Below are 90,606 nucleotides of genomic sequence, written 5' to 3' on the forward strand. Positions count from 1 at the left end.
TGGTTTCTGTCGTTATGATTCGCCCACAAAAAAACCGCCTGGCTGGCGGTTTTTTTGTGGGCGAAGAACAGCCTCGTCAGAAACCGAGCTTGTCCCGCAGGCTGTAGTACCAGGCTCCCAGGGCGCTGAATGGGACGCGTAGTGCATGCCCGCCAGGGAAGGGGTAGTGAGGCAGGTTGGCGAACGCGTCGAAGCGCTCTGCCTGGCCTCTCAGGGCCTCTGCCAGGACCTTGCCGGCCAGGTGGGTATAGGTCACGCCATGGCCGCTGCAGCCCTGGGAGTAATAGATGTTGTCCCCCAGGCGGCCAACTTGCGGCAGGCGCGACAAGGTCAGCAGGAAGTTGCCGGTCCAGGCATAGTCGATCTTCACATCCTTGAGCTGTGGGAAGGCCTTGAGCATCTTCGGGCGGATGATCGCCTCGATGTTCGCTGGATCCCGGGCGCCATATACCACGCCGCCGCCGAAGATCAGGCGCTTGTCGCCGGAGAGGCGATAGTAATCGAGCAGGTAATTGCAATCCTCGATGCAATAGTCCTGGGGTAGCAGGCTGGCTGCCAGTTCGTCGCCCAGGGGCTCGGTGGTGACCACCTGGGTGCCGCAAGGCATGGACTTGGCTGCGAGCTCCGGAATCAGGTTGCCCAGGTAGGCGTTGCCGGCAACGATGACGAACTTGGCGCGGATCCTGCCCTGGGGGGTGTGCACCACGGGAGAGGCTCCACGCTCGATGCGCACTGCCGGGGATTGTTCGTGGATGATGCCGCCCAGAGACTCGACGGCGGCCGCTTCGCCCAATGCCAGGTTCAGCGGATGGATGTGGCCGCCGCTCATGTCGAGCATGCCGCCCTGGTACTGGTCGCTGGCCACGACTTCGCGAATCCGGCGCTCATCCAGTAGTTCCAGTTGAGTGTGGCCGTAGCGTTCCCATAGGCGCTTCTGCGACTCCAGGTGAGCCATCTGCTTGCCCGTCAGGGCTGCGAACACGCCACCGTCCTTCAAGTCGCACTGGATCTTGTGCTTGGCGATGCGCTCGCGAATGATCTTGCCGCCCTCGAATGCCATCTGTCCCAGCAGTTGCGCTTGCTTGGGGCCGACGCTGCGCTCGATCACATCGATGTCGCGGCTGTAACTGTTGACGATCTGGCCGCCGTTGCGTCCGGATGCGCCGAAGCCGACCCTGGCCGCCTCCAGCACGGTGACGCGAAAGCCGCTCTCCAGGAGGAAGAGGGCGCTGGACAGGCCGGTGTAACCCGCACCGATCACGCATACGTCGGTTTCCATCTCGCCTTGCAGTTGGGGGCGTTCCGGGGCGGCGTTGGCTGAAGCGGCGTAATAGGACTGTGGGTATGGAATGTGCGCCATCCTGCGACCTCTTGTGTTTAATATATTTTACGAGTGCGGCGATGCTACCTGAGTTGCAAATGGGCTGCCAGAGCAGAAGAAAAACTTCTTCGCCCTCGGGAAATTAAAAAATTCGCATATTCATAGGCTTAGCTGAAAAAAGGTGTTGACACCCCTCCGGAATTCCGTAGAATGCCGCCTCACAGCAGGCACGTAGCTCAGTTGGTTAGAGCACCACCTTGACATGGTGGGGGTCGTTGGTTCGAGTCCAATCGCGCCTACCAAACAAAATCCGCTCTGCTGGGCGGTCTGAAAAAGGGTTCACCGAAAGGTGAGCCCTTTTTTCGTTATGGGGCTTTTTCACAGCCTTTGCCAAATTCCTCCGATCTTCCCGGTGCCCGCTGCATGCGGTGTCCTGCCCGCGCAGAGCTGATGCCTGGTGTTGCTCTGATGACGCCTCAGGTTTCTTTTATTCCTCGTTGCCTGGCCGCTTGTGCACGTGGCGCGATGGAGCGTGTAGCCACTTGGTCGATGCTGGTGCGGCTGGCACATGCATTTGCTGCGCGAATATGAAAGGTGGCGAACAAGCCGCGAAAATAGAACAGCGGAGGCTGTATCGCTGGTGGTCATTTCTGTCCGTGTTTTTTCCCGAGCACAGCAAAAAAAATCATAACCCTGTGTTTTTTCTGATGAAAACTTGGTGGCTCGGTTCTTCTGATAGATGAAAGATGGCTTTCGATGGACGCATTCCTGGGATCTTCGCCGTTGGCTAGGCAGCGATCGCAGGTAGCTCCAGGGTGGCAGCAGACGAGACGCTTGCGTTAATTATCATCATCAGATGCCAGGGGAGGGTACGGAGCAGCGTTGGTCGTCGCCCAAGCCCTGAGGATGCGTCTGCTGCAGTTGATTGAAAGCGTCGAAAGATTGCCTGCCGGTGCTGCCAGGCTAGGGGGAAGGGCGGCCATTACCCCGTGACCTTGCTGGTGATCAATGATTGATGGGTTAGAGGTTGGCCTCTGATTTGCCCAGGCGTTTGATCAGGGGTTCGAGCTCTGGGCGTGTGCTCGCCCATTCATCTTTTGTGATGCCAAGCAATGCCACGTCAATCCGCACACCTTCCTTGAGAATGTGCTTGCGGCGGGTGCCTTCAAGCTTGAAACCAAACTTCAAATGCATGTTTATCACAGAGGTATTTGTTTCCAGTACCTCGCAATTGAGCTTCTCCATGCCAGCTTCATTGAATGAGTAATCAAGCATCCAGAATTCCACCCTGCTACCGAGGCCTTTTCCCTGTCGCTCGGAGTCCAGGTAGAAGGCCCAGTCCGCGGTTCGGTGCAGGCTATTGATGGCATTGAGTGAAACGACACCGACCGCCTGTTCATCCTGGAGAACGACAAATACCTTTTGCCGCAGGTTGCCCTGGAGGGAAGCCAGCCAATCCTGGTGTTCGCTTTCGGTGATTTCGTGGGAGGTGTACATGTGCCTTCGAACGGGCTCCTGGTTACGCAAGTTGCGTATATGTGCTTGAAGTTCGGAGCTGGCGTCGAGCAGCGGCAGGAATCGCATGCAAGTATCCTTATATGAACCGAGGGAGCCGGGAGGGAATCTTGCCATGATCGAGGCAGGATTTATCTGACTGGGCGCACCTCCGGGGCTGTCGTCGGATAAACTTTTCGAGTCGAGGGCAAAGGGCAGGCATGGTGCCTGCCTTTGTCTTGTTGTGGCGGGAGGGAACTGGCCGATGACCGGCTCCCCGTGCCGGCAGGGTTTCAGCTGCCTGGCGTGAAAGCGCTGCCGTTGAAGGTGCGCACCGGATTGCCGCGTTCCACCTGGTGGTGGGCGTAGCGGCGATCCTGGCGCAGCTGCTCCTGGTCTTGCTGTTGCCGGGCTTCCAGGCGCTGCTGGATCAACAGGCGCGCCAGGCGCTTGTTGTCATGCTGGCTGCGCTCGGATTGCACCTTCACGCTGATGCCGGTAGCCAGGTGCGTGGCACGCACGGCGGAGTCCGTGGTGTTCACATGCTGGCCGCCGGGACCTGAGGCACGCATGGCTTCGAAGCGGATCTCGCTGTCCTGGGCGCCCTGGGGCGGACTGAACAGCTGGCCGGCGAAATACCAGTTCTTGCGCTTGTGACCGGGCCGCGAAGGGCTCTTGCAGCTCCACAGCAGGGTGCCGGTCCAGCGCCGGGCAAGCTCCTCGGCCTGCTCGCCGTCGAGGCTGGCCAGGACCGACTTGCAGTGGTTGCCGCCATACCCGGCAGCCTGCTCCACGATATCGATACGCACGCCCAGGATCTGGGCCTCGCGATACAGTTGGCGCAAGGCCTTGCTCACGGCGATTTCACACTCCACCGGGCCCTGGGCGGAGGAGAGTTGCAGCAACAACATCAGCAGCACCCCCGGCGCTTGTAGGTCAGTACCGGCTTGAGCCGGGCGATGATCTTCACCAGTCCGGCATCTCGCAGGCTACCTACTACGCTATCGATGCTCTTGTAGGCCTCGGGGGCCTCCTCGTACATCAGGCCGCGGTCTTCGCAGATCACCCGGCTGCCCAGTTGGGTGCGCTTGAGCTGCTCGAAGCTGAAGCGTGCATCCAGGCGGCCCTTGCAGTCGCTGCGCAGCCATTTGCGCCCGGCCCCATGGGCCAGGGAATAGAGGCTGGCGGTTGCCGGGATGGGTTGTACCAGGTAGCTGTAGTCGCCCCGGGAGCCCGGGATGACCACCGGTCCCACGTCAGAAGGCGTGGCCCCTTTGCGATGCAGCCAGCCACTGACTCCGTCGACGTTGGCCGGCGATACCAGGTTGTGGTTGATGTCCAGTACGGAATGTCCCTTGGCCCGCAGGTTGCAAAGCAGCCGCTCGGCGATCAGCCGGCGATTGGCCTCGGCGAAGCGCAAGGCCTCATTGTGCTGCTGCAGATACTGGGCGCCGGCGACGCTGTCGACTTCCAGGGGCTGATGCCCATGCTGGTCCACATGGCGGCGCAGAATGGCTTCTCCCAGGCCCCGGGAGCCGCTGTGCACCAGCAGGAGCAGGGCCTTGGGGTTCAGCTCCAGTACTTGCAGGGCCTCGGTGTCGTACACCTGGTCGAGCTGCTGCAGCTCGGCGAAGTGGTTGCCACCCCCAATGGTGCCCAGGGAGTGCTCGTGGCCAGTCACCGGTAGACCCAATTGCTCACGTTCTTCATCCCACTGCTCATCCAGCGGAAGGTCGATGTTGCCGATCTTCTTTTCCAGCTTGTCGAGGTTCGGGCGAATGCTGGAAATATCGGTTTGCCACAGCGCCATGCCGCAGCCGATGTCGTTGCCCACCAGGGCTGGGTAGATCACCTCGGTGGAGAAAAATGCCGCGCCTACCGGGTAGCCTCGGCCGGGATGCAAGTCGGGCATGCCGACGACCTGGCGCATGCCGGGCAGTTGGGCGGTGGTGTGCAGTTGCTGGAGCGCTTTGTCTTCGATCCAGGTGGTGTCGGAGGCGATCAGAGAGACGCCGTTCGACAAATGACGGATGCAAGTGTCCATGTCCAATTCCTGATTGGAAAAAAATATTCAGGTAATGGCAGGACGAAGCGGGATTAAGCGAAGGCGCTAACGAATAGCGGATGCAGCGTTTAAACCAGGCACGTCCTGCAAGGGGTGATCAGCTGTTCCATGATGAGTCTCCTTGTCAAAAGTGTGGGAAAGGGCGCGAAGGTTAATCGTTTGTCCCGTGGCTGGCAATGGGCCATTTTACACAATGGGCACCTTCGCCAATGGCCGTGGTCGTAACAACCATCACCTTGTCGAATGAGGATGGTTATGCAGACCTTCGGTGAGCGCTTGAAAGAACAGCGCAAGGCGCTGGGGCTCTCCCAGCAGGAATTCGGGGCTATCGGTGGAGTCGAGGCCAATGCCCAGGGGCGCTATGAGAGCGGTGAACGGGTACCCAAGTCGGATTACCTGATGGCGATCGGACGCCATGGGGTAGATCTGCTCTACGTATTGACCGGCGAACCTTCACGCCTGCCCGAGGGCAGCCTGAGCGCCGATGAAAGCAGCATCATCCAGAACTACCGCCATCTTGGCGACGACGACCAGGAGGCTATTGCCCAGCTGGCGTCGTCCCTGGCCGAATGCTGAAGCCTGGTGCGGGTTTTTTCTCGGCCGTGGACGGCTTTTTTCCTGCGCCTGGGCGATACTCTCGCGTTTTCACGGACCAGGAGGCAGCATGCGGGTTTTGATGGCGGTAACGGTGGCGGCCCTGTTGGCCGGCTGTGCGAGCTCTAACATGGATGATGCGCGGGCCAAAGCCCCCGCCAAGACCTTGAGCTCGGCCAAGGCCGATCAGTTGGTGGCGCAGTGCGTGCAGTTCGCCTGGCAGGATGAGGCGGTATTCGGTGTCGATGCCGCAGCCTATCTGGAGTCGGGCAAGGGCGGTGGCTATACGGTATATAGCCGGTCCGCCGAATCCTTCGTGGATATCAAGGCGGAGGCGGCGACGACCACCGTCCGCTTCTACGCCGTCGAAGACAATTTCGTCTCCAAGCGCCGCCTGGCGGCTTTGGCCACCTGCTTGTAGTTTTCCCTGGCGCAGCCTTCAACGCGTTTCCTGCAAACCCGGCCCTGGCCGGGTTTTGTCGTTTCTGGAACTTGGATTTTTCGGGATTAGTTTCAAGTTCTTCTCTGGAATAAATCGGGGAGAAGTCATTTTTACTCCAGAAAAGCGTGTAATACATTGACTCTTCAAATTGTCAGCGCAAATAAGGAAGTCCAGGGTTTAGTGGGGTTTTCGCTGTTTTTGCAAATTGTCCGAAGTGGTTACTTGTCGAGCGCATGAAAAAAGTAGGAAAAAGTGCGCTAAGTTAAAGGTGCTCGCCAAGAGCGAGTTTTATTTAATCAATGGAGTGAAAGAAATGAATAAGCCACAAACTCAACTTAAACATGGTCGTGTCGTATCTCCTTCCAGCCGCGGTGCGGTTGCGGTGGATCTGGGTCTCCTGGGCACCTGGCAGGTCAACGAAATGGAAGGCGGAAAGAACTTGCCTGCCCTGGGCGCCGGCCCGTTCCCGGCCCCTTACGGCAGCGACGAACCCAGTGTCGCACCGCCTGCAGATGGCCATATCCTCAGCGGTGGCAAGACCGATGCGCGTGATTGCGTCAACTTCACCGACGAAGAAATGTCGAAGAAACTCAATCGTCCATTCAGCTGGCCGCTGGTGAACGTGGAGCCTGGGCAAGTATTCCGGGTGCAGTGGGTTTACAGCGCTCCACATGTTACCCGTGGGTATAGCTGGTTCATCACCAAAGATGGCTGGGATCCGAAACAACGGATCAGCCGTGCGCAACTTGAGCCCAAGGCTTTTTACCAGGATTTCTATACTCAAGTTCCGTATCACGCTCATGGCCCGGAATTGAAAGCCAAGACCGAACATGAAGTCGTGCTGCCCAAGAACAAGAAGGGGCACCATGTTGTAGTTCTGGCCTGGATTGTGGCCAATACCGGTAACGCTTTCTATCAGGCCTTCGATCTGGACTTCAAGTAAGTTGCAGTGGAAGAAACTCTTTTAATAGTTCTGAAGGAATAGAACATGGATAAAATCGACTTTTCCTTGATCAAGAGCCAGGCCGCCGATGCCGCATCGCTGATGCCCAGCCTCGCCGGCAAGAAGATCCTCATGGGCTTCTGGCACAACTGGGCCGCTGGCGCCGCCGATGGTTACCAGCGCGGGCAGTTCGCCAACCTGAGCCTGCTGGATGTACCCAAGGAGTACAACGTGGTGGCGGTGGCCTTCATGAAAGGCAACGGCATTCCCACCTTCAAGCCCTACAACCTGTCTGACGCCGAGTTCCGGCGTCAGGTGGGCGTACTCAACAGCCAGGGGCGGGCGGTGTTGATTTCCCTGGGTGGCGCCGATGCGCATATCGAGTTGCACAAGGGCAACGAGCAGCCTTTGGCCAACGAGATCATCCGCCTGGTCGAAACCTATGGCTTCGATGGCCTGGATATCGACCTGGAGCAGAGCGCCATCGACTTCGCCGATAACAAGAGCGTGCTGCCAGCGGCATTGAAACTGGTAAAGGATCATTACGCCGGCCAGGGCAAGCACTTCATCATCAGCATGGCGCCGGAGTTCCCGTACCTGACCAGCAGTGGCAAGTACCTGCCGTACTTGCAGGCGCTGGAGGGCTACTACGACTTCATCGCCCCGCAGTACTACAACCAGGGCGGTGATGGCCTGTGGGTAGCGGAGGCCAACGGTGGTCGTGGGGCCTGGCTTGCCCAGAGCAACGACCAGGTGAAGGAGGACTTCCTGTTCTACCTCACCGACAGCCTGGCTTCCGGCACTCGTGGCTTCACTCGCATCCCGGCGGACAAGCTGGCGATCGGCCTGCCGAGCAACGTCGATGCCGCGGCTACCGGCTACGTCATCGATCCGGCGGCGTTGACCAATGCCTTCAAGCGCTTGCAGAAGGCTGGCCATGCCATCAAGGGGCTGATGACCTGGTCGGTGAACTGGGATGCCGGCACCAGCCGGCAGGGAACGCACTACAACTGGGAGTTCTGCAATCGCTACGCGCCGCTGATCCATGGCGATGGCGGTGAACCGGAGCGCCCACCGGCACCCGGCAACCTGGCGGTATCGGGCCGTAGCCGCAACAGCATCAGCCTGGGCTGGAGCGTGGTCGGCGGCGAACGTCCGGTGGAGTTCTATTCCCTGTATCGCGACGGTCGGCCAGTGGCCAAGACGCCTGCTCCAGGCGTCGAGGACCAGGGCCTGCAACCTGATACCGAGTACAGCTACTTCGTCACTGCCACCGATATCCAGGGGCAGGAGTCGTTACCCAGTCGCAGCGTGACAGCCAGGACTGCCGGCGGCGAGGTAGACCCGGGCTTCCCGCAGTGGCGCGTCAGCCAGCACTACCGCAAGGAAGACGGTGTGAGCTATGAGGGCAATCGCTACCTGTGCCTTCAGGAGCACACCTCCAACCCGGCGTGGACGCCTTCGGTGGCTTTCACCTTGTGGCGCAAGGTATTGCTGGAGCGCCATGCTTGAGCATGGCGGGCCATTGCTGGATTGGATGGCCAGGCGACCCAGGGGCGGATTTTGCGATCCGTGCCTGGGTCGTTTTTTTTTGCCTTGCACATTTCCCGGAGGCGGCGGATGCCGTGCCCATGGACTATTAATTGAGCTGCCCTGGATTTCTCGATCAACCGGATGGAGGTGAGCGCGATGCTGATGCAGTGGATGTTGGCGGCTGTGCACTTGCTGGCGTTTGCCGGCGCTTTCGCGGCGGTTCTGGCCCGTGCCGCAGCCTTGGGGCGCCTGGTCCGTGGCGAGTCCAGCTACCGGTCGGTGTTGCTGGTCGACAATGCCTGGGGGCTGGCCGCGCTGGTGCTGCTGGTGACCGGCTTGTTGCGGGCTTTCGGCGGTTACGGCAAGGGCACCGACTACTATCTGCAGCAGCCGTTGTTCCATCTGAAAATGGCCCTGTTCATCGGCATCCTACTACTCGAGGTCTTGCCCATGTTGACCCTGGTCCGCTGGCGTATCGCCCTGGCACGCGGGGCGCAGCCCGATAACGCCCGGGCTTCTTCGTTCGTCCGAAGCAGCCAGTTGCAGGCGCTGTTGCTGGTGCTGCTGGTGGTCGCGGCCAGCGGTATGGCGCGGGGAGTAGGGCTGGCGCAGCTGTAGGCTGGAACTTTGTAATCAATGGTAAGCGCTACTGCATCGGCCTGGACTTGGGAGTAGTCTCGCGGCTCGATCAATGAGCGATGGATGCCGTGATGCCCCCAGGGTTTCAGATGAACAAGCTGGTCCCGGAACTGCTGGTCACGAACCTGGACCGCAGCCTGGAATTTTATTGCACCATCCTGGGCTTCAGGATCGAGTACCAGCGACCGGAGTCCGGCTTTGCCTTTCTTGATTTCAACGGTGCCCAACTGATGTTGGAAGAGGATGACCAGGAGCCGTCTCCCTGGCGTGTGGAGCCCTTGGAGGCGCCTTTCGGGCGCGGGATGAACCTGTCGATCGAGTGTCCGGACATTCGCGCCTTGGCGCAGGCCCTGGCCCACGCCGGCATCATGCTGCGCCGGGATATCCAGGAGTGCTGGTATCGGCAAGATGATCGCCTGTGCGGACAGTCGAACCTGCTGGTGCTCGACCCGGATGGCTACCTGCTGCGTTTCACCCAGGCGCTGGGTTTCAGGTCGGCCTAGTCCTGGTCTGGGGCGACGCCTGCAGAGCGGGGCGTCGCGTATCGGGAGTCAGGGATGGAGTGTGAGTCGGGGAGGAGAGTCGTCAGTGATGAGGGGTGGTCTGGTGCCTGGGAGTCTGTGGTGCTTGCCGCCCTATCGGGGCATGCAGCGGGATTGCGGGAAAAAGCTCAAGGCGAACAAGGTATACGCCGCGCCAATCGTAGCGCGCGGGCCGAAGACTGATGCTCATGGGGCTCAAGGGGTTTCGCGTTTGTCCGGTGCGGTGAGGCCCGCCTGGATACGTTGGTAGATTTCTTCACGGTGGACCGCGACGTCTTTTGGCGCATTGATGCCGATGCGGACTTGCTGGCCGCTGACGCCGAGGATGGTGATCGTAATGTCGTCACCGATGTTGATGCTTTCACCGACTTTGCGGGTGAGTATCAGCATGATCTTCTCCTTGATAGCTTGGTAGGGCACCAGATTGAAACAGTGCAGAGGTCGGTCTTAGGTATAGATTAGTGCGAAGTTCCACTAAGTGGGTGCCTCTTTCTGACGCGCAGAAGATCTATAAATTCCCAAGGCGCAACTATACAGATGCAATAAAATTCATTCTTCCTGTTTCGGCTCGATTTTGTGACGAGGTCTCTCGAGCCCTGGGTGGTAAAATCGCCGAGTCAGATTTCCTAGGGGTAGGTTGTGCGCACGATAGCGATGATGTTAGCCGCATTGGCGGTAGTGGGTTTGGCCGGTTGTGGCGAAGGCAAGCGAGCCGAGGTGAGCAAGAATGTCGCGGCTGCGGAGCAGGGTCCGCCGGCGGTGGCCGCCACTTCTACGCAATGGGATGTGCTGGTGGGTAGCGAGCTGCCCCAGGCGGTGAGCGACCTCACCGGCTGGTTGATCGAGCACGGGATCATCTCCAGCGTGGTGACGGTGGACGGCAAGCAGCGAGTGCTGGTCGGGCCTTTTGCATCCCAGGCCGAAGCCGAGGCGAAGAAGACCGAAGTGGTCGAGAAGCTGGTCAAGGCGAAGAAGCGCGATATCGATGTCACGGTGATCGAGCACCAGAGCGCGCAGTAGGCCGGGTCTCCTTCCTGGAGTATCGCCCGCGTCCTGCGGGCGATTGCAGGTCAGCCGCAGGCCTTGAGGTTGACCGTTCCGACGAATTCGTTGCCGCGTCCCATCACGCACGCCACGCTCTGGTTGCGTTGGCGCTCCCAGTCCTGCACCGGATAGGTTTTGTTCCAGGCTTCGAAAAGTTGCCGGTCCTGCTTTGACAGGCGCAAGCCGTATTGCTTGCTCATATAGAAGTAGGTGCGGGCGATCATGCCGCGTATCGATGGCCTGGGCATGACCTTCTTGGCCTTGAAGTCCACCTGGGTCAGGCAGGACCCATATTGGCCTGACTGCTCCGGTAGCCAGCCGAAGCTGAAGTTGCTGCGATCGCCATTCACCTCGCCGATGCTCGGTACCAGATTGTGCAGGTCGGCTTCGGCTCGCTGGTAGAGGGTGTCGTTGCGCGAACAATTCTTGCGGCCGCCTTGCTGCCAGCACTGGCGCTGATGGCCGATCTGCCAGGCCGGCACTATGTGTTCCCACTCGATGCGCTCGGCGCGCTTGGCATTCTTGCGGGGTACGTAGCCGCAGGCGGCCAGGTTCACTCGATTGCCCTTGTACTTGCAGCCGCAATAGAACTCGGTGGACTGGGGCGCGTAGAGTTTCCAGGCAACCTTCTTGGCCTCGCTGAAAGTACGGGGGGCGTCGGCCTGGACGGTGGAGCTAAGGAGCAACAGCAGTACAGCGAAACAACGAACGATCATCGGCTCAATCTTCCTTCGGCACGACCCAGAAAATCTGTACGCCGCCATCGTCGCGATAGGCGAGGGTGACGTTGTCGTTTTCGGCGATCTCTTCCAGCAGGCGCTCCCATTCGTCCTGGGGTTCATCGGCGAGGCGGAAGATCAAGGCGGCTTTGGCTTTTTGAGCGGTGGGAGAGTTGATGATCTTTTGGATGCGTACACCCAGGCGTTCGTAGGAACTGAGGGGTGTTTGGGATGAGGCCACGGAACAATCCTTATTAAGCTGTACGTGCATACAGTATTTAACTGTAGGTCATTTCGCAACTGCTTAAAATTCAAGAAGTTCCTCTGACAACGCTTTGCGCGTTTGTCTCATACATGCTGGAAATTTTTTAAGGCGGGACAAGAAGCAGCGTGATCTGGGATCAAGGACCACTCGCCCGGACGGGCGAGTGGAGGCAAGCCTGCTCGACCGGGGCCGGTCGAGCAGCGGGAATCAGTATTCCCAGAACATGCGTTGCAGTTCCTTGCTGTCCTGGGTCTTGGTCAGGGCGACCATGGCCAGGATGCGGGCTTTCTGCGGGTTCAGGTCGTGAGCCACGACCCAGTCGTTCTTGTCGTCAGGCTGTTCGGCGTTACGCAGTACGAAACCACCAGCATTGACGTGGGAAGAACGGATGATCTGCACGCCGTTCTTGCGCAGTTCCTGCAGGGCCGGTACCACGCGGGAAGATACCGAGCCGTTGCCGGTGCCAGCGTGGATGATGGCCTTGGCGCCGCTCTGGGCCAGGGCCTTGTAGGCGGTGTCGCTGACGTTGCCGTAGCCGTAGGCGATTTCTACGTCAGGCAGGCTCTTGATGTTCTTGATGTCGAATTCCGAGTCCATGGTGTGGCGCTTGGCTGGCAGGCGGAACCAGTAGGACTTGCCTTCCACCACCATGCCCAGCGGGCCCCATGGGCTCTTGAAGGCTTCGGTCTTGATGTTGATCATCTTGCTGACGTCGCGACCGGACTGGATCTCGTCGTTCATGGTCACCAGGACGCCTTTGCCCCGGGAGCTTTTGTTGCCGGCCACGGATACGGCGTTGTACAGGTTGAGCATGCCGTCCGCGGACATGGCGGTGCCTGGGCGCATGGAGCCGACCACGACGATTGGCTTGTCGGTTTTTTCCACCAGGTTGAGGAAGTAGGCAGTCTCTTCCAGGGTGTCGGTACCGTGGGTGATGACGATGCCGTCCACGTCCTTGCTGTCGGCCAGCTCGGCTACGCGGCGACCCAGTTGCAGCAGGTTTTCATTGGTGATGCTTTCGGAGGCGATCTGCATCACTTGCTCACCACGTACGTTGGCCACTTGGCTCAACTCGGGGATGCCGGCGATCAGTTGTTCGATGCCGACCTTGGCTGCCTGGTAGGTGGCGCTGTTGGCCGCGCTGGCGCCGGCGCCGGCAATGGTGCCGCCGGTGGCGAGGATCACCACGTTGGAGAGCTTCTGTTGGGTTTCGGCTTCCTTGGCCTGCAGGGCTGCGGGCAGGAGCATGAGCAGGGCCAAAGCGCCCGGAACGAAGGTTTTGAAGGCAGATTTCATTGTTTTCTCTCTAGTAGTGAGACGGTGCTGGTGCAGGTTCATCTAGAAACACCTCGGCTGCAGATCTGTATGCGGCGGGGCATCGCGGGTTGAGCAGGATCTGTACCAGCGCTACCTTGGCCGGATAATTATTTTAAGTTACTGATTTATATCAATTTTATTTCTGTTTTTGGCGGGCCTCGGCAGGCTTGTGTCCGGGTTTCCGAACGTTTCGGAGTGTGGCGTTCGGCAATCCGAAAGCGACAGTCGTCAGCCGCAGGCGAGCTTTTCGCTCATGAATTAAAGATTGTTCTGACGCGGTCGATGAGTCTTTTAGGATTTTTTTAACCAGGAGTTCATATGTCGCTGTCAGTCGGATTTCCAGGGCCGGGGGCCATTCTGATCAATGGCAAGTCGCCCGCGACCATCAATGCGTTGAGCGATGCCAGTGCCGAGGGCGCTCCGGCAGCGCTGGGTACTGAAGACTCGGGTACTTTGCGCGTCGGCTCGGCCAAGCAGGCGGAAAAGGCCGAGGGCGGCGATGCGGGCAGCGCGGGCGACAACCACAGCATCGTCGTCAAGATGCTGCTCAAGCGCATGCAGGAGCTGCAGGAGCAGCTCAAGCAGCAGCAACAGCAACTGGCCGCTGCCCAGGCCGCCAGCTATCCGACCCCCGAGGCCAAGCAGACTGCGGTCATGGCCATCCAGGGGCAGGTAGCGCAAACCAACGCCGCACTGGCTGAAGTTTCGGGCAACCTAGTGCGCGAGCTGGCCAAGGAATCAGGCTCCTCCGGCAAGTTGGTGAATACCTCCGCTTGATCAGCATCCGCCCAGTGCCAAGCGCTGGGCGGCTGCTTCCTCTTGGCCATCGGCGCAGCTGTGCGCCGATGGCACCTTCGCGTAGTAATCAGCGTTGACAAACCCCGGTCGGGTTCGCATAGTTCGCCTTACGCAAACGTTTGCGCGGACTTCCGGCAAGGATAATCGACTATCTTTTCCGAACTTCCAGGCCGTTGGGCGATACCCGGCACCTGGTTGTGCATGTCATCCAAGCGTTGCCCACAATAATCATAAGATCGGAGTGTACCCATGAAGCTGCCCTTTGCTGGACGTCTGCTTGCCGCCGCTGTCCTGGCCGCCACCTGCTCAGCGCTTCCCCTCTCTTCGGCCTATGCCGATACCCCGCAGAAACCCAAGGTCGCCCTGGTCATGAAATCCCTGGCCAACGAGTTTTTCCTGACCATGGAAGACGGTGCCAAGGCCTACCAGAAAGAACACCCGTCCGACTTCGACCTGGTGTCAAACGGCATCAAGGATGAAACCGATACCGCCAACCAGATCCGCATCGTCGAGCAGATGATCGTCTCCAAGGTCAATGCCCTGGTGATTGCGCCCGCCGACTCCAAGGCGATGGTGCCGGTGATCAAGAAGGCAGTGGATGCCGGGATCACGGTGATCAACATCGACAACCAGCTCGACCCTGGCGTGCTCAAGAGCAAGAACATCAACGTACCGTTCGTAGGTCCCGACAACCGCAAGGGCGCCCGCCTGGTGGGCGAGTACCTGGCCAAGCAGCTCAAGGCCGGGGACGAAGTGGCGATCATCGAAGGGGTCTCCACCACTACCAATGCCCAGCAGCGTACCGCTGGCTTCAAGGACGCCATGGAGGCCGCGCAGATCAAGGTGGTATCCCTGCAGTCCGGTGACTGGGAGATCGACGCGGGCAACCGTGTCGCCGCGGCCATGCTCAGCGAATACCCGAATCTCAAGGCGCTGCTGGCCGGTAACGACAGCATGGCCGTCGGCGCGGTATCCGCGGTGCGCGCAGCAGGCAAGGCCGGCAAGGTGCAGGTGGTCGGCTACGACAACATCAATGCCATCAAGCCGATGCTCAAGGATGGCCGGGTCCTGGCCACCGCCGACCAGTTCGCCGCCAAGCAGGCGGTGTTCGGCATCGAGGCCGCGCTGAAGATCCTCAAGGGCGATAAGGTCGACAGCGGCGCCAACGGCGTGATCGAAACTCCGGTCGAACTGGTCACCAAGTAGTCCTCCCGGCGGTACAACGGCGCCCATCCGGCGGATGGGCGCATGGAGAGTCTTTATGTCTGTTTCCGCTGCGAACGCTGTCCTTTCGGTCAGCGCTATCGGCAAGACCTATGCGCAACCGGTACTGACCGGCATCGACCTGACGCTGCTGCGTGGTGAAGTGCTGGCGCTGACCGGCGAGAACGGCGCCGGCAAGAGCACCCTGTCGAAGATCATCGGTGGCCTGGTCAGCCCCACCACCGGCCATATGCGTTTCAATGGCCAGGATTATCGTCCGGGCAGTCGTACCCAGGCCGAGGAACTGGGCATCCGCATGGTCATGCAGGAGCTCAACCTGCTGCCGACCCTGTCGGTAGCCGAGAACCTGTTCCTCCACAACTTGCCCAGCCAGGGTGGCTGGATCAGCCGCAAGCAACTGCGCAAGGCGGCGATCGAGGCCATGGCCCAGGTCGGCCTCGACGCCATCGATCCCGACACCCTGGTGGGTGAACTGGGGATCGGCCACCAGCAGATGGTGGAGATCGCTCGCAACCTGATCGGCGACTGCCATGTGCTGATCCTCGATGAGCCGACCGCGATGCTCACCGCCCGGGAGGTGGAAATGCTCTTCGAGCAGATCACCCGGCTGCAGGCCCGTGGCGTATCGATCATCTATATCTCCCATCGCCTGGAAGAGCTGGCCCGGGTGGCCCAGCGCATCGCCGTGCTGCGCGACGGTTGCCTGGTCTGTGTCGAGCCGATGGCCGATTACAACAGCGAGCAGCTGGTGAACCTGATGGTGGGGCGCGAGCTGGGCGAACATATCGACCTGGGCGAGCGCAACATCGGCGCGCCGGCACTCACCGTCAGCCACCTCAGTCGTGCGGACAAGGTCCGCGATGTGTCCTTCCAGGTGCGTAGCGGCGAGATCTTCGGTATCTCCGGATTGATCGGGGCAGGGCGCACCGAGTTGCTGCGCCTGATCTTCGGCGCCGACGTCGCCGACAGCGGCAGCATTGCCCTGGGCGCTCCGGCGCGGACGGTGAGCATCCGCTCCCCGGTGGACGCGGTGGCCAACGGCATTGCCCTGATCACCGAGGATCGCAAGGGCGAGGGCCTGCTACTGACCCAGTCCATCAGCGCGAACATCGCCCTGGGCAACATGCCGGCGATTTCCAGCGGCGGCCTGGTCAAGGCCGAGGATGAAGAACAGCTGGCGCGCCGGCAGATCGATGCGATGCGGATCCGCAGTTCCAGTCCGGCGCAGTTGGTGTCCGAACTCTCCGGCGGCAACCAGCAGAAAGTGGTGATCGGCCGTTGGCTTGAACGCGACTGTTCGGTGCTGCTGTTCGATGAGCCGACCCGGGGGATCGACGTCGGTGCCAAGTTCGATATCTATGGCTTGCTGGGTGAGCTGACGCGCCAGGGCAAGGCCCTGGTGGTGGTTTCCAGTGACCTACGGGAGCTGATGCTGATTTGCGATCGCATCGGCGTGCTGTCGGCCGGGCGTCTGATCGACACCTTCGAGCGTGACAGCTGGACCCAGGATGAATTGCTTGCCGCCGCGTTCGCCGGCTATCAAAAACGAGATGCGTTGCTCAATGAAGCGGCGCCTAGGAATGCATCATGAAAACTGCACCTGCAAGCGGCAAGCGCGGCGGCCAATATTATGGCCTCGGTACCTACCTGGGGCTGGCGGGGGCCCTGCTGGGGATGATCGTCCTGTTCTCCGTGCTCAGCAGCCATTTCCTGTCCTACGACACCTTCAGCACCCTGGCCAACCAGATTCCGGACCTGATGGTGCTGGCGGTGGGCATGACCTTCGTCCTGATCATCGGCGGCATCGACCTGTCCGTCGGCTCGGTGCTGGCCCTGGCGGCCTCAGCTGTCAGCGTGGCGATCCTCGGCTGGGGCTGGAGCGTGGTGCCGGCGGCCTTGCTGGGCATGGCCGCTGCCGCGCTGGCTGGCACCATCACCGGCTCGATCACCGTGGCCTGGCGCATCCCGTCGTTCATCGTGTCCCTGGGCGTGCTGGAAATGGCCCGGGGCGTGGCGTACCAGATGACCGGTTCGCGCACGGCCTATATCGGCGACGCCTTCGCCTGGCTGTCGAATCCGATTGCCTTTGGCATTTCGCCGTCGTTTATCATTGCCCTGCTGATCATCTTCCTGGCCCAGGCGGTGCTGACCCGTACCGTGTTCGGCCGCTACCTGATCGGCATCGGCACCAACGAAGAGGCAGTGCGCCTGGCGGGAATCAATCCCAAGCCCTACAAGATCCTGGTGTTCAGCCTGATGGGGCTGTTGGCGGGCGTCGCCGCGCTGTTCCAGATTTCCCGCCTTGAGGCGGCTGACCCGAACGCAGGCTCCGGCCTGGAGCTGCAGGTCATCGCTGCGGTGGTGATCGGCGGCACCAGCCTGATGGGTGGACGCGGCTCGGTGATCAGCACCTTCTTCGGCGTCTTGATCATTTCCGTGCTGGCTGCAGGTCTTGCGCAAATCGGCGCAACCGAACCGACCAAGCGCATCATCACCGGCGCGGTCATCGTGATTGCCGTGGTGCTCGATACCTATCGCAGCCAGCGCGCCAACCGGCGGGTTTGATTCATGGCAACAATCAAGGATGTGGCGGCGCTGGCGGGAATTTCCTATACCACGGTGTCCCATGTACTGAACAAGACACGGCCGGTCAGCGAAGAAGTGCGACTCAAGGTCGAAGCGGCGATCCAGCGCCTGGACTACGTGCCCAGCGCGGTGGCTCGTTCGCTCAAGGCCAAGACCACCGCCACCATCGGTTTGCTGGTGCCCAACAGTCTCAATCCGTACTTCGCCGAATTGGCGCGGGGTATCGAGGATTACTGCGAGCGCAATGGCTATTGCGTGATCCTCTGCAACTCCGACGACGATCCGGACAAGCAGCGCAACTACCTGCGGGTGCTGCTGGAGAAACGCATCGACGGGCTGATCGTGACCTCCGTCGGTGGCGACAGCGGCTTGGCCCAAGGGCTGCTCGGGGTGCGTACGCCCATGGTGATCGTCGACCGTGGCCTGGAGGGCGTGGATGCCGACCTGGTGCGCATTGATCACCAATACGGTGCCTACCTGGCGACCCGGCATTTGCTGGAGCTGGGGCATCGCGACATCGCCTGTGTGGGCGGCCCGGCCAATACCAGCGTGACCCAGATGCGCCTGGCGGGCTTTCACCAGGCGTTGCGCGAGGCGGGAGTCGAGGTGCCGGCACAACGCATCCTGGAGAGCGATTTCAGCAGCACCGGGGGTTACTTGGCGGCGGCGCAACTGCTGGACGGGAATCCGCCGAGCGCGATCTTCGCTACCAACGACATGATGGGCATCGGCGTGTTGCGTGCTGCGGCGGAGCGCAATATCCGCGTGCCCGGCGAGCTGTCGGTGATCGGTTTCGACGACATCTTGTTGAGCCGTTATGTCTATCCGGCGCTGACCACTGTGGGCCAGTCGATCCTGCAGTTGGGCGAGACCGCGGCGGAGCTGTTGCTGCGCCGTATCGCCACGCGGGACCTGCCGCTGGACCAGCGCATCGTCACGCCGAGCATCGTCTTGCGGGAATCGACCGCGCCCGTTGCTGGCGCGTTCGTGCAATACCGCTGAACCTTATTGATTGAGTATCGATGTATGCCAGCAAAAGTAGTGGTAGTGGGTAGCCTCAACATGGACCTGGTGACCCGGGCCGAGCGCCTGCCTCGGGGTGGCGAGACGCTGGCGGGCAAGTCCTTTGCCACGGTGTCCGGTGGCAAGGGTGCCAACCAGGCGGTGGCGGCAGCCAGGCTCGGTGCGGAAGTAGCCATGGTCGGCTGCGTTGGCGACGATGCCTATGGCGTGCAGTTGCGTGATGCGTTGCTCGCCGAGGGCATCGATTGCCAGGCCGTGAGCGTGGTCGAGGGTTCCAGTGGCGTGGCCCTGATCGTGGTGGATGACAGCAGCCAGAACGCCATCGTCATCGTTGCCGGTGGCAACGGCCAACTTATGCCCGAGAAAGTAGCGGCCGTGGACGCGGTATTGCAGCAGGCCGAGGTGATCATTTGCCAGCTCGAGGTGCCGCTGGCCACGGTGGGCTACAGCCTCCAGCGTGGTCGTGAGCTGGGCAAGACGGTGATTCTCAATCCGGCGCCAGCCAGTGGACCTTTGCCGGAACAGTGGTACGCCTCGATCGACTACCTGATTCCCAACGAAAGCGAGGCCGGCGCACTCAGCGGTGTGGTCGTCGATTCGCTGGAAAGCGCCGAGCAGGCGGCCAACCGCTTGCTCGCCGCTGGTGCCGGCAAGGTCATCATCACCTTGGGTGCCCAGGGTTCATTGTTCGCCGATGGCAGCCGCTTCGAGCATTTCCCGGCGCCCAAGGTGCAGGCCCTCGATACCACGGCGGCGGGGGACACCTTCGTCGGTGGCTTCGCTGCCGCGTTGGCGGCCGGCAAGAGCGAGGCCGAGGCCATCCGTTTTGGCCAGGTGGCGGCGGCCCTGTCGGTGACTCGTGCCGGCGCCCAGCCTTCCATTCCCACTCAGTCCGACGTCCAGGCGTTCATTCCCTCATGAAAAAGACCCCTTTGCTCAACATCGCCCTGTCGCGCCTCATCGCTTCCCTGGGGCATGGCGATATCGTGGTGATCGGCGATGCCGGTTTGCCGGTGCCGTCCGGAGTCGAGTTGATCGACCTGGCGCTGACCCATGGCGTTCCCGACTTTCTCGCTACCCTCAAGGTGCTGCTCAGCGAGATGCAGGTGGAGCGCCACGTGCTGGCCGAGGAGATCCTGCTCAAGCGGCCGACGCCGCTACCAGCCCTCGACGCCTTGGCCGCGGCCGGCGAGCTGGGGCAGCGCCAGCTCCTGAGTCATGAAGAGTTCAAGGTGCTCAGTCGCCAGGCCCGTGCCGTGGTCCGCACCGGTGAATGCCAGCCGTACTGCAACATCGCCCTGATCGCCGGAGTGACTTTCTAGTTCGCCAACCGGTTTTTCCCACTTTGCACAAGGAGTGCGCTATGCGCCGCTATGCTCAGCTGTTCCACCACTGGTTCCGGAGTCTACTGCTCTTGTCTCTACTCACTGCTACCGGCGCCCAGGCGGCGGAAAAGATCGATCTGATCATCGATACCGACCCGGGGGCCGACGATGTGGTGGCCTTGTTGTTCGCCCTGGCGTCGCCCGAGGAACTGCATATTCGCGCCTTGACCACCGTGGCCGGCAACGTGCGCCTGGACAAGACCTCGCGCAATGCGCGCCTGGCGCGTGAATGGGCCGGGCGCGAGGAGGTTCCGGTGTACGCTGGTGCCCCTGCGCCTTTGCTGCGCACGCCCATCTATGCCGAAAACATCCATGGCAAGGAAGGTATCTCCGGGGTCACGGTGCATGAGCCCAAGGCTCCCCTGGCCAAGGGCAGTGCGATCAACTACCTGATCGACACGCTGCGGGCGGCCAAGCCCCACAGCATCACCATCGCCATGCTCGGCCCTCAGACCAACCTGGCGCTGGCGCTGATCCAGGCTCCCGACATCACCCAGGGCATCAAGGAAGTGGTGGTCATGGGTGGTGCACACTTCAACGGTGGCAATATCACTCCGGTGGCGGAGTTCAACCTGTACGCCGATCCCCAGGCTGCCGAAGTGGTGCTCAAGAGTGGCGTCAAGCTGACCTACCTGCCGCTGGATGTCACCCACAAGATCCTCACCAGCGATGCGCGCCTGCAGAAGATCGCGGCGTTGAACAACAATGCCAGCAAGGTGGTGGGCGATATCCTCAACGAGTACGTCAAGGGCGATATGGAGCACTACGGCATTCCAGGTGGTCCGGTGCACGATGCGACCGTGATCGCCTACCTGCTCAAGCCTGAGCTGTTCACCGGGCGCCAGGCCAACATGGTCGTCGACAGTCGCGAAGGGCCTACCTTCGGCCAGACCATCGTGGACTGGTATGACGGCCTGAAGCAGCCGAAGAATGTGTTCTGGGTCGAGAACGGCAACGCCCAGGGCTTTTTCGATCTGCTCACCGAGCGCCTGGCTCGCCTGAAATAAGCATCGCCCCCGCGGGCTCCTGCCTGCGGGGGTCTACTCCCGGCGGCTTGTCGGATATTTCTCGAATACCTGGTTCATGAACGCCTGGGCCGATTCCGCCCCCAGCTCCCTTACCAACAGGTCGACGCCGATGATCGCCAGTTCTTCCGGGCTTGCGGGGCTGTAGGAGCATTGGCCTTGGGGCCATCTGGCCTTGATATCGGCGTCGATGTTGACGATGGGCATGACGGTCTCGCTGGTTCTGTGGAAGTGGGCTGGCAAGGTCGCAGAGTTAAGCATGTCGCCCTGGTTTACGCACTGCGACTTAGGCATCAGGCGAGGGCTGTGCGACACTGCGGCTTTTCCGCGTTCAAGGAAGCCTGTGTGCAAATCGATCTGAATCAGCCTGATGCCCTGACTGCGCAAGCGGTGCGCCAATTGCTGGCTTCGGCCAGCGACAAGGTCCACACCCAATTGCGCGTGAGCAAGAGCGGTATTGCCTATATTTCCTCGGGAGTGGTGGGCGGGGCTCAGATCGATAACGTGCTGTTTCGCCTGGAGACCTGGGCTGCTGGCTCCGGTTACGTAGGGGAGGTGGCCGCCAGTGATGAGGCCTGGGTGATGCAGGTCCTCAGTGCGCTCAAGCAGAACTGGCCGAAGCCGGCATTCGACTACATCGATATCTACTGAGCGTCATTCATATCCAGTGACGATTGTCTGCTGAAACCGGAAGGTTGGCTGAGGCAGACTTGCCCGCCCTGTTCCGTGGGGCAAAATGCCACTTCGTTTTGCAACCAAACGCAAAATCGGCTGTCGCACGATCTCTGTATATTTTAAAAAGGAGGCTTCATGCCTTGGAAGTTCGCTTCATTCGCAACCTTGTTGGCCGTCGCAGTCCTGGGTGGCTGCAGTACCGGCGGGTCGACCAAGGAACCCGTGGCCGCAGCCGAGGCTGGGCATACTCGTTGTGAAGCAACCGCCGCCGAATTCGCCATCGGCAAGAAGGCCTCTGCGGAGCTGCTCGAGCAAGCCCGAACCCGTGCTGGTGCGCAGTACGCGCGCTTCCTCAAGCCCAACGACATGATTACGCTGGAGTACCGCTCCGATCGCCTGAACCTCAATACCGACGCCGATCTGGTGGTCACTCGGGTCAATTGCGGCTAAGGCTGCAGCTTTACCCGCCCACAAAAAACCCCGTCACATGGACGGGGTTTTTTTAGCTCGCTGAGAAATTACTCAGGACGAACTTGTGCAGCTTGCATACCCTTTTGGCCTTTCTCAGCCACGAAGGAAACGGTCTGGCCTTCTTTCAGGCTTTTGAAACCGTCGGATTCGATAGCTTTGAAGTGTACGAACAGGTCGTCACCGCCACCTTGAGGAGTGATGAAACCGAAGCCTTTTTCATCGTTGAACCATTTTACGGTGCCGGTTTGGCGATTAGACATGGTGTATCTCCAAGAAACATATATTTTCAGTAGTGCTGTGTTGCTCAGGCCAACTGGGCACACCGGGCTATCATAGTCGAAATGTTCGGCTTGGGAGCCCCCTGCAGAGGCTGTTTACCTGGTGCTTTGGTGAGCTTTTCTGCTTGGGTTGGCTGCAGGCCCCGGTTTAAGGGGCTCCCGTTGGAAAACAAGCGGTGATAAAAAAACCGTAAAAGCTGCATTTCGGTGGAGGAAGGCCGCGTTTCAGCCTGCTTGGCTAGCGTCGATGCGGCCGTTCCCGCTCCTGGCGGTGTCGGGTTACTTGGTCACCCGGCACGCGGCAATGGCATCGAGTGCCCGGGTGCGCAGGTCGGCGCTGGGTTGCTTGGTCTTGCTCATCAGCTCCTTGATTTCCTCGGTAGTGAACTTTTCATTCAGCTTTTCGGCACCACAGGCGCAATGCTGCTCGGCGCTTTTGGCATCGATGCTCTGGCTGGCCGCTGCGGTGCAGTCCTTCATGTAGTCCGCACGGGCACCGGCTGGCCAGGCGGCCTGGGCGCTCAGGGGCAGCAGCAGGGCGAACGGAGCGGCTAGGGCAAGCAGGTTGGTGAGGCGCATGGGTCGATTTCTCCTGAAGTCGGTAGCAAAGACGACGATTCTCGGGGCATTTGAGGGCTGGCGTACATGCCAAGTTCACTTTCTTCAATAAAAGACCGGAAACTGCAAATTGCGAAGTTTGCTGCGCGATGATTGTGATTTTTCTGTGCTAGCATGCCCGGCTTGGGTGTTTTCAGGCTTTGGATGTTTCACTTTCCCTCGCGGTCGATACCTTTTTTTTGATTTGAATTCCAGTCACTCTGGTTCGTCCCTGGCAGGCCGAAAGGTCTCTGCCACTGTGAGGCAGGCTTTCCCGTGGGAAAGGCAGGGCGGATCTTGTACTGGCTCATCCCAACCCACGTGACCTTTGGTAGGGGTCACCACTAGGAGAGGAGGCGCCATGCCCACTATTACTCTTCCCGATGGCAGTCAACGTTCGTTCGACAAGGCCGTATCCGTAGCCGAAGTCGCCGCCTCGATCGGCGCCGGCCTGGCCAAGGCCACCCTGGCAGGCAAGGTCGATGGCAAGCTGGTCGATGCTTGCGACCTGATCGAACACGATGCCACTTTGCAGATCATCACCCCCAAAGATGAAGAGGGACTGGAGATCATCCGTCACTCGTGCGCCCACTTGATCGGCCACGCGGTGAAGCAGTTGTATCCGACCGCCAAGATGGTGATCGGCCCGGTGATCGACGAAGGCTTCTATTACGATATCGCCTACGAGCGTCCTTTCACTCCGGACGACCTGGCCGCCATCGAGCAGCGCATGCATCAGCTGATCGACAAGGACTACGATGTCATCAAGAAGATGACTCCGCGCGCGCAAGTCATCGACGTGTTCCAGAACCGTGGCGAAGACTACAAGTTGCGCCTGGTGGAGGACATGCCCAACGAAACTGCCATGGGCCTGTATTATCACGAAGAATATGTCGACATGTGCCGCGGTCCGCACGTGCCGAACACGCGTTTCCTCAAGGCTTTCAAGCTGACCAAGCTGTCGGGTGCCTACTGGCGCGGTGATGCCAAGAATGAGCAGTTGCAGCGCGTCTATGGCACCGCCTGGGCCGACAAGAAGCAATTGGCTGCCTACATCCAGCGTATCGAAGAGGCCGAAAAACGCGACCATCGCAAGATCGGCAAGCAACTGGACCTGTTCCACCTGCAGGAAGAAGCGCCAGGCATGGTGTTCTGGCACGCCAACGGCTGGACCATCTACCAGGTACTCGAGCAGTACATGCGCAATGTGCAGCGCGAAAACGGTTATCTTGAGATCAAGACCCCGCAAGTCGTCGACCGTATCCTTTGGGAACGTTCCGGTCACTGGTCAAACTACGCCGAGAACATGTTCACCACGTCCTCGGAAAGTCGTGACTACGCGGTCAAGCCGATGAACTGCCCATGCCACGTACAGGTGTTCAACCAGGGCCTGAAGTCCTACCGTGACCTGCCACTGCGTCTGGCCGAGTTCGGTGCCTGCCACCGTAACGAGCCGTCTGGCGCCCTGCACGGCATCATGCGCGTGCGTGGTTTCGTCCAGGACGATGCGCACATTTTCTGCACCGAAGAACAGGTGAAGAAAGAAGCCGCTGACTTCATCAAGCTGACTTTGGACGTCTACAAGGACTTCGGCTTCAGCGACATCGCGATGAAACTGTCGACTCGTCCGGTCAAGCGCGTGGGTTCCGAAGAGCTGTGGGATCGCGCCGAGGGTGCCTTGGCCGATGCCTTGAACGAGTCCGGCCTGGAGTGGGAATACCAACCGGGAGAGGGTGCGTTCTACGGTCCGAAGATCGAGTTCACCCTGCGTGACTGTCTCGGCCGTAACTGGCAGTGTGGTACTCTGCAGTACGATCCAAACCTTCCAGAGCGTCTGGATGCCAGCTATATCGCCGAAGATAACAGCCGTGTTCGCCCAGTGATGTTGCATCGAGCGATCCTGGGTTCGTTCGAGCGTTTCATCGGCATGCTGATCGAGCATTACGCAGGTGTGTTCCCGGCTTGGCTGGCGCCAACCCAGGCGGTGATCATGAATATCACCGACAAACAGGCCGATTTCGCCCTCGAGGTGGAAAAAACACTCAACCAAAGCGGATTTCGTGCCAAGTCCGACTTGAGAAATGAAAAGATCGGCTTTAAAATCCGCGAGCATACTTTGCTCAAGGTTCCCTATCTCTTGGTTATTGGAGATCGGGAGGTCGAGATGCAGACTGTCGCTGTGCGTACCCGTGAAGGTGAAGACCTGGGCTCGATGCCTGTCGCCCAATTCTCGGCGTTGCTCGCACAAGCGGTTTCCCGGCGTGGTCGCCAAGATTCGGAGTAATTACTATTAAGCGTGATATGAGACAAGATAAACGAGCTGCACCGAAGGCCCCGATCAACGAGAATATCTCGGCACGCGAGGTTCGGTTAATTGGCGCTGACGGCGAGCAGATTGGCATCGTCTCGATTGATGAAGCGCTCCGTATAGCTGAAGAAGCCAAACTGGATCTGGTGGAAATTTCCGCCGACGCAGTCCCGCCTGTTTGCCGGGTGATGGACTACGGCAAGTCGATCTTCGAAAAGAAGAAACAGCTTGCTGCCGCGAAGAAGAACCAGAAGCAGATTCAGGTTAAAGAAATCAAGTTTCGTCCAGGGACGGAGGAAGGGGATTACCAGGTAAAACTACGCAACCTGGTACGTTTCCTGAGTGACGGGGACAGGGCCAAGGTTTCCTTGCGATTCCGCGGCCGTGAGATGGCCCACCAGGAGCTGGGGATGGAACTCCTCAAGCGGGTTGAAACTGACCTGCAAGAGTACGGTTCGGTCGAACAGCATCCTAAGATGGAAGGACGCCAGCTGATCATGGTCATCGCCCCGAAAAAGAAGAAGTAATCAACAGGGCACGGCAGGCCTTCTGATTATGTTTATCAATTGAATGCGGAGTATCCGAACATGCCAAAGATGAAAACCAAAAGCGGTGCTGCTAAGCGGTTTCTGAAAACTGCTAACGGTATCAAGCACAAGCACGCTTTCAAGAGCCACATCCTGACCAAAATGTCGACCAAGCGTAAGCGTCAACTGCGCGGTAGCAGCTTGCTGCATCCGTCTGACGTGGCAAAAGTCGAGCGCATGCTGCGCCTTCGTTAATTTTTGGATCAAGAATAGAGGAAGTAACTCATGGCTCGTGTAAAGCGTGGCGTCATTGCCCGTAAGCGTCACAAGAAAATTCTGAAACTTGCTAAAGGCTACTACGGTGCTCGTTCGCGCGTATTCCGTGTTGCCAAGCAAGCGGTAATCAAGGCAGGCCAATACGCCTACCGTGACCGTCGTCAGAAAAAACGTCAGTTCCGCGCTCTGTGGATCGCTCGTATCAACGCTGGTGCTCGTACCAACGGTCTGTCCTACAGCCGTTTGATCGCCGGTCTGAAAAAGGCGTCCATCGAGATCGACCGTAAGGTTCTGGCTGATCTGGCAGTGAACGAAAAAGCGGCGTTTGCTGCGATTGTCGAGAAAGCTAAAGCCACCTTGGCTTAAGTACCCCCGACAGTCACCCGGGCTCACCATCGTGGGCTCTGGTGTTAAACGTCATAAATAGGGGAAGAGCCTTCAAGCTCTTCCCCTATTTTGTATCTGGAGTCTGTACATGGAAAACCTGGATGCGCTGGTTTCTCAAGCACTTGAGGCCGTGCAACACGCTGAAGACATCAATGCCCTGGAACAGATCCGGGTTCACTTCCTTGGCAAGAAGGGCGAGCTGACTCAGGTGATGAAGACCCTGGGCAACCTGCCGGCCGAAGAGCGCCCGCAGGTCGGTGCGCTGATCAACGTTGCCAAGGAGCGTGTGACAGAGGTTCTCAATGCTCGCAAAGCGGCTTTCGAGGAGGCGGAACTCAGCGCCAAGCTCGCCGCCGAGTGCATTGATGTGACCCTGCCGGGCCGTGGCCAGACCTCTGGTGGCCTGCACCCGATCACGCGGACCCTGGAGCGTATCGAGCAGTTCTTCACCCATATCGGCTTCGGCATCGCCGAAGGCCCCGAGGTCGAAGACGATTATCACAACTTTGAAGCGCTCAACATCCCAGGCCACCATCCGGCCCGGTCGATGCATGACACCTTCTATTTCAATGCGAACATGCTGCTGCGCACCCATACCTCGCCGGTACAGGTCCGCACCATGGAATCGCAGCAGCCGCCGATTCGCATCGTCTGCCCAGGCCGTGTGTATCGCAGCGACTCCGATATCACCCACTCGCCGATGTTCCACCAGGTCGAAGGCCTGCTGGTGGATCGTGGGATCAATTTCGCCGACCTGAAGGGCACCATCGAGGAGTTCTTGCGGGTGTTCTTCGAGAAAGAACTGGCTGTGCGTTTCCGTCCTTCCTACTTCCCATTCACCGAACCATCCGCTGAAGTCGATATGGAATGCGTGATGTGCAGTGGCAAGGGTTGCCGCGTCTGCAAGCAGACCGGATGGCTGGAAGTGATGGGTTGCGGCATGGTTCACCCCAACGTGCTGCGTATGTCCGGGATCGATCCGGAAGAATTCCAGGGCTTTGCCTTCGGCATGGGCGCCGAGCGTCTGGCCATGCTGCGTTACGGTGTCAATGACTTGCGCCTGTTCTTCGACAACGACTTGCGGTTCCTTGCGCAATTTCGCTAGTCGCGCGTCCGTAACGAATCTATTAGGAGAGCAGGATGAAATTCAGTGAACAATGGCTGCGCGGTTGGGTTAGCCCGCAGGTAAGTCGTGACGAGCTGGTCGCTCGTCTGTCCATGGCTGGCCTTGAGGTGGACAGTGTTACGCCAGCCGCCGGTGACTTCAGTGGTGTGGTCGTGGGTGAGGTGCTAAGTACCGAGCAGCACCCTGACGCCGACAAACTGCGGGTCTGCCAAGTCAGCAACGGAGCCGAGACTTTCCAGGTTGTCTGCGGTGCGCCGAACGTGCGCCCCGGCCTGAAGGTCCCTTTCGCGATGATCGGTGCCCAGCTGCCCGGCGACTTCAAGATCAAGAAGGCCAAGCTGCGTGGCGTCGAGTCCAACGGCATGCTGTGTTCCCAGGCGGAGCTGCAGATCGGTGAAGGCAACGATGGCTTGATGGAGTTGCCGGCTGACGCGCCAGTGGGTGAGGACATTCGTGCCTACCTGAGCCTGGACGATGCCAGTATCGAAGTCGACCTGACCCCAAACCGCGGTGACTGCCTGTCGTTGGCCGGTATTGCACGCGAAGTTGGTGCCCTTTATGCGGCCAAGGTGCAGCGTCCGGAAGTCAAGGCAGTTCCTGCAGTGCACGATGAAGTACGTCCAGTTGACGTGTTGGCGCCAGCAGCCTGCCCGCGTTACCTGGGGCGGGTGATCCGTAACGTGGACCTGTCCAAGCCGACCCCGCTGTGGATGGTCGAGCGCCTGCGACGTGCCGAAGTCCGCAGCATCGATGCTGCAGTGGATATCACCAACTACGTGATGCTTGAATTAGGTCAGCCGCTGCATGCGTTCGACCTGGCCGAGATCAACGGTGGCATTCGCGTACGCATGGCTGAAGAAGGCGAGAAGCTGGTATTGCTCGATGGTCAGGAAGTGGCCCTGCGCAGCGATACCCTGGTGATCGCCGACCATACCCGTGCCCTGGCGATTGCCGGTGTGATGGGTGGCGAGCATAGTGGCGTCACCACCAAGACTCGCGATGTATTTTTGGAAAGCGCATTCTTCGACCAGATCGCCGTGGCTGGCAAAGCCCGTTCCTACGGCCTGCATACCGATGCTTCCCATCGTTATGAGCGTGGCGTGGATTGGCAGTTGGCCCGTGAGGCCATGGAGCGTGCTACTGGCCTGCTGCTGGAAATCACCGGCGGCGAAGCCGGCCCGATCATCGAAACCGTCAGCGAGCAACATTTGCCATTGGTGGCGCCTGTCACCCTGCGGGCCGAGCGCATCAGCCAAATGCTGGGCATGGAGCTCGAAGGTTCCGAGGTCGAGCGCCTGCTCACCGCGTTGGGGCTGACGGTAGCTGCCGATGGGGCAGGGCAGTGGCGCGTTGATGTGCCGAGTCATCGTTTCGATATCAGCCTCGAGGTCGATCTGATCGAGGAACTCGCACGCCTGTACGGTTACAACCGCTTGCCGGTTCGTTATCCGCAAGCCCGCCTGGCTCCTCAGGCCAAGGCCGAGGCGCAAGGCGACTTGCCGGCACTGCGGCGCCTGCTGGTGGCTCGTGGTTACCAGGAAGCCATCACCTATAGCTTCATCGACCCGAAACTGTTCGAACTGTTCAGCCCAGGTGTCGAGCCGTTGCTGTTGGCAAACCCGATTTCCGCCGACATGGCGGCCATGCGTTCGTCCCTGTGGCCAGGCTTGGTCAAGGCGCTTCAGCACAACCTGAACCGTCAGCAGGATCGCGTCCGCATGTTCGAAAGCGGCCTGCGGTTCGTTGGTCAGCTGGAAGGCCTGAAACAGCAGCAGATGCTGGCAGGTATCGTTTGCGGTACGCGGTTGCCTGAAGGTTGGGCGCAAGGCCGCGATGGCGTGGACTTTTTCGACGTCAAGGCAGATGTCGAGGCGGTGCTGGGCTTTGCCGGCGCTTTGGATGCGTTCACTTTCGTACCGGGTAAGCACTCTGCGCTGCATCCGGGCCAGACAGCACGCATCGAGCGCGATGGGCGTGAAGTGGGTTACCTGGGAGCCATTCATCCGGAACTGGCGAAGCAACTGGGGCTGGATCGCCCGGTTTTCGTGTTCGAACTGGTCCTGAGCGAAGTGGCCCAGGGTCGTTTGCCGAAGTTCCACGAGCTGTCGCGCTTCCCTGAAGTGCGTCGTGACTTGGCTCTGCTGGCAGATCGTGACGTTGCCGCGAGTGCGGTCTTGAAGGTCATTCGCGAGAATGCTGGCGAGTGGCTGACCGACCTCAGGCTATTTGACGTGTATCAGGGTAAAGGCATTGATCCTCATAGAAAAAGCCTTGCCGTTGGCTTGACCTGGCAGCATCCATCGCGCACTCTTAATGATGATGAGGTGAACTCAGCGACGCAAAATATCCTCACCTCGCTCGAACAAAGGTTAAACGCCACGTTAAGGAAGTGACGTATGGGGGCTCTGACGAAAGCTGAAATGGCCGAACGTCTCTACGAAGAGCTGGGCCTGAACAAGCGCGAGGCCAAGGAATTGGTCGAGCTATTCTTTGAAGAAATCAGGCACGCTCTCGAAGATAACGAACAGGTCAAATTGTCCGGTTTTGGTAACTTCGATCTTCGGGATAAACGCCAGCGTCCTGGCCGGAACCCGAAGACAGGCGAAGAAATCCCGATCACGGCTCGCCGAGTCGTCACCTTTCGTCCAGGGCAGAAGTTGAAGGCCCGGGTTGAGGCTTATGCTGGAACCAAGTCATAACGACGAGCTCCCGGTTATCCCAGGCAAACGCTACTTCACCATTGGTGAAGTCAGCGAGCTCTGTGCGGTCAAACCGCATGTGCTGCGTTATTGGGAGCAGGAGTTTCCTCAACTCAACCCCGTCAAGCGCCGCGGAAATCGCCGGTATTATCAGCGCCAGGATGTGCTGATGATCCGGCAGATCCGCGCGTTGCTTTATGATCAGGGGTTCACCATCGGTGGCGCGCGCTTGCGCCTCTCCGGTGATGAAGCCAAAGACGATACTACCCAGTACAAGCAACTGATCCGTCAGATGATCTCCGAACTGGAAGATGTGCTCGTAGTACTCAAGAAATAATTCTCTGTTTTAAATACTTCCACTTTTCAAAAGGTTGCGGTATATTCCTCAGCGTTTCCTGAGAGGTGAAACAGGTTTCACGCCTAGTCGGGGCGTAGCGCAGTCCGGTAGCGCACTAGCATGGGGTGCTAGGGGTCGAGTGTTCGAATCACTCCGTCCCGACCATATTTTTCAATGACTTAGCCGCTTTCGAGCGGCTTTGTTGTTTCTGCCATAGTGACTTTCAGAGTGACCCTGGCCTTTTTATTCATGCCTCCCTCCTTTTCAAAATCGTCAGCGCTGGTGCGCGCGAGTCAGTTGCTGATACCTTGTTTGACGCCTCAATGAGCTGATCCAGTTCTGCTGCCGAGTAGTGACTGGTGATACTTCCGTTCTTGTGGCCGAGCAGCGCTTTCCGATCTTCCTCTGTCACGCCTGCAGCGCGTAGCCTTCTCCCAAAGGTGTGCTTTAGGTCGTGAATGCGGATCCTGGCAAAGCCATCATGCGCCGGCCGCAGGAACTTCTCCTGCCACTTCTTCGCCGCCCTGATCCTGGCCTTCTTCCAGGCGGAGTCATTCATGCGATGCACTGTCGTTTCATTCCCCTCGCCATCAGGCTTGCCAAACGGGAACACGTAGAGCGGGTGTTTTCCACGCTGCTTTTCGATCACCGACTTGGCCACGTCATTCAAAACGACCAGACGCTCGTCTCGGTTCTTCACGCCAGATCTGGCGCTTCTACCGCCGAAGCCCGCGGGTATCAGAAAGACGCTTGTCCCCAGTTCCGGCACCGCAATCTCCCAGTTCCACTGGAGCTTGCACACTTCCTGCTCCCGACACCCCGTGTTGACCTTAAACATTGCCATGGTCTGGAGGTGAGCCGGTAGCTCGGCGAACAGGATCGATTGCTCTTCCCACGAAAGTGGGTAGGGCTTCCGACTGTTCGTTCGCTCATCAAGAAGCGAAATCATCGGCACCACGTCGAGCAGCGGCCGGCGCTCTTCATCCCGCCATTTCCGCGCGCAGAGGTTCAGCACGCGGATGACCCGCTGAAGAGCGATGTTCACTGTTCGATTTGTGACTGGCTTCCCCACCGCAGGATTCAGCTTCGACTGTACGTATGGCGCTAGCGCATCGTCATCTATGTGTGTCAGCGGCATATCGCCAATGAATGGGTCAAGCTGCTCCATGTACGTGGCCGAAATGTGGATAGAGGCCTGGTCCTTCACCTCGAGCAGGAAGCGAGTCGCAGCCTCCCGCCAGGTCCTGACCCGTCTGACTCCGTAGACCTTCTGTTGGCGCAACTGCTCCAGCTTGTGGATCAGATACTGCTCTGCTTCGGCGCGGTCACAAGTGCCAGTACTCTCTTGAATTCGTTCTCCTCTGTACTTTTTGTCGATCTTCCAGATGCCGTTCGGCATTTGCTGGAGGCCTGTGATTGCTTTTTGGGCCACGGCAATTCTCCTTTCTTCTTGCCCTGGCGCTCGCTGCGGGGCCGATTGTTGTCCTGATTGGCGGCTTTTACAATTGCCCGAGACTCGACGTAGGCGTCTGCCCAGGCATCAAGCTCCAAGCGATCAAACCCAATGCCTTGCTTCCCGATGGGGAACTCACTGACGTATGGGCGAACTGTCTTATTGAACTCATCCAGGCACATGCCCAGGTAGGCCGGAGCCTTCATTGCCCTGATGAAGCGGGGCGCAGGCTCTACGGCCTGCATTGCCTTTGGATTGGCCATAGGAATTCCTCGCCCGCGTTCGCGGGCAGGCAGAGTTGTTGGGGGAGGGGTTACTCGCTGTACTGCTTGCGGATGCGTCTGGCGATGGCGCGCAGGTCGCCGTCCATCTCGAACATTTCATTGTTGTCCCGACGCGAGACGACCCCGGACCTGGTGACGTTGCGGCCGCCCAGAATCCAGGCGGCCAGGAGGATCAGCGCTGACTCGAGCTGGCGCCGTAGCCAGCCTGAATGCGGGATCATCTCGGCCCCCTGTAGACGTTCCAGGCCATGAAAAGCAGGGCGGGGAGGATCATGGCTGCACCTCCTGGGCCATGGCTATGTCGATCGTGCTGTCCACGTTCTCCTTGATGAATTTGACGCCAGTGAACCAAATCGGAGTGCTCAGATAGAACTGGTGCACGGATTCGCTCTTGTCGCGCAGCCAGCGATACCGCTCGGCGTCCTTGCGCAGCGCCTCGGCCTCCAAAGCAGTTTTCTCAAGGAGGTTGGCCAGGCCCAGGATGTGCTCTTTCTCGGTGTTCCCGATGTTGGGTTTAGCCGTGGCGTAGTTACGCGAATACCCCAGGGCGTTCTCGATGTGCTCTGGCGGCTTGATTTCTTCAGGCATGACTTGTCCTTGCCGCTTTGCGGCGGCTATGCGATTTTGTGAGGAATCTGATTTGTCTCTTCTGGATCTAAAAAGCTTCTAGGTGCTGACTATTCATCAACCTTTTCATTTTTCTTTAAGGCCAGGGAATGCGTAATCGAGGTAAGGTTTTTTGGGACTGGGTTAATCCTGAGCTGCATTTTCGCAATCTCGACAAGCGCCTACCCTGCGGAACCCTGATAAACGTCCAGGTCCGAACCTCCAAAGAGAAACTCACACAGGTCTTCTTCGGCATTTACGGAGCGAAGGGAGTGATGCTTCTTGAGGAGAGCCACCCCGATTGCAATGGCCAGACAATGACCGTCGCCATGGCTTGGGCGCTGCAGCGAGCTACTGACTGGGTGGAGGAGATGCGGTCCTCGATTCGCCGATCGAATAGAGGGTAGGGGTTACTGCTGGGTAGAGTAAAAACATGCTTCTTGAGGATTTATGGAATATCCGCTTCGACTTGATGTCACAATGAATGCACAGGGACAGCGGCACGTATCCTCGGGCCAGCCCTTCAAGACATCAGCCCAATGCTAAGCAATGATGATTTTCGATATATGGCTCATCGGCACCTCCTCGAAATAGATGCCTCAAACTCCAGGCTCAGCTACCTAATTTCTAGCGGCGAGATTAAAGGCGGCCTTTGGGACGATGCTGTTGCCTGGCACCAGAAGTCATATAACGCTTGGGTCATCTTCCTGAGCCAGAACGCTCAACCTCCATTGTCGGGTTGATCCAAAGTCGCAGAGGGAGCTGCGACTTTTAGCCCTAATCCCTGCTCAGGCCTTTCCTGCAACATAGCCCTGGCCTTCTCGGCGATGAATTTCGCCAGATCGTCGCGCTCGGCAGGAACCGCCACGCCATCGACCACGGCACCACAGTCGCAAACGTCCGCGCTGGTGGATCCTGGCTGCACCTCCTGTGTTGCGGCCTTGCGCTTGCGCATCAGCTCGGCAACGTCACCCGGGTAGCTGATCTCAACAGCGCCCATCTCAACGGCGCGAGCGCGCTTGCTGAGGCAGATGTCGAAGTGTTCGCGAATGGTGCCGGCTTTCTGGAGCCACTTCCGCTGTACGCCGATCTTGTCAGCCATCGACAGCAGCTCAGCAGTGCTGTCAGCGAACATGTGGCACATCTTCATGCGGCCGAACGTGGCGTTCATGTCGTCGACGTAGATGGTCATGGCTGCATCTCCCGGCGCGCCCACTGCACATAGGGGCCATCATCGGTATCGAAAATCCCCATCAGGAACCATTCGGGCCCTGGTGATTCGGGGTTCCACGCGGTGCATGCCGCGTCCTCGTCGGGCAGGTCGTAGGTTTCATCACCAGAGTGCCAGCCTTTCAGCTCCAGCCCCTGCTCCTTGACCCAGGCAATGTAGGGCGCCGGGTCTTCGCCTTCGCCAAAGCTCGGGATGTTTGGGTGATACCACCAGCCATCCTTGTCGCGCTGAACCTCCACGGGGCCGAAGCGATTGGGGCTGTGCGTCGCGCAGGGCATCACGTAGAGCACGTCGGAATACTCGCCACCGCCGGAGCTGAACTTCATTTTGCAGCCGCACTGCGCCGGTTCGCCGTTGACGAACACAATCTTTTCTTCAGGCATGACTTGTCCTTGGCCGCTGCTGCGGCTGTCTGTAATGGAAAGGGGTGGCAACTTGCCTTGATTGAGGGTCTAAGCTGGCAGGTGTAAAAAGCCGTTCAACTTCGCTCAGTTAAGGACCTGACGTGTCGCACAGCATGGATACTCCGATTGCGCTTGAGCACCGTGGATATACGGTTTTCATCAAGTTTGAATGGGAGCGGCCGAACGACGAAGCTCCTGTAGTTGCGCGAGTCATCCAGGTGGGCGACGTTGCGGGCCTTGGGGATGTTGCAGCAGAACTTCAGGGCCCTTGGGAGAGCTACCAAGCTGCTCTGGTGGAAGCTATTTCAGCAGCTGAGCGCTGGATCAACAGCCAGTTGCCGTAGGCATCAATTGTCCCTGCTGCCAATATGGCTGGCTTAATTGGTTTCGCATGGTCAGACTGGGGCTCAATCTCAGAGCGCCAAGCCATGTCAATAGATCGGATATTCCATCTGGAGCAGGCTTTGCTTGCAGTAATCACGCAAGCCGCACAACAGGGCCTAGAGAGCGAAAAACTATGCTCACATGCTATTGGTGGCATGATGGGCAATACATCCTGGCGCTGGGTTACTGCCGAGTATGTGCCTGGTGCTGCTGATGAGCTTGAAAGTGCGCTGCGCGTGCTGAAGCGTTGAGGGTTACTGCTGGGGAGGGTTGAGGCGCGCAGCAGCATCTGCTCCAGCTTTGAAGCAGGCCCAAGCTTCGCGGGTGTCGATATTGTGAAAGATGCCTTTATCGCTGTGGCTCAAGTCGTATGCTCGCCGGTCGGCCCAGGTCTTGAAGTCCTCCTTGGTAGGCAGCGCCACCGCAGCCGGCTGGGCGCCTGGGTGGGTGTAGAGCGGACCGCGCCATTCGAATTCGTCGCTGAGCTGCTCAATTGAGTAGCCATAGCCAAAGTCGCTTTCGGTTGTTCTCTGGTGCAGATTGCAGCGCAGCTCACCGTCGTCCTCGACAACCTCTATCAGCGCTTCCCGTTCCAGGCCGTTACCGCGTATCCAGTAGGCGCCTGTGGAGACTGGCTTAGTCACCGTCCAATCTACCGGCTCGGCAGGCTGGGCGAGAAGGGCGCGCTTGTTCCAGAATTCAACTGGTGCACCGACGCTGCATGGGTCGCACTCCGCAAAGGGCCACGGCTGACCGCTATGGTCGATGTAGTCCGCTGGAACATGGCGCGGAGCCTTCCCACAGAACGGGCACGGCAGAAGCTGCACGCTGATCGTTTCGTTACTCATACCGAGGCCTCCATCACAATGATCGGGTCGTACCACTCAGCGCAGAACAGGACACGGGCGCGCTTGAAGTCGCCAACCATGTTTGCGGCTGCTGTCGCTTGAGCTCGGTGCTTCTGCTTGAACTCCCCGCCGACAGTGGTCCACTTACGCTCAAAGGCTCGGCGAATTTGGGCTACGTAGACACCCTTTGGGGCATGGACGTGAAGAGCACTCATGGCTTGCGCTCCAGGGCGGCGCGGGCCATCCACGCCCCAAGCTCTTGGTTAATGCCCCAGCCTTCGTAGTTGCCATCTGGTCGCCGCTTAAGCATGTGAGGCAACCACCCTTTTGCTAGCGCATATGCTTCAAAATCCGCCTGCTCGTCGCGCTCGACCTGTGCGCTAGGCTTGAATACCTGCAAGCAGTCTTGGCATACGTGGTCGACGATTTCGCCGCTGTTGAACCTCGCACACTTGATCGAGTGTTTGCACTTCGGCGCGCTCGGCTCTGCGCTGGCGGATAGGGCGGCTTCCGTTCGCGTGTCCAGCGTAACGGGTTGTTGGTGGCGCTTGCTGATTTCGAGCCATTCACGCAGCAGCGCATCCCGATCGGCCAGCTTGGTGCGCAGCTCGTCAATTTCAATCTGCATACCGCCAGCCTGTAGGCGAATGGCGCTATTTTCATTCTCCAGCCTCTGCGCCTCGTCGAACCAGTCGCGCCGGGATAGCTCGCGGTCTTTGTCTTTGAACTCGAGAGCGTCTATCTGCTCGTCCTTTTGGTTCAGGTCTGACTGAAGGGCAGCTACTCGCTGCTCCAGTTGGGTTTCTGTGGGCATGGGAATACCTCGCGGTTATAGTTCGCCGCATATCGAAAGGAGGTGGTTGTGAGTCGTCGCGAACTAGCTGTTGTTGTTGCAGAGTTTCGGTCTGCGCTGAAGGGGCTTGTCGATGATGGGCATTGGTTCGGAGTTAGCATCACCAAGGAATTCCCACACGCCTCGTGTGACGACTCTTCGTTGCTATTGGCCGCTTATTTGTCCGACCAAGGCTATCCCGGCGCGTTGAGGGTTCACGGACAATCTGGCGGCAAGAAGCGTGAGCTCAATTCACACGTATGGCTCGACCTGAATGGAACGCTCATCGACATCACAGGCAGCCAGTTTGAGGATTACGCACAGCCAGAAATTCTGATAGCAGATAACGATCCCTTCCTCGCCAGCTTCAAGCCAGAAGGGCGGAGCCGGATCGCGGATTTCCGAAAGACAGCTCATCTGCCTAAGTCCCACTTTTATCAAGCCTACGACGCAATCTGCGCGCGGATCAGCCAAGGTTAAAGCTCAGTCGCCGCAGAAGCAGTCGATGTCTTCGGCCAGGTAATCGAAGCCGAAGTCTGTTTGCCTTGCGCGCTGGTCGGCAGACCAGGCGAGTGCCCGGTAATTGGGGCGGTCCTGCCGGAACACCTGGCCGAACCGCTCTTCGGTTCCAGACCACCAGATCACCCTGGCCGGGTCTTCCTGAATGGTCCTGATCAGCTTGGCCTCGTTCTTTTTCCAGCACAGATCACAGTTGCCGTAGTCTGAATCCATGCCAAGGTCGAATGGCTGCGCGGCCCAGAAGGCCGCCACGTCTTCCTTGATGACGCCGGCAACGTAGGAAGGGCAGAGGCTGTCCCATCGCGCATTGCCGCGCTCGTTGGCGGTCATCATTCGGCCGTAACGGCGTGGCTCGTCGTAGCGGATGCCGACGATGCAGTCCCATTCGTCATAGCCCAGGGCGCGCATGTGCTTCTCGCCGATCTTCACCTTCAAGTAGGCGGTGCACATGTTGTTGCTGAAGTTCGGCAGCACGGCCGGCAGGTTTTTCTCCGCCTTCCGGTATGCCTGGTAGTACTCCAGCATCATCGTGAAGGGCTCGCCGTTGCGGCTGGCACTTTCGAAGTCGACGATCTTGTACCAGGGCGCGTCGTCAGGTTGTCCGTACACCCGGCACCATTCCATCCAGACGATGTTGACGTCCCAGTGCTTGGCCATGGCGTCGATGAAAACCAGCGTCTCCTCGCGCTCCTTGCCGGTATTCTGGAAGAAGGCGTGCACGTCTGTCGGGAGCTTGCCGCCGTGGGCCTCAAGGATTTTCCAGAGCATGTGCCCGCTGGTGCGGCCACCACTGACGCCGATCTGCGCCGGCCCAGTGATCTGGTAGGGGGTCATGGGCGATCTCCATTGCAGGCGCCGCCCTCACCGGGGTGGCGTGATTCGTTGAAGTGGGGTATTGCTGTAGGGAAGCGTGTAATTTTACTAAGGACTTTTAATGCTCACGACTATGCTGACCCTAATCGCTGCGGTAGTAGCGGCATACACGGCTGTGCTCAAATCGAAGCACGAGAAGCTCTGGCTAGAACGGTACGAAAAGACCGGAGCAGCCCTATTACGAGCTAATACCATCGTAAGGTTCCTTCAGAGTGAAGTTACTGGCGAGCACGAAGTTCATGGGCTTACATCGCATGAGAAGTCGGAGCTGAATAAGGGATGGCCAACTGCTCGATATGAACTCGAACGAGACATGGTTTTGCTCCAACTTCTGTTTGGCAAAGATGACCTGGTAAAAATCGAAACTGCCTGGTACGAGCTCCAGGAACAACTCTTCTATTTGATCGAAGATTCCATGCCGCACGATCGCCCGGAGTACATTGGAAAGGCACTTCCTAAAGCTGAGGCGGTGGAGGCAGAGCTGGTTGATTTGGGGCGTAAGAAGTGTGTTGATCCGTTCTACAAAGGATGGATTAATACTATTAAGCGACGCAGAATTTAGCTTGAGCTGCGCTTCATTTGATCTACCAGTTGAGACGGAAAATTCTTGATGGTCGTATGGCGCTGCACTTAACGGGTCCGCGTAATCATTGAATAGGGGAAGGCGCTGGCGGGCAGCGCGGGAAGGTCAGGCGGCAATCGGGTACTGCTGGGCTAGGGCCTGCTGCACCGTCTCAATGATGCGGCAGAGGTAGGCCCAATCTGGATTTGGCTCCATGGCATCGGCTGGCAGGCTCCACCACTCGTCACCGAACACGCGGTGCATGAACTCGCGGTGGGCGCCGCCGCACTCTTCGAGCGAACTGGTGTGGCGAACGTCCTCGGCCTCGTCGAGCAGGCTTCGGGCATCTTCTGCATCAAGATCCCGGTCGCGACGCATTTGCACGATCACCTTCCGCGCTTTGTCGGCCAGGGCCTCGGCGCTGAACCGGCGAGAGCTCATGGCCTGATCGAAGTAGCCGATGATGTAGGCTTCGTGCAGCTCGCAGAAGAACTGGCCGATGTTCAGGCCATCCCACATGCCGCCCCAGTAGGCGTGCCAGGTCTTGTCGTAGCAGCCGACGGTGATCTTGCCTTTGCGGGGCGCCAGATCCTCGAGGTACACGCTGATCGGGTCGAGGCCGTGCACCTCAGTTATCAGCAGCTTGGTGACGGTCGAAGTTTCGACGTTCATGGCTTATCTCCATGCATGCGCCGCCCTCCGTGCTGGTGGCGGCATGGTGGCAATTTGGGATGGGATGGGGTATTACGGGTGACCGGCATGGGGCCGATCGAGGAGCAAGTCGGATGAGGGAACAGGTAGCAACCCAGGACCTTGTAGCTTATTTCAAAGCTTTGGCTGCATCTTCAATGCTTGTGGTAAGCATGTCAGGACCCATCTTTGAAATTGGCAGCACCATAAAATCCACTTATGAGCTGGCGTATATCGCGGAAACTCACCAAGATTTTTTTGGGCATGGGCCTTATTGGATTGAGAGCAGGGTTGCTAATGAGTGGAAGGATGCGCAGCTTCCTGATCCAGTTATTGCCCAGTTCGCGATTGCCTTCGCTATCCATGCCAAACTGGCCAGATCTGAGCAATTTATAGGCGGCTACGAGCAGTTACTGGTCGACTTGGCGAATTATGAAGTAGTCCATAAATCCGACCCTAAAACAAACGGTGGCGTTGGCACGCTGCTAGTCAAGCAGCCCTCTGACACCGAGGGTCTTCGAATGCTCAAAAGCATACTTGAAAGTCATTCAGTGCTTTTTACCATCAATGACGGTAGCGGCTATTTCAACCCATTAAACACATTCGTGGGAAACGGCCTTCACTCATAGGGTGAACAATCTCCTCACCCGGATCCTGCTGAATCATCAACATGCTCTTCCGGTCGAAGGCCAAGGCCAGGCGCGGCGATATGCTGATCTCGTGCCGCGGCGGAGTGAGAAACTTCGCCGCGTGCAGCTGGCCCAGGGCGTGGATGCCGTGGATCAGCGCTTCGATCATCTGGCTGTATGTGGCATCGGCCCAACCACAGATCGCCCGCAGGTGCTGGCCGGTTCGCTTCCTCGCTGACAGCCGTAGCGGCTCATTCCGCGCCACATCCCGGTGAGCTTCGATTTCGTGGCGCGCGATCCTGAAAAGTGCGTGATGCCCGAGCGCCTCGATGTGATGAATCATCAGCGTCATCGCTTCGCCCTGTTCCTCGATGCCGGCCCACTCCATCAGTTCCAGCAGGGCCTGTTTAGTCCCTGGCCGAACCTTCAAGCGCAGGTCTTCTTCCTGCAGGCGCTCGGCCTTGGCCCGGCGCTTCTCGTCGCGGGTCTGCTGAGACATCGCCATACAGCACCTCCTTCAATCCGCTGGGCGGCAAGTGAATGTGCAACTGGCTTCGACGCTGCTGCACGCGATTGTTGATCCGCTTCAAGCTCGCTTCTCCCAGCGCTTGGGGAAGCTGAACTCATAGGTGAGTTCCAGGCGGTGCAGGAGTGAGTCGGATATGCCAACTTTCCTACAGGCAGCGATGCGTGAAAGGCCGTTATCCCTCAATGCACTCAGGCGCTCAATGAGCTTCAGATCACGCTCCCGGTCCACGATCTTGCTCTTGAACATGAAGCCGCCCTCATGGGCTGCCCGGCGCATTGCTGATTCCGATTTGCCGGTGGTGGCCATCGCCTCGTCGATGGTCATGGTCTTGGCCAGCTCGCGGATCGTGTCGACGTAGGCTAGGCGCCGCTTGAAGTGGCTTTCACTAGTGCGCTTGAGTGAGCCGCGAGGGCTGCACTTAACGTGCTCGCTGCCTGCATCCTTGCGTGGTCGACGGGGCTCGAACCTAGACTCCAGCACCTGTATCTGCTTGCCGGACATGAAGAAGGCAGCCTTAGCTGCCTCCAGTTCGGCCTGGCGCTCGGCGCCGACCAGGATGTAGTTGTCAGTCATGATTACCTCACTTGATGCGAATGGAGCTTTCTCCACGCTCCAGGTGGGCCCAGGTCGGTTCCTCCAAGAGTTCGGCTTCCGCGTCTTCACCTGCGTCCATGCGCTTGCGTACCGCGGCGTTATGCTCGCGGACTTCCTTAAGCTTGGCGGCGATCGCGCGTTTGTCTGGCGAGAAAACTGTCTTCGTGTCGATGAAGTCGTCCGGGATGTCGGCCTCCTTGTCGACGATCACCTTCTCTGGCGCCAGGGCCAGGGTGATGGTGAATAGCGGCCGTTTGATCGACTTGATGTCGGCGGCCTCCATGTTGCGGCGTAGATACTCGTCGAGCTTGCCGACGGTGTTCTTTCTGATGCGCTTCAACTCGTTCAGTCGGTCGACTTCTTTGTCGATGGCGTCAATGTCGCCCTGGATGTTGCGGCACAACATGACGACGTTCTCGGCCTTCACTTCGAACTCGCCCTGGATGCCATCCATGGTGTCCTGAATGGCTTGGCGCAATCCTTCGTCGTCGGTATCCGCCAGGGCCGCGAGCTCGGCTATCTGACCAGTCAAGGCGTAGAGCTGGGTCATGCTGCTTCCTCCTTGGCTGTGGCATCTGTGAGGCGCTTCCACTCCAGCGAAATGCGCTCGGCACCCTTGTGGTCGTTGCGCGTGGTGAGCTTGCGTACGGCGACGTCATGAATCTTCTTGAGCTCTTGCGGCGACTGAGCGCCGGACATGGTCTCGATCACTGACTTGAGGTAATCCAGGCGCTCCTGCTTCTGGCGATCCAGTTCTGCCTGCTTGTCCTCGGCTTGCTCAATTTTTTCTTCGTCCTTGAGCTGTTTGACGTAGTCCTCATCGTCGAACATCCCCAAGAACACGTCGGCGCTGAAACCGAGCATCGACAGTGATTTTTTGATCGCATCGGTGAGCGACTTTTTCGGTGCCTCGCCGTCGGTGGTCGTGCCGTACTTTGACTTGTAGAGGTAGCGCGTACAGCCATACTGCTCCAGCTCGCCGCGCTTGCCATCCAGGTCAAACCAGAACTTGATCTTTACCGTGTGGTTCAGTTCGTGGCCAAGGCTGATGCGTTTGTCGCCTTCGCCACTGACCATCTCGGCGCCCTTGTCGAAACGCTCCTCCAGAACACTCCAACCAAAACCGATCCCGGCCGGACCGAATACCTCGGTGGCCTTCATGATCATCGCCGTGCCGCTCAGGCTGGTGATCTTCTGGCCGCCAACCTCGGCTGGCTTGGTGTATCTGGTGTCGGTTTTTTCGACCTGCTCCCAGATCCGCATATTCGTGGACATGAGTGTCTCCCGCGCCATCCTTGAGGGGCGCTGTGAAATTCGGTGAGGGGATGCTGCAGAGGTCTATCTGAGATAGACGTAGGTAAACCAGGCGATTGCGATAACGGGGATCATGCTGACTCCTCCAGTGATAACAGGCGCTCGCCCAGGATGATCTTGGCGTTAGCCTGTTCCTTTCTGATCCCTGTGAGCTCCGCTACCTCGGATAGAGAAAGGCCTTCGCGCCGGAGTTTTGCGCAACGGATCGCCAACTGCTGGCCGCGCTTGTGAGCGCCGGCACCGCTCATTGCCGCTGCTCCAGCTGGGCCACGCGATAGCGCAGCACCTGCAGTACCCGACCGCGGTAACCCGGCTCTGCATACTGCTCAACTGGCGGCCCGAAGAAACCCCGGCGCTCGGCCAGGCTATAGGCATCCCGCAGGTTATGGGCGGTGATATCTTCCAACTGCTCGTCGATGAGCGACTTGACTGGGGATGTGGTCATTCTGCCTCCTTGCGCTTCTGACAGACGTCCATCAAGCACTTGCAGTAGTGGTTGAATTCATCAGTGGTGATTGCCCCATCAGTGAAGAGGCGAGTGATCAGGCCTTGCACCAGGACATCGATGCCGGGCTCACTGTTGGGATCGGCAACACCCTCGAGGGCCTGGTCGATGAGGATGTGCGGGCTCAAAATCCGCACTCCTGCTCGACGCGATCGCTTTCGCGCTTGGCGTCTCGGTATTCGTTGGCGTGCACGGCGACCAGGTCGCTGGCGAGAGACCGAACGATCTGTGGATCGCCGCCGACAGCTTCGATGGCCCAGGTGTGCAGAATTCCGCCGTCTTCCCGCCTGATCAGTTCAATCAGGATCTTCTCGATGTACCGATCTGGATCCGGTTTCGCGGCCATGTAGTCCGCAAGCGCTTCCGGTAGGTGGTCGGCATTGACCAGGATTTTGCTTCGACCAACCGGGTTCGGTGCTTCGATGTGGTGCCGAGAGAGCAGATCGTCGACCGACTCGGCCAACCATTCCTGGCCAGCCTCTGTGTCGAGAAAGTAGTCTTCCGGAATGGGCTTGCGCAGAGCTGACATGGTCGCCTCCAGGTGGTGGGCTAGGCTGTAACCGCGCTGATCGCGGATTCGTTTTCAGCAAGCATCTTGTCGAACATGCGTTGCGTGCTCGGGCATGGCTTGAACTGGGAGCAGGCGATACCCTCGCAGGAAGGCCCGCGGCTCATGCCGTTCACATTCTTCTCCGCCGGGCACTCGCGGGACTTCATCCAGTGATCACAGTTTCCGCAGCGAGGTTTGGCCTTCGACTGAATTCGAGAGCGCTCGCTCTTCAGGTACGCCAGGTTGCTTGCCGCGCACAGGTTGTCGATCAGCTTGTCGATTTGGTCGTGCATGGTGATCTCCAGCGGTTTAGCCAACCGCATTGGTCAGGCGCAGGCGCGGGTGACCAAACCCACCGTGAAAGGTGGCCTGGCGCCTGCCAATGCGGTCGCATGTTAAGGGAAGAGGATGCAGCCTCGATTGGCAGAAGACTGCATCGGATGCTCCAGGCCGCTTGGCTGGATTGGGCGGATTTATCGCGGCTGGGCGCCGTCCAGAGCCTTGCGCAGCTCAAGAACAAGCGCGGTTGGAACGGTGAGTGAGAGGCTGTCTTCGTCTACGGCATCGAGCGATGCAATCAAATTGCGTGAGGCTTCATGAACGGCTTCAAGGCGAGTCTTTGAGACTGAAGGGCCTTTCATGGTCCCGGCGGTGACGCGCTTCTTGCCGTTGGCCTTGGCCTTCTCCAGCTCAGCGCCTAGGACCTGGCCGGCGCTGTCACCGTGGTCACGCACCACCTGTGCTGCCGTTGTTGCTGACACATGTCCCGCTGCAACCAGGTTCTGTACATCGGTGTTCGCGTTGCCCACGGTAAGCACTTGTTCTACGTGCTGCCGAGTCTTGCCGACCTTCTTGGCGATCTGATCGACTGGCCAGCCGAACGCACGAAGGCGCTTGTAGCCCTCGGCCAGTTCGAGAGGGGAGAGCTTCTCGTTCTCCTGGCTCGAGATAATCCTGGCGACACGATCAGCATCGCTGCCTTCGAACATCCGCACATCAACCCAATACTCGGTGACCTTTGGGTTTTCCTTGCTGGGCAATCGCGGCAGTCGACCGGCCTGGTCAAGCTTGATCAGCGCCCGGCGCCGGCGGTGCCCGTCAACCAACCACACACCACCATCTGCCCGAGGCCTGATCTCAAGAGGCGGGATGACACCGCCATTGGCGATGAACTCCGCCAGGGCTGAAATGCTGGCCTCCAGCGACTCACCTTCGGTGCGAAGGTTAAACCCGGGCTCTTCGTGAATATCTTCAAGCCGAACCTTGATTGCATCGGCGCGGCGAACCTCTCCGGCGGTGATCATCTGCCTGATTGATTTGGTCATTTTTGCTTCCTGGTTGCTGCGTAGGTTGCGATTACTCGTCAGCACTCTGACCGACTGCTGGTTGCCGATGGGCGCGGAGGAGAGTGCATGCGGGTGGTGTCGGAGGGGGAGGGTGTATAGCCGGCGCAGAAGCTCAGCCTGAATCGTGTATTGGACATAGACTTGGAACTTGTCGAAGATGCTGCTGCGAATCCTCTTGCGCGATGACGAGACTTCAGTGAAATCCCTTGTTCACCTAACACCGCTTCGGCCAACAGATGTTACGAATCTGGTGAGGTTGTATACCGATCCCAAGGTGCGCACTTATCTAGGAGGGCCGCTCAGTCAAGAAGCAGCAGTGAAGCGCTCGATCCTGGAAGTGGATTCCCAGCGAGAAATGCCTCTTTGGGTTATTAGAACCCGTGAAGCCGAGCAGTTTGCTGGCATTGTTTCGTTCGACCTGCATCATGATGGTGCTGACATCGAGGTGAGTTACGAGCTGCTCCCCGAATACTGTGGGAAGGGGTACGCCACGGAGGCGTTAAGCTTCGCACTGCTTTATGCAAAAGACGTGATGGGTTTAAAGAGAGTGATCGCCGAAACGCAGAGTAAGAATCTCGCCTCTATCCGCCTGCTCGAGCGTGTCGGGATGTCGCTTGAGCGTGAAGTGACTCGATTTAATGAGCCCCAGAGTATTTACGTTTCTGCCTGGTAGCTTCGTAGCAAGTGATGTTGTTCAGAATCTGGCGGCTGAATGCTTGAGGGTTCATGTACACCTTGAGCGTCATCTGCCGCCGATCTTTGATGAACTCACGCATTGCGAGGTCGGCGAGATCAGCAGGATCAGCCTTGAGTGCTGCAATCGCTTCATCTACGCCGCCGAACAATTTCGCCAGCTTTCGAGCGCACGCTGCGGCAGCCTCGTTAACCACCTCTTCGCTCGCTTCAAACACTGCAGTACTCATTGCTTATCTCCTGGTCGAAATCCCAAAGCCCGCTCGCTGAACGGGCTTCAGTGATGCTTTCCAAAGTGCCCCGGTCCCGCTACTGGCGTCAGACCGGGGTTGTTGCGTCGGCGATGTTGGCCAGTTACCCGCCGCTGATTGCAGGGCTGGCCGATCTTCGTCGGTGTGGGCTTCGAGCTTCCTCCCCGCGGCGTCAAACAGCATCTGTTCGCCACGGATCACAGGTCCTTACAACATGCACGCTACAGCTCTGAATGCCCTGATTGAGTGGGGCAGGGTGCATGAGGTCCGGCGACCCTCAATGCCGAAGCTCGGGGCGCTAATTCAAATCCTTTCCAGTCGGGGCCCGCTGCTGGCGTCGGCCTCCGGCTATCTTCTGGTTGTTGATTCCGACCACGACCCCTGTCCGCCGGATAACTGCTTCTGGTGCTTTACGCTGCACACCCGGGTCAGTTGCCAACCCTCTGAACCGTTGAGGCCGGTTCATCGCTGCCTTTGAATCTGGGCCGGTGTCGATCCGGCAAGGTGTGTCGATAAAGAGCGGCGCGGCTTTCGCTGCTGAGCCGGTGTTGCGTTGGCTTGGGATGTAAATTAACCGGCGGTTTCTTTATCGTCAATACCGGCGGTTAATTATTTTTCCGAGGGGCTCGAGTATGATGGGTTTTCCTGTATGGATATACAGTTGCATGGAGTGGATTATGGGTAAGCAGAAGAAGATCCAGGACGCACAGGAGCGCCAAGGGCTAACTGGACTGGAGCGGCTTGGGCTCAGGGTTTCGGCGATGATTGCCTCGCCAATAGCTCAGATTCAGCGATGGGTGACGATTCATCGCCTGGATACGGATGGGGATCGGGAGTGGGATGCCGTGCTTGAGCTACTTGCCGAAACCGATGGCATCGACATGACCTTCAACGATGACGGAACAGTCACCTTGAGGTGGGATAGGCTGAGTGACGAAGATCGAGTGATCGAAGGAGGGGAGTTGGAGGAGGTGTATGAGCCACCTCCTTTCTAGAATTTTGCCGGAACGTGGGCATTTCCCGGCTTTTTCTGTGCGATGCCAATTCAGTCGTCTGCCAGATACACCTATGGAGCTGCATCGTCGTATAATGGGCCGATTAAGGGGAACGAAATGCCTAAAGCAGTATCACTTTTTTCTGGATGCGGCGGATCTGACGCGGGCGTTATGGCAGCGGGATTTGACGTAGTAATGGCTAACGACATCCTGCCCTACGCCCGAGATGTTTATCTCGCGAATTTTGAGGAAACAGACTATCAACTTGGAGATATCCGAGGGATAACTAGTTTTCCTGAAGCCGAGCTACTGGTTGGTTGTTATCCTTGCCAGGGTTTTAGTCAAGGTGGGGCAAGAGAGGCAGACCGAAAGATCAACACTCTTTACGTAGAATTTGCACGTGCTTTAAATATAATACAGCCAAAAGCTTTTATTGCTGAGAATGTTTCTGGTTTACGTCGTAGCACATATCGTCATTTGCTAGAGGACCAGTTGAAGCAGTTTTCTGATGCCGGGTCGCATGGCTATGAAGTATATTGGCAGCAATTGAATGCTCATGAGTACGGCGTTGCCCAAGAGCGGAAGCGCTTAGTTATTGTTGGCATCAGAAAGGATATTGACGCTCCTTTCTCATTTCCATTAGCTACACACGGTCCTCTATCCGATCAGCCATATTTTAGCATTGGCCAAGCACTAGAAGGCCTTCCTGACTGGCCTGAGGGTGAGTACTGTGAAGATCCATTTCACTGGTATTATCTTTCAAGAAATCGTAGACGTGGATGGGATGAAATTAGCAAGACTATAGTTAGTCATATGCGGCATATGCCCCTACATCCAGTAAGCCCTGCTTTAAAGCGAATCCATACGGACAGCTGGGTATTTGAATCGGAAATGCCAGCTCGCCGGTTTTCCTATCGCGAAGCAGCAAGATTGCAGGGGTTCATGCCTCGCTACACTACTCATGGTGGCGATATGGTGTTCCCGTCCACTATTGCCGATAACAAAAAGGACTTTGCGTACAACATGCTTCGGCATCGATATCGAGTAATTGGCAATGCTGTACCACCTCCAATGTTCGAAGCCGTGGCTAAAGCATTGCCTGATATATGGTGATTAAACCAACTCTAGGCGTGCCTCTAAGAACTCGTTAAAAATCTCTGGCGATGAAATATAATTCCAGTCTATATCGCCAGAGTTTATGAGATTGACTAGGCGTAGTCTGTCATAAACAATCGTCATTCCGACATCCCCCTCATACGCCCAGTTACCAATATTATCTCTGAAACAGTGCGGTATGAATAATACTTGCATCCAAGGATGTGTAGGCTGTATATACGTTCCAAGTCGTGTGTGGGAAATTTCGGTTTGCTTGGCCGGCCAATCCGATCTTGAACATGCACATTGTGCTAATGCTGATGGAATATTGCGGTTCTCATAATTGTCTAGAATCAACCATGAGGCGATATCTATGCCACCGTCTCCTGAGTCTCTTGCCCTAAAAGTTCCAGGATGACATCTACCGTATCCGCCTATGTGAGATGCCAGTTGGTTTAGTCTTTCCCATTTGGCGCCGGTGTAATTAGTTTCATTCTTTCCAAAAGGTCGAATCGTTGCTTCTATTGGCATTGTCTTTGTAAGGGCGATAAGTGCTATTCTTTCAAAGGCGTCGGTTAGATGCCCGCGTCGATCCTGCACAAATGGGAGGTTGGCACAAAGTAAAGTAAGAGCGTAAAGAGTTTGTGGCTCATTTAGATCTTCTGGGGCGCTGAATGTCTTTGAGCCAGGTTGCATTGTAAATGGATAACTATCACCGAATGCAGATGCTCTCCATTCAATATTGTTAAAGCAGTCATCTAGCTGGACATCTGATATATTTGAATCTCCTACATCGCGGATTTGGTCGGATATAGTCTCGCGAGAGCAAATTCTGTCCGGTGTAAGTAGGCAAAGCAGCTCTCCGAAGTCTGCGATCGAGTGAGTATCCCAATCCCTAGGTCGATCTAGTACCAGCATATTATTCCACCGGATTTACCAAGCTGTTTATGGAAGAGTGCAATGCAATTGCAGTTCGACGAATGCGTTCTGATTGAGCGACGTCGCTAATGTCCATGCCATCAGCAATGCTCAGAGTTGACTGGGCTTTTGTAATTCTATCTTCAGCTTCTTTTAAAAGAATTCTTAATGCTTCTAGGGGGCCGCTGGTGTAGAGGTCGGCCGCCTCTAAGGTTGCACCTCTCCTTAGCTCTTCGAGCGCCTGGTCGTTGGCAACTACACGATTTAGTTTGTCGAAGTGACGAGAGTCACCCAGCTTTGTATGGGAACCATGAGACTTATCGAATACCCATTTGAAAAATTCCTCAAATTCATCTGGTTTAAGGTTTTCTGCGTCAACATCGGCAGAGTTGCTTATTCCAATAAATTTGCAGATATTTGGGTAGCCAATGCCTGTTGTAAGTAACGAGAAAGGAATGTCATCCTCCCTCATTTTTATTCTGTCAAGCAGTCCAGAGTCCTTTGCATTCTCTATAAGAGTTAAGCCGGTAAGCAGCTTCGCAACATGAGCTGCCTTGCTACCAATTTCTCTTGCTAGGGATTTATGTGCCTCTGCGTGATCCTCTCCATGTCTCTGTCTAAGTTGTTTAAGATAGCGCGCCTTTGCTAAGGCATCCCATTCCTTGATACCAGTGATGTGGCGATAGCCTAGGTAGGTTAAAATTTCGTCCCGGTTTTCAAATTGCAAAGCTGGTATATCTACTGGAAAGAACTGAGCCGACTCCCTCGCTTGCTTGACTTGTCCTGAAAGTGCCGGAGGAGGCGTCTCTTTCTGGAGCATTTTTAACGCCCCAAGACGACGGTTTCCCTCTACTACGATGTACCTTTTCCCCTTAGTAGGCACTACAAGTAAAGGCTCTCCAATAAAGAAGTTCTGCTGCCCAATAGACAGCATCAGCTCAATCAGATTGCACTCCAAGAGAAGGTATTTCAAAACCTCATCGTCATCTTGATTCTGCAAATGACTCGGCAATCGTGGGTTTAAAGGGTCAAAGTCTAGATCAGTGAGTTTCGCGGTAATTAACTTTGCCATTTTCCTGTCCCTTGGTGAGGCATAAATTATCAAAGATAAATCATTGGCCCGTATGCCAGTTCTGGATGTTGTTTCCAGGCTTTTGGCAGAATTAAATTCTCATGCTCATAGCTTCCGAGCATTCCAGACCAGCAGCACTTTAGCGTGGATGATCACATCGTTAATCGGGATAACTCGGTCCTTGTGTTTCGGGTTGTCCGAGATCATTTCGAAATGCTCGGCGTCGTGCACCTGGAGCCGTTTGATGTACAGCAGATCGTGCCAAGTGATGACATACACGCCGTCGCCAGCAAACTCGTTGATGCCTCGATCTACGATGACAGGATCCTTGTCGTTGATCGTGCCTTCCATGCTTTGGCCCCAGCCAGTGATCATCGCTAGGCTGGCCGCGGTTGAGTACTGAATGCCTTTATCGCGCAGGACATCCTCACTAATCACAACGTTCCTGATTGCTTCGGAGTATTCAGCTGGTACTTGGCCATGGCCCATGGCGCCGCGGATGTCGTACTGCGGGATACAGATATCTCCAGGTAGCAGGCGGCGACCTGAAAAGTCAGCGGCGATAACGTTGGTGGTGCGCTCCTCGGTGATTGTTTGGGTGACGGCGGCGAGAATTCTCTCCTGAGCTTCATCATCAAGCTTTTTGCCAGCGTGCTTCTGCAGCATTTCCAGGACTTTGTCAGCAGCACCTGTGGGCTTTCTCTCCATGGCGCTGGATGAGGGCCCGGCCCCGAGAGATCGAAGCTCTTCATGAAGCCTTGGGCTGAATTTCTCTACTGGAACATCGAGCAAACGCGACAGTACGACCGCGAACTTAGCGTTCAGCGGATTCGTTCCATTCAGGTACATGGCAACTGCGGCTGCAGAAATGTCCGCCTCTTCAGCCAGCTTTGCCTGGGTCAGGCCGAGCGAGTTTTTTCTCGATACGAAAAGCGCTTTCGCGGCGTCGCACTCAGCTTTCAGCTCTGGGGATAGCTCTTTCTTTTTGCTCATCCGTGAAATTTAACCGTTGGTTAATTTTATTGCGTCAACCGCCGGTATTGCTACAAAACTAACCGGCGGTTAATATCTGGGCTGACAAAGATTGCTGAGGCAATGAAATGAAAAAGACGCCACTGCCCGAACTGGTTGAGCGAATTGGTCAGTCTGCTGTCGCCAAAGGGCTTGGCGTCAGTGCTCCTGCCATCTCCAAAGCCTTGAGGGCCGCCAGAGAGATTCTGGTTACCGAGCACGAAGACGGGACGCTGACTGCCGAAGAGATTCGACCCTTTCCGTGTCAGCTGCCTGCTCAAAAATCAGCTGCCTGACATCCATGCCCGCCGACCCATTGAAGCCATTTTGAACGCAACCGAACCAAGGAAAAACTAGACCATGAAGTCGCCAGTGCTAGAAACCCGCAGGGCAGCCGTGATTGCTGCTGCTAATGCCATATCGGGCGGCCTTGCTTGTGCCGCCGCGTTTCTTGGGGAAGAGAACTTCAAACGCTTCAAGAATCGGATCTATGAATCGGCGGGCGTAAAGCCTCTTACCGACGACGAGGTCTTTGTGCTTGAGGCAGAGTCCCAGACAACCTTCCTGCCCGATTACATCTGCGCAATGTACGGCGGTGTGTTCGTGAAGATCCCAGAAGCAGGGGATCTGGACAACGTGGATCTGTATCAGCGCTCGCTGTCCGCTTCAGCTCAGCGCGGCGCCCTGGACCAGATGGTGGCTTCCGCCCTCGAAGACGGAGAGATCGACGCGAACGAGGCCAAGAAAATCCGCGCCCTGCACGCCAAGTACATGTCGGCGAGCCTTGAGGCTATCGGGGCGGTGATTGAGCTGCACAAAGCCCGCGCCTAAATCCTGGGCACAAAAAAGCCGGGATTGCGCCCCGGCTGATTCGATAACACCTGATGAGGCCGATTATGCAGAGCCAACCCAATTCCAGCAATACCCCTACCGATATCGCGCCATGTTTTCCGGGTTCGCAAAATGTGGCGCGGACTATGTCGTCTGTCGAGATCGCCGAGCTGACCGGGAAGCTGCACAAGAACGTGCTGGCTGATATCCGTTCGATGCTCGCCGAGCTTGAAATCGACTCGGCTGATTTTTCAGTCCAGTACAAGGACACCACCGGGCGCCTCCTGCCGTGCTTCAACCTCAACCGAGAGATGACCGACACGCTGCTGACAGGCTACAGCGCCAAGATGCGCCTGGCCGTCGTTCGCCGCTGGCGTGAGCTTGAAGCAGTCATTGCCCAGCCACGCGAGCTTTCTCGCATGGATCTGATCCAGCTGGCCTTTGAGGCTGAGCAGGCCCGACTTCAGTTGACGATTCAGGTTGAAGCCCAGGCCTCAAAAATCCACTCCTTGGAAAACCTGTTCAAGGAAGGCATGACTCACACCCAATTCTGCAAGGGCCTCAACGGGGTCAACGTGATGCAGGTGGACAAGTACCTGGAGAGCCGGAACTGGCTCTACAACGAGAGCAAGTCCGGCCTGCGACTTCGTGTGGCCTCCTACGCCCGCGACAAGTACATGACCGAGCACCAGCACGAAGTCACTCCCCACGGCAAAGGGCCCTTCATTTCCTTCATGCCGGTCTTGCTCAAGAAGGGCGCGGTGCGCCTGTACGACCTGTACCTGGCCGGCGAGCTACCCATGAAGAAAACCTGGGACGGCCTGTTCACTCACGACAAGGCCCTGCGAGGTGCATCGTGAGCATGAACCTTATGGTTGCCGCGATGAAGCTTCGCGTCGGCAATCCGCTACGCAAGCTGGTCCTGATCAAGCTGGCTGACAACGCCAGCGATTTGGGGGAGTGCTGGCCATCCTACAAACACATCGCCGACCAGTGCGAGATCAGTAAGCGGTCCGTAATGAACCACATCGCGGCGCTGTGCGAGGTTGGGCTGCTGCGTAAAGAAATCAGGAAGGGGGGGCCTAAAGGCAACTCTTCCAACGTCTACTTTCTGACTCTCGAAGGGGGTAGTGAACCTCCTGCACCAGGGGTAGTGCAGCAAATTGACCAGGGTAATGCAGCAGGTTCACCCCCTAGTGAATCTCCTGCGTCAGGGGGTAGTGCAGGAGCTGCACCCAGAACCAGTCACTCTTCTGAACCAGTCAATGAACCGGTCATTGAACCAGTTGCGCCCCAGGCTGCCGCCAAGGCCGCGATGGGTCAGGTTGTCCCGTTCGCCCCTCAACAACCGCGCTGTGCAATCCCTGCGGATATGCCGGGCCCTAAAGACCAGTCCTGCAAAACCTTCAAGGCCTGGGCCAACTACGCCATGGCGTACCGCAAACGCCACGGTGCATGGCCAGTGTGGAACGCCAAGGTCGCCGGGCAACTGGGCCAGGTTATCGACCGCCTTGGTATCGAGGTCGCACACCATGTCGCTGCGTACTTCCTGACTATCAACGATGCTCGGGTCGTTTCGAACATGCACAGCATTGGCGACCTGCTGGCCAAGGCCGAGGCGTACCACACTCAATGGGCCACCAATCGCCAGATGAACTCGACCACTGCCCAGCAGATCGAGCGCAAGCAGGCGAACTTGAACGCGGGCCTGGAAGCAGCACAACGGATCATGCAGCGCGCGGGAGGGCAACCCAATGAGTTCCTTTGAGCGTATGGCGCCTGACCAAATCGCCCGCCTGGCCCTGGCTATCACCGCCACTGCAGAAGTTCTGGGGCAGGCCATCACGTCTGAGGCCGCCGAAATGATGGCTGACGATCTGGCCGACTATTCCGCTGAGGCGGTGGCCGGTGCGCTGAAGTCCTGCCGCCGTGAGCTGACCAGCAGGCTGACCCTGGCCGCGATTCTCCAGCGCGTTCAGGCTGCCGACGGCCGTCCAGGCAAGGATGAGGCTTGGGCCATCGCGATGACCACCAATGACGAGTTCGAGACCGTGGTGCTGACGGACGAGATTCAGCTGGCCCTGGCTGCGGCGAAGCCCATCTTGGATGGCGGCGACAAGATCGGCGCACGCATGGCGTTCATCGACGCCTACCAGCGGTTCGTGAGCCAGGCCCGAGAGGATGCCAAGCCGGTTAACTGGCATGTCTCGGTGGGCTTCGACGCGAACCGCCGCACCCAGGCGATCACCAAGGCTGTGCAGATGCAGCGCATTCCGCATGAGCGCGGACAGCTTTACCTGGCCGATTTGAGCATTGCGCCGGTTACCGAGGATGGCCGGGCTGTTGCTGCACTGCTCACCGGTGAGGTCGTGCGGCCTTCGCCAAAGCTGCGCGAAAAGCTCGCCGCGGTGAAGGAGTCGATGCTGGCCATGCGCAGAGTTTCTGCCGAAGAAAAAGCAGAGCTACGAACTCAGGCAGCCAACGAGTTAGCTGATCGCCAGGCGCTACTGATGCAGCAGGCTGAACAATTGGAAGCCAGGAGGACGAACCATGGCTGAGCTCGCCCTCATTCGCACCGCCCAGGGCCTGGTACCGGCCACTGAGGCAGACCGCGAAGTCATCCAATGTTGGAAGGCTGGCCAGGTCATCCACGGCAAGTTCACCAAGATGAGAAACGCCCGGTTCCACGGCAAGTTCTTCGCGATGCTGGATCTGGCATGGGAGTACTGGGAGCCGGTCGGGGGCCTGATCCCGCGTCAGGAGATGCGTGGCATTCGCGGTCTGGCCAAGTTCTTCGAGGCGCAGAGTGGCAAGCCTGGGCAGTTGTCGAATGCGGTTGATGCCTACATCGCCGGGCTTGAACAGGCGCGCTCCGAGCGCTTCCCCGCGGTCGACAAATCCCGTGAAGCGTTCCGCGAGTGGGTGACCATCGAGGCCGGCCATTTCCACCTGGTGCGTACACCCGACGGCGTTCGCAAAGAGGCCAAGTCCATCAGTTGGGCCAACATGGACGACGCCCAGTTCGAGCCCTTGTACCGCGACGTCTTCAACGCCTGCTGGCGTCTGGTGCTGTCCGCCCACTTTGAGACCGAAGAGGCTGCCCTGGCAGCAGCTGATCAGATTGGGAGCTTTGCATGAAGCGTACGCCACTGCAGCGCAAAACCCCTCTCACTTCTGGCGGCCAGCGCCGAAAGCGCTGCCCAACCTGCAGGGTGATGTTCACGCCTGCGCGCGCCTCCCAGGCTGTATGCGGGGAAATTGAGTGCGCCATCGCTCATGGCCAGTCAGAGAAGGGGCAGGCAAGCGCCCGGAAAGCCCTGGCCCAGGTCGAGCGCCGAGAGATCAAGGTCCGCAAGGAAAAGCTGAAGAGCAGGGCGGACCACCTCCGAGAAGCCCAGGCCGTGTTCAACGAATGGGTGCGCCTGCGCGATGCGGATCTGCCTTGCGTCAGTTGCGGACGGCATCACGACGGCCAGTACCACGCCGGACATTATCGCACCGTAGGCGCGAACCCAGAAATCCGCTTCGAACCCTTGAACGCCTGGAAACAGTGCGCCCCGTGTAACACGCACCTGTCCGGCAACCTGGTGAGCTACCGGCTTTCTCTGCTGCAGCGAATCGGCGCTGAGAAACTGGCCTGGCTGGAGGGGCCGCATCCAGCACGCAAGTACACCACCGAAGAGATCAAGGCCATCAAGGCCGAATACCGAGAAAAGATCAAAGAACTGAAGAGGGCTGCAGCATGATCTACCCAGGAGTTTTAAGCGCTGTTGTTTCGGCCCTCGCTGCCGAAGCCATCGACAACACCAGCAAGCAGGCATGGCAGAAGTTGTACAACTCTGCCGACGAGGAGGAGGGCGGCGATCTGGCCACTCTGGTTCGCTCCCGCGGTGCAGAAATCATCGACCGCACCCAGGTGGATTGCTGGGTATCGGCCAGGCTTCACCATGGGCTGGAGCCGAGGCATTGGGATGCGCTTGTGGCCCACTACAGCACTCACAAGGCTCGTAAGGTACAGGCTATCGCTGCTCTTCAGTTGGTGGTTGCCTCTGAAGTACCTAAGACGGTGCCCAAGCTATTTCTGTACAAGGCAGTGACTGCCTGGGCGATACCTCAGTTGCTGGGTGCAAAGCCGAAGGCGGTGACGTCGGTGTCAGTTGAGATCCCGCTCGACGCTCCTGAGTGGCGCCGGGCGTCGATGGTGAAAGCAGCGGTGGCAGCCGGCCAGGCTAAAGCGAAAAAGGACGAATCCCGTTCTGCCGATATGATCGTGCTGAAGGACAGCTTCTACGACATGAATACCTGGGATAGCGACGGAACGCCGGAGCGCACCAGGAGGGAATGGCGTCAGAAGATCTTTGCGGCGCTCAAGGTATTAGTGGATGAAGCGCTTGTTGAGGCGGGTCATGTCCTTCGGCATGAGGGGCTGCTTTTGGATGAGGCGGCATAAGCTTGAAGTGGCTGGTTGACATTAATCCGCCGTTCCGCCATTATTTTATCCATCCTGTCATTCCTGCGCGTGTTGAGGAGTGATTATAAAAAGCCCGGCCATTGAGTCGGGCTTTTTGTTTGTGGCTTATTGCCATTACTGGCATGTCAATTTATTGTTCTTTTTTTAGTCCAATAATTTGACGGGTGACGTAATGCTTTCTGAACTGGCGAGTTCGGCTCAACTGCTTTGGCAGGCCTTTACTACTGGATTGATGTCAGCTGTGTTGGTGTGCGGGGTTTTCTACATGGGGCGGAATTCCCGTTATGGATCAACATGGCATTATGTGGCCACGCCTGTATTAATGACTTTTTTGATGTTTATTCCTCATGGATGGCATGTGGTTTTTGGAAACGACCCACGTAACTTTGCAAGTCTTATGGAGGCCAGGAAGATGTTGCCTGCCGCTTCATTGCTTCAGGCTGATTTCTGGGGCGTCCTAGCCGGCTCAGCAATTGGTGTGGTTGGGTCGTTTTTCTTGCCTGCCCGTAGCTACTGGTAGTCCGCAGTCTTGAGGCTGCCAGCAATTGTAGTATTTCGTTTCTGGAGATGATCAAGGCCCGACGGGGACGTGCAGGGGTAACAGTCAGCGTGGGGACTGGAGGGAAATGCCACGACAGTGATCTGAAAGGGTCGCCATCTCCACCTATTCCAAGCCTCGGCATTTGCCGGGGCTTTTTCATCTCTGGAGCACAGCAATGCAGAGTTCGAACTTTGTTGAGGGTGTATCAGGCTGGCGTATCGCCAATGGCCGCATTGAGCTGTATGGCGGGGAGGCCCCGATCATCCTGGAGAAGGCGCCAGAGCCAGGGCAACCATTCGTGGTGGCCGACGGCGCCACCTACATCAACGAGGCCATCATCAAGGACGCATCTATTCCCAAAACCAAGATCGCCGACAACTGGTCGGTGACGATGGAGACCACCGCAGGCGGGCAGAAGTGCGTAGCCGGGATTGGTGTTGGTATCGATCAATTTGTGGTTGATGCGGATCGCTTCGGTGTGACCAGTGACGGCATGGCGGACATGGAGAGAGCGATTAAGTCAGGCAATGCCTGCGAAATCCTCGACATGCTCGCAAGCAATATCAGCAAAAACAAGCTGGGAGCGGACCTCAAGAACCCCATCGCCGACCATGTTCGCGATGTCCTCCGCGACGAACTCAAGCCTGGTGGAATGCTGTATATCGCCATCCGCAACCGCTGAAAATGGAGCAAGACTAATGGCCGAGCCGACAAGCACTGCCGCCAGCGTAGTGCTGGGCAAGTACGGGCTGGTGATGGCTGCCTTTATCGGCTCGATCCTCTCGCTTGGCTTTCTGAAGGACCTGACTCGGTTTCAGGCTGCAACCGCGGTCGCAACTGGCTTCGGCTTCTCGGTCTACCTGACTCAGCCTGTCACCGCCTGGCTGGCCCCAAAGCTGGAGCTCGCTGTCACCGATGACCTGCTGTGCGGCGTAGCCTTCGTGCTGGGCCTCACAGCGATGAACATCATCCCGGCAATCAAGGCTGCCATGGGGTCGTTCGTCACGGCGCGAGGTGCTTGATATGAACAGCATCCTGGTTTCAGCGTTGACTGCATTGGACGTGTTTCTGTGCGTTCTGGTCGTCGTTGCTGCCTGCGACTATCTGCGCAAAGTTCGCCCGGCGGATCAGCCGCTGCTCAGTATCGCCTACTACCTGGTGGCCATTGGCGGGTTCGGTGCATTCGTCACCGCCCTACAAGGGCACTGGGTCAACCCCTTCGGTGTGATGCTGCATGCCGGCGTGGTCGCCTATGCCTGGGCGCGCCGCGGTCACGTTTTCACCTGATCCGCGCCACAAAATCACAGTGCGCCGTTCCGTGGCGCGACCACCACTCAGCCTGTGCGCAGGCCGGAGATATCCCATGAAGACCGAATACCAAGTTCGCCCGGTTACCCGCTACATCGTCACGCGCTACACCCTTGATGGCGCAAGCGAAGGCGGCGCACAAGGTGCGTCATCCGTGGCGCTCGGCGAATTCAGCAATGGCCAGCAGGCCGACCTGGTGGCTGACGCTCTGGTTGCCAAGGATCAAGCCGCCGGCATCGACTCTTGTCGCTCCCGGCATGGCCTGAGCCTGGGCGAGGTTATCTCTGGCAAGCGACTGGAGCAGGCAGAATGACCACCATCGCATACAAAGACGGCGTGATCGCCTACGACTCTCGCCAAGCCCGTGGCGGCGCAATCGTTTCTGATGACTGCCTGAAGCGCCAGGCAGTGGATGGTGTCAGCTTCTTCCTGGCGGGCGCTGTGTGCGACGAGAAGGCCCTGATTGCGGCCTACTTCGGCACGCCATCGCCGGTGCCGGTCGAGTGCTCGGGCTATGTGGTGGATGGCGGCAGACTGCAGATGGTCGGCCATGACGACAAGACTGGCGTCTGGCGGCAGGATCTCGACCCGGCCAATCCTGACGCGATCGGCAGCGGCTCGGCCTATGCCATGGCTGCAATGGACATGGGCGCAAGTGCTGAAGAGGCTGTGCGCGCCGCTATAAAGCGTGACATCTACACTGGCGGGAAGGTTCGCACATTTCGGATTGCCCGCGACCAGTAAGGAATACACATGAGTATCAAGCAACCCGACTGGGAGGTGATTGAACGAGCCTACCGGGCCGGCGCGCTTTCCATCCGAACTATCGCTGACCGTAACGGGGTGAGCGACACCGCGATCAGGAAGAAGGCCAAGGCCTTAGGCTGGGAGCGGGACCTTTCCGACCAGGTCCGCAAAGAGGTTCGCAACAAGCTGGTTCGCGGAGAGGTTCGCAACGACCAAGGCGCGAACCGCGAACTTGACGCCGAGATCATCGAAGAGGCAGCAGAAGAAGGTGCGCAGGTGGTTCGCAGCCATCGCCGCGACATTCGCAAGGCCACGAACCTTGCGAACCTGTTGATGAACGATCTGTTGATGACCATCCAGAGGCGCGAAGAGATCGAGGATGCGATTGAGGATGAGACGGCTGAAGACTCCAACGGTATGCGCAGGGCTTCGATGCTGGCGGCCGTCGGCTTGCCCAGCAATGCCAAGACCCTATTTCAGCTATCTTCGGCCATGAAGAACCTACAGGTGCTTGATCGCACCGCATTCGGTCTGGACGACAAGGAGCAGTCGAAAGACGCCGACGAGCTGTCGCAACTGATGGATGAACTGTCGAAGGAACCCTGACCCATGAAGCCCGAGCACCTGAAACTGCTCCGGGATCGGTTTTGGCGACTGAACAACCTGTATTTCATCACGGACAAGCAGGGCAAGAAGGTCCGCTTCCGCATGACGCAGGAGCAGGTGGATTACTTCCAGGGGATGCACACCCGGAACATCATCCTCAAGGCGCGTCAGCTGGGCTTCACCACTCTGGTCTGTATCGTCCAGCTAGACGCCGCGCTGTTTGAGGCCGCCAAGTGCGCCTTGATCGCTCACACCCTGAACGACGCCAAGCGCTTGTTCCGGGAAAAGGTGAAGTACGCCTACGACAACCTGCCGAAAGAGATTCGCGCCGCCAACCCTGCGCGCAACGATGCCGCGGGTGAGCTGGTGTTCAGCAAGGGTGGGTCGCTTTACGTCTCGACCTCCTTCCGGGGCGGCACGCTGCGCTACCTGCACGTGTCCGAGTTCGGGAAAATCTGCGCCAAGTTCCCGCACAAGGCCCGCGAGATCGTCACCGGTGCTTTCGAGGCCGTGGCCGCTGAGTGCTTCGTCACCATCGAATCGACGGCTGAAGGCCGGGCCGGATACTTCTTCGACTACAGCCAGTCTGCCGAGAAGCAGCAACTGGCCGGTGTGCCCCTGGGCCTGCTGGATTGGAAGTTCTTCTTTTTCAGTTGGTGGCGTAATCCGCTTTACTGGCTCGACCCGACCGACGTCACGATCCCGGATCGTCTGACCAAGTATTTCGACGAGCTGGCGGCCAAGCACGGCATCGTCACAAACCCAGGCCAGCGCGCCTGGTACAGCGCCAAGGAGAAGACCCTTGGCGACGACATGAAGCGGGAATACCCGTCGATCCCGGCCGAAGCCTTCCAGCAGTCGATCGAGGGCGCCTACTACGCCCAGCAGTTCACAAAGTTGTATGCCGCTCAGCGCATCGGCTCGATACCAGACAACAGCCACTTGCCGGTGATGACCTTCTGGGACATCGGCGTCGGCGACTCCACGGCCATCTGGTTTGTGCGCAAGGTTGGCGAGCAGTACCACGTCATCGACTACTACGAGAACTCAGGCGAGGGCCTGCGGCACTACATGAAGGTGCTGAAGGATAAGGGCTACACCTACTCGGAGCACTGGGGCCCGCACGATATCGATAACCGCGAGTTCGGCAGCGATGCCAAGACCCGCCGAGAGCTGGCCCGTGAGGGCTACGACATCGACGGCGAGAAATACAGTATGACCTTCGAGGTTGTCCCAAAGCTTGGCGTCAACGACGGCATTGAACAAGTTCGGGAGATCCTGTCGAGATGTGTATTCGACGAGGCCAAGTGTGAAGTAGGGATCGGCTGTCTCGAAAACTACCGAAAGGAGTGGGACGACAAGCGCGGCTGCTGGAAAGACAAGCCGCTACATGATTGGACCTCTCACGGCTCTGACGGATTCCGGTACTTCGCTGTGGCGAAGAGCGCCAGGAAGCCAGCCACCTCTATCAAAATGGGATATGCCCGATGAGTAACGATGTCTCCTTCAAGCGGGCGGACTACATTGATGCGCTGGCCCGTTGGGCGACAGTCCGCGACGTCTGTGCAGGTCAGCATCGGGTAGTCGACCGGCTGCCGTACATTAACGCGCACGACAAGTCGCCGGAAAACCAAGACCGAAACCGGGCTTACCGCGAGCGCGCAGTGTTCAAGAACGCCACCGGGCACACCCGAAACGGGTTGCTGGGCTTGGCGTTCCATAAAGACCCGACACTGGTGGTGTCGAAGAAGCTGGAGTACTTGCAGGACAACGCCAACGGCTCCGGTGTGAGCATCTACCAGCATTCCCAGGGCACGCTTGAGAAGGTGCTGGAGGCCGGAAGGCACGGCCTGTACGTCGACTATCACCAGGACGACGGCATCGGTGGCCACTCGGTGATCCTGTCCTACTGCGCTGAGGACATCATCAACTGGCGTACCGGGATGGTGAATGGTCACAGTGTGCTGACCCTGGTGGTGCTGCGAGAGGCGCCGGAGGAGGAAGACGGCTTCGGCTTCAAGACGGTCGAGCAGTACCGTGAACTGGCCCTGGAGGATGATGGCTTCGTCTGCCGGGTCTGGCGGCGATCTGGACCGAAAGGCGGAGGCCCGCTGGCGATCGTTGAGGAGTTCAGGCCGGAAGGTATCACCGGACGGTTGAAAGAGATCCCGTTTACTTTCGTCGGCGCGCAGAACAACGACCCAAGCATCGACGAGTCGCCGCTCTACGACATCGCCATGATCAACTTGGGGCACTACCGAAACAGCGCTGACTATGAGGACAGCGTCTTCTGGTGCGGCCAAGCCCAGCCGTGGATCTCAGGCTTGACCGAGCAGTGGGTGAAGTTGCTGGAAGAAAAGGGCGTTTACGTTGGCTCTCGTGCGCCGATGTTGCTGCCGGTCGGTGGTCAGTTTGGTTATGCGCAGCCAGAACCGAACACGCTGGTGAAGGAGGCCATGGCCGACAAGAACCAGATGATGATCGAGCTGGGCGCTCGCATGGTCGTAGCGTCTCTGTCGTCAAAGACGGCAACCGAGGCCCGCGGTGATCAGTCTGCATCGACTTCTGTCCTTGCCGGCTGCGTTGCCAACGTCAGTGAGGCCTACACCAGGGCGCTCATGTGGTGCTGCTCCTACATGGGCATCACTGACAAGAAGGTCGCCTACCAGGTCAACCAGGAGTTCGTGGAGCTGACAGCGGATCCGCAGATGATCACCGCGCTCGTTGGGCTCTGGCAGAACGGCGGGTTCGCGAAGGCTGACTTGCGGGCCTACTTGCGCAAGCTGGGGCTGATCGCTCCTGAGCGCACGGACCAACAGATCGATGGAGAGCTGCAGGAGCAGGGTGACGGCCTGGGCCTGGACGACGAGGACGAACCAAATGGCGGCAAACCAAGCAATTCTTGACGCCACGATCCGGCACGCGGTCTTTCTCGAGAAGCTGAAGGGGGGGGAGGCGGGCAAGTTCGCTCCCTTCCTCAAGGAGATTGATCGTTCGATTCGGGACCGGCTCACTAGGTCGGACCTCACCGAGTACAACGTCAAGCGCCTGGAAGCGCTGCTGAAGGAGGTCGATAGCCTGCTGCTGGGCATCTTCGACCGCTACAGCACGCAATTGAATCTCGACCTGGTGGATATTGCGAACTATGAGGCTGAGTTTGAGGCAACCAGCCTTGCGCGATCAGCGCCGGCTGGCGTCTCGCTGGATGTGGCGGCTCCGACTGTTGCTGCTGTTCGCACGGCAGTCCTGACAAACCCGCTCAGTGTGCGCGGCACCGGTGGCGGGAAGCTGCTGAAAGCCTTCATCAAGGGCTGGACCACTGCCGAGCGCGAGCGCGTCACAGGCACGATCCGGCAGGGCTTCTTCGAAGGGCAGACGAACTTCCAGATCATTCGCAACATCCGCGGCACCAAGGCGGCCGGCTACAAGGACGGCATTCTGGCCACAACTAGCCGCAACGCCACCACTGTCGTTCACACCGCAATTCAGCATGTGTCGTCCCAGGCGCGCATGGAGGTGGCCAAGGCCAACACGGACATAGTGTCCGAAGTCGAGATGGTCGCCACGCTGGACAGTAAAACCAGCCAGACCTGCCGATCGATGGATAAGCGGCGGTTTCCGGTCGACTCCGGGCCCAGGCCTCCGTTCCACCCGAACTGCCGGACGACCTTCGTTCTCATCACCAAGCTCAGTACGGTTTTCGCCAAGGGCGCTACACGGGCCTCTGTCGGTGATGGCGGGCCACAGCAGGTCAGTGCAAGCCTGGACTACTACCAGTGGCTTCAGCAGCAGCCAGCAGCGTTTCAGGACTTAGCAATCGGTCCTGTTCGGGGCAAGTTGTTCCGGGATGGTGGATTGACCGTGGAGCGGTTCGCAGAGCTGCAGCTTGATCGCAACTTCGCACCGCTGACCCTGGTTCAGATGAAGAGTTTGGAGCCGCTGGCCTTTGAGCGTGCCGGTATCAATAGATAAATCCGCGCCACAAAAAAGCGAGACACGAAAACGTGGCGCGCAAATCTGGAGCCTCGGTAAAGCCGGGGCTTTTTTATGTCCGCCAGGCGGGCCAATCAATCCCCAGGGGATAGCACCATGCCTTTTGATTTCGATCCGGCCGCCCACGGCCTAAACCTCGATGAAACACAGGTTGCCGTACTGAAAACCGCTCTCGGCGGTGAGGTTCAGAAGTACCTGGATGGCGAGGTGACCGGCCTCAAGTCCAAGAATCAGGAGCTTATCGGCTCCAACAAGACCATCAAGACCGAACTGGACAAGCTGAAAGGTCAGTTCGATGGCCTGGATATCGACGCAGTTAGGGGGCTGCTTACCAAGGCCGGCCAAGATGAAGAAACCAAGCTGCTCACCGAAGGCAAAGTGGACGAGGTTTTCAACCGCCGCACCGAGCGCCTGCGTGGCGACTACGACAAGCAACTGAAGACTGTCACAGCGCGCGCTGAGAAGGCTGAAGCCTTCGCTGCCAAGTTCCAGGGCAAGGTCCTGGGTGATTCGGTACGCGGCGCAGCGCTGAAGGCCGGTGCACTTCCTGAAGCAACCGACGACATCATCCTGCGCGCCAAGGGCGTGTTCACCCTGAACGAAGAGGGCGAAGCCGTTGCCGTTGATGAATCTGGCGAGATCATCCTCGGCAAGGACGGCAAGACCCCTCTGACACCGCTCGAGTGGGCGGAGTCTCTGCGCGAAAGCGCACCTCACCTGTGGCCAAGGGCCTCAGGCACTCAAGCCCCGGGCGGGGGTAGCGGCCAGGCTGCATTCAAGCGCTCCGAAATGACTGCCGAGCAGAAGCGCGACTACCAGCGCAAGCACGGCCAAACCGCGTACCTCGCATTGCCCAAGTAAGGGGATTCATCCATGCCAACCACTGTTAACAGCGACCTGATCATCTACAACGATGAGGCGCAAACTGCCTACCTGGAGCGTGTCCAGGACAACCTGGACGTGTTCAACGCATCCTCCAATGGTGCGATCGTCCTCGACAACGAGCTGATCGAGGGCGACTTCCGCAAGCGCGCTTTCTACAAGATCGGCGGCTCGCTGGAACACCGCGACGTCAACTCCACCGGCAAGGTGACCGCCAAGAAGATCGGGGCCGGCGAGGCTGTGGGCGTCAAGGCCCCATGGAAGTACGGCCCGTACCAGACCACCGAAGAGGCGTTCAAGCGTCGTGGTCGTCCGGTTGATGAGTTCTCTCAGATCATTGGCGCCGACGTGGCTGACGCGACCCTGGAAGGTTTCATCCAGTACGCCACTGCTGCGCTTCGGGCTTCGATTGGCTCCAACGCCGGCATGGTGGTCACCGCCAACATCGAAACCGATGGCAAAAAGACTCTGACCCGTGGCATGCGCAAGTTCGGCGACAAGTTCGGCCGCATTGCCTTGTGGGTCATGCACTCCAGCGCCTACTTCGACATCGTCGACGAGGCCATCACCAACAAGATCTACGAAGAAGCCGGCGTTGTTATCTACGGCGGCCTGCCGGGCACTCTCGGTAAGCCGGTACTGGTAACCGACACCGCGCCTGCAGACGTGATCTTCGGTCTGCTGCCGAATGCTGTGGTGATCACCGAATCCCAGGCCCCGGGCTTCCGCTCGTACCCTGTGAACGATGAAGAGAACCTGGGCATCGGCTACCGCGCCGAGGGCACCGTGAACATCGATGTTCTGGGCTACAGCTGGAAGGAGTCTGCTGGTGGTGCCAACCCAACCCTGGCCGCCGTAGGCTCGGCCGCCAATTGGGCCAAGCACGCGGACAGTAACAAGGTCACCGCCGGCGTGATGATCACGCTGACCCCTACGCCACCGGCCGGTGGTTGATACCTGCCCCTGGAAGCGGTCAGCAATGGCCGCTGCGGAGATTTCCATGGAACTGATTTACACGAACCAGCTTGAAGGCTTCGATCCGGACAAGCGATACCGCACTGCAAGCCTGTTTCGCGGCATCGAGCGCGATGCGACGGCAGTGGTGGTCGTCGGCGACTATCCGGACATTGTCGCTGCATATGAGGCAGCAGGTGTTGACGTATTGGTCGAAGATGCCCCGGCCGCGCTTGTCCCGAGTGCCAAGGCGCCTGCATGTGGTGACCTGGCAGACGAAGTTGCAAAGCTGCGAGCTGAAAATGGCGCGGTCATTCTCCTGCTTGATGGTCTGGACGCTGGCGAAATCCAGCGCCCCGAGTCTGGTGAGCTGGCGATACGTCTGTTTGAATCGCTGGGCATCATCCACGTCTCAGTCGGCGAGCTGACAACTGAGCGTGACGGCTTGCTCCTGACTGTCGATGCACTGCGCGGCGAGGTCGAAGCTCTGAAGAAGGCGGTACCTGCGGCGCCGGCTGATGAGGCTGGCGAAATTGCGGCGCTGAAGGCAAAGCTTGATGAAGCGAAGGTGCAGTACCGGGCCAACGCCTCGAAAGAATCGCTTGAAAAGCTCATCGCTGATCTGCCCAAGGCCTGATACTGCTGACTGCCGGTGATCCGGCGGCCAATCTTTAACCCATACCAGCGAGTTGACGCATGACACTCATCATTGAGGACGGCACCGGAAAGCCTGACGCCGAAAGCTACGCATCCGCCGAGGACCTGGCCATGTACGCCGTGAAGTTCGGCGTGACCATCCCCGCTGAGGTGCCTGCCCAGGAAGCCTTGCTTCGCCGAGCTGCGTTAGCCATGGACGGCATGACCTGGAAGGGCCGCAAGACCAGCAGCGAGCAGGCGCTGGTCTGGCCGCGCCGGGAGGTGCTGTTGGACCAGGAGATCAAGCCCAGCAACTACCTGCCGGCGCGGATTCAGTACGGTCAGATGGCCCTGGCTGCTGAGATTCATCAGGACGATATCGATCCGGTGGATCAGCGTCAGGGGGCGGTCATTCGGGAGCGAGTGGAGGGTGCGGTCGATGTCGAGTATGCCCCGATCAGCAACAGTAACGGCCGGCTTCTGCCTGCAGCGCCGGATCGACCGAGCCGAACCCAGTTCGCCGACTACCTGGCCAAGCGAGGCCTTTTTGCTGTGAGGGTATGATCATGAGCGCGTTTTACGACCGCACGGCTGAAACCGCGTTGCGGTTGATTACGCGCTTCGGCCAATCCGTAACCATCCGCGATATCAAGCCTGGCGAGTACGACCCTGAGACAGGGTTCGCTGGGCCCGACACCATCATCGAGCAGACCGCCCAAGGCATTTTGCTCGACTTCACAGGTCAGGAATTCCAGAACAACAGCCTCATCAAGCAGGGCGACAAGAAGCTCAAGATTGCTGCCCAGGGGCTGGAGTGGGTACCGGATCTGCTGAACAAGGTGGTCATTCAGGGTCGGACCTGGTCAATCGTTCCACCGCTGAAAGAGATCAACCCCGCCGGTACGCCGATTCTGTACGAACTGCAGGTGCGGTCATGAACCGGTATGCGGGCAGGAACGGCAGCTTCGCCGAGAACATCCGCCAGTTCTCCGAGCAGGCCCAGGCCGGCATTGACGCGACCTTTCGCGAGATCGTGATCGAGATTGGCAGCAGCGTGATTCGCATGTCGCCGGTGGGCAATCCGGAGATCTGGGCGGCCAACGTGGCGCACCGTGCGGCCAACACGCGGGCAGCCGACGACTACGACTTCAAGGTCTCGGTGCGCAACACGCTGATCAACCTGGACGAAAGCAACTTCACCAAGACCGGCAAGCTTCGCCGCGGCGTAAAGTACGCCAAGCCCCTGACCAAGACCGAACGCGACCAGAACTTCAACGTGAACGGCCTAGTGGCTGGCAAGGACTATGTCGGCGGCCGCTTCCGGGGGAACTGGCAGTTCTCGATCGATACGCCGGCTGAAGGTGTACTGGATCAGATCGACCCATCCGGCAATGTCACCATCGCGGTTCTGCGCACCCAGGTGCAGTCGCTGACCGCTGGCCAGACAGCCTACATCGTGAACAACCTACCTTATGCGATACCCCTGGAATATGGGCACTCGCAACAGGCTCCAGGCGGCATGGTCCGCATCACGCTGGCCAGGTTCCAGCAGATCGTCGATGAAGCCATCAGGAACAACCAGGTATGAGCCATAACTTGATCGCCACGATCTACCAGGCCCGGGTTATCGGCTGGGCGAAAGCCAGGGTTCCGCCACTGAAAGTGGTCGTCGAGAACGAGATCTACACGCCAAAGGACGGAGAGACCTTCATCAGGACCTACACGCTGCCGGCTGACACGGCGAGCAATACTCTGGCGGGCGACCACCGGCTGTACACCGGCATCTTCCAGGCCAGCGTAGTAGCACCATCTGGCAAGTACCGCGGTCCGGCCGGCAGCCTGGCTGATGAGATCAGTGCACTGTTTCCGCTGTACGAGCGGAACGAGAAGGGCGGCCTGACGGTAGTCACCATGACGCCACCAGATCAGGGCCCAGGCATTCAGGGGGATACGACCTACACCGTGCCCGTGTCCTTCCAGTACCGAGCTGATACCAACTGATTCTGCCCTTCGGGCAACCCAACGAACCCGCCATCGAGCGGGTTTTGTTATTTCTGCAAAGAGGAAACACCCAATGGGATACAAAATTCCTAACGGCGGCACTTTTAAACACGCTGCCACCTACGAGGCTCCGCTGGCATTTACTGCGATCTCCAATGCAAGTGAGGCTGTGGCCACCGTTGTAGGCGCCGATCTGGATGCTGGAGACATCGTGCTGCTCACCTCCGGTTGGAGCAAGCTGGACAGCAAAGTCGTTCGCGTGAAAGCTGCTACGGCAACCGCGATTACGCTGGAAGGCATTGACACCACTGATACCCAGATTTACCCAGCAGGCACTGGTTCGGGCACCATGAAGAAGGTGCTGACCTGGGTGCTGATTCCACAAGTAACCGATCTGGCTTTCTCCGGCGGGGAGCAGAACTACCTCGACGTGGTGTTCCTCGAGAACGACCAGGGCAAGCAGATCCCTACTGACAAGTCGGCTGCCAGCATGGTCCTGACTATCGCTGATGACCCGGCCCAGCCGTTCAATGCTGTGCTGATGTCGGCCGATGCCGGCAAGCAGGTACATGCTGCACGCCTCGATCTTCCAGGCAATGACACCCTGTTGTACGGGGCTTACACCTCGTTCTCCAAGCAGCCGGCGGTTTCCCGTAACAACCTGCTGACCCGCACCGTCAACCTGGCGCTGCAATCCGAGCCAACCCGCTATCTGACCTCGGTGTAACCCATGGCCAAGTTCTCACTGATCCAGAATCCGACATTCAAGGCCGACGTGATGGTCCCGCAACTGGGCGGCCAGCCGGTAAAGGTTGGGTTCGTGTTCAAGTACCTCGACAGGGCTGGTCTGGCTGAGCTCTACGCCGAGTGGGGTGAGCGCCACAAGGCGTTGGTCGCCAAGGCTGATGACATGGACCTGATGGCTTTCATCGCCGCTCAGATCGATTTGCAGGTCGACCAGGTCAAGGCTGTTGTCGCTGGCTGGGATTTCAAGGAGGAGTTCAACGATCAGAACATCCGTCTCCTGGTCTCCTCGATTGTCTCGGTACCCAGTGCTGTGCTGGCGACGTACTCCGAGGCCTTCAATCAGGCCCGTCTGGGAAACTCCTAAGCGTCGCACGCGCCCTGTATCAGCAGGGACCATCTGCTGAAGACCTCAAGACCTTTGGCTTCCTGGCGGGTGATCTGACCGGCCAGGACGTTGAGGTGTGGCCGGATGTTTGGCCAACCTTCCTTGTCTTCGAGGCTATGGGTACTCAGTGGCGGGTCGGCGCGTGCGGCGCTACCGGTCTGGACTACGGCGTCCTGCCGAGCGTCATCCGAATGTGTGGTGTGCCGGCTGGATCCAGGCAAAGCATTTTCAGTGACATCCGGCAGATGGAGGCTGAAGCCCTGGCCGTCATGGCTGAACAGAGAGACAACAAATGAGCACTACCTTCGCTTCGCTTGGCATTGCGGTTGAGTCGTCTCAGGCGGTCAAGGCTGCCGATGACCTGGATAAACTGGTCGACGCGGCTGAAGGGGCAGAGAAGGCCGTCGATGATCTTGGCAAGGCCGGGGAGGACCTGGCCAGCACCGGCAAGAAAATCAGCCAAGCGGAGGCGGAGGCTGCCCAGGGCATCGACAAGGCCACCAGCGCGAAAGAACGCCAGGTCGACGCCAGCCGTAAGGCTGGGACAAGCGCTGCCAGCGAAATCGCCATCATCAGCCAGCTCGACAGGGCGATGACCGGCAACATCGACAGCATGGAGAAGCTGGTCCAGGCAGAGGGACTGCTTGAGCGAGCCCGCAAGGGTGGTCTGGTCACCATCGAGCAGCAGGAGGCCTACCAGGAACGTCTAGGCAAATCCTTCGACAAGATCGAGAAGGCCGAGGCGAAGGAGGCGGCCCAGAAGCAGCGCCTAATCGATGCCGAGAACCGGCAGATCGAAGCGCTCAAGCGTACGGTCAATAGCATCGATCCTCTGAATGTGAAGCTGGCCAAGCTGGAGGCGCAGGAGAAGGCGGCGCATGAAGCTTTCCGTCTTGGTGCAATCAACGCTGATCGCTACAACGAGGCCCTGGCCAAGATCGGCAAGGACCGAGCTGGTCTGACTGCAACAGAAACTGCATTCGACAAATTGAAGCTCGGCACCCGCCAGGCTCAAGAAAACGTCATGCAGTTGAGCAATGCCCTGCAGTCGGGGGATTGGGGGAGCGGCGTTCGTGCCGTTGCCCAGCTCGGCGCCGAAGCTGGTGCCTCGGCTAAGAGTTTGGCTGCGGCCCTGTTGCCGGCAGGTCTGCTCGCCGGGGTCATTGGTGGTCTCGGGTATGCCTATCTCGACGCCATGAAGCAGGCACGGGAGTTCAACAGCGCTATCAACGGCGGCTCAAACGACGCGGGGCAAAGCATCGCCAGCCTCCAGGCAATGAGCGAGTCGGCCGGGGCTCTCACCGGTAACCTGAGTGGTGCGCGTGAAGCTGTTATCGCACTGGCTTCTGGTGCAGCTACCAGCGGCTTCCAGATGCAGAACCTAGCCCAGGCCGCCGCCGCTATCGGTGAGGTGACTGGTAAAGGGGCAGGGGATATCGCGAAGTCACTGGCCAACGCTGGTGATACCGCGACGGAAGCAGCTTCGAAGATCAGCGATCAATATGGTCTGCTGACCTATGAGCAGTACCAGGTCATCAAGGCCATCGACGAGCAGGGTGACCACCAGCGTGCGCTGGATACTCTCAGTGAAAACCTGAATCAGTCTGCGCAGGAGCGGCTAAAAAACTACCGTGAATCGCTGTCGGACATCGAGCGCGATTGGGATCGGGTGAAGGTCGCCATCAAGGGCGCTTACGCCGAGATTCGATCTGAGATCTTCCCGGACCTGGCCAAGCAAATCGAAATCACACAGCGGGTGCTGGATACCCGAAAGGGTGGCGGTGTCGCGGGAGCCTTGTCGAATGGCCTCAGTTCGCTCAATTCTTTCCTTGGTTTGGCTGATGGAGAGAACGACGACTCCACGCCTGCGCTGGAAGCAAAGCTTGCTGCACTGAAGGCGCGGCAGGCGGCCAGCGAGAGCAACGCAAACGCAACCGGTGAGGCTACCAGGGCAAACAAGGAGCTTATCGCGGTCCAGAAGGATCTGGATCGGCAGATGGAGAACCTAAATCCGCTGGCTAAGCGGCAGGAGGCTTACAAAAAGCTCGACGACCAGTTCACCACGCTCTACCAGAATGCGGAGAAGACTGGCCAGAAAGCGGCGCTGCTGGATGGGGTCCAGTTCGACGGCAAGAAGTTTTCGGGCGGTGCGTACGACCAGTTGCGCAAGGCGATTGATGAGCAGAAAAAGGACCCCAAATCTGCTGTGGGTGCCGTCGACCTGACGGCCTTCAATAACTCGAAAAACACCCTCACCGGCATCCTTTCCGAGTACAAAAACGCCCAGAAGGAGCTGGACGCGGCACAGAAAGCTGGCCTGGTATCCCAAGCTGACTACCTCCTCAAGCGCGAGGCCATGATCGGCAACGAGCGGGATGAGGTCACGGCTGCCTATGAGGCAGAGATTGCGGCACTTGAGGCCGCCAAGGGTAAGGCCAGCACCTCTGCCGCCCAGCGCATCCAGCTAGACCAGAAGATCGCCGATGCCCGCGCCGCCATGGTCAAGGCTCAGCAGGACGCTGACACTGAGCTGAGCGTGCTGGCCAAGAACGAAGAGGGCCGACTGAAGAAGCAGGAGCTGGCGGTCAAGACCTACACCAGCGCCTTGCAGCAGCAAGTCGACACCTTGCGCGAACAGGGCCTGCGAGCTGCAGCCGGCCTTGGCCAGGGTGATCGCCAGCGGGATCTGACCAACCAACAGAACGCGATCGACGACCGCATCAACCAGCAGAAGCTGGACCTGGCCAACCAGTATGGCAATGGCTCCCGGGGCATGAGCCTTGATGAGTACACGCAAAAGCTACAGGCGCTGGAAGCCACCCAGCAGAAGCTGCACGACACCGTGGTCAGCAACTACGACGAGATGACGGCCGCCCAAGGCGACTGGACGAATGGAGCCTCTTCTGCCTGGCAGAACTACCTGGAGTCAGCGCGGGATGTTGCCGGCCAAACCAAGAGTCTTTTCACCAATGCCTTTGGCTCCATGGAAGACGCGATCGTGCAGTTCGCCACCACTGGCAAGTTTTCGTTTGCGGACTTCACAAAGTCGGTTCTTGCCGACATGGCTCGGATCGCAGCACGGCAGGCGGCTTCTTCTGCGCTCAGCTCGTTGTTCGGCATGGCGGTATCTGCTGCAGGCTCGTACTTCGGTGGCGGGGCGGCCTCGGCCGGCTCAACGCAGGCTGGGTACACCGGTGTCGACTTCTCTGGGTACCGGGCCACTGGTGGTCCCGTGTCCCCAAATTCCCTGTACGAGGTGAACGAACTGGGCCCCGAACTCTACAGCGAGGGCGGGCGGTCGTTCCTGATGACTGGTGCCAACGGCGGTAGCGTCACTCCGCTGACTTCTGGGGCGCTTGCCGGCGCAGCAGGTGCCCAGGGCGGCGGCAATACCTACAACTTCCCTGTATCAGTCTCAGTCCAGACCGCCAGTGATGGAGGGGCGGTCACGGCGCCACAGGACGCCGCACAGATTGGGAAGAGCATTCAGCAAGCGGCCAAGACCGAAGCTGAAACAGCCATTAATCGGGCGCTACAGCCTGGCGGATCCATCTGGCGACTCACCAATGGGAGGACGTGATGGCGATAGAGACCTTCACCTGGCCAACGCAGAACGGGGATTCCCCCACCATCGAATATCGAACTCGATCAACCCAGTTTGGGGGCGGGTACAAGCAGGTGGTGGGGGACGGTCCCAACAATAAGCAAGACTCCTATCCGATCACCTATACCGGCTCGAAGTCGAAGGTGGCCGACATCATGGCCTTTTTCGACCGGCACGCCGGGGCGAAAGCCTTTCTGTGGACTACACCCCTTGGCCAGCTGGGCCTGTTCACCTGCAAGAACCCAACACCGGTTCCTGTGGGCGGAGGCGTGTTCAAACTCACGGCCACTTTCGAGCGGGCCTTTCACCCCTAAGGGAATCCCATGTCTCTGATTCGTGATATCCAGACTCTCGAGCCTGGCAGCGAGGTATTGCTGTTCGAGCTCGACGGTATGGACTATGGCGCCGATATCCTTCGCTTCCATGGGCACGCTATACCGCACACGCCTGCGGAACTGATCGCGGCCGGCGCTGCAGCGGATGAGCTGCCCGCCAAGTCGATTTGGTGGCAGGGCAACGAGTACGGTGCCTGGCCAATGCAGATCGAGGGCATTGAGGCGAACGGCGATGGTACCGCTGTTCGGCCAAAGCTCTCCGTCGGCAACGTCAATGGACGTATCACGGCGTTGTGCCTGGCCTTCGACGATCTGCTGGAGTTCAAGCTGACCATGCGCAACACCTTGGGCCAGTTCCTGGACGCCGCAAATTTCGAGGGCGGAAATCCTCAGGCTGACCCTACCCAGGAAGCCATAGAGGTCTGGTACATCGACCAGAAGACGAACGAGGACGGGGAGTCGGTGACCTGGGAGCTTGCAAGCCCTGGCGATGTGGGCTCGGAGTCAATTGGCCGCCAGATGACCACGCTTTGCCACTGGGCTTTGACCGCCGGGTACCGGGGGCCGAACTGTGGGTGGACCGGAGGCTACTTCGACATGGACGGCAACCCCACCGATGATCCCGAAAAAGACCAGTGCAATGGGCTGCTTTCGACCGGCTGCAAATGCAGGTTCGGCGAAGGAAATGCCTTGCCATTCGGGGGGTATCCCGCTGTCTCCTTGATCGTGAGGAGCTGACCATGCTCAAACACATCCTTGCTGCCGTGCAGAAGCACGCTGCGGCTGAGTACCCGCGGGAGTGCTGCGGGCTGATCCTTGCTGTGGGCCGAAAGCAGCTCTATTTCCCTTGCACCAACGTCGCAACCGAGCCTACGGAGGAGTTCCGCATCGCACCGGAGCAGTACGCCGAAGCCGAGGAGCAGGGCGAGGTGATCGGCATCGTGCATTCGCACCCGGACGCCACCAGCAGGCCTTCGCCGCGCGACTGGGCCATGTGTGAGGCCACCGGGCTGCCGTGGTACATCCTGTCCTGGCCGGAGGGCGACCTGCGGGCCGTGATGCCAACAGGTGAAACGCCGCTGCTGGGGCGGCCATTCGTGCACGGCGCCTGGGATTGCTGGCAAGTCTGCGCGGACTGGTACAGGCGCGAGTGGGGGCTTGAGTTCGAAGCTTTCAAACGGGATGACGGTTGGTGGGAGAATGCCGACGGCCCCAGCCTCTACGAGCAGGCCTATGAGACCGCAGGTTTCTACCGGGTGGATCAGCCGCAGCGCGGAGACATGATCGTCATGACCGTGGGCCGCACGGCTCACCCCAACCATGCAGGGATTTACCTCGGTGCGGGTCCTGCGCTACCAGGCGAGGCTGCCGAGGTTTTCGGCCCCGGGCCTTTCCTGTTGCACCACCTGTACGGCAGGCCGTCCGAGATCATCGTTTTCGGAGGTCCATGGCATGACCGAACGCGCCTGATTCTCAGGCACAAAAATGCACAATCAAGCACATGATGCGGCATGGCCGTGGGAGAGAGTTATGAAGCAACCGTTCGAGGTGACCGAAAAAGGAGAAGTGCGCATTGTCGGAGTCGTGATTCGCGACAATGCGCTGCATCAAGCCATTAAGACTTTGCGTCTTCGATTTGGCTTATGGCTTCAATAATATTTGGATGCGAAGAATGAATCGCATTAAGAGCCTGCTCAAATGAGGCTCTTTCGGCGTCGCTTTGTTTTGTAGCCTTGAAAAAGCTTACGTATTTATTGAATTCTGCTTCATCCCAGTCAGGGCGTGACTGTAGGTACAGCCGAATGCTTGCCAAGGCAAACACTACTCCTGATTCAAAGCTTGATACTCCAACCTTTTCTGTCATTTCACTTTCCTTGCGTTATAGGCGCCGATATTGGCGCTATCCCAGTCCTTGGGCTTTCCGGCAACGGACCGGGGCAGTTCGTTGGGAGGCACAACGCTACTACGCCCAGGTCTAGGTCGCGTACTGGCTTTCCGTCCAGGGTGGATGAGCGGACAGCAAGGGGCTGTACTGGATGTTTTCACAGTCTACCTTTCCAATCCTTGAGAGATATGCTGATGGCATATTGATCTGAATAGGCTTGGTCATGGATAGCTTCGACATCATCGATGGTAAACGTGTGCCTGGTTCGAAGATCACCTCTGATGAGGTGCTGCTGGGTTCTCATCATGGGAGCATTACCGTGATCGGCTGCACGTTTGTAATCGCTGGTAGCCATCACGGCTCGCTATCTGTCTCGGGCAACGGCAGGGTGATTGTGGAGGGTCAGCACCATGGCTCAACTTCTCTGTCGGAGGGCAGCCGCCTTGAGGTGGTAGGCAGTAGTCACGGTTCAACAAGCATTGCTGCAGGGTCAATTTTGGTTGTTGAGCCTTTCGGGAAGCTAGCAGGCTCTATGCACAACAATGGTCGGCTGGTTATCCGTGGAGCATTTGGCGGGGCATACAGCGGGCGCGGAGAGAGGGTTGTCGAGGGTGATGGCTACATTAAGCAGCCTCGAATCGAAGGCGGTGTGCACTACTACGAGTGGTGAGCTGGACAGCCCAGCCCGGCGCTGGGCTTTTTGCATCTGGAGTCAGCCTTTTCGCAGCAGCATCAAATAGCTTGAACGAAAGGATAAGCGGCAGGTCCAGGCATATGTAGGTGCTGGCGGGTACACCGCCAAGATAACTGATCATGTGCATGGAGGAGCTGGTCATGGGTAAAGGATGTTTTGCGGTTGCCGTACTTTTTCTTTTCTGCCCGTTCGCGGTGTCTGCCGACACCCATTCAAGCGTGGTACCAATGGATTTCAGTCGGTGCGAGCAAGCACAAGCTCAGATCATCGCCCAGCTGAACTCTCGTCCGTCTCGCATAGAAAAGGTCTCGGATGCGCCTGGCCAAAAGGCTGTGCGCGTTCACAGCAACGGCATGGACGTCCTGATCACTTGCGACTCTGAAAAGAGGAGGGTCCTGGTAGAGGTTTCCACCAATGAACCGGGAATGCTAAGTGTGTCTGCTGACGGGGCTCGGTGAGGTGCATTAACCATGGACGGGTTTAGCTGCAGCTGGTCCAGATTGTCAATCTGGAGGCCGCTAATGTGGCGTTTTGATGCGCGTGTTCTGCAATGGTAGATTGCCCTCAAACCATATAGAGGGACCGACATGCGAATTCTGATAGCGGCCGTGGCTTTTGCGGTGTTGGCGGGGTGTTCTTCGTCTGCAGATCTGATGTCGTCGACACCAGAAGTCACGGTTACATCTGCGAAAACACCTAAAGCCTTTGCTCTATGCGTGTTCCCTGAATGGCAGGAGCACAATTCAAACGCGAGCATGACTGAAACCTCTACTGGGTATCGCCTGGTCAATGGTTTTGCGCAACAAACTGATGATGTGCTGGATATTCGAGAGGCTAAGTCAGGAAGCGTCGCGAAGCTTTACCAGCGAGTTGCATGGTCACAAATTGGGAGAGGAGGGTTGCGAGACTCTCTTCAGCAATGCCGATAAGACCAAAACCGCCGAAAGGCGGTTTTTTTTGGAAGGAGAGAAATATGGCTGCTGCAGTTATGACCGCCCAAGGAATGACGTCGATCATGCTTTCGGGATCTCTTGCTAAAAAATTTGGCAGACGTCATTCCAGGAAGATTGACTCGGGCACATCCCGAGAAGTGTTCAAAGCTCTGAACTGCACCATTGAGGGATTTGAGCACGAAATTAAACGGCTTGCTTCCCTCGGTATGCGTTTTGCGGTGTTCCGAAATCGTAAAAATGTAGGAGAGTCTGAGCTGGATCTCGGCGGTACTCGCGAATTGCGAATAGTGCCAGTGATTGGTGGAAGCAAGCGTGGTGGCGCATTGCAAACGATAGTAGGCGTCGTGTTGCTTGCGATTTCCTGGGCCTTTCCTGTAACCGCACCTTATTTGACGCCTGCGGGTATCGGCCTTGTCGCCGGCGGCGTGATCCAAATGCTCAGCCCCCAGCAAGGCGGTCTCAAGCAAAGCGCCTCACCCGAGAACATGCCTTCCTACGCCTTCGGCAGTGCGAAAAACACCACCGCGAGTGGCAACCCGGTCCCTATCTGCATCGGTGAGCGCCGGTGGGGCGGGGCGATCATTTCTGCCTCGATATACGCGGAAGACAAAGCTTAAACACCACAACGTCAAACAGCCGCCTTGAGGCGGTTTTTTTATGCCTGGAGGAAAGATGGACGTCGAGATCCACGGTGCCAAAGGCGGTCAGAAAAAGCCGAAAATGCCTTATGAGGCAGCCGACAGCCTACGCTCCACTAACCTGGCCAAGATCCTGATCGCGGTAGGTGAGGGCGAGTTCGAGGGCACGCCAACGGCTCGCGATATCTACCTGGACAACACACCAATTCAGGATGTCAGCGGCTCCTACAACTTCACCAACGTGAAGTGGGAGTGGCGGCCGGGTTCTGTGGACCAGGACTACATCCCAGGCATTCCCTCGGTCGAGAATGAAACCTCGCTGAACATCGAGCTGCGCAGCGGTGCGCCGTGGGTGCAGTCGATCAGCAACACTCAGCTTTCGGCAGTACGGGTGCGGATGGCGTGGCCGGCGCTACAGGCACAGGACAACGAGGGCAACGTTAAGGGCTACCGAATCGAATACGCGATCGATGTAGCCACCGACGGCGGAGCTTATCAGCAGGTCCTGGCCGAGGCCGTGGACGGCAAGAGCACTTCTCGCTACGAGCGCTCTCGCCGAATTGATCTGCCGCCTGCGACGTCGGGCTGGCAGATCCGGGTGCGTCGCATTACCCCGAACCAGAACACCAACAAAGTGGCCGACACCATGTTGATCGCCGGTTACACCCAGGTGATCGACGCCAAGATCCGGTACCCGAATACCGCACTGCTCTACATCGAGTTCGACGCCGAGCAGTTCACCAACATTCCTGCCGTCACCGTGAAGTGCAAAGCCCGTAAGTGGCAGGTGCCCAGCAACTACGATCCGGTGGCCAGGACCTATTCGGGGATCTGGGATGGAACGATGAAGCAGGCCTGGACCAACAACCCTGCCTGGATCACCTTCGGCATTTGCACCGAAAACCGCTTCGGTCTGGGCAAGCGCATCAAGAGCTGGATGGTCGACAAGTGGGAGCTCTACCGGATCGCGCAATACTGCGATCAGCTGGTTTCCAACGGCCTGGGCGGCCAGGAGCCGCGTTTCCTCTGCGACATGAACCTGCAAGGCAAGGCCGATGCCTGGTCACTGCTGCGGGATATCGCCGGCATCTATCGCGGTATGACCTGCTGGGCTCAGGGCCAGCTCGTCATGCAGGCCGATATGCCTCGGGCCCAGGACATCGACTATGTGTTCACCCGTGCGAACGTGGTGGATGGCAAGTTTTCCTACGGCAGCGCATCGGCAAAGACCCGCTACACCCGCTGCTTGGTGAGCTACGACAATCCGGCCAACAACTACGACACCGACGTCATTCCCTATGCTGATCTTCCGCTGCAACGTCGGTTTGGCGACAAGCCTACCGAGATCAGCGCAATCGGCTGCACCCGGGCCAGTGAGGCCCAGCGCCGCGCCAAGTGGGCAATCCTGAGCAACAACCAGGACCGGACAGTTACTTTCAAGACCGGGATGGAAGGGCACATTCCATTGCCTGGCTTCATCATCCCGGTTGCCGATTCGCTGCTGGCGGGCCGAGAGGTGGGCGGACGAATCGCGGCAGCGGCTGGTCGCGTGGTGACGCTGGACCGGGACACCCAGGCGAAGGCCGGCGATCGGCTGATCATCAATCTGCCCGCTGGCAGAGCTGAGGGACGCACGGTGCAGAGCGTCAAGGGGCGTCAGGTCACGGTGACCACAGCCTATAGCGAACCTCCCGCCAAGGACCTGCAGTGGGCCCTCGATGCTGATGATCTGGCCATTCCGCTGTATCGCGTGCTTCGAACTGCACGAACGCCGGAAGGCGACTACGAAATTAGCGCCCTGCAGTATGAGCCCAGCAAATACGCATCGATCGACACCGGGGCTCGCCTGGAAGAACGGCCGATCAGCATCATTCCGGTGACTACTGTTCCGGCGCCGGCGAGCGTGGCGCTGACTTCCGATTACGCCATCGACCAAGGCTTGGCTGTCAGCACGATGACGATTGCCTGGCCCGCGGTATCCGGCGCTGTCGGTTACGACGTGGAGTGGCGCAAGGACAGCGGGAACTGGATCAAGGTGCAGCGCACCGGCTCGACCAGCGTAGATGTCACTGGTATTTACGCTGGCGCATACCTGGCCCGGGTACGGGCGGTGAGTGCGTTTGAGATCTCCTCGATCTGGAAGAGCTCAGAACTAACCCAACTCAAGGGCAAGGACGGTGTTCCGCCGGCGGTGGCGTATCTGAACACCTCCAGCGAGTTGTTCGGCATCAAGTTGAAGTGGGGATTCCCGGTCGGCGCCGAGGACACCCAGAGAACCGAGATCTGGTATGGCGCCGGCAACAGCCTGGAGCAGGCCGCCAAGCTCTCGGACCTGGCCTATCCGCAATCGGACTTCCTGATGCAGGGCCTTGCCGCCGGCGCGCAGTTCTTCTTCTGGGCTCGCCTGGTGGATCGAACCGGCAACGTCGGACCGTTCTATCCAGCTGTAAACGGGGTTCGCGGCCAGGCCAGTTCGGACGCCTCGCCGATCCTCGACTACTTGGCCGGCAAGATCAGCAAGACCGAGCTCGGACAGGATCTGCTCAGCGACATAGAGAAGATCCCAGGCCTGCAGGAGCAGATCGACGCGCTCGACGGGCTGAAGGGCTACGACCCCTCGGCGGTGTACCTAAAAGGCCAGATGGTTGTGGAGGGTGGTCGCATCTACCAGGCCATCATGGATGTGCCTGCGAACAATCCGCCGCCGGCCCAGTCGTTCTGGATCGATGTCGGGCAGTCTGTCGAAGCAGCAAACGGCCTCGCACAGCAGGTCCAGACCAACAAGACCAGCATCGAACGCATCGATGGCCAGGTCACAGCCCAGGCTTCGACGCAGAGCACGCTGCGAGCTGCGGCGCGAGAGGATGATGGCGCTGGAGATCTGGCCGATGCCCTCCGCGGCTTCAACAGTGTGGCGGCAATCGCGAAAGAAGAGAAGGTCCGTGCAACTGCAATTGAAGCTGAAGCCAAGCGTACAACAACCCTTGACTCAAAAGTCGATCAGCAGGCGGCAAATATCACGCTTGTTGAGCAAACCATGGCGAACAACAAACAGGCTACAGCCCAGCAACTGAGTCAAGTCAACGCCGCTGTGGCTGACAACAAGGCTGCAATACAGATGACTTCATCTGCACTTGCTGACACAAACGGAAAGCTCTCGACTATCTGGTCTGTGAAGATGGAGACAACCGCGGGCGGGCAGAGGTACGCAGCCTCTTTCGGTCTGGGCCTGCAAGTGGATCCGTCCGGAGTCTCGTCGCAATTCACTGTACGTGCCGACACTTTCATGTTGCTGAACCTGGCAAACGGAACCCCCGTTTCGCCTTTCTCGGTCTCTGGCGGCCAGACGTTTATTCGCTCTGCATTCATCGAGAACGGGTCGATCAACATGCTCAAGATCGGTAGCAACCTAACCTCAAGCAACTACGTGAAAGACGTTTCGGGCTGGGCATTTTTGCCAGACGGAACTTTCCAGATGATGGGGCAAGTTGGAGGGGGGAATAAACTTGTGATTAATAATAGCGGGATTTATATCTACTACCCGAACGGTGTTAAGGCTATCGACTTGAGCGTGGACGCAACATGACGGCCGGACTTGTGGCTCGGGATGCGAGCAATGTCGTTACAGTTGATATGACCAAGGCGCTAAGCCAGGTCGAAGGTTTTGTAATTACAAATAAGGAGAACGGATCTTCAGTAATACAGCTTCCTGCTGGTCGGAACTATTTCTACATCGTGACGGCCTTGGAAGACTCACAGCGGACCACTGGCAAGAAACCAGGGGTAACACTCACGCAGAATTTATTGTCGTGGAGTTATCTTTTTGACTCTGGGTACTTTGCTTTGAATTGCCGAATCACTTATGGGTACTATTGATGAAGAAGGCGGCGCTTATCGTTCGAAATCCAAGCGGCGACATTCTGTATGATACGTCGAAGTCAATTTATGGGCTGATTAAGAGTGGTCCCGTGGAATTTCATGGGTGGTGGAAAAGGGCTAATCAGCCCATATACAATGATGCGATCTATAAGTTCACAGTCGATAATGCTATAAGCCCTATTGTTTTCACGGTTGGCAACTGCGCAAAACCAACCGAGTCGAAAGAGGGAAATAAGCATGTGTTCTACTTCGCCGGACCTGTGTCGGGCATAAAAGTCTATTGCTTTGACATCATGGCGCCCATATTCAAGGGGGCCGGCTTGAAAACTAGAGCTGAGGATTCATCGTTCACGTTCAATAGTTTGCAGCGCCCACTAAATGTGATCGGCACAAGCACGTCGCCTCCGCCAGCTGGCCCTTGGGATGATAAGAACCCGACAACTCCTTTCGTTGGCGGCGGGTCCTTTGTAGGCCAGCATGAATCGCGTGGCTCGCCATGGATCGCAGGTTGGCATGCATGGTATGTAAATATTCAGCTCGATCCTTCTGTTGAATATGCAGCTCATATCCCTTGGTCTCGCGGGTGCTTCAGTAGCACTTGGAACTTTAACGAACTGTCTCCGACAATGTCAGGCGAGGAAGAAGGTTGCACTGGATACCTGGGCGGCGTGACGCATTTGTTTTGGGCTGCTTCTGAATCCTCTTACATGACAGTGCACAGTAGTACGCGCTGGGGAATATACTCTCTTTCGTATGAGCCCCGGCCTTCCTGTATGTATATAGATGCATCGAAATATCCATACCCATTTGACCCGACGAGTTAGCTTATGCGGAACACCTAGCTAAGCCCGCCACCGAGTGGTTTTTAACTGGAGAGCACCGAGCTATGGCATGGCATAGATTGGGGACAGTATCAGTAACAAATGGATCAACTACAGTAACCGGCGTGAGTACCGGCTTCGCTGCGAACACGCGAATTGGTGATGCGTTTATCGGTCCTGATGGTCGTCAGTACGAGTTACAGAATGTTGCGAGCGACACTGTAATATCGGTCCTGCCCGCTTACCTTGGTCCTACTGCATCGGTGCAACCCTATGCGGTAGTACCTGTGCAGGGTTATCAGAAAGGGCTGGCTGATCAGGTTAGAGACTGGACTAATCAGTACGGCCAGAAGATGGCCGATCTCGGCACGACAGGGAACTATGACGTGCTGCCTGTTGCGAAGGGGGGAACTGGATCTAATAGTGCAGCCGCTGCCAGAACTGCGCTGGGTGTCGATGTGACGATGGCGTCTGCTGTTCTTGACCCGCAAACGGCAGGCGGTCTTATGTCGAGAACTGTAGTTAGTGGTTTTGATGTTTTCAAATATGCAAATGGGCAATGCATTATACAAGGCCCGATTTCTACTGCGGCCTCCGTGCCAGCCAATACAGACTTCACGATATCGGCTGCAATCCCCTCTGTATTTGCAACTGGAAATACCGCGCTGATGGCTACTTTATACCCCTCTGCCGGTAATGATTTTAGCATCAAGAACACTCAGGCCCCGAGCACAACCGCGTTCGTTTTTGGGCGCAACGGTGCGACAGCACAAACGTTTTCGGGGAATATCCTGGCTATCGGACGGTGGAAGTAATGAAAATCAAACTATGGGCAGATTTGGTTGATTGGCCGCTCACGGCATCAGTATCCGGTGATGTAATCACAATCAATGGCGAGTCAATCGACCTTTCCGGCATCCCTGATGGATACCGGCTGCCCGGCGCCGCGGTTGGAAACCGGTTCTTTGTTGAGAGTGAATTTGTCAGCCGTATTGATGGGGTTTTGAGCTTCACGCTACGCCTTCCTGTGACTTCAGACAGTCCTGAGGAGTACCGGAACCCGGCGGAGCCAATTGTTCTTGATGTGCGCGCTGGCCCAGTAAGGTTTCCGGACACCAGGTCGGTGATGCTTAAGGTAGTTTCGCCAGCTGGCGAACCGCTGGAGGTCTCAGTAAATGATCGACTTGAGCAAGCTTGAACAGATCAAAACCGAACAGGACCTGACTGATTCAATCAGTCTGAGTCGGGCCCGGGCCTATCTTAAAGAAACCGACTGGCATGCTTTCGCGCTACTCGAAGAAGGCACGCAGATTCCTGAAGAGATTAGAGCAGCCAGGGCCGAGGCTAGAGCAACAATTCTTATGCTGACTTCTGCGTCCATTTAACGCTGTTTGAATAACCATCACCCGCCATCGAGCGGGTATTTTTTTGCCTGGAGAAAAATCCAATGCCACTCACAGAGCAGCAACTGCTGCAGATCCTTCCGAACGCCGGCCCTCGAGCCGGCGTTTTTGTTCCTGCACTCAACCGCGCGATGGCTCGCTGGAAGATCGATAGCCGGATCCGCCATGCGGCGTTTCTGGCCCAGGTCGGGCATGAGTCTGGCCAGTTGCGCAGCCTCGTCGAGAACCTGAACTACAGCGCCGAGGCGTTGGCGCGAACCTGGCCCAACCGGTTCACCGCGGAGACCGCTGCCACCTGCGCTCGTCAGCCTGAGAAGATCGCCAACAAAGTGTATGGCGGCCGCATGGGCAACGGCCCGGAGGCCTCTGGCGATGGCTGGCGCTTTCGTGGCCGCGGCTTGCTGCAGGTCACCGGCAGATCGAACTACCGTGCCGCCGGCGAAGGCCTGGGTCTGCCTCTAGAAGCCCAGCCTGAGCTGCTCGAGCAGGCCGAGCACGCGGCACAGTCGGCCGCCTGGTGGTGGGCCGCTCATGGCCTGAACGATCTGGCCGACGCCGGCCGAATCCAGGACATCGGCAGCATTATCAACACTGGGCAGCCGGACCGGGTGCCGAATGGCGCGGCTGATCGCAAGGCCATTTATGAACTGGCGCTGAAGGTGTTGGCATGAACGCCCTAGTGCTGAAGGTTGGCGGAATTGCTCTGGCTGCCTTGCTGCTGGCCGGCCTGGAAGCCTGGGCTCTGTTCAGCGTCTACGGCCACGGCAAGGCAGTGAGGGATGCCGAATGGCAGGTGCGCTGGAGCAACCGGGACGCCGGCGACAAGCAAGCCTGGGCCATCGATGAGCGGGCAGAGCGCGACAAAGAGCAGGCCCGGCAGAACTCAATCAACAAGGCGGTGCAGGATGGACAACGGAAAATCGATAGCGCGGTCGCTGATGCTGTTACCGCTCGCTCTGCTGCTGATAGCCTGCAGCGGGCCGTCGACGATCTCACAGAGCGCCTCAAGCGTACGGCCAGCAGCAATTCCTGCACTGCCGCCGCAAGCGCGGCAGCAACCCGCACCGCCCTGGTGCTTGCCGAGCTGTTCAAGCGCGCTGACGCGCGAGCGGGAGACCTGGCAGCAGAGGCTGATCAAAGCCGGAGTAGGGGAGTAACGTGTGAACAGGCTTATGAAGGAGTTGCTGGAAGACCATAACTACCGGCGCTGGCTGGGCCTTGGTATCTGCCTGCGAAGATCCTCGTTTGTGCGCCGCAGAAACTCACACGAGGACTCAAGCGCTAGGGCCTTGTTTCGATGCTGTGTGGCCTCAGCTGCCATGCTGCGAAGCCTGACTAGCACTTCCTCGCGATCACGCTCTGCATTCGAATACAGGCCTACTAGCTTGTGGATGTTTTCCCGGGCTGTGCGCAACTGCTGATTCAGCTCATGGATCTCGTTCTCAAGCAAGACGATGTGCTGCTGCAGCATTTCTTCTGTCGTGGGAATACCCAGCCAGTCTGCTGTGTCTTCAATGTCGGGGTGCATGGTACTGCCTCAAGTCCAGTGCTGTATGTGCATACAGTAATCTAGGTTGAGCGGGGCAGCTATTTGAGGCGACGAGGTGTATGGGGTAGAGGATGGTGTTCGGTCGGCAGGACGCCGTAGGAGGGACCAAAAGGCCGAGTGACTTTCCGAGTGACTTTGTAAATTATGGTTCATGACTGTTAGGTGCCGTTGCAGCGAGCGCCTGACGCGAAGCCTTGTGTTTAGCGGCCTGTAGATGTGTCCGCTTGCATGGGGTGCTAGGGGTCGAGTGTTCGAATCACTCCGTCCCGACCATATTTTTCAATGACTTAGCCCAATCTTCACAGGTTGGGCTTTTTCATGCCCAGGGATTTGCGGGGGTTCAAACCGTTTTCCTCCTCAAGATGGTTAGTGCCGGCCCTCGCGAATCGGTCGCTGATACTTTGTTCGCTGCCTCAATCAGATGCTGCAGCTCCGGGGTAGAATGGTGGCTCGTGATGCTGACGTTCTTGTTACTCAACAACGCTTTCCGATCTTCCTCTATCACGTTTGCTGCACGCAGCCTCTGCCAAAGGAGTGCTTCAAGTCGTGAATTCTGATTGATCTGAATCCAGGGTGCGCTGATGACTTATGGTCCTTCTCCCATTTGTCAGCTGCGCAGACCCTGGCTTTCTTCCAGGCCGATTCATTCATCCTATGCATTGCCGTTGGCCCGAACTGTTCAGGCTGTCCGTAGGGAAAGACCAGGTCATTGTGTAGCCCACGTTGCCCATCGATGATGTTCATCGCGATCGAATGCCACACCCTGTTTTCCGATGCGGATCTCAGTCAGGTGCGGCCTGACGGTGTTCTTGAATTCTTCTCTGCACATACCGAGGTATGCCGGAGCCTTCATTGCGTGATGAAGCGGGGCGCAAGCTCTACGGCCTGCGCTGCCTTTGTATTGGCCATAGGAATTCCTCGCCCGCCATCGCCGGCAGGCTTGCATTGTTGGGGGAAGGGTTACTCGCTGTACTGCTTGCGGATGCGTCTGGCGATGGCGTGTAGGTCATGGCTGCACCTCCAGGTCTCGCCGCACTTCACTGTACTTCTCGACGTGCCCGCATGGGTTCCCACAGGGCGCGGGTTGGTGCGGACATGACTATCTCCCGCCGCGCCGATGCGCAGCTGTGAAAGATGTGGGTTATTGGGCGAGGTGAACGGTGAGGGCAATGATCAGCATTGCAGTCGTGCAGAGGACGAGAGCAGGGATGGAGCTGCGCCAGCAGAGCAGGGCGATTGCGTCTCGACCAGGGACAGAAGCCGCTCGCGCAGGATGATCTTGGGGTTGGCCTGCTCCTTCTTGATGCCGTTTGTCTGGGCCACCTCGGAAAGGGACAGGCCATCGCGACGGAGTTTTGCGCAGCGGATCGCCAACTGCTGGCCGCGCTTGTGCGCGCCGGCACCGCTCATTGCCGCTGCTCCAACTGAGCCACGCGATAGCGCAGCACTTGCCGTACCCGATCGCGGTAACCAGTCTCCGCATACTGTTCAACTGGCGGCCCGAAGAAACCTCGGCGCTCGGCCAGGTATAGGCATCGCGCAGGTTGTGAGCGGTGATGTCTTCCAACTGCTCATCGATGAGCGACTTGACTGGGGATGTGGACATTCTGCCTCCTTGCGCTTTTGACAGACGTCCAAGCGCTTGCAGTAGTGGTTGAATTCATCAGTGGTGATTGCCCCATCAGTGAAGAGGCGAGTGATCAGGCCTTGCACCAGGACATCGATGCCGAGCTCACTGTCGGGATCGGCAACACCTTCGAGGGCCTGGTCGATGAGGATGCCTTAGGGCGCGGAGTCAGAGGAGGGGAGTAGGTACGACGGTGCCGGCGCGGGGAGGGAGCCCAGTGCCGGCAGACAGAGTGGCTTTGGTGATTGTGGCGAGCGTTACTCTACGCTGCACACCCAGCGATGGTTGTATCGGTATGGGGCGCGAATGAACGTCACGTCCGATAGGAGAACCATGCCTTTGCTCTTCAGGGTCTCGGTCAGTTCAACCAGTGTCTCTGCTTCGATAGTCATCGCTGTTACCTCGTCAGATTTACTGTACTCATAGTTGTGGACTGAACCCCTTCATGGGGAATTCAATTTTTCTATCCGGGTGATTGAGGGCTTCGCAATTGATTTGCGAGGCTCCCTGATCGGCAGCGGCAATCGCTTGGTGCAGCTTCAGAACAAGATGTGCAGGCAGGCTCAGAATAGGCCCTGAGCTTTCAAGGCTGCCTTCCGGCAAGGTTTTGATCAGCGCTTGTGCCGCGGTGCGGATGGCTTCAAGCGTGGAGTCGTTGGCTCGTGCATCGATCCAGCCGTTACCTTTGACTTACCGGTGGCCTTGGCCTTTTGCAGTTCACCGCCGAGCACCTTGCCCGCTTCCTCGCCGCGCTGGCGCACTACCTGTACCGCAGTTGTAGCGGATACCTGGCCCGAGGCGACAAGTTGTTGAACGCCTACGTTGGCATTGCCGAGCGTCATCACTTGTTTGACGTGCTGGCGGGTCTTGCCGACCTTCTTTGCGATGTGATCAGCCGTCCAGCCAAATGCTGTGAGCCGCTTGTAGCCGTACAGAACCCGGACATTGAGCCGGGTTTTTTAGTTGCTGTATTCGCTAATGAATCTGCGCCACCCATAGGTAAAACGGCCAAATCATAAGTTAAAAATGACAGGTGAAAATTTCATTGAACGATTTGATGGCTCAACGCCTCTTAGCCGTCGGTGATTGCTTACACCTCTCATAATCAGTACTTATTGGTCATAAAATGAAGAAAATTCTGCTGGGTGCTTTACTGTTTTCCTGCGCGTCCTTTGGTGTGAATGCCGCGGAATTGTCAGGTGCGATTGGTGCCACTAGTCAAGGTGGCCTTACTGCCCGGGTAGGTATGGGTTTCGGTTGGGACAAGAGCTGGTTTGAGTCCAATACAGGACGCCTCACGGGCTACTGGGACGCGGGCTATACCTATTGGGAGGCGGGAGACGCTTCCGGTGGCGCGCACTCGCTGTCTTTCGCCCCGGTGTTCGTCTACGAGTTCGGTAGCGGCAACGTGAAACCATTCGTTGAGGCAGGTATTGGGGTGGCGGTGTTCTCCGGAACCTCCGCAGGTGACCAAGAGTTCGGTTCGGCGTTTAACTTCGAAGACCGCATCGGTGCTGGCCTGAAGATCGGCGAGACTCAGAAGGTCGGCATTCGTGCCACGCACTACTCCAACGCTGGTATCAAGCAGCCCAACGACGGTATCGAGTCGTACTCGCTGTTTTACAGCCATCAGATCTGAAACAGCAATTTCCCGAAATGCCCGCCTTGTGCGGGTATTTTGTTCCCAGGCCCTGGCATCCGCTGGGGCTTTTTCGTTTCTGGAGTGTCGATGACGAGACCAGGCCGGTCGGGTGAGGCCTTCTGACCGTGGATACGAACAGCCAGAATTAATACTGGTTGCATATACAGTATTTTGCTGAGATAGTAATTCCACTCCTCGGGTGTATCAGAAGCGAAACCCACTGCGTTGTTGGTGCTTACATTCTCGACCCGTGTGAAGGCCTTGAGCCTCGAGCAATCGCCTTTGAGCGACATGAGTGCGGAAATCTCCGCAATCACTTACTCGACTCAAAGGTGAAAATCATGGAACCAGTAACACTTGGCCAGAAGTTCATTTCTGCCAACGTCACACGGAAACAACAGCTTATTGCACCGTCTGCGAACGTTAATGGAATCATCCTGCGTACTACTCAGATCGTAGGCAGTAGCCTCTCGTTTATTTCGACCGGTACAGCTGAGCCTTCTTATTGGAGTGGTCCGGGTGTCCCGGTGCTGTTGATGGCGTGGTCAAGTTCAGAGACACTCCCAAATCCAGTCTATCTACCTCCTGGTAACGGCCTCTGGGCTTATGAGAATGGTGGCCAACTTCTGGTCTTTATTACTTATGATGTGTTACCCGCGCCCAGCGCCCAAAACGTGGACTAGTTTCCATTAGGCAGTCACTGAAAGCCTAGAGCTTCAACCCATCGCCTTTGAGCGACATGAAAGCGGAATTTTCCGCAAATAATCATTCGACTCAATAGGTAAAAACATGGCTTATATCCGATACGACTTTACTGACAACGGCTCCTCTGTGCTGCCGGCTCGTTACTATATGAAGCCGAATCAGTATCTGCAGTCTCCCAACAAGCGCTTCAAGCTGATCTTCCAGGCTGATGGCAACCTTGCGCTGTATGACGGTGCCCAAGCGATATGGGTTGCCGACCAGAGCACTCCCTTCACGGAGGTGAGCAAGGGCAATACCAAAGACCCCATGATGGTCTTCATGAACTATGGCTTCGTCCTGGATGACCCTTTGCGTGGTCGTATCTGGGCGACTACTCCGAGCGATCCCACCATGGGTTCGCGTGAAGATGCGTCGCTGCGCGCGTTCACCCAGGTTCAGGATGACGGGAATATTGTAACCATCGATACCATTCCTCACTGGTTCGCACCTAATGGTCGTCTGTTCACTCCGGCAGTGGGGGCGGCGATGATCATCGATGGCAATACCGAGTTGGTTCCAGGCCAGTTCTATAGCGCTGGTGATCACTCCCTCGTCTTCCAAGGGGATGGCAACCTGGTGGTTTACGGTCCGAACTTCAGCGTCGTCTGGGCAACCTACACACAGAACAAGGGTGCCGTGAGATGCGTGATGCAAGGCGATGGTAACCTCGTTATCTATGCGGCAAACAATGCCCCGCTGTGGCAGAGCGGCACTGCTGGTCATCCTGGTGCAACTATCCGCTTGCAGGCGAATGGCAGCTTCGCGATCGTAACTGAGCGGCCGGTCTGGGCTCGTTTCGGCTACACCCCGACAATCAAGCCTCCTCGAGTGTTCTATCCGGACCACCAGTGGAAAACCGGTAGCTACACCTGGAATAACGTGTTCTAAGAAGCCACTAGGGTCCCGTGATATTGCGAGGCTTTAGCATGTTGTCTTCAGATCCTGGTGGACTTGTTTTTGCAGTTCGCCAACCGAGAAAGCCAAGAGCTTCAACTCATCGCCTTTGAGCGACATGAAAGCGGAATTCTCCGCGATACAACATTCGACTCAATAGGTGGTTAATATGAACGCAGTAAAAGTTGGCAAGAATTACCTGACAGTAAACCCGGGTAGCAATGTGGTTCAGGTTGTAGCTCCTGCGGCAAACACCTCAGGTGTGATTGTTAGCACTTGCCTCATCAGCACGTCCAACGGCGGAGTGGGAGTGTTCACTGGTACTTCTGCTCCTTCGAGCATTGCCGACCAATCCAAGCCAATCATTTTCTCCGCAAACGCGAGCTCGGCTGTCGGCACAGGCTCTGAGCTTGCTCTGCCATACCCATTATTTCTTCCCGCTGGTCAGGGGCTGTGGCTCGCTGCAAGTGTTCCAGGCGCAGCGGTTGCGTTGACCTGGGATGTTTTGGCTTGATCTGAGAGTACGTGGAAGGGCTTCGACAGAGGCCCCCACAGTGGAGACATAAGCCTCTAGGTAATTCCTCGCCTCGGCATCTGTCGGGGCTTTTTTCCCGAATCCATTGGTTCCTCCTGAGGAAAGGTCAGAAAGTGTAAATCTATTTCAGGACTAGACCCTGCTTTCAAAAAAGCCCCTTGAGCCAGGGGCTGTTTGCTTATCGGCATCAGCGCATCATCGGCCCATCTGGATGATGGTCTGCATGATGGTGCTCTGGGTGGAGATGGTCTTGGCGTTCGCCTGGTAGTTGCTCTGGGCCTTGATCAGGTTCACCAACTCGTTGGTCAGGTTGACGTTGGACTCTTCCAGGGAGTTGGACTGGATCGCGCCCAAGGTGCCGGTCTTGGGTGCGTCATAACCCGGGATACCCGAGGCGTAGGTTTCCTTCCACTGGGTACCACCGATCGGCTGCAGGCCCTGTTCGTTGGTGAAGCTGGCCAGGGAGATCTGGC

The 90,606-nt window shown here is 58.0% G+C and carries 118 protein-coding genes, 2 tRNA genes and 1 pseudogene; 79 read left to right on the top strand and 42 right to left on the bottom strand.

The genetic code is table 11. From position 1 onward, the window contains the following. Positions 1-76: 76 nt before the first annotated feature. Complete coding sequence (locus AC3WK8_RS24955) at positions 77-1,360, bottom strand: NAD(P)/FAD-dependent oxidoreductase (RefSeq protein ID WP_085599481.1); 1,284 nt, start codon at positions 1,358-1,360, stop codon at positions 77-79. 186 nt (positions 1,361-1,546) lie between these two features. Between AC3WK8_RS24955 and AC3WK8_RS24960 the strand changes: the two genes are divergently transcribed. After that, positions 1,547-1,623, top strand: a tRNA-Val gene (locus AC3WK8_RS24960). 718 nt (positions 1,624-2,341) lie between these two features. Here the strand turns inward: AC3WK8_RS24960 and pseH are convergent. The 3 genes from pseH to AC3WK8_RS24975 all read right to left on the bottom strand — a co-directional run bounded on the left by pseH (position 2,342) and on the right by AC3WK8_RS24975 (position 4,859). Next, on the bottom strand, positions 2,342-2,905 hold the full coding sequence (pseH, locus tag AC3WK8_RS24965; protein ID WP_103326113.1) for a UDP-4-amino-4,6-dideoxy-N-acetyl-beta-L-altrosamine N-acetyltransferase: 564 nt from the start codon (positions 2,903-2,905) through the stop codon (positions 2,342-2,344). A 203-nt stretch (positions 2,906-3,108) separates the two neighbouring features. Continuing rightward, on the bottom strand, positions 3,109-3,726 hold the full coding sequence (prfH, locus tag AC3WK8_RS24970; protein ID WP_103326183.1) for a peptide chain release factor H: 618 nt from the start codon (positions 3,724-3,726) through the stop codon (positions 3,109-3,111). Further along, positions 3,726-4,859 carry an RNA ligase RtcB family protein gene (locus AC3WK8_RS24975; protein ID WP_103326114.1) on the bottom strand — a complete coding sequence of 378 codons (1,134 nt, stop codon included), beginning with the start codon at positions 4,857-4,859 and terminating at the stop codon, positions 3,726-3,728. The genes prfH and AC3WK8_RS24975 overlap by 1 nt, the downstream gene beginning before the upstream one ends. A gap of 276 nt (positions 4,860-5,135) precedes the next feature. On the opposite strand from AC3WK8_RS24975, the gene AC3WK8_RS24980 reads away from it, so the two are divergent. The 6 genes from AC3WK8_RS24980 (at position 5,136) to AC3WK8_RS25005 (ending at position 9,534) form a co-directional block, all read left to right on the top strand. Then, entirely contained in the window at positions 5,136-5,456 is a 321-nt protein-coding gene (locus AC3WK8_RS24980) for a helix-turn-helix domain-containing protein (protein ID WP_053138141.1), read from the top strand. An 88-nt stretch (positions 5,457-5,544) separates the two neighbouring features. Further along, on the top strand, positions 5,545-5,895 hold the full coding sequence (locus tag AC3WK8_RS24985) for a hypothetical protein (RefSeq protein ID WP_103326115.1): 351 nt from the start codon (positions 5,545-5,547) through the stop codon (positions 5,893-5,895). 334 nt (positions 5,896-6,229) lie between these two features. Then, the gene (locus tag AC3WK8_RS24990) at positions 6,230-6,859 is read left to right on the top strand and encodes a lytic polysaccharide monooxygenase auxiliary activity family 9 protein (protein WP_031321399.1); all 630 of its coding nucleotides are present in this window, start codon (positions 6,230-6,232) and stop codon (positions 6,857-6,859) included. Between the two features lie 45 nt (positions 6,860-6,904). Continuing rightward, positions 6,905-8,371: a carbohydrate-binding protein gene (locus AC3WK8_RS24995; RefSeq protein ID WP_085599473.1), complete on the top strand. Its 1,467-nt coding sequence runs from the start codon at positions 6,905-6,907 to the stop codon at positions 8,369-8,371. A 177-nt stretch (positions 8,372-8,548) separates the two neighbouring features. Continuing rightward, positions 8,549-9,010, top strand: coding sequence for a DUF2214 family protein (locus AC3WK8_RS25000; RefSeq protein ID WP_103326116.1), 462 nt, complete (start codon positions 8,549-8,551; stop codon positions 9,008-9,010). Positions 9,011-9,102: 92 nt separating this feature from the next. Further along, the gene (locus AC3WK8_RS25005; protein ID WP_085599557.1) at positions 9,103-9,534 is read left to right on the top strand and encodes a bleomycin resistance protein; all 432 of its coding nucleotides are present in this window, start codon (positions 9,103-9,105) and stop codon (positions 9,532-9,534) included. A gap of 234 nt (positions 9,535-9,768) precedes the next feature. Here AC3WK8_RS25005 and csrA read toward each other — a convergent pair whose 3' ends face one another. After that, the gene (gene csrA, locus AC3WK8_RS25010; RefSeq protein ID WP_007920550.1) at positions 9,769-9,963 is read right to left on the bottom strand and encodes a carbon storage regulator CsrA; all 195 of its coding nucleotides are present in this window, start codon (positions 9,961-9,963) and stop codon (positions 9,769-9,771) included. 267 nt (positions 9,964-10,230) lie between these two features. Between csrA and AC3WK8_RS25015 the strand changes: the two genes are divergently transcribed. Beyond that, a complete protein-coding gene (locus tag AC3WK8_RS25015; protein WP_371857925.1) occupies positions 10,231-10,593 on the top strand; it encodes an SPOR domain-containing protein in 363 nt (120 codons plus the stop codon). A 50-nt stretch (positions 10,594-10,643) separates the two neighbouring features. Here the strand turns inward: AC3WK8_RS25015 and AC3WK8_RS25020 are convergent, their stop codons facing one another. From AC3WK8_RS25020 to AC3WK8_RS25030, 3 genes are all read right to left on the bottom strand, one after another. Then, positions 10,644-11,333 carry an endonuclease gene (locus AC3WK8_RS25020; protein WP_085599467.1) on the bottom strand — a complete coding sequence of 230 codons (690 nt, stop codon included), beginning with the start codon at positions 11,331-11,333 and terminating at the stop codon, positions 10,644-10,646. Positions 11,334-11,337: 4 nt separating this feature from the next. Then, positions 11,338-11,607 carry a DUF1654 domain-containing protein gene (locus AC3WK8_RS25025; RefSeq protein ID WP_053138153.1) on the bottom strand — a complete coding sequence of 90 codons (270 nt, stop codon included), beginning with the start codon at positions 11,605-11,607 and terminating at the stop codon, positions 11,338-11,340. Positions 11,608-11,808: 201 nt separating this feature from the next. Then, positions 11,809-12,897, bottom strand: a complete 1,089-nt coding sequence (locus AC3WK8_RS25030; protein WP_053138156.1) for an asparaginase — start codon at positions 12,895-12,897, stop codon at positions 11,809-11,811. 339 nt (positions 12,898-13,236) lie between these two features. Here AC3WK8_RS25030 and AC3WK8_RS25035 point away from each other — a divergent pair, with 339 nt between their 5' ends. From AC3WK8_RS25035 to AC3WK8_RS25070, 8 genes are all read left to right on the top strand, one after another. Further along, positions 13,237-13,695, top strand: coding sequence for a hypothetical protein (locus tag AC3WK8_RS25035; RefSeq protein WP_085599465.1), 459 nt, complete (start codon positions 13,237-13,239; stop codon positions 13,693-13,695). A gap of 270 nt (positions 13,696-13,965) precedes the next feature. Continuing rightward, positions 13,966-14,922 carry a sugar ABC transporter substrate-binding protein gene (locus AC3WK8_RS25040; protein ID WP_103326117.1) on the top strand — a complete coding sequence of 319 codons (957 nt, stop codon included), beginning with the start codon at positions 13,966-13,968 and terminating at the stop codon, positions 14,920-14,922. Between the two features lie 55 nt (positions 14,923-14,977). Beyond that, positions 14,978-16,531, top strand: a complete 1,554-nt coding sequence (locus tag AC3WK8_RS25045) for a sugar ABC transporter ATP-binding protein (RefSeq protein ID WP_103326118.1) — start codon at positions 14,978-14,980, stop codon at positions 16,529-16,531. Further along, positions 16,528-17,505: an ABC transporter permease gene (locus tag AC3WK8_RS25050; protein ID WP_085599460.1), complete on the top strand. Its 978-nt coding sequence runs from the start codon at positions 16,528-16,530 to the stop codon at positions 17,503-17,505. The genes AC3WK8_RS25045 and AC3WK8_RS25050 overlap by 4 nt, the downstream gene beginning before the upstream one ends. 3 nt (positions 17,506-17,508) lie before the next feature. Next, a complete protein-coding gene (locus AC3WK8_RS25055; protein WP_053138162.1) occupies positions 17,509-18,528 on the top strand; it encodes a LacI family DNA-binding transcriptional regulator in 1,020 nt (339 codons plus the stop codon). Between the two features lie 24 nt (positions 18,529-18,552). Further along, positions 18,553-19,470 (top strand): ribokinase, encoded by a 918-nt coding sequence (rbsK, locus tag AC3WK8_RS25060; RefSeq protein WP_103326119.1) that lies wholly within the window; start codon positions 18,553-18,555, stop codon positions 19,468-19,470. Beyond that, positions 19,467-19,871 (top strand): D-ribose pyranase, encoded by a 405-nt coding sequence (gene rbsD / locus AC3WK8_RS25065; protein WP_085599455.1) that lies wholly within the window; start codon positions 19,467-19,469, stop codon positions 19,869-19,871. The genes rbsK and rbsD overlap by 4 nt, the downstream gene beginning before the upstream one ends. 41 nt (positions 19,872-19,912) lie before the next feature. Continuing rightward, positions 19,913-20,941 (top strand): nucleoside hydrolase, encoded by a 1,029-nt coding sequence (locus AC3WK8_RS25070; protein WP_085599453.1) that lies wholly within the window; start codon positions 19,913-19,915, stop codon positions 20,939-20,941. 33 nt (positions 20,942-20,974) lie between these two features. Here the strand turns inward: AC3WK8_RS25070 and AC3WK8_RS25075 are convergent, their stop codons facing one another. Beyond that, on the bottom strand, positions 20,975-21,166 hold the full coding sequence (locus tag AC3WK8_RS25075) for a hypothetical protein (RefSeq protein WP_031321411.1): 192 nt from the start codon (positions 21,164-21,166) through the stop codon (positions 20,975-20,977). Positions 21,167-21,304: 138 nt separating this feature from the next. Here AC3WK8_RS25075 and AC3WK8_RS25080 point away from each other — a divergent pair, with 138 nt between their 5' ends. Both AC3WK8_RS25080 and AC3WK8_RS25085 read left to right on the top strand, forming a co-directional pair. After that, complete coding sequence (locus tag AC3WK8_RS25080; RefSeq protein WP_085599451.1) at positions 21,305-21,610, top strand: hypothetical protein; 306 nt, start codon at positions 21,305-21,307, stop codon at positions 21,608-21,610. A 159-nt stretch (positions 21,611-21,769) separates the two neighbouring features. Then, the gene (locus AC3WK8_RS25085) at positions 21,770-22,084 is read left to right on the top strand and encodes an I78 family peptidase inhibitor (protein WP_022643537.1); all 315 of its coding nucleotides are present in this window, start codon (positions 21,770-21,772) and stop codon (positions 22,082-22,084) included. A gap of 68 nt (positions 22,085-22,152) precedes the next feature. Here the strand turns inward: AC3WK8_RS25085 and AC3WK8_RS25090 are convergent, their stop codons facing one another. Both AC3WK8_RS25090 and AC3WK8_RS25095 read right to left on the bottom strand, forming a co-directional pair. Continuing rightward, entirely contained in the window at positions 22,153-22,365 is a 213-nt protein-coding gene (locus AC3WK8_RS25090; protein ID WP_003179963.1) for a cold-shock protein, read from the bottom strand. 297 nt (positions 22,366-22,662) lie between these two features. Then, on the bottom strand, positions 22,663-22,962 hold the full coding sequence (locus tag AC3WK8_RS25095; protein ID WP_085599449.1) for a hypothetical protein: 300 nt from the start codon (positions 22,960-22,962) through the stop codon (positions 22,663-22,665). A 379-nt stretch (positions 22,963-23,341) separates the two neighbouring features. On the opposite strand from AC3WK8_RS25095, the gene thrS reads away from it, so the two are divergent. The 9 genes from thrS to AC3WK8_RS25140 all read left to right on the top strand — a co-directional run bounded on the left by thrS (position 23,342) and on the right by AC3WK8_RS25140 (position 30,805). Further along, positions 23,342-25,264: a threonine--tRNA ligase gene (thrS, locus tag AC3WK8_RS25100; RefSeq protein ID WP_085599447.1), complete on the top strand. Its 1,923-nt coding sequence runs from the start codon at positions 23,342-23,344 to the stop codon at positions 25,262-25,264. Next, positions 25,264-25,815 (top strand): translation initiation factor IF-3, encoded by a 552-nt coding sequence (gene infC / locus AC3WK8_RS25105; RefSeq protein WP_172681693.1) that lies wholly within the window; start codon positions 25,264-25,266, stop codon positions 25,813-25,815. Before thrS ends, infC begins: the two co-directional genes overlap by 1 nt. A 60-nt stretch (positions 25,816-25,875) precedes the next feature. Beyond that, entirely contained in the window at positions 25,876-26,070 is a 195-nt protein-coding gene (gene rpmI / locus AC3WK8_RS25110; RefSeq protein ID WP_002553160.1) for a 50S ribosomal protein L35, read from the top strand. A 30-nt stretch (positions 26,071-26,100) separates the two neighbouring features. Next, positions 26,101-26,457 (top strand): 50S ribosomal protein L20, encoded by a 357-nt coding sequence (gene rplT / locus AC3WK8_RS25115; RefSeq protein ID WP_016963673.1) that lies wholly within the window; start codon positions 26,101-26,103, stop codon positions 26,455-26,457. 109 nt (positions 26,458-26,566) lie between these two features. Continuing rightward, positions 26,567-27,583 carry a phenylalanine--tRNA ligase subunit alpha gene (gene pheS / locus AC3WK8_RS25120; RefSeq protein WP_053138173.1) on the top strand — a complete coding sequence of 339 codons (1,017 nt, stop codon included), beginning with the start codon at positions 26,567-26,569 and terminating at the stop codon, positions 27,581-27,583. Positions 27,584-27,618: 35 nt separating this feature from the next. Continuing rightward, the gene (gene pheT / locus AC3WK8_RS25125) at positions 27,619-29,997 is read left to right on the top strand and encodes a phenylalanine--tRNA ligase subunit beta (RefSeq protein WP_103326120.1); all 2,379 of its coding nucleotides are present in this window, start codon (positions 27,619-27,621) and stop codon (positions 29,995-29,997) included. Positions 29,998-30,000: 3 nt separating this feature from the next. Then, positions 30,001-30,303, top strand: coding sequence for an integration host factor subunit alpha (ihfA, locus tag AC3WK8_RS25130; protein ID WP_002553164.1), 303 nt, complete (start codon positions 30,001-30,003; stop codon positions 30,301-30,303). Then, on the top strand, positions 30,284-30,640 hold the full coding sequence (locus tag AC3WK8_RS25135) for a MerR family transcriptional regulator (RefSeq protein WP_007920509.1): 357 nt from the start codon (positions 30,284-30,286) through the stop codon (positions 30,638-30,640). The genes ihfA and AC3WK8_RS25135 overlap by 20 nt, the downstream gene beginning before the upstream one ends. A gap of 88 nt (positions 30,641-30,728) precedes the next feature. Then, positions 30,729-30,805 (top strand) — tRNA-Pro (locus AC3WK8_RS25140). Between the two features lie 82 nt (positions 30,806-30,887). Here AC3WK8_RS25140 and AC3WK8_RS25145 read toward each other — a convergent pair. The 5 genes from AC3WK8_RS25145 to AC3WK8_RS25165 form a co-directional block, all read right to left on the bottom strand. Beyond that, positions 30,888-32,072 (bottom strand): tyrosine-type recombinase/integrase, encoded by a 1,185-nt coding sequence (locus AC3WK8_RS25145; RefSeq protein WP_103326121.1) that lies wholly within the window; start codon positions 32,070-32,072, stop codon positions 30,888-30,890. A gap of 334 nt (positions 32,073-32,406) precedes the next feature. Continuing rightward, the gene (locus tag AC3WK8_RS25150; protein ID WP_103326122.1) at positions 32,407-32,598 is read right to left on the bottom strand and encodes a hypothetical protein; all 192 of its coding nucleotides are present in this window, start codon (positions 32,596-32,598) and stop codon (positions 32,407-32,409) included. Between the two features lie 49 nt (positions 32,599-32,647). Then, the gene (locus tag AC3WK8_RS25155) at positions 32,648-32,965 is read right to left on the bottom strand and encodes a hypothetical protein (protein WP_103326123.1); all 318 of its coding nucleotides are present in this window, start codon (positions 32,963-32,965) and stop codon (positions 32,648-32,650) included. A 739-nt stretch (positions 32,966-33,704) separates the two neighbouring features. After that, entirely contained in the window at positions 33,705-34,175 is a 471-nt protein-coding gene (locus AC3WK8_RS25160; RefSeq protein WP_103326126.1) for a DUF4031 domain-containing protein, read from the bottom strand. Continuing rightward, complete coding sequence (locus AC3WK8_RS25165; protein ID WP_256592373.1) at positions 34,172-34,597, bottom strand: hypothetical protein; 426 nt, start codon at positions 34,595-34,597, stop codon at positions 34,172-34,174. Before AC3WK8_RS25165 ends, AC3WK8_RS25160 begins: the two co-directional genes overlap by 4 nt. A gap of 134 nt (positions 34,598-34,731) precedes the next feature. Here AC3WK8_RS25165 and AC3WK8_RS25170 point away from each other — a divergent pair, with 134 nt between their 5' ends. Both AC3WK8_RS25170 and AC3WK8_RS25175 read left to right on the top strand, forming a co-directional pair. Continuing rightward, the gene (locus tag AC3WK8_RS25170) at positions 34,732-34,962 is read left to right on the top strand and encodes a hypothetical protein (RefSeq protein ID WP_219738185.1); all 231 of its coding nucleotides are present in this window, start codon (positions 34,732-34,734) and stop codon (positions 34,960-34,962) included. An 84-nt stretch (positions 34,963-35,046) separates the two neighbouring features. Beyond that, positions 35,047-35,253, top strand: coding sequence for a hypothetical protein (locus AC3WK8_RS25175; RefSeq protein WP_085600453.1), 207 nt, complete (start codon positions 35,047-35,049; stop codon positions 35,251-35,253). Between the two features lie 3 nt (positions 35,254-35,256). Here the strand turns inward: AC3WK8_RS25175 and AC3WK8_RS25180 are convergent, their stop codons facing one another. From AC3WK8_RS25180 to AC3WK8_RS25190, 3 genes are read right to left on the bottom strand one after another with little or no spacing between them, the layout of a single operon-like run. Further along, complete coding sequence (locus tag AC3WK8_RS25180; protein WP_103326128.1) at positions 35,257-35,850, bottom strand: hypothetical protein; 594 nt, start codon at positions 35,848-35,850, stop codon at positions 35,257-35,259. Then, entirely contained in the window at positions 35,847-36,065 is a 219-nt protein-coding gene (locus tag AC3WK8_RS25185) for a hypothetical protein (protein WP_103326129.1), read from the bottom strand. Before AC3WK8_RS25185 ends, AC3WK8_RS25180 begins: the two co-directional genes overlap by 4 nt. Next, entirely contained in the window at positions 36,062-36,664 is a 603-nt protein-coding gene (locus AC3WK8_RS25190) for a hypothetical protein (RefSeq protein ID WP_103326130.1), read from the bottom strand. Before AC3WK8_RS25190 ends, AC3WK8_RS25185 begins: the two co-directional genes overlap by 4 nt. 48 nt (positions 36,665-36,712) lie before the next feature. Between AC3WK8_RS25190 and AC3WK8_RS25195 the strand changes: the two genes are divergently transcribed. Beyond that, complete coding sequence (locus AC3WK8_RS25195; protein ID WP_103326131.1) at positions 36,713-37,162, top strand: hypothetical protein; 450 nt, start codon at positions 36,713-36,715, stop codon at positions 37,160-37,162. A gap of 3 nt (positions 37,163-37,165) precedes the next feature. On the opposite strand, the gene AC3WK8_RS25200 is transcribed toward AC3WK8_RS25195, so the two are convergent. After that, entirely contained in the window at positions 37,166-38,035 is an 870-nt protein-coding gene (locus AC3WK8_RS25200) for an adenine nucleotide alpha hydrolase family protein (RefSeq protein ID WP_103326132.1), read from the bottom strand. 100 nt (positions 38,036-38,135) lie between these two features. On the opposite strand from AC3WK8_RS25200, the gene AC3WK8_RS25205 reads away from it, so the two are divergent. Then, positions 38,136-38,636, top strand: a complete 501-nt coding sequence (locus AC3WK8_RS25205) for a hypothetical protein (protein WP_103326133.1) — start codon at positions 38,136-38,138, stop codon at positions 38,634-38,636. A gap of 126 nt (positions 38,637-38,762) precedes the next feature. Here the strand turns inward: AC3WK8_RS25205 and AC3WK8_RS25210 are convergent, their stop codons facing one another. Further along, complete coding sequence (locus AC3WK8_RS25210; protein WP_103326134.1) at positions 38,763-39,308, bottom strand: phiTE_072 family protein; 546 nt, start codon at positions 39,306-39,308, stop codon at positions 38,763-38,765. 113 nt (positions 39,309-39,421) lie between these two features. Here AC3WK8_RS25210 and AC3WK8_RS25215 point away from each other — a divergent pair, with 113 nt between their 5' ends. Beyond that, complete coding sequence (locus AC3WK8_RS25215; protein ID WP_103326135.1) at positions 39,422-39,955, top strand: hypothetical protein; 534 nt, start codon at positions 39,422-39,424, stop codon at positions 39,953-39,955. Here the strand turns inward: AC3WK8_RS25215 and AC3WK8_RS25220 are convergent. From AC3WK8_RS25220 to AC3WK8_RS25265, 10 genes are all read right to left on the bottom strand, one after another. Continuing rightward, the gene (locus AC3WK8_RS25220) at positions 39,912-40,460 is read right to left on the bottom strand and encodes a hypothetical protein (RefSeq protein ID WP_103326136.1); all 549 of its coding nucleotides are present in this window, start codon (positions 40,458-40,460) and stop codon (positions 39,912-39,914) included. The two genes, AC3WK8_RS25215 and AC3WK8_RS25220, sit on opposite strands and share 44 nt — an antisense overlap. An 81-nt stretch (positions 40,461-40,541) precedes the next feature. Next, positions 40,542-41,057: a hypothetical protein gene (locus tag AC3WK8_RS25225; RefSeq protein WP_103326137.1), complete on the bottom strand. Its 516-nt coding sequence runs from the start codon at positions 41,055-41,057 to the stop codon at positions 40,542-40,544. A 7-nt stretch (positions 41,058-41,064) separates the two neighbouring features. Next, a complete protein-coding gene (locus AC3WK8_RS25230) occupies positions 41,065-41,628 on the bottom strand; it encodes a siphovirus Gp157 family protein (protein WP_103326138.1) in 564 nt (187 codons plus the stop codon). Continuing rightward, positions 41,625-42,353 carry a hypothetical protein gene (locus AC3WK8_RS25235; RefSeq protein WP_103326139.1) on the bottom strand — a complete coding sequence of 243 codons (729 nt, stop codon included), beginning with the start codon at positions 42,351-42,353 and terminating at the stop codon, positions 41,625-41,627. Before AC3WK8_RS25235 ends, AC3WK8_RS25230 begins: the two co-directional genes overlap by 4 nt. Positions 42,354-42,463: 110 nt before the next feature. Continuing rightward, positions 42,464-42,640 (bottom strand): hypothetical protein, encoded by a 177-nt coding sequence (locus AC3WK8_RS25240; protein WP_178088056.1) that lies wholly within the window; start codon positions 42,638-42,640, stop codon positions 42,464-42,466. Next, positions 42,637-42,837 carry a hypothetical protein gene (locus AC3WK8_RS25245; protein WP_103326140.1) on the bottom strand — a complete coding sequence of 67 codons (201 nt, stop codon included), beginning with the start codon at positions 42,835-42,837 and terminating at the stop codon, positions 42,637-42,639. Before AC3WK8_RS25245 ends, AC3WK8_RS25240 begins: the two co-directional genes overlap by 4 nt. Next, a complete protein-coding gene (locus AC3WK8_RS25250) occupies positions 42,834-43,025 on the bottom strand; it encodes a hypothetical protein (RefSeq protein WP_103326141.1) in 192 nt (63 codons plus the stop codon). The genes AC3WK8_RS25245 and AC3WK8_RS25250 overlap by 4 nt, the downstream gene beginning before the upstream one ends. Next, complete coding sequence (locus AC3WK8_RS25255; protein WP_103326142.1) at positions 43,022-43,426, bottom strand: hypothetical protein; 405 nt, start codon at positions 43,424-43,426, stop codon at positions 43,022-43,024. Before AC3WK8_RS25255 ends, AC3WK8_RS25250 begins: the two co-directional genes overlap by 4 nt. 20 nt (positions 43,427-43,446) lie before the next feature. Then, entirely contained in the window at positions 43,447-43,740 is a 294-nt protein-coding gene (locus AC3WK8_RS25260) for a hypothetical protein (RefSeq protein ID WP_103326143.1), read from the bottom strand. A 180-nt stretch (positions 43,741-43,920) separates the two neighbouring features. Next, the gene (locus AC3WK8_RS25265; protein WP_103326144.1) at positions 43,921-44,772 is read right to left on the bottom strand and encodes a ParB/RepB/Spo0J family partition protein; all 852 of its coding nucleotides are present in this window, start codon (positions 44,770-44,772) and stop codon (positions 43,921-43,923) included. 178 nt (positions 44,773-44,950) lie between these two features. On the opposite strand from AC3WK8_RS25265, the gene AC3WK8_RS25270 reads away from it, so the two are divergent. Further along, complete coding sequence (locus tag AC3WK8_RS25270) at positions 44,951-45,466, top strand: GNAT family N-acetyltransferase (RefSeq protein ID WP_103326145.1); 516 nt, start codon at positions 44,951-44,953, stop codon at positions 45,464-45,466. On the opposite strand, the gene AC3WK8_RS25275 is transcribed toward AC3WK8_RS25270, so the two are convergent. Then, a complete protein-coding gene (locus tag AC3WK8_RS25275) occupies positions 45,429-45,716 on the bottom strand; it encodes a hypothetical protein (RefSeq protein ID WP_146043283.1) in 288 nt (95 codons plus the stop codon). The two genes, AC3WK8_RS25270 and AC3WK8_RS25275, sit on opposite strands and share 38 nt — an antisense overlap. A 698-nt stretch (positions 45,717-46,414) precedes the next feature. Here AC3WK8_RS25275 and AC3WK8_RS25280 point away from each other — a divergent pair. Both AC3WK8_RS25280 and AC3WK8_RS25285 read left to right on the top strand, forming a co-directional pair. Beyond that, complete coding sequence (locus AC3WK8_RS25280) at positions 46,415-46,732, top strand: DUF1654 domain-containing protein (protein WP_103326185.1); 318 nt, start codon at positions 46,415-46,417, stop codon at positions 46,730-46,732. 117 nt (positions 46,733-46,849) lie between these two features. Next, positions 46,850-47,845, top strand: a complete 996-nt coding sequence (locus AC3WK8_RS25285; protein WP_103326146.1) for a DNA cytosine methyltransferase — start codon at positions 46,850-46,852, stop codon at positions 47,843-47,845. Here the strand turns inward: AC3WK8_RS25285 and AC3WK8_RS25290 are convergent, their stop codons facing one another. The 3 genes from AC3WK8_RS25290 to AC3WK8_RS25300 form a co-directional block, all read right to left on the bottom strand. Continuing rightward, positions 47,846-48,745, bottom strand: a complete 900-nt coding sequence (locus tag AC3WK8_RS25290) for a hypothetical protein (protein WP_146043284.1) — start codon at positions 48,743-48,745, stop codon at positions 47,846-47,848. 1 nt (position 48,746) lies between these two features. Next, positions 48,747-49,817 carry a ParB N-terminal domain-containing protein gene (locus AC3WK8_RS25295; protein WP_146043285.1) on the bottom strand — a complete coding sequence of 357 codons (1,071 nt, stop codon included), beginning with the start codon at positions 49,815-49,817 and terminating at the stop codon, positions 48,747-48,749. Positions 49,818-49,922: 105 nt separating this feature from the next. Then, positions 49,923-50,810: a LexA family transcriptional regulator gene (locus AC3WK8_RS25300; RefSeq protein ID WP_103326147.1), complete on the bottom strand. Its 888-nt coding sequence runs from the start codon at positions 50,808-50,810 to the stop codon at positions 49,923-49,925. Positions 50,811-50,917: 107 nt separating this feature from the next. On the opposite strand from AC3WK8_RS25300, the gene AC3WK8_RS25305 reads away from it, so the two are divergent. The 32 genes from AC3WK8_RS25305 (at position 50,918) to AC3WK8_RS25460 (ending at position 74,374) form a co-directional block, all read left to right on the top strand. After that, positions 50,918-51,124: a Cro/CI family transcriptional regulator gene (locus tag AC3WK8_RS25305; protein ID WP_081002112.1), complete on the top strand. Its 207-nt coding sequence runs from the start codon at positions 50,918-50,920 to the stop codon at positions 51,122-51,124. 64 nt (positions 51,125-51,188) lie between these two features. Continuing rightward, a complete protein-coding gene (locus tag AC3WK8_RS25310) occupies positions 51,189-51,659 on the top strand; it encodes a YmfL family putative regulatory protein (protein WP_103326148.1) in 471 nt (156 codons plus the stop codon). A 65-nt stretch (positions 51,660-51,724) separates the two neighbouring features. Then, complete coding sequence (locus tag AC3WK8_RS25315) at positions 51,725-52,519, top strand: Rha family transcriptional regulator (protein WP_103326149.1); 795 nt, start codon at positions 51,725-51,727, stop codon at positions 52,517-52,519. Further along, a complete protein-coding gene (locus AC3WK8_RS25320; protein ID WP_103326150.1) occupies positions 52,516-53,427 on the top strand; it encodes a helix-turn-helix domain-containing protein in 912 nt (303 codons plus the stop codon). Before AC3WK8_RS25315 ends, AC3WK8_RS25320 begins: the two co-directional genes overlap by 4 nt. Further along, a complete protein-coding gene (locus AC3WK8_RS25325) occupies positions 53,414-54,217 on the top strand; it encodes a hypothetical protein (protein WP_103326151.1) in 804 nt (267 codons plus the stop codon). The genes AC3WK8_RS25320 and AC3WK8_RS25325 overlap by 14 nt, the downstream gene beginning before the upstream one ends. Further along, positions 54,210-54,797, top strand: a complete 588-nt coding sequence (locus tag AC3WK8_RS25330) for a DUF1367 family protein (RefSeq protein ID WP_103326152.1) — start codon at positions 54,210-54,212, stop codon at positions 54,795-54,797. The genes AC3WK8_RS25325 and AC3WK8_RS25330 overlap by 8 nt, the downstream gene beginning before the upstream one ends. Then, entirely contained in the window at positions 54,794-55,405 is a 612-nt protein-coding gene (locus tag AC3WK8_RS25335) for a recombination protein NinG (protein ID WP_103326153.1), read from the top strand. Before AC3WK8_RS25330 ends, AC3WK8_RS25335 begins: the two co-directional genes overlap by 4 nt. Further along, entirely contained in the window at positions 55,402-56,109 is a 708-nt protein-coding gene (locus tag AC3WK8_RS25340; RefSeq protein WP_103326154.1) for a hypothetical protein, read from the top strand. The genes AC3WK8_RS25335 and AC3WK8_RS25340 overlap by 4 nt, the downstream gene beginning before the upstream one ends. 193 nt (positions 56,110-56,302) lie before the next feature. Next, complete coding sequence (locus AC3WK8_RS25345) at positions 56,303-56,650, top strand: hypothetical protein (RefSeq protein WP_146043286.1); 348 nt, start codon at positions 56,303-56,305, stop codon at positions 56,648-56,650. A 196-nt stretch (positions 56,651-56,846) separates the two neighbouring features. Then, on the top strand, positions 56,847-57,353 hold the full coding sequence (locus tag AC3WK8_RS25350) for a phage tail tip fiber protein (protein WP_103326155.1): 507 nt from the start codon (positions 56,847-56,849) through the stop codon (positions 57,351-57,353). Between the two features lie 16 nt (positions 57,354-57,369). Beyond that, on the top strand, positions 57,370-57,693 hold the full coding sequence (locus AC3WK8_RS25355) for a peptidase M48, Ste24p (protein ID WP_103326156.1): 324 nt from the start codon (positions 57,370-57,372) through the stop codon (positions 57,691-57,693). 1 nt (position 57,694) lies between these two features. Further along, a complete protein-coding gene (locus tag AC3WK8_RS25360; RefSeq protein ID WP_103326157.1) occupies positions 57,695-57,958 on the top strand; it encodes a hypothetical protein in 264 nt (87 codons plus the stop codon). A 76-nt stretch (positions 57,959-58,034) separates the two neighbouring features. Continuing rightward, entirely contained in the window at positions 58,035-58,292 is a 258-nt protein-coding gene (locus AC3WK8_RS25365) for a hypothetical protein (protein WP_103326158.1), read from the top strand. After that, positions 58,289-58,723, top strand: coding sequence for an Ntn hydrolase family protein (locus tag AC3WK8_RS25370; RefSeq protein WP_103326159.1), 435 nt, complete (start codon positions 58,289-58,291; stop codon positions 58,721-58,723). The genes AC3WK8_RS25365 and AC3WK8_RS25370 overlap by 4 nt, the downstream gene beginning before the upstream one ends. A gap of 9 nt (positions 58,724-58,732) precedes the next feature. Then, complete coding sequence (locus AC3WK8_RS25375; RefSeq protein WP_103326160.1) at positions 58,733-59,332, top strand: hypothetical protein; 600 nt, start codon at positions 58,733-58,735, stop codon at positions 59,330-59,332. Between the two features lie 3 nt (positions 59,333-59,335). Further along, positions 59,336-60,823, top strand: a complete 1,488-nt coding sequence (locus tag AC3WK8_RS25380; protein ID WP_103326161.1) for a terminase large subunit — start codon at positions 59,336-59,338, stop codon at positions 60,821-60,823. Then, positions 60,820-62,238: a DUF4055 domain-containing protein gene (locus AC3WK8_RS25385; RefSeq protein ID WP_103326162.1), complete on the top strand. Its 1,419-nt coding sequence runs from the start codon at positions 60,820-60,822 to the stop codon at positions 62,236-62,238. Before AC3WK8_RS25380 ends, AC3WK8_RS25385 begins: the two co-directional genes overlap by 4 nt. Beyond that, positions 62,213-63,304 carry a minor capsid protein gene (locus AC3WK8_RS25390; RefSeq protein ID WP_103326163.1) on the top strand — a complete coding sequence of 364 codons (1,092 nt, stop codon included), beginning with the start codon at positions 62,213-62,215 and terminating at the stop codon, positions 63,302-63,304. The genes AC3WK8_RS25385 and AC3WK8_RS25390 overlap by 26 nt, the downstream gene beginning before the upstream one ends. Before the next feature lie 117 nt (positions 63,305-63,421). Then, positions 63,422-64,186: a hypothetical protein gene (locus AC3WK8_RS25395; protein WP_103326164.1), complete on the top strand. Its 765-nt coding sequence runs from the start codon at positions 63,422-63,424 to the stop codon at positions 64,184-64,186. Between the two features lie 12 nt (positions 64,187-64,198). Next, positions 64,199-65,161, top strand: a complete 963-nt coding sequence (locus AC3WK8_RS25400) for a major capsid protein (protein WP_053152060.1) — start codon at positions 64,199-64,201, stop codon at positions 65,159-65,161. Positions 65,162-65,207: 46 nt separating this feature from the next. Beyond that, complete coding sequence (locus AC3WK8_RS25405; protein WP_103326186.1) at positions 65,208-65,798, top strand: hypothetical protein; 591 nt, start codon at positions 65,208-65,210, stop codon at positions 65,796-65,798. Between the two features lie 59 nt (positions 65,799-65,857). Next, complete coding sequence (locus AC3WK8_RS25410) at positions 65,858-66,361, top strand: DnaT-like ssDNA-binding protein (RefSeq protein WP_103326165.1); 504 nt, start codon at positions 65,858-65,860, stop codon at positions 66,359-66,361. A gap of 2 nt (positions 66,362-66,363) precedes the next feature. Then, the gene (locus tag AC3WK8_RS25415; protein ID WP_103326187.1) at positions 66,364-66,735 is read left to right on the top strand and encodes a hypothetical protein; all 372 of its coding nucleotides are present in this window, start codon (positions 66,364-66,366) and stop codon (positions 66,733-66,735) included. Continuing rightward, the gene (locus AC3WK8_RS25420; RefSeq protein WP_103326166.1) at positions 66,732-67,385 is read left to right on the top strand and encodes a hypothetical protein; all 654 of its coding nucleotides are present in this window, start codon (positions 66,732-66,734) and stop codon (positions 67,383-67,385) included. Before AC3WK8_RS25415 ends, AC3WK8_RS25420 begins: the two co-directional genes overlap by 4 nt. Further along, the gene (locus AC3WK8_RS25425; protein ID WP_103326167.1) at positions 67,382-67,798 is read left to right on the top strand and encodes a phage tail terminator-like protein; all 417 of its coding nucleotides are present in this window, start codon (positions 67,382-67,384) and stop codon (positions 67,796-67,798) included. The genes AC3WK8_RS25420 and AC3WK8_RS25425 overlap by 4 nt, the downstream gene beginning before the upstream one ends. A gap of 73 nt (positions 67,799-67,871) precedes the next feature. Then, the gene (locus AC3WK8_RS25430; protein WP_085599772.1) at positions 67,872-68,525 is read left to right on the top strand and encodes a phage tail protein; all 654 of its coding nucleotides are present in this window, start codon (positions 67,872-67,874) and stop codon (positions 68,523-68,525) included. Positions 68,526-68,528: 3 nt separating this feature from the next. Next, entirely contained in the window at positions 68,529-68,909 is a 381-nt protein-coding gene (locus AC3WK8_RS25435; RefSeq protein ID WP_103326168.1) for a phage tail assembly chaperone, read from the top strand. Positions 68,910-68,971: 62 nt separating this feature from the next. Then, a complete protein-coding gene (locus AC3WK8_RS25440) occupies positions 68,972-69,226 on the top strand; it encodes a DUF1799 domain-containing protein (RefSeq protein WP_103326169.1) in 255 nt (84 codons plus the stop codon). Beyond that, positions 69,223-72,510 (top strand): phage tail tape measure protein, encoded by a 3,288-nt coding sequence (locus tag AC3WK8_RS25445; RefSeq protein WP_103326170.1) that lies wholly within the window; start codon positions 69,223-69,225, stop codon positions 72,508-72,510. Before AC3WK8_RS25440 ends, AC3WK8_RS25445 begins: the two co-directional genes overlap by 4 nt. Beyond that, positions 72,510-72,848, top strand: coding sequence for a phage tail protein (locus tag AC3WK8_RS25450; protein WP_053138299.1), 339 nt, complete (start codon positions 72,510-72,512; stop codon positions 72,846-72,848). Before AC3WK8_RS25445 ends, AC3WK8_RS25450 begins: the two co-directional genes overlap by 1 nt. A 9-nt stretch (positions 72,849-72,857) precedes the next feature. Beyond that, positions 72,858-73,607, top strand: coding sequence for a phage minor tail protein L (locus AC3WK8_RS25455; RefSeq protein ID WP_103326171.1), 750 nt, complete (start codon positions 72,858-72,860; stop codon positions 73,605-73,607). A gap of 2 nt (positions 73,608-73,609) precedes the next feature. Further along, positions 73,610-74,374: a C40 family peptidase gene (locus AC3WK8_RS25460; protein WP_103326172.1), complete on the top strand. Its 765-nt coding sequence runs from the start codon at positions 73,610-73,612 to the stop codon at positions 74,372-74,374. Positions 74,375-74,484: 110 nt separating this feature from the next. Here the strand turns inward: AC3WK8_RS25460 and AC3WK8_RS25465 are convergent, their stop codons facing one another. Further along, positions 74,485-74,733 (bottom strand): hypothetical protein, encoded by a 249-nt coding sequence (locus AC3WK8_RS25465; protein ID WP_146043287.1) that lies wholly within the window; start codon positions 74,731-74,733, stop codon positions 74,485-74,487. A gap of 244 nt (positions 74,734-74,977) precedes the next feature. Between AC3WK8_RS25465 and AC3WK8_RS25470 the strand changes: the two genes are divergently transcribed. The 9 genes from AC3WK8_RS25470 (at position 74,978) to AC3WK8_RS25510 (ending at position 84,340) form a co-directional block, all read left to right on the top strand. Further along, a complete protein-coding gene (locus tag AC3WK8_RS25470) occupies positions 74,978-75,424 on the top strand; it encodes a hypothetical protein (RefSeq protein WP_146043288.1) in 447 nt (148 codons plus the stop codon). 611 nt (positions 75,425-76,035) lie between these two features. After that, positions 76,036-76,377: a hypothetical protein gene (locus AC3WK8_RS25475; protein WP_103326174.1), complete on the top strand. Its 342-nt coding sequence runs from the start codon at positions 76,036-76,038 to the stop codon at positions 76,375-76,377. Positions 76,378-76,421: 44 nt separating this feature from the next. Next, entirely contained in the window at positions 76,422-77,018 is a 597-nt protein-coding gene (locus AC3WK8_RS25480) for a tail assembly protein (RefSeq protein WP_085599796.1), read from the top strand. Between the two features lie 55 nt (positions 77,019-77,073). Next, complete coding sequence (locus tag AC3WK8_RS25485) at positions 77,074-80,625, top strand: TipJ family phage tail tip protein (RefSeq protein ID WP_103326175.1); 3,552 nt, start codon at positions 77,074-77,076, stop codon at positions 80,623-80,625. Positions 80,626-81,804: 1,179 nt separating this feature from the next. Then, positions 81,805-82,554, top strand: a complete 750-nt coding sequence (locus AC3WK8_RS25490) for a hypothetical protein (protein WP_146043289.1) — start codon at positions 81,805-81,807, stop codon at positions 82,552-82,554. Then, entirely contained in the window at positions 82,554-82,937 is a 384-nt protein-coding gene (locus tag AC3WK8_RS25495; protein WP_146043290.1) for a hypothetical protein, read from the top strand. The genes AC3WK8_RS25490 and AC3WK8_RS25495 overlap by 1 nt, the downstream gene beginning before the upstream one ends. Further along, complete coding sequence (locus AC3WK8_RS25500) at positions 82,915-83,124, top strand: hypothetical protein (RefSeq protein ID WP_103326177.1); 210 nt, start codon at positions 82,915-82,917, stop codon at positions 83,122-83,124. Before AC3WK8_RS25495 ends, AC3WK8_RS25500 begins: the two co-directional genes overlap by 23 nt. 62 nt (positions 83,125-83,186) lie before the next feature. Next, positions 83,187-83,813 (top strand): glycoside hydrolase family 19 protein, encoded by a 627-nt coding sequence (locus AC3WK8_RS25505; RefSeq protein WP_103326178.1) that lies wholly within the window; start codon positions 83,187-83,189, stop codon positions 83,811-83,813. After that, the gene (locus tag AC3WK8_RS25510) at positions 83,810-84,340 is read left to right on the top strand and encodes a DUF2514 family protein (RefSeq protein WP_103326179.1); all 531 of its coding nucleotides are present in this window, start codon (positions 83,810-83,812) and stop codon (positions 84,338-84,340) included. The genes AC3WK8_RS25505 and AC3WK8_RS25510 overlap by 4 nt, the downstream gene beginning before the upstream one ends. Here AC3WK8_RS25510 and AC3WK8_RS25515 read toward each other — a convergent pair whose 3' ends face one another. From AC3WK8_RS25515 to AC3WK8_RS25530, 4 genes and pseudogenes are all read right to left on the bottom strand, one after another. After that, the gene (locus tag AC3WK8_RS25515; RefSeq protein WP_103326180.1) at positions 84,341-84,670 is read right to left on the bottom strand and encodes a hypothetical protein; all 330 of its coding nucleotides are present in this window, start codon (positions 84,668-84,670) and stop codon (positions 84,341-84,343) included. A 361-nt stretch (positions 84,671-85,031) separates the two neighbouring features. Continuing rightward, positions 85,032-85,453 (bottom strand): annotated as a pseudogene (locus AC3WK8_RS25520) (tyrosine-type recombinase/integrase); the annotation flags it as partial. 411 nt (positions 85,454-85,864) lie between these two features. Continuing rightward, positions 85,865-86,101, bottom strand: coding sequence for a hypothetical protein (locus AC3WK8_RS25525; protein ID WP_103326181.1), 237 nt, complete (start codon positions 86,099-86,101; stop codon positions 85,865-85,867). A gap of 828 nt (positions 86,102-86,929) precedes the next feature. Further along, entirely contained in the window at positions 86,930-87,253 is a 324-nt protein-coding gene (locus AC3WK8_RS25530) for a ParB-like helix-turn-helix domain-containing protein (protein ID WP_442964148.1), read from the bottom strand. Between the two features lie 191 nt (positions 87,254-87,444). On the opposite strand from AC3WK8_RS25530, the gene AC3WK8_RS25535 reads away from it, so the two are divergent. Then, positions 87,445-87,957 (top strand): acyloxyacyl hydrolase, encoded by a 513-nt coding sequence (locus AC3WK8_RS25535; protein WP_085599435.1) that lies wholly within the window; start codon positions 87,445-87,447, stop codon positions 87,955-87,957. Here the strand turns inward: AC3WK8_RS25535 and AC3WK8_RS25540 are convergent. Further along, positions 87,948-88,253 (bottom strand): hypothetical protein, encoded by a 306-nt coding sequence (locus AC3WK8_RS25540; RefSeq protein ID WP_158250063.1) that lies wholly within the window; start codon positions 88,251-88,253, stop codon positions 87,948-87,950. The two genes, AC3WK8_RS25535 and AC3WK8_RS25540, sit on opposite strands and share 10 nt — an antisense overlap. Before the next feature lie 496 nt (positions 88,254-88,749). On the opposite strand from AC3WK8_RS25540, the gene AC3WK8_RS25545 reads away from it, so the two are divergent. Further along, positions 88,750-89,592: a putidacin L1 family lectin-like bacteriocin gene (locus AC3WK8_RS25545; protein ID WP_103326182.1), complete on the top strand. Its 843-nt coding sequence runs from the start codon at positions 88,750-88,752 to the stop codon at positions 89,590-89,592. Positions 89,593-89,767: 175 nt separating this feature from the next. Next, positions 89,768-90,112, top strand: coding sequence for a hypothetical protein (locus AC3WK8_RS25550; RefSeq protein ID WP_146043291.1), 345 nt, complete (start codon positions 89,768-89,770; stop codon positions 90,110-90,112). A 216-nt stretch (positions 90,113-90,328) separates the two neighbouring features. Here AC3WK8_RS25550 and AC3WK8_RS25555 read toward each other — a convergent pair. Further along, the coding region (locus tag AC3WK8_RS25555; protein WP_492574085.1) for a flagellar hook-basal body complex protein at positions 90,329-90,606 on the bottom strand (278 nt) is incomplete at its 5' end.

This window comes from Pseudomonas sp. FW507-12TSA (genome assembly GCF_058781435.1).

Coding starts and splice junctions, on each gene's coding strand:
- AC3WK8_RS24955 (WP_085599481.1), bottom strand. CDS start 1,360: ATGGCGCACATTCCATACCCACAGTCCTATTACGCCGCTTCAGCCAAC.
- pseH (WP_103326113.1), bottom strand. CDS start 2,905: ATGCGATTCCTGCCGCTGCTCGACGCCAGCTCCGAACTTCAAGCACAT.
- prfH (WP_103326183.1), bottom strand. CDS start 3,726: ATGTTGTTGCTGCAACTCTCCTCCGCCCAGGGCCCGGTGGAGTGTGAA.
- AC3WK8_RS24975 (WP_103326114.1), bottom strand. CDS start 4,859: ATGGACACTTGCATCCGTCATTTGTCGAACGGCGTCTCTCTGATCGCC.
- AC3WK8_RS24980 (WP_053138141.1), top strand. CDS start 5,136: ATGCAGACCTTCGGTGAGCGCTTGAAAGAACAGCGCAAGGCGCTGGGG.
- AC3WK8_RS24985 (WP_103326115.1), top strand. CDS start 5,545: ATGCGGGTTTTGATGGCGGTAACGGTGGCGGCCCTGTTGGCCGGCTGT.
- AC3WK8_RS24990 (WP_031321399.1), top strand. CDS start 6,230: ATGAATAAGCCACAAACTCAACTTAAACATGGTCGTGTCGTATCTCCT.
- AC3WK8_RS24995 (WP_085599473.1), top strand. CDS start 6,905: ATGGATAAAATCGACTTTTCCTTGATCAAGAGCCAGGCCGCCGATGCC.
- AC3WK8_RS25000 (WP_103326116.1), top strand. CDS start 8,549: ATGCTGATGCAGTGGATGTTGGCGGCTGTGCACTTGCTGGCGTTTGCC.
- AC3WK8_RS25005 (WP_085599557.1), top strand. CDS start 9,103: ATGCCCCCAGGGTTTCAGATGAACAAGCTGGTCCCGGAACTGCTGGTC.
- csrA (WP_007920550.1), bottom strand. CDS start 9,963: ATGCTGATACTCACCCGCAAAGTCGGTGAAAGCATCAACATCGGTGAC.
- AC3WK8_RS25015 (WP_371857925.1), top strand. CDS start 10,231: ATGTTAGCCGCATTGGCGGTAGTGGGTTTGGCCGGTTGTGGCGAAGGC.
- AC3WK8_RS25020 (WP_085599467.1), bottom strand. CDS start 11,333: ATGATCGTTCGTTGTTTCGCTGTACTGCTGTTGCTCCTTAGCTCCACC.
- AC3WK8_RS25025 (WP_053138153.1), bottom strand. CDS start 11,607: ATGCACGTACAGCTTAATAAGGATTGTTCCGTGGCCTCATCCCAAACA.
- AC3WK8_RS25030 (WP_053138156.1), bottom strand. CDS start 12,897: ATGAAATCTGCCTTCAAAACCTTCGTTCCGGGCGCTTTGGCCCTGCTC.
- AC3WK8_RS25035 (WP_085599465.1), top strand. CDS start 13,237: ATGTCGCTGTCAGTCGGATTTCCAGGGCCGGGGGCCATTCTGATCAAT.
- AC3WK8_RS25040 (WP_103326117.1), top strand. CDS start 13,966: ATGAAGCTGCCCTTTGCTGGACGTCTGCTTGCCGCCGCTGTCCTGGCC.
- AC3WK8_RS25045 (WP_103326118.1), top strand. CDS start 14,978: ATGTCTGTTTCCGCTGCGAACGCTGTCCTTTCGGTCAGCGCTATCGGC.
- AC3WK8_RS25050 (WP_085599460.1), top strand. CDS start 16,528: ATGAAAACTGCACCTGCAAGCGGCAAGCGCGGCGGCCAATATTATGGC.
- AC3WK8_RS25055 (WP_053138162.1), top strand. CDS start 17,509: ATGGCAACAATCAAGGATGTGGCGGCGCTGGCGGGAATTTCCTATACC.
- rbsK (WP_103326119.1), top strand. CDS start 18,553: ATGCCAGCAAAAGTAGTGGTAGTGGGTAGCCTCAACATGGACCTGGTG.
- rbsD (WP_085599455.1), top strand. CDS start 19,467: ATGAAAAAGACCCCTTTGCTCAACATCGCCCTGTCGCGCCTCATCGCT.
- AC3WK8_RS25070 (WP_085599453.1), top strand. CDS start 19,913: ATGCGCCGCTATGCTCAGCTGTTCCACCACTGGTTCCGGAGTCTACTG.
- AC3WK8_RS25075 (WP_031321411.1), bottom strand. CDS start 21,166: ATGCCCATCGTCAACATCGACGCCGATATCAAGGCCAGATGGCCCCAA.
- AC3WK8_RS25085 (WP_022643537.1), top strand. CDS start 21,770: ATGCCTTGGAAGTTCGCTTCATTCGCAACCTTGTTGGCCGTCGCAGTC.
- AC3WK8_RS25090 (WP_003179963.1), bottom strand. CDS start 22,365: ATGTCTAATCGCCAAACCGGCACCGTAAAATGGTTCAACGATGAAAAA.
- AC3WK8_RS25095 (WP_085599449.1), bottom strand. CDS start 22,962: ATGCGCCTCACCAACCTGCTTGCCCTAGCCGCTCCGTTCGCCCTGCTG.
- thrS (WP_085599447.1), top strand. CDS start 23,342: ATGCCCACTATTACTCTTCCCGATGGCAGTCAACGTTCGTTCGACAAG.
- rpmI (WP_002553160.1), top strand. CDS start 25,876: ATGCCAAAGATGAAAACCAAAAGCGGTGCTGCTAAGCGGTTTCTGAAA.
- rplT (WP_016963673.1), top strand. CDS start 26,101: ATGGCTCGTGTAAAGCGTGGCGTCATTGCCCGTAAGCGTCACAAGAAA.
- pheS (WP_053138173.1), top strand. CDS start 26,567: ATGGAAAACCTGGATGCGCTGGTTTCTCAAGCACTTGAGGCCGTGCAA.
- pheT (WP_103326120.1), top strand. CDS start 27,619: ATGAAATTCAGTGAACAATGGCTGCGCGGTTGGGTTAGCCCGCAGGTA.
- ihfA (WP_002553164.1), top strand. CDS start 30,001: ATGGGGGCTCTGACGAAAGCTGAAATGGCCGAACGTCTCTACGAAGAG.
- AC3WK8_RS25135 (WP_007920509.1), top strand. CDS start 30,284: ATGCTGGAACCAAGTCATAACGACGAGCTCCCGGTTATCCCAGGCAAA.
- AC3WK8_RS25150 (WP_103326122.1), bottom strand. CDS start 32,598: ATGATCCCGCATTCAGGCTGGCTACGGCGCCAGCTCGAGTCAGCGCTG.
- AC3WK8_RS25155 (WP_103326123.1), bottom strand. CDS start 32,965: ATGCCTGAAGAAATCAAGCCGCCAGAGCACATCGAGAACGCCCTGGGG.
- AC3WK8_RS25160 (WP_103326126.1), bottom strand. CDS start 34,175: ATGACCATCTACGTCGACGACATGAACGCCACGTTCGGCCGCATGAAG.
- AC3WK8_RS25165 (WP_256592373.1), bottom strand. CDS start 34,597: ATGCCTGAAGAAAAGATTGTGTTCGTCAACGGCGAACCGGCGCAGTGC.
- AC3WK8_RS25170 (WP_219738185.1), top strand. CDS start 34,732: ATGGATACTCCGATTGCGCTTGAGCACCGTGGATATACGGTTTTCATC.
- AC3WK8_RS25175 (WP_085600453.1), top strand. CDS start 35,047: ATGTCAATAGATCGGATATTCCATCTGGAGCAGGCTTTGCTTGCAGTA.
- AC3WK8_RS25180 (WP_103326128.1), bottom strand. CDS start 35,850: ATGAGTAACGAAACGATCAGCGTGCAGCTTCTGCCGTGCCCGTTCTGT.
- AC3WK8_RS25185 (WP_103326129.1), bottom strand. CDS start 36,065: ATGAGTGCTCTTCACGTCCATGCCCCAAAGGGTGTCTACGTAGCCCAA.
- AC3WK8_RS25190 (WP_103326130.1), bottom strand. CDS start 36,664: ATGCCCACAGAAACCCAACTGGAGCAGCGAGTAGCTGCCCTTCAGTCA.
- AC3WK8_RS25200 (WP_103326132.1), bottom strand. CDS start 38,035: ATGACCCCCTACCAGATCACTGGGCCGGCGCAGATCGGCGTCAGTGGT.
- AC3WK8_RS25205 (WP_103326133.1), top strand. CDS start 38,136: ATGCTCACGACTATGCTGACCCTAATCGCTGCGGTAGTAGCGGCATAC.
- AC3WK8_RS25210 (WP_103326134.1), bottom strand. CDS start 39,308: ATGAACGTCGAAACTTCGACCGTCACCAAGCTGCTGATAACTGAGGTG.
- AC3WK8_RS25215 (WP_103326135.1), top strand. CDS start 39,422: ATGAGGGAACAGGTAGCAACCCAGGACCTTGTAGCTTATTTCAAAGCT.
- AC3WK8_RS25220 (WP_103326136.1), bottom strand. CDS start 40,460: ATGGCGATGTCTCAGCAGACCCGCGACGAGAAGCGCCGGGCCAAGGCC.
- AC3WK8_RS25225 (WP_103326137.1), bottom strand. CDS start 41,057: ATGACTGACAACTACATCCTGGTCGGCGCCGAGCGCCAGGCCGAACTG.
- AC3WK8_RS25230 (WP_103326138.1), bottom strand. CDS start 41,628: ATGACCCAGCTCTACGCCTTGACTGGTCAGATAGCCGAGCTCGCGGCC.
- AC3WK8_RS25235 (WP_103326139.1), bottom strand. CDS start 42,353: ATGTCCACGAATATGCGGATCTGGGAGCAGGTCGAAAAAACCGACACC.
- AC3WK8_RS25240 (WP_178088056.1), bottom strand. CDS start 42,640: ATGAGCGGTGCCGGCGCTCACAAGCGCGGCCAGCAGTTGGCGATCCGT.
- AC3WK8_RS25245 (WP_103326140.1), bottom strand. CDS start 42,837: ATGACCACATCCCCAGTCAAGTCGCTCATCGACGAGCAGTTGGAAGAT.
- AC3WK8_RS25255 (WP_103326142.1), bottom strand. CDS start 43,426: ATGTCAGCTCTGCGCAAGCCCATTCCGGAAGACTACTTTCTCGACACA.
- AC3WK8_RS25260 (WP_103326143.1), bottom strand. CDS start 43,740: ATGCACGACCAAATCGACAAGCTGATCGACAACCTGTGCGCGGCAAGC.
- AC3WK8_RS25265 (WP_103326144.1), bottom strand. CDS start 44,772: ATGACCAAATCAATCAGGCAGATGATCACCGCCGGAGAGGTTCGCCGC.
- AC3WK8_RS25270 (WP_103326145.1), top strand. CDS start 44,951: ATGCTGCTGCGAATCCTCTTGCGCGATGACGAGACTTCAGTGAAATCC.
- AC3WK8_RS25275 (WP_146043283.1), bottom strand. CDS start 45,716: ATGAGTACTGCAGTGTTTGAAGCGAGCGAAGAGGTGGTTAACGAGGCT.
- AC3WK8_RS25280 (WP_103326185.1), top strand. CDS start 46,415: ATGGGTAAGCAGAAGAAGATCCAGGACGCACAGGAGCGCCAAGGGCTA.
- AC3WK8_RS25285 (WP_103326146.1), top strand. CDS start 46,850: ATGCCTAAAGCAGTATCACTTTTTTCTGGATGCGGCGGATCTGACGCG.
- AC3WK8_RS25290 (WP_146043284.1), bottom strand. CDS start 48,745: ATGCTGGTACTAGATCGACCTAGGGATTGGGATACTCACTCGATCGCA.
- AC3WK8_RS25295 (WP_146043285.1), bottom strand. CDS start 49,817: ATGGCAAAGTTAATTACCGCGAAACTCACTGATCTAGACTTTGACCCT.
- AC3WK8_RS25300 (WP_103326147.1), bottom strand. CDS start 50,810: ATGAGCAAAAAGAAAGAGCTATCCCCAGAGCTGAAAGCTGAGTGCGAC.
- AC3WK8_RS25305 (WP_081002112.1), top strand. CDS start 50,918: ATGAAAAAGACGCCACTGCCCGAACTGGTTGAGCGAATTGGTCAGTCT.
- AC3WK8_RS25310 (WP_103326148.1), top strand. CDS start 51,189: ATGAAGTCGCCAGTGCTAGAAACCCGCAGGGCAGCCGTGATTGCTGCT.
- AC3WK8_RS25315 (WP_103326149.1), top strand. CDS start 51,725: ATGCAGAGCCAACCCAATTCCAGCAATACCCCTACCGATATCGCGCCA.
- AC3WK8_RS25325 (WP_103326151.1), top strand. CDS start 53,414: ATGAGTTCCTTTGAGCGTATGGCGCCTGACCAAATCGCCCGCCTGGCC.
- AC3WK8_RS25330 (WP_103326152.1), top strand. CDS start 54,210: ATGGCTGAGCTCGCCCTCATTCGCACCGCCCAGGGCCTGGTACCGGCC.
- AC3WK8_RS25335 (WP_103326153.1), top strand. CDS start 54,794: ATGAAGCGTACGCCACTGCAGCGCAAAACCCCTCTCACTTCTGGCGGC.
- AC3WK8_RS25340 (WP_103326154.1), top strand. CDS start 55,402: ATGATCTACCCAGGAGTTTTAAGCGCTGTTGTTTCGGCCCTCGCTGCC.
- AC3WK8_RS25345 (WP_146043286.1), top strand. CDS start 56,303: ATGCTTTCTGAACTGGCGAGTTCGGCTCAACTGCTTTGGCAGGCCTTT.
- AC3WK8_RS25350 (WP_103326155.1), top strand. CDS start 56,847: ATGCAGAGTTCGAACTTTGTTGAGGGTGTATCAGGCTGGCGTATCGCC.
- AC3WK8_RS25355 (WP_103326156.1), top strand. CDS start 57,370: ATGGCCGAGCCGACAAGCACTGCCGCCAGCGTAGTGCTGGGCAAGTAC.
- AC3WK8_RS25360 (WP_103326157.1), top strand. CDS start 57,695: ATGAACAGCATCCTGGTTTCAGCGTTGACTGCATTGGACGTGTTTCTG.
- AC3WK8_RS25365 (WP_103326158.1), top strand. CDS start 58,035: ATGAAGACCGAATACCAAGTTCGCCCGGTTACCCGCTACATCGTCACG.
- AC3WK8_RS25370 (WP_103326159.1), top strand. CDS start 58,289: ATGACCACCATCGCATACAAAGACGGCGTGATCGCCTACGACTCTCGC.
- AC3WK8_RS25375 (WP_103326160.1), top strand. CDS start 58,733: ATGAGTATCAAGCAACCCGACTGGGAGGTGATTGAACGAGCCTACCGG.
- AC3WK8_RS25380 (WP_103326161.1), top strand. CDS start 59,336: ATGAAGCCCGAGCACCTGAAACTGCTCCGGGATCGGTTTTGGCGACTG.
- AC3WK8_RS25385 (WP_103326162.1), top strand. CDS start 60,820: ATGAGTAACGATGTCTCCTTCAAGCGGGCGGACTACATTGATGCGCTG.
- AC3WK8_RS25390 (WP_103326163.1), top strand. CDS start 62,213: ATGGCGGCAAACCAAGCAATTCTTGACGCCACGATCCGGCACGCGGTC.
- AC3WK8_RS25395 (WP_103326164.1), top strand. CDS start 63,422: ATGCCTTTTGATTTCGATCCGGCCGCCCACGGCCTAAACCTCGATGAA.
- AC3WK8_RS25400 (WP_053152060.1), top strand. CDS start 64,199: ATGCCAACCACTGTTAACAGCGACCTGATCATCTACAACGATGAGGCG.
- AC3WK8_RS25405 (WP_103326186.1), top strand. CDS start 65,208: ATGGAACTGATTTACACGAACCAGCTTGAAGGCTTCGATCCGGACAAG.
- AC3WK8_RS25410 (WP_103326165.1), top strand. CDS start 65,858: ATGACACTCATCATTGAGGACGGCACCGGAAAGCCTGACGCCGAAAGC.
- AC3WK8_RS25415 (WP_103326187.1), top strand. CDS start 66,364: ATGAGCGCGTTTTACGACCGCACGGCTGAAACCGCGTTGCGGTTGATT.
- AC3WK8_RS25420 (WP_103326166.1), top strand. CDS start 66,732: ATGAACCGGTATGCGGGCAGGAACGGCAGCTTCGCCGAGAACATCCGC.
- AC3WK8_RS25425 (WP_103326167.1), top strand. CDS start 67,382: ATGAGCCATAACTTGATCGCCACGATCTACCAGGCCCGGGTTATCGGC.
- AC3WK8_RS25430 (WP_085599772.1), top strand. CDS start 67,872: ATGGGATACAAAATTCCTAACGGCGGCACTTTTAAACACGCTGCCACC.
- AC3WK8_RS25435 (WP_103326168.1), top strand. CDS start 68,529: ATGGCCAAGTTCTCACTGATCCAGAATCCGACATTCAAGGCCGACGTG.
- AC3WK8_RS25445 (WP_103326170.1), top strand. CDS start 69,223: ATGAGCACTACCTTCGCTTCGCTTGGCATTGCGGTTGAGTCGTCTCAG.
- AC3WK8_RS25450 (WP_053138299.1), top strand. CDS start 72,510: ATGGCGATAGAGACCTTCACCTGGCCAACGCAGAACGGGGATTCCCCC.
- AC3WK8_RS25455 (WP_103326171.1), top strand. CDS start 72,858: ATGTCTCTGATTCGTGATATCCAGACTCTCGAGCCTGGCAGCGAGGTA.
- AC3WK8_RS25460 (WP_103326172.1), top strand. CDS start 73,610: ATGCTCAAACACATCCTTGCTGCCGTGCAGAAGCACGCTGCGGCTGAG.
- AC3WK8_RS25465 (WP_146043287.1), bottom strand. CDS start 74,733: ATGACAGAAAAGGTTGGAGTATCAAGCTTTGAATCAGGAGTAGTGTTT.
- AC3WK8_RS25470 (WP_146043288.1), top strand. CDS start 74,978: ATGGATAGCTTCGACATCATCGATGGTAAACGTGTGCCTGGTTCGAAG.
- AC3WK8_RS25475 (WP_103326174.1), top strand. CDS start 76,036: ATGCGAATTCTGATAGCGGCCGTGGCTTTTGCGGTGTTGGCGGGGTGT.
- AC3WK8_RS25480 (WP_085599796.1), top strand. CDS start 76,422: ATGGCTGCTGCAGTTATGACCGCCCAAGGAATGACGTCGATCATGCTT.
- AC3WK8_RS25485 (WP_103326175.1), top strand. CDS start 77,074: ATGGACGTCGAGATCCACGGTGCCAAAGGCGGTCAGAAAAAGCCGAAA.
- AC3WK8_RS25490 (WP_146043289.1), top strand. CDS start 81,805: ATGGCATGGCATAGATTGGGGACAGTATCAGTAACAAATGGATCAACT.
- AC3WK8_RS25495 (WP_146043290.1), top strand. CDS start 82,554: ATGAAAATCAAACTATGGGCAGATTTGGTTGATTGGCCGCTCACGGCA.
- AC3WK8_RS25500 (WP_103326177.1), top strand. CDS start 82,915: ATGATCGACTTGAGCAAGCTTGAACAGATCAAAACCGAACAGGACCTG.
- AC3WK8_RS25505 (WP_103326178.1), top strand. CDS start 83,187: ATGCCACTCACAGAGCAGCAACTGCTGCAGATCCTTCCGAACGCCGGC.
- AC3WK8_RS25510 (WP_103326179.1), top strand. CDS start 83,810: ATGAACGCCCTAGTGCTGAAGGTTGGCGGAATTGCTCTGGCTGCCTTG.
- AC3WK8_RS25515 (WP_103326180.1), bottom strand. CDS start 84,670: ATGCACCCCGACATTGAAGACACAGCAGACTGGCTGGGTATTCCCACG.
- AC3WK8_RS25525 (WP_103326181.1), bottom strand. CDS start 86,101: ATGAGCGGTGCCGGCGCGCACAAGCGCGGCCAGCAGTTGGCGATCCGC.
- AC3WK8_RS25535 (WP_085599435.1), top strand. CDS start 87,445: ATGAAGAAAATTCTGCTGGGTGCTTTACTGTTTTCCTGCGCGTCCTTT.
- AC3WK8_RS25540 (WP_158250063.1), bottom strand. CDS start 88,253: ATGTCGCTCAAAGGCGATTGCTCGAGGCTCAAGGCCTTCACACGGGTC.
- AC3WK8_RS25545 (WP_103326182.1), top strand. CDS start 88,750: ATGGCTTATATCCGATACGACTTTACTGACAACGGCTCCTCTGTGCTG.
- AC3WK8_RS25550 (WP_146043291.1), top strand. CDS start 89,768: ATGAACGCAGTAAAAGTTGGCAAGAATTACCTGACAGTAAACCCGGGT.